Source organism: Bacillus sp. 0102A (assembly GCF_036765155.1).
Lineage (GTDB): Bacteria > Bacillota > Bacilli > Bacillales > Bacillaceae > Bacillus > Bacillus subtilis_G.
Window position 1 is genome coordinate 115,343 of record NZ_JBAIZW010000008.1, and the last position, 115,343, is coordinate 230,685.

Consider the following 115,343-nt stretch of genomic DNA (forward strand, 5'->3'; position numbering starts at 1 on the left):
TTTTGGTGAAAAATGTTCTGGTAAAACTGGTAAACTCAGAAATTTGTGTATTTTAGACTATTACTTTTTGATTAGTTAGAGGGGGCGTCTTGTTGAACAAAGAGGAAATGAAACAAAAAGCACTGGAAATCGGCCGGGTTCCGGAACACTTAAAACTGGAAATTGAAGATTATGGCGATGATGAGAAAAGAACCTATTTTTGTTGGATAGATCCTCACGATGAACACATCGGTATTATCGTGGAACTTGATCCGGACGGGCAGCTTACGTCCCTTTCCCGTGATATTGAGCCTGAGAGCAAAAAAAGGCTGTCTGAAGAGCAATTAGAGAATATCATGCGCCAATTTGTCGAGACTCATTATCCCGGAGCGCTCTCTGCCTTTGTCCGTGATGAAAATGACTGTACCTCCGACGATAAAGTGAGATTTTCATATGTTCAAATAGAGGACGGTCTTCCTCTTCCCATGAGCGGATTTATGGCGGATATCACCTTATCAGGCGAGATCATTTACTTCCGCTATTACGGGAAAGCAGGCAGCGTGATGAAGCCAAAGCGGGTCGCCGATTACGAAGAGGCGCTTGCCTTCATGAAGAGGGATGTAGAGTTCGATCTTTTATTTGAGGTTCTTCATCGTTCTGTTTACAAAAACGGGGACGATCAGCCGCATTTGGTGTATGAGCCTGAATGCAGAGCCATCACCGTGCCCGCGGATTTGATTCAAGAAGAACGAGTATTTGATGACGATGACAGGGAGCGTGAAAGCTTTCCTCTTCCTTTATTCGAAGACATTTATGAAAAGGCTGATCTAAGCAGCATGATCGGCATCGAAAAAGAGTTTGTCAAAGAGCGGGAAGTGGATTTGGGAGACGGGAGAATCGGGACCGTTTGGCGGAATCCGGATGATCCTGTATATCAGCCGGCGGATAAAAGCATGGACAGCTGGTTTAGAGGAGGGGTTCATCAAGTGCTGAAAACCATCCATAACAAAGATACCGGAAAACTCGAAGGTGTCATGTCATTTATGGAGAAAAAAGGGCCGTTAACAGTAACTGAGGCAGAGTGCGAAAAAATTGCGATTCGCTTCCTGTTTGCTTTATTTCCGAATGCCGATCAATATTTTAAGATCAGGTACGACGAACCGGATGAAGAAGAAAACGCAGTCGCTGGTTTTACATTTGAAGCGCACTGTCATGGTGTTCCGCTCCGGTTTGGACAGACCAGAATCTGCGTCAGCCGCCAGACAGGCCACATTACCGCTTATATGGGGCCGGATATTGACCCGAAGGAGCTGGAAACTATTCATCCGGTTCCGGCTATTTCAGCAGAACAAGCGAAGTCTATCTTCTGGAAGAATTTTGAAGTTGAGCTTAGCTGGGAGAGGGAATACCGTGATGATGAAGAAAACAGCTACCGGCTCGTCTACAAGCCGGTGTATCCGCGTTTTATTGAAGCCCATACAGGAGAGCCAGTGATGAGTGTCTGGTAAAACAGTGAAAAGCCACACAAATGCCGCAAATATATAAGATGACGTGTGATGAAAGTAACAGAAAGAATATTAGAGAATAAAGACAATAATATAAAAGGACCTTTCTTCACTTTAAATGAAGAAGGGTCCTTTTATATAATAAACAGGATTCTCTTTGTCGTAGACTCTTTTGAAAGGATGACTTCATTGGTTAATAAACAGCTGAAAAAGAAGGCGCAAGGAATCGGGAATGTACCGCCGCATTATGAGCTTGAGATAGAAGATTACGACCAAAAGCAAAAGAAAAAGGGGCAGGCGTACTTTATCTGGAAGGACCCTAAAGATCCTGAAAAGCACATTACAGTTGAACTTGGAAATGACGGCGCTTTGCTCACCTTTTCAACAACCGTGCGCTCCGAGGCAGACAAAAAGCTCCCAGATGCCGAGCTGAAGCTGAAGGCTCTTCAATTTGCTGCTGCCAACCATCCCGGCACATTTATGAAATTTCATTTTCAGGGCAAGGAAGAACGGGGACAACGCATCCGTTTTATATATGCCAAAATGGAACTGGGGCTTCCGCTTCCCAATTCAGGCTTTTTGATTGATATGACACGCAGCGGACAGATTGTCCATTTTTTATATTACGGAGAAGGGCATAAAGCCGAAGTTCCAAAGGAATTTGTAGCAAAAGAGAAGGTTGTGTCCCATTACGTAAATACAATGTCTTTGCGGCTGGTGTACGATGTCATAGATGGCGAACAGGCACCAAGGCTTCTGTATGAACCGATTCTGCCGGGATACAGCTATCCCGCCGATGTAGACGAAATCGTTCCCGACCAGCATATCGCTGATGAAAGAATAGAAAACGGGACGCCCCTGCCGACGCTTCAGAATACGGAAAAAATCGATATATATACGATGCTGGGCTTCACCCCTGATATGCAGAAAGTCAGTGAAAAGGACTTTGGAGAAGAAATGGGAAGCACGTGGCGCGAAGGAACTGCGCCGGAGCGGAAGGATTTAAGCATAGGGAGTTATTTTGAAACGAGAAATAAAAACACAATCAAAATCAAAACGGACAAAAGAACAGGGAAGTTAAAAGCAGCGCTCTCTTTTATGGAACAGCGGAACACCCGCCAATGCTCAACAGAAGAATGCCAAAGGACAGCGCTTCAATTTTTATATGCGCTCTATCCTAGAGCGGCTGAGTTTTTCAAAGTGAATCCCATCCTAATTGATGAAAGAGGGAGGGTCCGCAATCATTTTTCTGTCTGGTATAAAGAAGTGCCGCTGCGGTTCGGTGCTGCCCGAATCATTGTCAATCCGGAAACCGGAATAATAGATGCTTTTATGGCGCCGGATATTGATCCTGAACAATTAGAAACAATCAATCACAGACCGGATGTTTCAGCTCAAGAAGCGAGAGAAACGTTTTTAGCCGCTTTTGATGTAAAGCTGGAATGGCAGCCTGATTTTACAGCGGGCAGTGTTCAGCATTACAAGCTGGTGTATAAGCCTGTTTATCCTTCCTACATTGATGCGCACATAAGGAAAAAGAAAAGGCTGTGAGGGTGTCTAGTCAGGAATCATCTGCAAGTGGGGGTAGTCCTTGAATCGTTTCCAGTCCCCGCCCCACTCAAAACCGAGCTTCTTAGCAATCTCGACAACCTCCAGCCAATCTGATTTTCCATTTTGATTGCCATCATATTCTATGTCCCAAATGATGCTGCCATCCTTTTTTTGCAGGGCGAAATCTATAGCTAAACCATAGTTATGATACGATTCTCCTCCTCTTGCATAGGTGACAATATTCCCTTCTTTTGTACGCCCCTGTTTATATAATTCGTCTTGTTCCTTAAAGGACCTGAATCCTTCTGTAATGACAACGTTAATGCCTTTTTTCGCCGCTGCGGCCTTGAGAGCATCGGCGTTCTGTTTCACAATCGGATGAAGATCAGAAGGGACAGGCATATTCTGCAGGGCGTTTTGAGAATGCCATTCGTTTCGTATATAACTAAAACACAGATCAAGAAGAAACAGAATACATAAGATAACGGATATTTTTGCGGATAATTTCATATCGGTCTCACTTTCTCATGATGTGCTTATTGTTTTCGTTTTTAAGCGATTGACTCTCTCTAAAAGAGAACAGCTATGATAAAATATAACATAAATAGTAGCAGGAGGAAGGAGGCAGATAGATGAGAGCAAAGATTCCATCTGAGGAAGTAGCAGTAAAGCTAAACGAATGGTACAAGCTCATTCGCGCATTTGAAGCAGATCAAGCAGAAGCGTTAAAGCAGGAGATCGAATATGATTTAGAAGACATGGAAGAAAATCAGGACTTGCTTTTATATTTTTCTTTGATGGAATTCCGGCATCGAATCATGCTGGATAAGCTGATGCCGGTGAAAGACAGCGACACCAAGCCTCCGTTCTCTGATATGCTGAACGAAATTGAAAGCAATCAGCAAAAACTCACAGGCTTATTGGAATACTACTTTTATTATTTCAGAGGGATGTACGAATTTAAACAGAAAAATTTCATATTAGCGATTGACCATTATAAACATGCCGAGGAAAAGCTTGAGTATGTCGAGGATGAGATCGAAAAAGCTGAGTTTCTTTTTAAGGTTGCAGAAGTGTATTATCACATCAAACAAACGTATTTTTCCATGAATTATGCGAGCCAGGCGCTTGATATCTATACGAAGTATGAGCTGTACGGGCGCCGCCGCGTGCAGTGTGAATTTATCATTGCCGGAAATTTGACCGATGTTTATCATTATGAAAAAGCGCTGATACACTTGTGCAGTGCCTTAGATCATGCAAGGCAGCTTGAAGAATCGTATATGATCGCCGCTGCCCATTACAATGTCGGACACTGTAAGTACAGTCTGGGAGATTTCGATGAAGCGGAGGGCTATATCAAAACAGCCGCCGCCATTTTTGAGGAGCACACCTTTCAGCAGGCCGTACAAGCCCTTTTTTCTCTGACCCATATCTACTGTAAACAGGGAAAATACGACATAGCGGCAGAAACATATGACCGTGGGATCAAGAGCGCTGCTGAATGGGCAGATGACATGTACTTGACGAAATTCCGCCTCATTCATGAGCTTTATCTTGGCAGCGGCGACTGGAAGGTGCTTGAAGAATGCTTCGACCTGCTGGAATCCCGCCAGCTTCTTGCCGATGCTGAAGAACTGCTGCATGATACAGCGGAACATTTCAATCAACAAGAACGTTACGAGTCCGCCGCTTTCTTTTACCGCAGGCTGATGAATATTAAAAAGAAGCTTGCTGAGCAGCGTTTTCGATAGAAAATGGCAGAGAACATACAGGTTCTCTGCTTTTTTATGCTGTTTTCAACCCGGAAAAATGGGGTATTTTCCACTGCATAATGGAAAATCAGAGGAGGATATCGTTTATGTATAAAGATTTAACCGGAAAAACAGCGATCGTGACAGGTTCTTCAAAAGGAATCGGGAAAGCCATTGCGGAACGGTTCGGGCAGGAGAAAATGAATGTTGTTGTGAATTATCACAGCGACCCGTCTGGAGCCGATGAAACGGTGGACATCATTAAGGATAACGGAGGGAAAGCCGTCGCAGTTGAGGCGGACGTGTCAAAAGAAGAAGGGATTCAGTCGCTCTTGGACACCGCTTTAGGGCATTTCGGCACGCTCGATGTTCTGGTGAACAACTCGGGTTTTAACGGCGCGGAGGCTATGCCGCATGAGATGAGTCTTGAAGATTGGCAGAGAGTCATTGATGTCAACATCACCGGAACCTTTCTGGGAGCAAAAGCAGCCCTTAGCCACATGATGAAAAACAACATCAAAGGCAACGTGCTGAATATTTCGAGCGTTCACCAGCAGATCCCGCGCCCCGTCAATGTTCAGTATTCCACGACGAAAGGAGGCATCAAGATGATGACAGAAACGCTGGCGCTCAATTATGCGGATAAAGGAATTCGCGTCAACGCAATAGCGCCCGGCACCATTGCCACAGAATCAAATGTGGATACGAAAAAGGAAGAGAGCAGACAAAAACAATTGAAAAAAATCCCAATGAATGCCTTCGGAAAGCCGGAAGAAGTGGCAGCAGCAGCGGCTTGGCTCGTATCTGAGGAAGCGAGCTATGTGACCGGCACCACACTCTTCGTCGACGGCGGAATGACACTCTATCCGTCTCAGTTTGAATGAAATATAAAACAGGGGGATTGCGGGATGAAGACAGACTGGTGGAAGGATGCGGTGGTCTATCAAGTCTATCCGAGAAGCTTTCAGGACAGCAATGGAGATGGAATTGGAGATTTGCGGGGAATTATTTCCCGCCTTGATTACATAAAGGAACTCGGAGCAGACGTGATTTGGATTTGCCCGATTTATCCTTCTCCGAATGTTGATTATGGCTATGATGTGACAGATCATAAGACGATTATGGATTCATACGGAACGATGGACGATTTTCACGAGCTGCTTGACCAGGTGCATCAGCGCGGATTAAAGCTGGTGATGGATTTTGTGTTAAATCACACCTCGGTCGAGCACCCGTGGTTTAAAGAAGCGGAGCTGGACAAAAACAGCAAATACCGCAGCTATTACATTTGGCGCCCCGGCACAAAGAACGGCCCGCCGACGGACTGGTTGTCTGACTACGGATGCCCGGTCTGGCAATACGAGGAGCACACGGGAGAATATTATCTCCATATGAATGCCGTCAAACAAGCTGATTTAAATTGGGAACATCCTGAGGTGCGCCAAGCGGTATTTGACATGATGAGATTTTGGCTTGATAAAGGGGTGGACGGGTTACGGATTGATCAGCTCCATCTCATCTCTAAGAAAGAATATCTTCCTTCGTATGAGGACTATATTAACCACCGGGCAGAGCCGAAGTCTTTCCAGCCAAATGGCCAACGGATTCATGACTATCTAAAAGAAATGACAGATAAAGTATTTTCTCAATATGATGTCATGTCCGTCGGAGAGGCAGGAAACGCCACACCGGAGGAAGGCCTGAAGTATACGGGAACAGATAAGCATGAACTGAACATGATTTTTCACTTTCAGCATATGGAGCTTGACCAGCAGCCGGGAAAAGAACATTGGGATGTAAAGCCCCTTGAGCTTTCTGATTTAAAGTCTGTTTTGACAACATGGCAAAAGAAGCTTGAATATGAAGGGTGGAATACATTGTTTTGGTGCAACCATGATCAGCCCCGGATTGTGTCGCGATTCGGAGACGATGGGGAATACCGGAAAGAATCCTCGAAAATGCTGGCCGCCGTTCTTTATTTCATGAAGGGCACGCCGTATATTTATCAAGGAGAAGAAATCGGGATGACAAACGCGCCGTTTACCCGAATTGAGGACTACAAAGATATCCAAACGGTCAATATGTATCATAAACGGGTGTTTGAAAAAGGCTATGATCCAGAAGATGTAATGAGATCGATCTTAGCCAAAAGCCGGGATCACGCCCGGACACCGATGCAGTGGAGCAGCGGCAAGAATGCCGGATTTACTGACGGCACGCCTTGGCTGAAGGTCAACCCGAACTTCTCGACTATCAATGTGGAGGAAGCACAGGCAGACCCTGATTCGGTCTTAACCTACTACAAAAAGCTGATCAGCCTGAGAAAGCAGTACGCTGACCTCATCAAAGGAAGCTATGATCTTTTGCTTCCGGATGATCCGAAGCTGTTTGTATACATGAGAGAAAATGGAAAACAGCAGCTTTTGTCGGTCAATAACTTTTCAAAAGAGCAGGCTGTTTTCCGTTGGCCTAAGCATTGCGGAAAGGATCAGGCATCCTTGCTTCTCAGCAATTATAAAAACAACGGTGATCTGGCTGACGAAATGGTGTTTCAGCCTTACGAGAGCAGAGTATATCTTCTGGACAAAACAATCAAATGACTCAGCCCGCCCGGCTTTTTAGCCGGGTTTTTTAAGTACATATATTCGCCCCATAGACGGGAAGAATAACATCAAAACGAAAATTACTCTTGCAAAACGTAATGACTTCGGTTTATTATGATATAGGATTACAAAATCGTTATCATTTTGATTTAAAGTTCATGTGAAAAAGAGGGGATATACGATATGTTTAAAAAATGGAGCGGCTTGTTTGTGATTGCAGCGTGCTTTTTATTAGTCGCAGCATGCGGCAATTCATCAACAAAAGGGTCGGTGGATTCTAAGAATGATAAACTGCACATTGTCACAACGTTCTACCCGATGTATGAATTTACGAAACAAATTGTAAAAGATAAAGGAGATGTGGATTTGTTAATTCCATCTTCCGTTGAACCGCATGATTGGGAACCGACGCCAAAAGACATTGCCAACATTCAAGATGCTGATTTGTTCGTTTATAATAGTGAATACATGGAAACTTGGGTTCCGTCAGCTGAAAAAAGCATGAGCCAAGGCCATGCCGTTTTCGTCAACGCGAGCAAAGGCATTGATTTAATGGAAGGCTCGGAAGAAGAAGAACACGAAGAGCATGAAGAACACGGAGAGCACGAGGAGCATGAGCACAGCCACAGCCATAGCCATGCAATGGACCCTCACGTATGGCTCAGCCCTGTTCTGGCGCAGAAGGAAGTTGAAAATATTACGGCGCAAATCGTAAAGCAGGACCCGGATAACAAAGAATACTATGAGAAAAATAGTAAAGAATATATTGCAAAACTGCAGGATCTTGATAAACTATATCGTACAACCGTAAAAAATGCGGCGAAAAAAGAATTTATCACACAGCATACAGCTTTTAGCTATTTGGCAAAAGAATACGGTCTGACGCAGGTTCCGATTGCAGGGCTTTCGCCTGACCAAGAACCGAGCGCAGCCGACTTAGCAAAACTGAAAACGTATGCCAAAGAACATAACGTAAAAGTCATTTACTTTGAAGAAATTGCATCCTCAAAGGTCGCAGAAACGCTGGCCGGTGAAATCGGCGCAAAGACTGAAGTGCTCAATACACTGGAAGGCTTAAGCAAAGAAGAACAAGATAAAGGTTTAGGGTATATCGACATTATGAAACAAAACCTCGATGCCCTTAAAGATTCACTATTGGATAAATCATAAGATAGTGTGCGCCGGAGGGTGCACACTATTTCTTTGTGAGAAAGGAAGATTGACATGAATCTCGTCTCATTGAAAGATATCGTTTTCGGCTATTCCCATACGCCTGTTTTGGATAAAGTATCACTTGATATTGAAAGCGGTGAGTTTGTCGGCATCACGGGCCCAAACGGCGCCGCTAAATCGACGCTTATGAAAGTCATGCTCGGCATGCTGAAACCGTGGGAAGGCACGGTGACGATCAGTAAAAGGAATACAGAAGGAAAACGCCTGACGATAGGCTACGTCCCGCAGCAAATTTCTTCATTCAATGCCGGTTTTCCAAGTACGGTGCTGGAGCTTGTGCAGTCAGGACGATACACAAAAGGGAAATGGTTTAAACGTTTAAATGAAGAAGATCATATCGAAGTGGAAAAAGCGTTGAAAATGGTGGAAATGTGGGAGCTCCGCGATCGGAAAATCGGCGACTTATCAGGCGGACAGAAGCAGAAAATCTGTATCGCCAGAATGCTTGCAAGCAATCCGGATCTCTTAATGCTGGACGAACCGACAACAGCCGTTGACTATGACAGCAGAAAAGGATTTTACGAATTTATGCACCATCTCGTGAAAAATCACAACCGCACAGTTGTGATGGTCACTCATGAACAAAATGAAGTGCAGCAATTTTTAGATAAAGTGATTCGATTAGAGAGAGGAGAAAAAGGCGGATGGAAATGTTTGACTTGGAATTCATGCGACGAGCTTTTCTAGCAGGCGGCATGATCGCCATCATGGCCCCGATTTTAGGGGTGTATCTCGTTCTCAGAAGACAGGCCTTAATGGCTGACACACTATCACATATTTCATTGTCAGGTGTTGCCATCGGCTTTTTTCTCAGCACCAATATTACCGCGGCGAGCATCGTCGTTGTGACCGTCGGCGCAATCGGGATTGAATACATGCGGCGGGCATACCGGACCTATTCAGAAGTTTCCATTGCCATCTTAATGGCGGCTGGTTTGTCCTTCGCGATGTTTTTAATCAGCCTTTCAAAAGGCACAGCCAATATGAGCATTGATCAATACCTATTTGGATCGCTCGTGACCGTAAACCAGCAGCAGGTCTATATTATCGGCATCATTACACTGTTGATCCTGCTTTACTTTATCGTACTGAGAAGACCGCTCTACCTGCTGACGTTTGATGAAGCAACAGCAAAAACGTCCGGAATCAATACAAACGTTCTGTCGATGTCATTCAGTATCGTCACAGGGCTTGCGATCTCAGTCATTATTCCGATCATCGGGGTTCTTCTTGTATCAGCCCTGCTCGTATTGCCGGCAGCATTCGCCATTAGAATTGCAAAAGGCTTTAACATGGTATTTATCGCAGCTATACTCATTTCGTTATTCAGCGTTTTTATGGGACTGACATCATCTTATCAGCTCGGAACGCCGCCAGGGCCGTCTATTACCCTGCTTTTGATCGTTCTGCTTTTGATTGGATTTGCGGTTCAGGGCGTTTGGACGTTTATCAAAAAAGAAGCCCTGCGTAAAAAAGGGCGCCGGTAACACGAAAAGCAGTTTTTCCATCGGAAAAACTGCTTTTTTTATAGAAACAACCCGGCAAGACGCTCATATGATTCCTTTTTCGCCTCAAAATCAAACACATTGCAAAGAACCATGATTTCATTTGTTTCATAACGCTCTGTGAGCTCTAAAAGCTGCTGTTTGACAGTGTTTGGAGAACCGATCACCATTCGCTTTCTGTTTTCTTCTATGAGCTTTTTATCGGACTCTGTGTAGGGATGCGTTTTTGCCTCCTCGCTGCTCGGCACGCGGCTGTCCAAGCCTTTTCCGACGCGAAGAAGCCATAAATCCTGGCTTAACGCGAGCTCTTCTGCCTCCTCATCTGTTTTTGCGCAAATGACAAAAATCGTAAACAATGCGGACGGAGACGAGAAATGAGCTGACGGCCGAAAGTTTTCCCGGTAAACACGAAATGCATTTTCTCCTCGCTCGGGGTTAATGAAATGCCCAAACACATATCCAATCCCCTGATGCGCCGCGCGTCTTGCGCTGTTTTCACCGAGACCGAGCACCCATAGCTCCGGTGCAGTTTCAATAAGCGGCGCCGCTTTGATTCCGGCATACGGATGCCCGGCAGGAAGCGAATCCGTGAGAAAATAAGAGACATCCTGCAGTTGTCTGTTGAAATCGGTTAAGCTTTTTTTCACCCCGTCCGTTAGCGCAAGGCGGGTTTTTGTCGTGCCGCCGGGGGAACGCCCGACACCGAGGTCAATCCGGTTGGGATACAGGGCCTCAAGCTGGCGAAAGGTTTCGGCCACTTTAAACGGGCTGTACTGGGGCAGCAGCACGCCGCCTGACCCGACACGGATCGTGTTTGTCTGTGCCGCGATGCGGGCGATCATAATTTCCGGCGCCGTGCTTGCCAGTCCTTTCGTGCTGTGATGTTCGGCAAACCAATAACGCTTATAGCCCCACTGTTCGCTTAATTGGGCAAGCTCAACCGAATGCTGAAGAGTTGTCACAGGGCTTTCTCCTTTATAAACAGGTGCCTGGTCAAGTATGCTGAAATGAATCAAAAGGCCGCTTCCTTTCTGTCTGTTTTTAGAATGTGACACAAGAATAGGCAAAATGACTCGCTCACGTCAAATGGTTTGTTTTAGAATCACAATTCATATGATTTGCAAAAATCACATCAAATATGGAAGTTTTTTTCGAGGATTTTCGTCAATTATTCTTAACTTTTATGAAACTTTGCTATAATAACAAACGTATCTATTAATAATTTACGGCATACTCATCTTCCCTTTGTACGTAAAAATAAATGTGACTATATTCACATCTTGATGATTAGGAGTGAATCGTGTGGCGATTTCTTTAGAAAAAGGACAGCGTATTGATTTAACAAAAGGAAAAGCGGGCTTATCAAAATTGATGGTCGGTCTCGGCTGGGACCCGGTTTCATCAGGCGGAGGCGGTTTTTTCGGAAAGCTTCTCGGCGGGGGCGGACCCAATGTCGATTGTGACGCTTCAGTATTGATGCTGGAAAACGGCAAATTCACCGATAAGAAAAATATCATCTATTTCGGCAACCTGAAAAGCCGCTGCGGCGGTGTCAAACACACAGGCGATAACCTGACAGGCGACGGTGCGGGTGATGACGAACAAATTATGATAGATTTAGAAAAAGTGCCTGCAAATATCGACAGGCTTGTATTTGTTGTTAATATTTATGATTGTGTCAGAAGAAAACAAGATTTCGGCATGATTCAAAATGCGTTTATCCGTGTGGTCGATCAATCTAAAAATGAAGAAATGCTCAAATACAATTTAAAAGACAATTATGCCGGCAGAACAAGCTTAATTACGGCTGAAATCTACCGCCAGGACGGCGAGTGGAAATTCGCGGCGATCGGTGAAGGCACAAACGATACGAGATTAGAAGATATTATCAGCAAATACGTATAAAAGAAAAAAGGAGTGGATGAAACATGGCAATTTCATTGGCAAAAGGACAAAAAGTAGATTTAACAAAAACGAATCCAGGTCTTTCAAAGGTTGTTGTCGGTTTAGGCTGGGATACGAATAAGTATGACGGCGGACATGACTTTGACCTTGACTCAAGTGTATTTCTTTTAGATGCGTCTGGAAAATGCGCATCTCAAAATGATTTTATTTTCTACAACCAGCTTGAAGGCGGCAATGGTTCAGTCGTTCATTCAGGCGATAACCTGACAGGCCTTGGCGAAGGCGATGATGAGAATGTAAAAGTGAATCTCAGCGCCGTACCTGCCAATATCGACAAAATCTCATTTGTCATCACGATTCACGAAGCGGAAGCGCGCAGCCAAAACTTTGGACAAGTGTCAAACGCGTTCGTTCGCATCGTCAATGAAGAAACAAATGAAGAGCTCATCCGTTACGATCTGGCGGAAGATTTCTCTATTGAAACAGCAATTATCGCTGGAGAGCTTTACCGACATAACGGCGAGTGGAAATTCTCCGCTATCGGCTCAGGCTACCAAGGCGGCCTTGCCCGCATCGCAACAGACTTCGGCTTGCAAGTTGGTTAGGACGGATTACGAAGAGCAGAAAGGGGAGAGGCAGTATGGCTATTCAATTAGCAAAAGGACAGCGTGTTGATTTAACGAAAACAAATCCGGGACTCACAAAAGCGGTGATCGGTTTAGGCTGGGATACAAATAAGTACTCAGGCGGACACGATTTTGACCTGGATGCTTCAGCTTTTTTAGTTGATGCGCATGACAACTGCGTGAACGATCTCGATTTCGTCTTCTATAATAACCTTGAGCATCCGAGCGGCGGTGTCATCCATACGGGTGACAACCGCACGGGTGAAGGTGACGGAGATGATGAGCAGCTCATCGTTGATTTTTCAAAAATCCCTGCTCACATTGAGAAAATAGGTATCACAGTGACCATTCACGACGCGGAAGCACGCAGCCAAAACTTCGGACAAGTTTCCAATGCGTTTGTACGCGTTGTGGACGAAGAGACGCAGAATGAACTTCTTCGCTTCGACTTGGGAGAAGATTTCTCTATTGAGACAGCCGTTGTCGTTTGTGAGCTTTACAGACACGGCGAGGAGTGGAAATTCAATGCGATCGGCAGCGGTTTTTCCGGCGGGCTGGCTGCATTGTGCCGGAACTACGGTTTGCAAGTGTAAGCGAGTGACAAATAGAGAAGTCACCGTTTTCAATTAATAGGAGGAAAAAATTTGGACTTTTTACATCATATCATGTCTACGTATGCTTCATTTTTCGATTGGAAAATGTGGGGGGAAGTGTTGTCTGATCCTGTTTCCTGGGGTCTGATCGGTTCTCTTGTTGTTTTGGAAGGCCTTTTATCGGCCGATAACGCGCTTGTTCTTGCGGTGATGGTCAAACACCTGCCGGAAAAACAGCGGAAAAAAGCGTTAACGTATGGTTTATTTGGAGCTTATATTTTCAGGTTTATTTTTATCGGGCTCGGTATGCTCCTCATCAAGTTTTGGTGGATCAAGGTGCTTGGCGCGCTTTATCTGGCTTGGCTCGTCATTAAGCACTTCTGGATCGGCGAAAACGATGAGGAAACGGACGGCATGAAGAAAAACTCTTGGATGGTCCGCACGTTCGGTATTTTCTGGGCGACTGTTATTTCAGTTGAATTGATGGACCTTGCCTTCTCTGTGGACAGCATTCTGGCCGCATTTGCGGTATCTGAAAAAGTATGGGTGCTTCTGGTCGGCGGTATGCTCGGTATATTAATGATGCGTACAGTGGCAAAAGTCTTTCTTGTACTGATTGATAAAATTCCTGAGCTGGAAAACACAGCATTCGTGTTAATCGGAATTATCGCGCTGAAAATGGCCGGGAGTGCCTTCCATTACGAAATGCCGCACTCTGTATTCTTCATTATCATTATCGCTGCTTTTGCGATTACATTTATCATTCACTATATCAACAAACAAAAGCAAGTGCGCGAACAGACAGCCGCGTCAAAAGAAGAATAAAACAAAACAAGGAGGGAGGTTTATGTCCTTCCTTTTTTGTTACAGAAAAGAGGTGACGTGTGTGCGGTATTTCCACTATTTATCAACACATCAAGAAGAAAATGTATTTTATCAAGCGCCGAAGCAGGTCATGAAAGAGGCGCCTAAGAAGCTGCTTGAGCACGCACTGGGGGCCGTATTATATATGCCGGCAACCCGCCCGGACATAGCGGCGATGATAACAGAACACAAATATGAGGATTTATCATCTATTGTTTTCTGCCTGGAGGATGCGATTGGAGATCATGAGGTCAAGCGGGCTGAACATAATGTGAGCCGCCAATTAGAGTTGATTAAGCAGGCGATCCAGCACCGCAAGATAAAGCCGGACCATCTCCCGTTTATGTTTGTGCGTGTACGGTCTCCGAAACAGCTGCTGCAATTAGCCGATTCCCTGAAACCTGCACTCCATTTGTTAACAGGATTTGTCTTCCCAAAATTCTCAGCGGAAAACGCCCGTGACTATGTTGAAGCACTTGAAGGCATATCCGGTGACATGACAGTGCCGCTTTACGGCATGCCGATATTAGAAACACCCGATTTGTTAATGAAAGAGACAAGGGCTGCTGCTTTGTCTGAACTGAGTATGATTTTGCATCAGCATCAGGACTTGATCTTAAATGTGCGGATTGGTGCGACTGATTTATGCGGACTATACGGCATCAGAAGAAAGTCGGAGCAAACGATATATGATATCCGCATGATTGCGGACTTTATGTCAGATATCATCAATTACTTCGGCCGGGAGTTCGTTATTTCAGGCCCTGTATGGGAGTATTTTCAGGCATCGCAAAAGCCCCATCTGCTATCGACGCACCCGCCAGTTGAGCTGAATGAGTATGTAAAAGGTTTGGTGAAGGAAACCGAACTTGACATCGCCAATGGCATTCACGGGAAAACGGTCATTCATCCGACCCATCTCAAAATTGTAAACAGCCTGTATGTTGTAACAAAGGAAGACTATATGGATGCGTTAAGCATTATTCATCACGGAAACGGTTCAATCGGCGTGATGAAAAGCCATTTTTCTAACAAAATGAATGAAATCAAGCCTCATATGAAATGGGCTGAAAAAATCTTATTAAAATCAGAAATTTATGGGGTGTATCATGAAAACCGATCTTTCACCGATTTGCTCAACGAACAGCAAAACCCTTCAAATATTGGACAATATGGCGGTTGATCTGTCGGTCACAGACAACCCGCTTTTCATACCTGAACAAGCATTATTCGAGATGGCGGCAAGAGTGAATAAAAAAAGGGGTTTTTTATTTGTCAGCAAAGTGTTGGGCAAACATATCCCGGTTCACCCGCTGAAGCCGCTTTTAGCGTCCGGGCTGCTTGCCTTGGAATACGCTGAGCGGAAAACCGGACAGGAGATAAAGGAAAAAAACGAGATTTTGAACGGACTTCTTTCAGAAACGGAAAGCGAGCTTCAAGCTGCTTATCAAACGCTTCAACAGCACCCTGTTACACTGGACGAAGCGCCGCTTGTAATCGGGTTTGCGGAAACGGCGACGGCGCTTGGACACGCGGTTTATGATTGCATTGAACAAGCGTCGTTTGTCCATACAACACGTGAACAGATCCGAAACACAGAGCCTTCGATCACATTTGTGGAAGAGCATTCCCATGCCACTGATCAGCTGTGTTACGCAGAACCAGATATGATGAACAACAGCTGTCCGATTCTTCTTGTAGATGATGAAATCACCACAGGGAAAACCGCATTACATATTATTCGGGATATCCAATCCAAATTTCCGCGCAAAGAATACGCTGTCCTGTCTTTATTGGATTGGCGGACGGAGGAGCATAAGAAGGCATACGCAGAGGTTGAACGGGAATTAGGCGTCACAATTTCAACCGTTGCTTTATTATCAGGGCGGATTTCCTTTAAGGGTGTGCCGTTGTCCGAGTCCTCCTGCAACTACAGCCCGAAGCCGCAAGGAACAGCGATAAACAGAACGGACATTGATATATCGGATTTCTTCACATCCGTTCCTTATCAGCCGGAAACATCCGCAAACGTTCATTCTTACGTGAAAGAAACAGGGCGATTTGGCGTAAAGCCGTCTGAGCGAAAGGCTGTTCACGAAGCTTGCCGCCAAGCAGCGCTTTACATCGAACAATATCGGAAGGGCAAAAGAACACTCGTGCTTGGAACGGGAGAGCTGATGTATCTGCCAATGAAAATCGCCTCAAAGCTTGGCGGTTCGGTTTCCTATCACTCTACCACGCGCAGTCCGATTCACCCGGTTGCAAAACAAGGTTATGCCGTGCAAAACGGTTATTCATTTATGAATCCGGAAGATGAGGCGGTTCGCCATTTTGTCTATAACCTTCCTGCCGGAGCGTATGACGAAGTCTTTTTCTGTCTGGAAAAGAACGTTTCGGATGAGGCGTTACAGCCGATTTTTGATATTTTCAAAGAAAAAGAAGTGCCTCATATCCACATTGTAACTCTCTCAGGAAAGGCGTGATCTGATTTGAAAGACGTTATTGACCGTATTGGGAGCTATCCAGAAGAAGATGTGACCTTTCTATTAAAAGACTTGTCCGCTGTATCCATTGAAAAAAGTACGGAAGAACGGGAGAAGTCAATTCAAAGCGGCATCCATTATTCAGAAATGCTGCCGATCGAATACAAGCCGACAGATGAATACATGAAACTGTTTTATGCCTCGCTGGAAGACAGCAAACAGAAGGTCGCATTAGCGGCGGGAGTTGTTGCCGAGCAGATTTATAAAAAAAGCGGGAAAGATGCGGTTTTGTGCAGTTTGGCAAGAGCAGGCACGCCGATCGGTGTCCTGATCAAACGTTATATCAAAATGAAGTATCATGTCTCGCTGCCGCACTACAGCATCTCTATCATTCGGGACAGGGGAATTGATGAAAATGCCTTGCATTATATGTTGAAGCATCATCCGGATGGCAAGGTTGCGTTTATCGACGGATGGACAGGCAAAGGCGCCATCACGAAAGAACTGATCCGCTCTGTAGAACGCTTTAATCAACGCTTTGGAACAAGGTTGTCTTCTGAAATCGCGGTGCTTGCCGATCCGGGGCATTGCGCGGATATTTATGGAACGAAGGAAGACTTTCTGATTCCTAGCGCCTGCCTCAACTCTACTGTATCAGGACTTGTCAGCCGCACGGTTTTAAATGAAACATGGATCGGGCCGGCTGATTTTCACGGGGCGAAATATTACAAAGAGCTCAGCGAAGAGGATGTATCCAATCTCTATATTGAAACGATAGCGGAGCAATTTCCGTCTATTCATAAAGAAGCAGAACGCCTGGCACTTAGGCTGCACAACGATCGTGTGAAACCAGATTGGAACGGTCTAGCTTCCATTGAGACTATCCAAAAGCAATTCGACATCAGCAACACAAATCTGATTAAGCCGGGTGTTGGGGAAACGACCCGCGTGCTTTTGCGAAGAGTGCCTTGGAAAATACTCATTCAGCCGGGTGCTGAAGAAGCATTGCAGCATATTTTATTGCTTGCGAAGGATCGGGGCGTGCCTGTGGAAGAATACAAGAATATGTCATATCGCTGCTGCGGGCTGATTCGTCCGGCGGAGAAAAGCCTATGAACGGATTCGCCAGTGATTTAGACAGAACATTAATTTACTCGAGGCGCATGATCAGCAATCCTGATAAGGAAGCGGGGGTTGAGCTGATAGAAACACTGAACGGCCGTGACATCTCTTATATCTCGGGAGTGACAAAAGAGAACGTAAGGCAAATTCAGAAGGATCACTATTTTATTCCTGTCACCACACGCACAAATGAGCAGTATAAGAGAATTGTTTGTTTTCAGCAGGACATTGTGCCCGAATATGCTGTGACTACGAATGGCGGCTGTATTTTAAAGGACGGCCAGCCTCTGAAAGAGTGGGACGAGTTCATAAAAGAGCAGCTCGCATCGTGTCTGCCGATTGAGGCTATGCTGAGAGAAATCGCAAGTCTGTCTGTAGCACAAGCGGTTGAAAGAACCCGAACGGCATATCATTATTTTGTCTATCTTATCTTGAACGAAGAGAAAATAGCCGGCATCGATCCCGCTGCTGTGAAGGAGTGGGGGGCTGAAAAGGGATGGCAGGTATCCCTGCAGGGGCGAAAGCTTTACTTTATTCCGAAGCCGCTTAATAAATGGAGGGCGATAGAATATCTGAAATCGAGGCTTTCGCTTGATGAAATCTATACAGCGGGAGATTCGCTGCTGGATCTTGAACTGATTCAGGAAGCTGATTTCGGCATCGCGCCCGCTCATGGCGAGGTGCTGCGCCACTGTCCGGAATTACGCAAAACGAAAGCAAGCGGCATGATGGCAGGTGAAGAAATCACAGCGTCTGTTTTATCCCGAATAACCCGATTAAAACAAGTATAATGCATACAAACAGACCAGGAAGGAGGATATGATGAGACAAGAAGAGTTAATCATTCATAAAACAGTTCCCGCCGACGGTGATTGGAAAAACATGTTGTTTCAGACGCTGCCTGAGCGGGACCGCTATGAGAAGGAACACGGGCTATCTTTTTCGAGGCTCGCCGGACAAATACTGGGTACGCCCATAGATGAAACGGACTATTATAACGACTTGTATGAGCTGTCGGTTAAGGATCATATTTATATTTTAAGCGAAACGCTTGATAAAACGATCGCGCCGGAAACGTTTCAGGCGCTTCAGCATATTCATTCCATCAACCAGAAAGAAAAAGGGCTGTCGGTCAGCCGTTTTGTCGCCTTTCTGGACGGGGAGCAGCTGATTGCGAAGCATACAAACCCCCTCATGCACCGCCATTTGAGAAAAGCATTGATGACGCTTTTACATACCTTTGCAGACCATCATGAGCAGGGGCTGAATCATCCTGATTTTCGCAGAGTATTGCTTGATGTCTCTAAGTTTTCTTTGAATCACCTGAATCCTTGGCTGGAAAAAACCGATATAGAACGGGAGATGCCAAAAGTTGTTTGGTACGGAGACGCAACGAAGAGCCAGCTCTATTTCTTATATTACCTGATGTTAGCCGGCTGCGATGTCCTATTGTTCCATCCGGCGGGAACCGATCAGCTGGCGCTTGTCGATCCGAAGCAGGAGCTCAGTTTTACGGAAAAGCTCCCTGATGTTTCGGAGCTTCAGCCGTTTCCAAAAGAAAAACCGGATCGGAAATCAACAGTAGCCTACCGCTCAACAAAGGAAATTGAACATGTGCTGAATCATGAGGAATCCATGCTGTACAAGCCATGGCAGTTCAGGGATCATACACCGATGTCTGTTACGCTGAAAACGACCTATGATGAACTGTTTTTAATCGCAAAAGAGCGGGCCTTCATTCGGCCGAATTTCAAAGCCGATAAACATTCCATTGAGATCCCGAATGTATTCGCCAAAATCATGGGCGTGTCGAAAGACCATAAAGAATATTGGAATAGGCTTCATACATTAGAGGATTATCAGGAAACAGAAATGGTAAGAAGCTTTCCGTTTACAGAAGAAATCAAATCGAACTATCAATTTCATTACAGCCACGCGCTAGACCATGAAGGGAACATTGATCCGGACAAGCTGATGGCAAGCAATGTGTGGCAGTACAAGCAGCTTCCGGCGGGCGTTCAGGCAGCCATTGCCAAAACGATTTCGAGAATGTGCAGGCACCCGCGTCTTAAAGCTTTGCATCAGGAACAAGTCAAGGATGTTCAAATTTACTTGTTTAAACAAACAACGAACCTGTCTGCTAAGCTGCTGAAATTGATTCAAATGTTCGACTATGCGCAAACTGTTCCGAAACTCGTTTTATATCATACGGAAATGAGCGGCGGACTCACGCGTTCAGATGCTGCCGCCCTGCTGTTCCTGAATGAAATCGGAATCGATATCATCATGTATAACCCTCCCGGCCATCAAGACATTGAGCAGTTTATTGAAGAGGATCAGTATGATATCCACTGGCTGGACGACATGGTGTTTCAGCAGGACTATAAGGAGCCTTCACTTGTAAAAAGGCTGTTCAGAACGATTACCCAAAAGTAAGGAGAGAAGAAAAGCATGACAACAGAAAATCAAAACCCGCTTATTCTTGATAAAAACGAAGAAATTTCCCAGCAAAAAGCTGACGATATCCGTCTGCAGCTCCGCCAGGAACCAGAGGTGAAACGGCTAGTACAACAAATTGACGTTAAAAACCAAATGGAGCTGCTTGAGTACGGAAAGGAGCCGGCCGTTGAAATCTCTAAGTTCTCTGACCGCATCTTGGGGATGATGAAAACGACAAGCGTGACAGACTCAGGCACGATGCTGACCCAGCTTGGAAAAATCATGGACCGTTTTGACAAAAACGATTTTGACGAGCCAAAGGGACTGATGGCTAAAATTTTCAAACGCGGCGGCAGCATGATTGAGAAAATCTTTAAAAAGTACCAGACGCTCGGCGGAGAAATTGAAAAAATCAACGTTGAGATTTCTAAATATAAAGATGAGATGACCAAAACAAACTATACGCTCGATGAAATGTATGAAAACAATATTAATTACTATATGGAGCTTGAAAAATACGTTGTTGCCGGACAAATGAAGTTGGAAGAGATGCAGTCCATTCTCCCTTCATATGAAGAAAAAGCAGCAAGCGGAAATCAGCTTGCGCAAATGCAGCTTGATACGTTGCGCAACGGCATTCAGGCGCTTGAGGAGCGGGTATACGACCTTGATATGGCGCGAATGGTGGCGCTTCAAACTGCACCGCAAATCCGCCTTCTTCAGCGCGGTAATGCGAAGCTGATCGGAAAAATCAACTCCGCTTTCATCATCACCATTCCGATTTTCAAAAACGGCATTATTCAGGCTGTCACAGTAAAACGGCAAAAGCTTGTGGCTGACTCTATGAGCGAGCTTGACCGCCGGACAAACGAGATGCTGAAACGAAATGCGGAAAACATCTCGAGCCAGAGTGTTGAAATTGCCAGAATGGCCGGCAGACCAAGCATAGATATTGAAACGATTGAATCGTCTTGGAACACGATCGTCAGCGGTATGCAGGAAACAAAACAAATTGAAGAAGAAAACAAACGCCTCCGCGAAGATGGTGCAAGACGAATTGCCGAGCTTCAGGATAATATTAAAAAAGCAGCATTGCAGCAATAAAAAGCCCCCCGCTTGTGAAATATAAGCGGGGGTTTTATATTTACACCATTTAGTTAATGACATTGTGTAAAGACAGTTGTAAACTTAAACGGTAATCATTTTGCATATCAGAGGTGTTGACTATGGGAAAACAACAGCCTATATCCCAGCGTAAGCTGCTGGGTGTCGCCGGTTTGGGGTGGCTGTTTGATGCAATGGATGTCGGAATATTATCATTTATTATCGCCGCGCTCCACGTGGAGTGGAATCTTGCGCCTGAAGAAATGAAATGGATTGGAAGCGTGAATTCCATCGGCATGGCTGTGGGTGCGTTTTTATTTGGTTTGCTGGCTGATCGAATCGGCCGAAAAAAAGTGTTTATCATTACCCTTTTGTGCTTTTCCATCGGAAGCGGCATTTCAGCTTTTGTGACAAGCTTATCTGCATTCCTTATTCTGCGTTTTGTTATTGGGATGGGCCTTGGTGGCGAGCTGCCAGTCGCTTCAACACTTGTATCTGAAGCGGTTGCGCCTGAAAAGCGGGGCAGAGTGATTGTGCTTCTGGAAAGCTTTTGGGCAGTAGGCTGGCTCGTAGCAGCACTGATTTCTTACTTTGTGATACCAAGCTTCGGCTGGCAGGCCGCCCTGCTGTTGACGTCACTGACTGCTTTTTATGCTCTGTACTTGCGGACGAGTCTGCCTGATTCGCCGAAATATGAGTCGCTTTCTGCTAAAAAGACATCGGTATGGGAGAATGTAAAAAGCGTTTGGGCAAGACAGTACATACGGTCGACCGTGATGCTGTCGATCGTTTGGTTCTGCGTGGTGTTTTCTTATTACGGCATGTTCCTATGGCTGCCTAGTGTCATGCTGCTCAAAGGCTTCAGCATGATTGAAAGCTTTGAATACGTCCTGCTGATGACGCTTGCTCAGCTTCCGGGCTATTTTTCAGCTGCGTGGCTGATCGAAAAAGCGGGACGGAAGTGGATACTCGTCTTTTACCTGATTGGTACAGCAGGAAGTGCCTATTTCTTCGGAACGGCGGATTCCTTAGGCTTGCTGCTTACAGCTGGAATGCTGTTATCGTTTTTCAATCTTGGTGCGTGGGGCGTGCTGTATGCCTATACACCGGAGCAATACCCGACAGCGATTCGCGCCACAGGTTCAGGGACGACAGCGGCGTTTGGAAGAATCGGCGGTATCTTCGGGCCGCTGCTCGTCGGAACGCTCGCAGCCCGTCATATTTCGTTTTCAGTGATTTTTTCAATCTTTTGCATTGCGATCTTGCTCGCGGTTGCTTGTATTTTGATTATGGGAAAAGAAACAAAACAAACTGAGCTTGAATAGGAAAAGCACCTCGCGATTGAGGTGCTTTTTTACATTTGAACCCGGGCTGCGGTTCATCGTTTCCCAGCTTTACTGTTTGTCTGGCAGAGCGCCATGGCAGTATAAACAGAATCGTGTAACGTACCGAAACGGTGTGTGTTGATATAAAAAACCTGCAAGACATGTGCCGACAGTGGTGCTTCGCCGCAAAATGGATTGAAAGACACCATCACTTCTTATCACGCCTATAAATTTTATAATGTTGAAATTATGAAACAGATATGTATTGAGAAACCTCTATTTCGTCCACGAATCTTTTCGGGGTGCGTCTACCCCGCTTCTCACATGAGTAAGATGCGGTGATTTTGACAATGTTGCATTTTGACCTGCATGTCGGTAGGTGAGTTCTTTTCCGCTGTAATCAAGCGTACGAATAATAGCAAGTCCCGATTCATCAGACACATTTTAAAAATTTGGCATCTGTTTGATTATTTGGTTGTTTCTAGTCGTGAAACTACAAATAAGTCAACTTATTTTTCCAGATCGAGAGTAATAAGTCCTGAAATATAAAAAACAAAAGAATTTTTTGAAAGCGCTTAATAGTAGAAAAAGCCTGAATTTTATCTGTAATATGCACTAATTAAGAAGGATTAAAGAGCATTTAGGAGTATTCACAAGGTTAAGGAGCTATAATAAAGAATATAGAGAAATGATACAGAATAAAAGAGTATATGCTGTTTGTATGGAATGTTACATAAGTGTTACGGTAATAAAGATTGCTTCATATGGAGGGAAAATATGAGTGTAGATGAGAAATCAATTAAGATAAAAGTCGAGAAAGTATCTAAAATTTTTGGGAAACAAACTAAGAAAGCAGCTCAAATGCTTGCCAACGGAAAGACAAAAAAAGAGATCCTGAAAGCGACCGGATCAACCGTTGGGGTAAATCAAGCAGATTTTGATGTGTATGATGGTGAGATATTTGTCATCATGGGTCTATCAGGGAGCGGTAAATCAACATTAGTACGGCTGCTAAACCGTTTGATTGAACCGACTGCCGGAAACATTTACATTGATGGTGACATGATAACAAATATGTCTAAAGACCAGCTCCGGGATGTCCGCCGGAAAAAAATCAGTATGGTCTTCCAAAAGTTCGCTCTGTTCCCGCACAGAACGATACTTGAAAACACGGAATACGGGCTGGAGCTTCAAGGTATAGACAAACAAGAACGTCAGCAAAAAGCGCTTGAGTCCCTTAAGCTTGTCGGACTTGAAGGATTTGAACAGCAATATCCTGACCAGCTTTCCGGCGGAATGCAGCAGCGTGTCGGCCTTGCCCGCGCGTTGACGAATGATCCGGACATCCTTCTGATGGACGAAGCGTTTAGTGCGCTCGATCCATTGATTCGTAAAGATATGCAGGATGAGCTTCTTGATCTTCACGAAAATGTCGGGAAAACAATTATCTTTATTACGCACGACTTGGACGAAGCGTTGCGGATCGGTGACAGAATTGTTCTAATGAAGGACGGTAACATTGTTCAAATCGGCACGCCTGAAGAAATCCTGATGAATCCATCTAACGAATATGTTGAGAAATTCGTCGAGGATGTTGATTTATCTAAAGTCCTCACAGCAGGCCATATTATGAAACGCGCTGAAACGGTGCGGATTGATAAAGGGCCTCGCGTAGCTTTGACACTGATGAAAAACCTTGGAATTTCTTCGATTTACGCAGTGGATAAACAAAAGAAATTGTTAGGTGTTATCTATGCGTCTGATGCGAAAAAAGCGGCTGAGTCTGATTTGTCACTTCAAGATATCTTGAATACAGAATTTACGACTGTACCAGAAGATACGTATCTGACAGAGATTTTTGATGCTGTTTCTGACGCAAATATTCCAATTGCGGTGGTAGATGAGAAGCAAAGAATGAAAGGGATTGTCGTAAAAGGCGCACTGATTGGCGCGCTTGCCGGCAATAACGAGTATATCAATGCTGAAAGCACTGACGAACAAACACAAGATCCTTCTGTACAGGAGGTGAAGTAAGATGGATAGACTGCCTAGAATACCTTTAGCAGATATCATTGACCGTTTTGTTGACTGGATTACGATGACGTTGGGCGGATTCTTCGACGGAATCTCAAACGGACTTGCCGCTTTTGTAAATGGAATTGTCAGCGGACTTGGATTTATACCATCTATTTTGTTAACGATTATTTTCGCCGCACTTGCGTGGTGGATCAGCACAAGGGGAATTGCGTTATTTACGTTGGTTGGTTTCCTCTTGATCGATTATTTAGGATATTGGGACCCAATGCTTCAAACATTGGCGCTTGTTCTGACATCGGTCATTATTTCGATTGTGGTCGGGGTTCCGATCGGAGTTTGGGCGTCCCAGAAAGAAACGGTTCGCCGTATTGTAACACCTATTCTTGATTTAATGCAGACAATGCCTGCTTTCGTATATCTATTGCCGGCGATTTTCTTCTTCAACATCGGTGTTGTGCCCGGGGTTGTAGCATCTGTTATCTTCGCGATGCCGCCGACAATCCGCATGACTGTTCTCGGCATTAAGCAAGTGCCGGCAGATCTGATTGAAGCAACTGAGGCGTTCGGTTCTACGACAGCTCAGCGTTTGTTTAAAGTTCAGCTTCCGCTTGCGACAAAAACCATTCTGGCCGGAATCAACCAAAGCATCATGCTTGCGTTATCAATGGTTGTTATCGCCGCAATGGTCGGTGCACCGGGACTTGGTTCTGAAGTATACAGTGCCGTTACACAGCTGAAAACCGGGGTCGGCGTAGAGGCCGGTATCGCCATCGTTATCGTTGCCATTACGCTGGACCGCATTACTCAAAACATTAAAGTGAAGAAGAAAAGCAGGGGGAATGCCTGATGCTTAAAAAAATCATCGGTATTGGCGTTTCCGCCATGCTGGCGCTCTCACTTGCGGCTTGCGGTTCAGAAAGCGATGAAAATGCAACCGCGGCTCAACAGGTGAATAAGACCATCATCGGAATTGACCCCGGTTCAGGGATTATGGCCCTGACCGACAAAGCGATGAAGGATTATGAGCTGAACGACTGGACATTGATTTCGGCGTCAAGCGCCGCGATGACCGCAACACTTAAAAAGTCATACGACCGTAAGAAACCGATTATCATTACAGGATGGACACCGCACTGGATGTTCTCCAGATATAAGCTGAAATATCTCGATGATCCGAAACAATCTTATGGCAGCGCAGAGGAAATCCATACGATCACACGCAAAGGCTTCAGCAAAGAACAGCCGAATGCCGCTAAGCTTCTGAGCCAGTTTAAATGGACGCAAGACGACATGGGTGAAGTCATGATCAAGGTGGAAGAAGGCGAGAAACCTGCCAAAACCGCTGCTGAGTATGTGAAGAACCACAAAGATCAAGTTGCGGAGTGGACAAAAGGCGTTCAGAAGGTGAAGGGAGACAAAATCAACCTTGCTTATGTGGCGTGGGACAGTGAGATTGCAAGTACAAACGTGGTTGGCAAAGTCTTTGAAGACTTGGGCTATGACGTAACGTTTACTCAGGTAGAGGCTGGCCCGATGTGGACCGCGATTGCGACGGGAAGCTCGGATGCATCCCTTTCCGCATGGCTGCCGAATACCCATAAAGCATACGCTGCCAAATATAAGGGCAAATATGATGATGTTGGCACCAGTATGACTGGCGTGAAGATGGGACTTGTTGTGCCTCAATATATGAAAAACGTTAACTCAATTGAAGATTTGAAGAAGTAAAGATAATGAAGGCTGCCGAGTAAATCTCGACAGCCTTCATTTTTTCCTTCAAGAAAAAAGATATAAGCGGAGCCAACAAAGAAAACCTTAAGTGAGAATGTAAAAAGGTTATGATGACTTAGTCACTTATCACTTTTTCCTAATCCAAATGGTCTTTAGGTTTTTCTTTATGATTTCTATCTTTCACTTCCGTAAATATATTATTTGCAGGTTTTTCGGATTCATTGGAGGGCTTAGAGTGATGTGATTCAATCAGCGATTTAAGCATTTGAATATCCTCTTTCGTCGCGGATTGTTTTTCGGATTTTAACATATAACCTAACTGGCCGTTCGATTCTATTGTAGCCCATTGTAAATCAGCCAAGTGCTGAATATTTTGTTGTCTCAACCTTACTTCAAGCATATCAACTGTTAAGCGCAGTTTTTTTAAATTTCTTTCATTCACTTCGCCGTTTTCGACTACTATAAGTGATTTTCCATAAATAAACGTCTCAAGGGCATCCGATTTCAAAACGATATATTCAATAAAAAGAAGCGTGAGTACCATTAAAAACGTAATCACCATTGTAATCCAAATGTTCCTGTTGCCAACAGGTTGAATAATTAATGATCCAACAGCTATCATCATGACAGTCTGAGCTACCGTAAGCTGAGAAACGGATTTTCTCCCAGCTAACCGCAAAATAAGAACTCCTCCTGCGACGACCACTATAGATTTCCATATGAAGTTGAAATCCAAAAAAACATCCCCTCTTTTCAACCAATCAATAAATTCCTGCGCTGTTTTTATTGTGGATTAAATTTTGAATTCTATTCTTTAGCGATAGTCACTAAACGGAATCTAAATGCAGCAGACTGCTTTTTTTATTTCATTATGTCTAAGGCTTTTTTTTTCTTTTCGACATTTTCAATGGTTTCTCCGTGAGCGATTTGATATAACCTGCTTTTAGGTTCATATATTTTTTGAGAAGGCCATAGTCCATGATGTCCTGAAAATAAATAACTAACGATACAAGCGACAAAAAAGTACTCTATCCCCTTTCCGTCAAACATCTCCATTGCCAATAGGAAGGCTGCTATAGGAGTATTGGCACCGCCGCAAAAAACAGCGATCACTCCTAATGCAGCGAGAAATGACATGGGTAAATCCATGAATGTGTGTAAGGTGTTCCCTAATGTTGCCCCCATAAAAAATAAAGGTATGGCCTCTCCGCCAACAAAGCCGGTTCCAAGCGTAACTGCTGTAAAAACCAGTTTGGCGAGGAAGGCAAAAGGAGGAACATCTTCTTTAAAGGATTGCTGTAGCATCTCTAATCCCCGGCCATTGTAATCTTGTGAACCTGCTATTAGCGTTAATGCCACAATGACTATTCCGCCAACAAAGGCTCTCTTCATATGATTTTTTTTGAAAAGCTTCTCCGAAAATGTTTGTATACCGTGTCTCATTTGGCAGTATAAAACACTTAATAGACTGAACATAACAGCTGCGAGAATCACTTTTATAAACGTCATAACAGATAGTTGCGGCACAAGTTGTATAATGAATTCTTCGTGTTTATGTCCCAAAGCTGCTGTTGTCATAAAGTGACCGACAAAGCTGGCCGCCAGACAAGGAACAAGTGCTTCGAATTTCAGCTTTCCTAAAGCAGCCATTTCCATCCCAAAAACAGCACCTGTTATGGGGGCTCCAAAGGCGGCGCCAAACCCGGCGCTTATGCCGCTCATGATGAACAATTTACTGTCGAATATGTTTAAACGAAAGAACCTGTTTACTGCTGCAGCGATACTTCCTCCCATTTGAACAGCCGCACCTTCTCTGCCTGTAGATCCGCCAAAAAAGACTGTTATGAAGGTTCCCAAGTAGACGATAGGTCCCATTCTCCGCGGAACGCTTTTTTTTCCATGAACCGCGTCTATCACTAGATTATTTAATTCAGCAGTATCATTTAAGGTATTATTCAAAAATACCTTTCCGTAGCTCATATAGACGTATCCTAAGACCAACCCGCCTAAAGGGAGAAGGAAAATTAACCAATCCCTTTTTTCTCGTATTTCTCCTAGATAATCGTTTGTCTCTAAAAGAAAAGTTGTTGTCGAGCCAACAATGATACCAATAATGCTTCCAAAAATAATCCATCGAACAAGAACTGAAAAAAAGTTTTTATATCTTAGTATGATTTCATTCATCCATTACCCTCATTTCACATTTCTAGCTGCATAACTTATGTAAGATTCTGATACGCTTGTTTGATTTGCTTTTGGAAATTGGTGGAGAAACGGATTTACAACCATCTAAGCTAACCGTTCGAACCTATTGTTGCCCATTGTTCAAAAATTGATGATCGAAATTTTAATGCAAAAGGAAAAGCTTCTACATGATGAGCTCTTACATAGGCAGTGGCGAATGGTGAAAACCTGGCCGAAGGCAGCAGCCAAGTCCGGGTGCAGATATCTTGTATGGCTGTGCATGCCGCAAGTGGTATCTCATATGTGAAGCGGCTTCGGTATATGCTCCTGCTTGCTCTGATTCGGTCTTAATCGGTCTTTGTGTTGAGTTGTAACTAGGGAGCGTTTTTCTATAATGCTGCCAGCCGGCTTGTACGACGGGCTTTTGAGTTATTCATTGCAGAAGCACAGGCTGTTATTGTAAGATGTAAGCCAAAGCCATTCGTAAAAGTGCGGGAGGAAGGTCATGAATAATCTGCGTAATAGACTTTCAGGCGTGAATGGGGAAAATAAGAGAGTAAAAGAAAAAGAACAAAAAATCTGGACGGAGATTGGGATGATAGCGGGAGCGTTTGCACTCCTTGATGTGATCATCCGCGGCATTATGTTTGAATTTCCGTTTAAAGAATGGGCTGCAAGCCTTGTGTTTTTGTTTGTTATGATCTTATATTACTGCATCAGGGCAGCGGCATCTGGAATGCTCCTGCCGAGAATAAACACCGAAGAACAATTGAAAAAACGGGTGAAGCAACAGCGATTAGATTCAATTGCGGTTGCTTTTGCGGTAGTGATGCTTACGATGTACGACAGGGGGATTCCCCATACATTCTTCGCTTGGCTGAAAATGATCCTTCTTTTTATCGTCTGCGGCGGCGCACTGTTTCTGCTTCGGTATGTTATTGTGAAGTGGTCTTACAGAAGAGCGGTAAAAGAAGAAATAGAGAAGAAATCATCTTAGGTGAGATGGTTTCTTTTTTTGTTTGGGAAAACGGCTCATGTTCCGGGCAGCGTTTTCTAGTTGGATAGGCACATGGATTTGAATTCACTCTACTAAGTTGTTTTGATAGAGTGATTGTGATAATTTAAAATGTAAGCGTTAACAAAATTCTCCAGTCTTCACATCAGTTTGAAAGGAGGAAGCGGAAGAATGAAGTAAGAGGGATGTTTGACTCCGCATTAAGTCTTTAATAATTAAATAAGGAGTGTCAATAATGTTTGAAAAACGATTCAAAACCTCTTTACTGCCGTTATTCGCTGGACTTTTTCTGCTGTTTCATTTGGTTCTGGGAGAACCGGCGGCTGCGAATGCTGAAACAGCGGACAAATCGAATGAGCTTACAGCGCCATCGATCAAAGACGGAACCATACTTCATGCTTGGAATTGGTCGTTCAATACGTTAAAACACAATATGAAGGATATTCATAATGCAGGATATACAGCCATTCAGACGTCTCCGATTAACCAAGTAAAGGAAGGGAACCAAGGAGACAAAAGCATGTCGAACTGGTACTGGCTGTATCAGCCGACATCGTACCAAATTGGCAACCGTTACTTAGGTACTGAACAAGAATTTAAAGAAATGTGCGCTGCTGCTGAAGAATATGGCGTAAAGGTCATTGTTGACGCAGTGATCAATCATACCACCAGTGACTATGCTGCGATTTCTAACGAGATTAAGAGTATTCCAAATTGGACACATGGAAACACACAAATTAAAAACTGGTCCGATCGATGGGATGTCACGCAGAATTCATTGCTCGGGCTGTATGATTGGAATACACAAAATACACAAGTACAGTCCTATCTGAAACGTTTCTTAGAACGAGCATTAAATGACGGCGCAGACGGATTTCGCTTTGACGCCGCCAAACATATAGAACTGCCGGATGACGGGAATTACGGCAGTCCATTTTGGCCGAATATCACAAATACATCTGCCGAGTTCCAATACGGAGAAATCCTGCAAGATAGTGCCTCCAGAGATGCTGCATATGCGAATTATATGAACGTAACAGCATCTAACTATGGACATTCCATGAGGTCTGCTTTAAGAAACCGTAATCTGAGCGTGTCGAATATTTCCCATTATGCGTCTGATGTGTCTGCGGACAAGTTAGTCACATGGGTGGAATCGCATGATACGTATGCCAATGATGAGGAAGAGTCAACATGGATGAGCGATGACGATATTCGTTTAGGCTGGGCGGTGATTGCTTCCCGCTCAGGCAGTACGCCTCTCTTCTTTTCCAGACCCGAGGGCGGCGGAAATGGGGTAAGATTCCCGGGGGAAAGCCAGATCGGCGATCGAGGGAGTGGTTTATTTGAAGATCAGGCTATCGCTGCGGTCAATACATTTCACAATGTGATGGATGGACAGCCTGAGGAGCTCTCGAATCCGAATGGTAACAATCAGATATTTATGAATCAGCGCGGCTCACATGGCCTTGTGCTGGCAAATGCAGGTTCATCTTCTGTCACCATCAATACGTCAACAAAATTACCTGATGGCAGCTATGATAATAAAGCTGGAGACGGTTCATTTCAAGTAACGAATGGTAAACTGACGGGCACGATCAATGCCAGATCTGTGGTTGTTATTTATCCTGACGATATCGCAAATGCGCCTCATGTCTTCCTTGAGAAATATAAAACAGGGGTAACACATTCTTTCAATGATCAGCTGGCGATCACCCTGCGTTCAGATACGAATACAGCAAAAGCCGTGTATCAAATCAATAATGGGCAAGAGACAGCGTTTAAGGATGGAGACCAATTAACAATCGGAAAAGGAGCTCCATTTGGCACAACATACACCATTACGTTAAAAGGAACGAACAGTGATGGTGTAACGAGGACCCAAGAATACACGTTTGTCAAAAAAGACCCGTCTTCAGCCAAGATCATCGGCTATCAAAATCCAAATCATTGGGGCCAAGTAAATGCTTATATCTATAAAGATGATGGAGGCCGCGCAATAGAGTTGACCGGATCTTGGCCGGGAAAAGCAATGACCAAGAATGCGGATGGAATTTACACGCTGACGCTTCCTGCGGATACGGATACAACGAACGCCAAAGTGATTTTTAATAATGGCAGCGCCCAAGTGCCTGGCCAAAACCAGCCTGGCTTTGATTATGTGCAAAACGGTTTATATAACAACTCTGGGTTAAGCGGTTCTCTTCCTTATTGAGGGAAGAGAAAAATCTCATAGAAACCATCATAGATGGTTTCTCAGCGTGTCGACAAACCCTCGCATTCGTTGTCAGTCCTGCGCGTTGGTGCTCACGAATTCCTACATTCGCTGTGCTCCAATGCTCGTCCTTCCTAGACTTCAAAGATTTTCAATCACGCTGAAAAGATGACAAAATGCTAAAATGAAAACCATTTTAGCATTTTGTCAACAATCTGAGAAACCATCATAGATGGTTTCTTTTTTGTTCATAAATCAGACAAATCTTTTCTCTTGCAAAAGTTTGTGAAATGTTGCACAATATAAATGTGAAATACTTCACAAATAAACACCGAAGAAAAACAACCCTTGGAAGGATGATTAATGATGAACAAACATGTAAATAAAGTAGCTTTAATCGGAGCGGGTTTTGTTGGAAGCAGTTATGCATTTGCGTTAATGAACCAAGCGATCACAGATGAGCTTGTGGTCATTGATTTAAATAAAGAAAAAGCAATGGGCGATGTAATGGATTTAAACCACGGAAAGGCGTTTGCGCCGCAACCGGTCAAAACATCTTACGGAACATATGAAGACTGCAAGGATGCTGATATTGTCTGCATCTGTGCCGGAGCAAACCAAAAACCTGGTGAGACACGCCTTGAATTAGTCGAAAAGAACTTAAAGATTTTCAAAGGAATCGTCAGTGAAGTGATGGCGAGCGGATTTGACGGCATTTTCTTAATCGCGACAAATCCGGTTGATATTCTGACTTACGCGACATGGAAATTCAGCGGCCTGCCAAAAGAGCGAGTGATCGGAAGCGGCACAACACTAGATTCTGCCAGATTCCGTTACATGCTGAGCGAATACTTTGGCGCAGCGCCTCAAAACGTGCACGCGCATATTATCGGCGAGCACGGCGACACAGAGCTTCCTGTCTGGAGCCACGCGAATATCGGCGGTATGCCGGTTAGTGAACTTGTTAAGAAAAATAATGCATATAAACAAGAGGAGCTTGACCAGATCGTAAATGACGTGAAAAACGCCGCTTACCATATCATTGAGAAAAAAGGCGCGACTTATTACGGTGTTGCGATGAGTCTTGCCCGCATTACAAAAGCCATTCTTCATAATGAAAACAGCATTTTAACTGTCAGCACATATCTGGACGGACAATACGGCACAGATGACGTGTACATCGGCGTTCCGGCTGTCGTCAACCGCGGAGGAATTGCAGGCATCACTGAGCTGAACTTAAATGAGAAAGAAAAAGAACAGTTTCTTCACAGCGCCGGCGTTCTCAAAAACATTTTAAAACCTCATTTTGCAGAACTAAAGGTCAACTAATCGCAACTATAGAGTAAAGGGCTGATTATCAATGGTTGAGCAGCTGTATGATCCGTTTGGAAACGAGTATGTGAGCGCGCTTGTGGCGCTCACTCCAATTCTCTTTTTTCTCTTGGCTTTAACTGTTTTTAAAATGAAAGGCATTCTCGCGGCATTTCTTACCTTAGCCGTCAGTTTCACCGTCTCCGTTTTGGCATTTCATATGCCGGTAGAAAAAGCGATTTCTTCCGTTTTGCTGGGAATCGGAAGCGGGCTGTGGCCGATTGGCTATATCGTCCTGATGGCGGTGTGGCTGTATAAAATCGCAGTGAAAACCGGGAAATTCACTATTATTCGTTCCAGCATTGCCGGCATTTCGCCTGACCAAAGGTTACAGCTATTATTAATTGGTTTTTGTTTTAACGCGTTTTTGGAAGGCGCGGCCGGTTTTGGTGTTCCGATTGCGATTAGTGCGGCGCTGCTTGTCGAACTTGGTTTTAAACCGTTAAAAGCGGCGGCGCTCTGCTTGATTGCGAACGCAGCCTCTGGAGCCTTTGGGGCGATTGGGATTCCTGTGATCACAGGGGCGCAGATTGGTGATTTGTCCGCTCTTGAGCTGTCACGGACATTGATGTGGACACTGCCGATGATCTCATTTTTGATTCCGTTTCTGCTTGTCTTCCTATTAGACCGAATGAAGGGAATCAAACAGACTTGGCCTGCCCTATTGGTTGTAAGCGGGCTGTATACAGCGGTTCAGACACTGACAATGGCGGTGCTCGGACCGGAATTAGCAAACATCTTGGCGGCCTTATTCAGCATGGGCGGGCTTGCGCTCTTCCTTCGCAAATGGCAGCCGAAAGAGATTTACCGGGAGGAAGGAGCCGGCGAGGCTGGAGAGAATAAGGCATACAGTACCGCTGACATTGCGAAAGCGTGGTCTCCTTTCTACATCTTAACTGCGGCGATCACAATCTGGAGCCTTCCTGCCTTCAAAGCGCTTTTTCAAGAAGGCGGACTGTTGTATCAAACAACGCTTCTTTTTAAAATGCCTTTTCTGCATCAGCAAATGATGAAAATGCCGCCGATTGCGCCATCCGCCACGCCGTTAGATGCAGTCTTTAAAGTCGATCTGCTGTCAGCTACTGGTACAGCGATTTTAGCGGCGGTCATCGTGACAGGCCTGTTCAGCAAAAATTTCTCTTGTCGGGATGCCTTTGCGTCCATGAAGGAGACAGGAAAAGAGCTGTGGGTGCCGATTATGACGATCTGCTTTGTGATGGGGTTTGCCAATCTGGCCAACTTCGCAGGGCTCAGCTCTTCAATTGGGTTAGCACTAGCGAAAACAGGAGACTTGTTCCCGTTTGTCAGTCCTGTTCTCGGCTGGATCGGCGTGTTCATTACCGGTTCTGTTGTCAGCAATAACGCTTTGTTCGGACATTTGCAGGTTGTTACCGGAGCGCAGATCGGTGCGGGTTCTGATTTGCTGTTAGCCGCAAATACGGCGGGCGGGGTGATGGCGAAACTCGTTTCTCCTCAATCCATCGCAATCGCCGCCGCAGCGGTCGGCCAGACAGGCAAGGAATCTAAACTGTTTAAGCGGACAGTGGCGTACAGCCTCATTCTGTTATTGATCATTTGTATATGGACATTTATTCTAGCAAGATTAGGAGTGTAATCAAAAAAGCAGTACATGCCAGCCATGTACTGCTTTTTGGTGTTAATTTGCTTTCTTCGCCATTTCCGCTGTTGTTTTCACTCTGGCTTTTCCCATAAACAAAATGGTAACCGCCGCGAGGATAATTGGAATCAAAGCGAGCAAAAAGATGTACGTGATACTTGATGACATCGCGTCAATGATGCGATTCAGGATCATATCAGGAATTTGGGAGCGTGTTCCCGCTTGGAAAATCTCCTGCGGATCGCCGATATTTTGCGCGGCGCCTGAGCCTGCTGAGCCTTTCATGCCGCTGAAGGCATCACTTAGCTTGTTTGTGAACACGTTTGTTTGCACCGTTCCGAAAATAGTGACGCCCAGGGTCATGCCGAATGACCGCAAAAATGAATTTGTAGAGTTGGCCGTCCCCCGAAAGCGAGGTTCAAGATCGTTCATCGATGCCGCCGGCAGCAGGGAAAAATTAAAGCCTACACCAAAGCCGGTAATCATCATAAAGACTGTCAGCCATACCCGTGCCGTCTCCGGTGTCATATTGGATAAAAGCAGCATGCCGATAAAGAAAGCCGTGACAGATATCAGCATCAAATTGCGGAAGCTTGCCTTCGTTTGGAAGATCCCGCCGATCATGCTTCCGATGACTGATCCAATCATCATCGGCGTCAAAATAAAGCCTGCGCTTGTCGCAGAGCTGCCGTAAACCGCCTGAACGAAAATCGGAATAAATACCGCTAAAATAATAAATGTGCCGCCATACAGGAAAGCGAGAATCTGCGCTGTGGCAAACAATCGGTTTTTAAACATCCAGAAAGAAATGATCGGCTCTTCCGCTTTTCTCTCCACAATAAAAAAGGCAATGAAGAAAACGGCGAACACAATAAACAAGCCAATGATCTGAATGGAATTCCAATCGTATGTTTTGCCGCCAAGCTCAAGGGCGAACATCAGGCATACAATGGATACGACCAAGGTTATCGCACCGCCCCAGTCAATTTTTTGCTTTCTGTGCTCCAGAGATTCTTTGTAGTAGCGAATAATGAAAAACAATGACAATGCGCCGATCGGCACATTGATGTAAAACACCCAGTGCCAGCTGATCGCGTCTGTAATAATCGCGCCTAACAGCGGACCAAGAACACTGGATAATCCAAATACAGCACCGAACATGCCGGACATTTTTCCGCGTTTTTCCGGCGGAAACAAATCAAAGATGATGGTAAAGGCAATTGGCAGGAGCGCGCCGCCTCCAATACCCTGAATGGCCCGGTAGATGATCAGCTGATTCATCGTCTGGGCAATCCCGCATAAAGCCGACCCGATTAAGAAAAAAATAAGTCCAAACAGGAAAAAGCGTTTTCGGCCGTACATATCGGAAAGCTTGCCGTAAATCGGCATTCCAGCCATGACTGCCACCATATAGGACGCCGTTACCCAAGCGAATTTATCGAAGCTTCCAAGATCGGCTACAATGCTGCCCATCGCGGTGGCAACAATCGTATTGTCCATCGCAGACATCAAGATGCCCAGCAGGAGACCGAGGACCACAAATTTGGTGGAAGCCTGTTTTGCTAATGTTGTGTCCATTTGTTCTACCTCCTCTTACTTTTCTATGTAAGTTCTGATATCATGATAATAGTTTGGTCATCGAATATCTCGGTCATCAAGATAAATTCGATTTTATAGGGAGGATTGTCAGTTGTCAACAAGAAATTCCAGAAGTGAGTTGGAAAAGACTGCCGTTCAGGTATTTCGGAAATTGGGCACAAGAACGGTTCTGTTTCACCAGGCAGCCGCTCAAGCTCTCGGTCTGTTTCCCACCGATTTAAAATCAGCTGACATCTTAAATGAAGCAGGGCCAATGACGGCTGGAGAGCTGGGGAAAAAGACGGGCCTCAGCACGGGTTCGGTCACGGCGCTTGTTGACCGTCTGGAAAAAGCGGGGTATGTGGCTCGTGAAAAGGACCCTAGTGATCGCCGTAGAGTCATGATTGTCCCTTTGACCGCTTCGAAAAAACATGTAAAAGATTTGTTTCGTTCACTGTCGGAGTCTACGATGGATTTATGCCGCGACTATACCGAAGAGGAACTGGAACTCATTTTCAGTTTCGTAGGAAAAGCCGCCGATATTATGGAGGAAGAGCTTGAACGTCTGAAACAGTAAGCGAAATTGTGCATAGCTTGGCCCGTTCCCGAATAAATTGTACAAGTTACGTAAGAGAAGGGAGTACGGGCCGGTGAACATTTTTTTGAGCTATATTGTGCTGGGACTGTCCTTGTCTGCGCCTGTGGGACCAGTGAACGCGGCGCAAATAGACAAAGGAATTAAAAACGGTTTTTGGCATGCGTGGATTTTTGGTTTAGGCGCCATGACAGCGGATGGACTGTATATGCTTTTTATTTATTTCGGGCTGTCACAGTTTTTGACCGCTCCATTTGTGAAGACGTTTTTGTGGCTCTTCGGCTTTTTTGTTCTGACCTATACCGGAATTGAAACGCTGAAAAATGTCAGAGAACCGATGGATGTGAGAAGCTCGCGGGGAAAAGCTTCATACCAGAAAACATTCGCTTCGGGTTTTCTCATTTCATTGTCAAATCCATTGAGCATTCTTTTTTGGCTTGGGATTTACGGGAGCATACTTGCGAAAACAGCAGAGGCCTACAATATGAATCAGCTTCTTATCTATAGCTCCGGCATCATGATCGGCATTTTAATCTGGGATTTTTGCATGGCGATCACAGCCAGCATGTTCAGAAATCTGCTTCATGAAAAGCTATTGAGAGGATTGACCGGAATCGCTGGTATATCCCTGCTTGTATTTGGATGTTACTTCGGTTATCAAGGCATCAAACAGTTATTGGGATGATATATAAAGGACAGTCACGTGCTGCCTCCAGATTTAATATAGTATCCAGATGATACTGGAGGTGGATCAATAGTGAATGGGATTTACACCAAAAGTTTTCTGGAACGTAATCAAGAAGAGCTTCTTGAATGGCAAAGAATCGCTTTTGAGCTTCTGGCAGAAACTGTGGCCGATGACGCGGATACGTTTCCATGCATTCCCGGACGGCAGGCGTTTCTGACTGACCAGCTCCGCATTGCGTTTGCCGGAGATCCACGGGAAAACGGTACGGCGGAGGAGCTGGCTCCATTGCTTGCGGAGTACGGAAGGATTTCACGGGACACTGGAAAATACGCATCCCTCGTTGTGTTGTTTGACACACCGGAGGATTTGGCTGAGCACTATTCGATTGAAGCGTATGAAGAGCTGTTTTGGAGCTTTTTAAATAGACTGAGTCATCAAGACAAAAAAGAATGGCCGGAAGACATTCCGGCCGATCCAGAGCATTACAAATGGGAGTTTTGTTTTGACGGCGAGCCGTACTTTATTCTGTGCGCTACACCTGGGCATGAGGCGAGAAGGAGCCGGAGCTTTCCCTTTTTCATGATCACGTTTCAGCCAAGGTGGGTGTTTGAAGAGTTAAATGGATCAACCGCATTTGGCCGCAACATGAGCAGGCTGATCCGCTCTCGTTTGAAAGCCTATGATCAAGCTCCGATTCATCCGCATTTAGGCTGGTACGGAGGAAAGGATAATCGCGAATGGAAACAGTATTTCCTCCGTGACGATGAAAAGCAGGTATCGAAGTGCCCGTTTTCTTATTTCAAGAACATGTTCAATAAAATGAAATAAAATCACGAGCTGGCAGGGCGGTCTTTATGTCCCTGCTTTTTTTGATAGATCACTGTAACGACGGCAATGATCGCGAGAAAACCTATACTCACAAAAAAACCGGGCCGGCTTGATTTTTCAAATAGTGTGCCGGACACAGCCGCAGCAATCAGAATCATCGCTGAATAAATTTGCGTTTTCCCCATGCCTTCGGGATCTGTCAGCTTTTTGCTGGAGAACAAGATAAACAGCCAAGTGTATAAAAGCATAAGCCCCGCTGCTGTGGTCATGTGCTCATAAATGTTTTTGGGCAGCACTAAAGACAGTATGATGGATAAAATAAGCCCTGCAAACGTCAGCCCCAGCGCCGGCCAGCATATTTTTTTGCCTTCCTTTAAGGTAAAGCATTTCGGCGCGTCGCCGTCATCAGCCATCGTACAAAGCAATGTCGTGACCGCAAACAGGGAAGCGACGAGGGTCGAGAACCCGGCGATAATGAAAATCCCGTTAAAAATATCGAGGATAATCTTAAGGTTATATCCTTTTAACGACGTAATGAACGGGCTGTCCTGCTGTGTAAACGTGTCTAATGGAACCAGCAGCAAAGCCAGTCCGATCGAAATAATATAAATAACCGCCAGTGTCGCCAGCATCAGCTTCCCTGATTTTGACGCTTCCTCTGGTTTTTTTAAGTGAACCGCCATCAGCCCCATGACCTCAATTCCTCCAAAGGCGTAAAACGCGTAGATTAAACCTGTCCACAGCCCCATGGCGCCGTATGGGAAAAACTCACTCGTCTTATTTGGAATCTGTACATCGTGCTTTCCGCCGGATAAGATGCCGCATAATGCCAGGATGGCAATCACAATAAACATAAAAATAGCGGCTGTTTTGATGACTGCCAGTACGTTTTCAGTCTTCTCAAAAACAGACAGCCCGGTGAAAATAATCAGAAGCCCAAGTACCGCATAGATTGAAGCGAACACCCATAGCGGGACTTGTGGAAACCAATGCTTCGTAAATAGCGAAATGGCTGTCAGCTGGCTTCCGGTAATCAGCATTTCTGATGACCAATAAACCCAGCCGTTGCTGAACCCGGCCCATCTGCCGAATGCTTTTCTTGCATACGCGCAAAACGAGCCTTTTTCCGGCTGCTTTGCCGACAGCTTGGCAAGCTGCTCGAATACAAAATACGTGCCGATTGCCCCAATCAGAAATGAAAGCAGAACGGAAAAACCGCTTTTCACTATGGCAATGCTGGAACCGAGAAAAAATCCTGTTCCGATTGTGCATCCTATCCCGATTAATGACAGCTGCCACCAAGCCAAATTTCCTTTTTGCTGGTCTTTTTTTGTTTGACTCATCAATTTCAACCCCTTTTATCTACGGTTAGATTGCGACCCGCCCGAAGCTTATATACATCGGATTTTTGCCTCTTTTTACATGGAGAAGGCGGCGAACGCCCATACTAATGAAAAAAGGAGCGAAGCAATGACACAGCAATATATTATTGAGCCGAAAAAAGGGCTTGGTCTGGAGCTGAAAAAGGGGCAGATTTTGAAGGTGGTTGATGTAGAAGGGCAGCAGGTAGCAGATTTTGTCGCATACCATGCCAAAGATTTTTATGAGCACCTTGATCAGGGCGCGACCATTGATGCCAATCATTCTATTCATGTGAAGGTCAATGACCATCTCTACTCCAATCTGTACAAACCGATGCTGACGCTGATTGAGGATACGGTCGGCAAACATGATCTCCTGCTTCCCGCCTGCCGACCTGATATGAACAGGCTGTTATACGGCAAGCAAAAGGATGAGTTTCAGGATACGTGCTATGACAATATGAACCGTGCGCTTGAGCAGTTTGGCGTACCGAAGCCTCACATGCATTACCCGTTTGCGATTTTTATGAATACTGTCCTTGATGAGAAAGGGAACCTGTCTGTGGAAACGCCGCTTTCGAATGCCGGCGATTATGTAAGGCTGAGGGCGGAAACGGATTTGATTGTCGCGTTTTCTTCCTGTCCGATCGAAAAAGGAAAGTGTAATGGAGACAGTGTAACGTCAATACGGGTGGAAGTCAGCTGATCTCTCTTGTTCACTGCAAATGAAAACCTATGCTATATTTAATAGGAATACATAACGATGATTCATTTCCATTCAGTTGGGGAAATGATCAAATAAGAAACAGCGATTGTACAGGAGGAATGAGTAGGATGAGTGTGCAGGAAACGATTATGCGTGAATTACATGTGAAGCCCTCAATTGATCCAAAACAAGAAATTGAGGACCGAATCAATTTTTTAAAGCAGTATATAAAGAAAACCGGCGCTAAAGGCTTTGTATTGGGAATCAGCGGCGGACAGGATTCATCTCTTGCCGGGCGCCTTGCCCAGCTTGCCGTGGAAAGCATTCGCGAAGAGGGCGGAGACGCTCAGTTTATCGCGGTCCGTCTTCCGCATGGCACACAGCAGGATGAAGACGATGCCCAGCTCGCTCTGAAATTCATCAAGCCGGACAAATCCTGGAAGTTTGACATTCAATCAACAGTCAGCGCTTTTGCAGATCAATATCAGCAAGAGACAGGCGATAAGCTGACAGACTTTAATAAAGGGAACGTAAAAGCGAGAACGAGAATGATTGCTCAATACGCGATCGGCGGCCAAGAAGGCCTTCTTGTGATTGGAACAGACCATGCGGCCGAAGCCGTAACTGGTTTCTTTACGAAATACGGTGACGGAGGCGCAGATCTCCTGCCACTGACAGGCTTAACAAAGCGTCAGGGAAGAAGCCTGTTAAAAGAGCTGGGTGCACCGGAACGCCTATACTTAAAAGAACCAACTGCCGATCTGCTCGACGAAAAACCGCAGCAGACGGATGAAACAGAGCTTGGCATTTCCTACGAGGAGATTGACGATTATCTTGAAGGAAAAGAAGTATCAGCGAAAGTGTCAGAAGCGCTGGAAAAACGCTACAGCATGACTGAACATAAACGCCAGGTTCCAGCTTCTATGTTTGATGACTGGTGGAAATAAGACCAAGAAAGCCCGCTCTCGGAGCGGGCTTTTCAGTGTGGTGACAAACCCTCGCATTCGTTGCCAGGCCTGCGCGTCGATGCTCACGTGAAAAAAGATCGGCGGCTGAAAGCTAGAGCGTCCTGCTCAAACGCCCCTGTCGCCGCATGCTGCGGAAATCTGCTCCAATGCTCGTCCTTCCAAGACTACAAAGGTTTTCAATCATGTTGGGATATTTTAATGCTTTTTTGCGTCGAAGTATTAAAATATCTGTGGAAATGTTGTACAATGAATGTCATTCAGGCAAAAGCGCCGCCAAAAGGACGGGCAAGCCGATATCTATATAAATATGCGTGAAATAAGCATATAATGAATATAAAATTTCATTCCTTAGGAGGATTTCGCCGAAGATGAACGCTAAACGAGCCATCCCAGTAAGAGAAAGAAATATCGTCCTGATCGGATTCATGGGTGTAGGAAAAACGACAATCGGCCAATTGGTCGCTAAAAAATTATATAGAGATTTTATCGATATAGATCAAGAGATTGAAAAAGATTTCAATATGTCGATCCCTGAGCTGTTTGAGAAAAAGGGTGAAGATTTTTTTCGGAAAACGGAGAAGGAATATATTTTAGACATTTGCCATCATAAACGATTCAAAATCGTATCTCTGGGCGGCGGGTCTTTTAAACAAGAGGAAATCAGAACGTGCTGTCTGGAAAACTGTCTCGTGCTTTATCTAGACCTGTCATGGGAGAACTGGAAGCAGCGCGCGGACTTATTGATCGAGAGCCGCCCTGTGCTGCATAACCGCTCAATGAATGAAATGGAAAAGCTTTTTAACGAAAGAAAAGTCATTTACGATAAACACAATTCAAAAGTGGCAACAGACAACCTGTCTCCTGAAGAGGTCGCCGATTATATTGCGGAGACATTGAAAATCGGCTGGGATCTTTATCAGCCAATGTAAAAGCCGTGCGGAGCGCACGGCTTTTTATCATTTTATACCTTGAATCAAAATCGCTTTTAAGCAAAAGGAGTCGGGCTGTCCGTTTTGGTTCAATTTGATACAGAACGTGTCACGTGCTTCGTCTGATGCCTGATGTAAATGGCTGATAATCTGTTTTTCTCGATCGGCAGGGGTTCCGCCCCGTTTGATCCAGCTTTGATATTGAATCGGCAAATTCCACTTTTGGACTTTTTGATAGCCCAGCTGATTAGCGGCGAACATCGACTGCCATTCTGATAATGAACTTTCCCGCACGTGGGAAGGGTCTCGGAGCCGGTTCAAATGATTGACAAACTCATCAAGAACTGGATCTTCAGGCGCGTAATGATCGACCAAGAGAAAACGTCCGTCCTTTTTCAGCACGCGTGCAACTTCGCTGACTGCTTTGCGGACATCAGAAAAATGATGGGCCGCGTACCGGCAGGTAATGAGATCAAATGAATCATCGGCGAAGGGAAGCGACTCCGCTGTTCCTTGCCGGAAACGTACGTTTTTCGTTCCTTTTTCTTGCGCAAAGGAGGATGCAACCTCTACCATTTCTATCGTCGCATCAACACCGATGCACTCCTGTACATATGGAGAAAATGCCAGCGCCGTATGGCCGGCACCCGCTCCGATATCCAGCACCCGATCATCAGCCCGGCATTGCGCCGTTTTGATCATAATACCCAAATCTTCCCCCTCGGCAAATACCTTCTCATCCCGATACATCTCGGCGTTTTTCGAAAACGGTGTTTCATTTGTCATGTCAACCAGCTCCTTTTTTCTGTTTGATGATATGGATTATGTTAGCAATTTCTGTTATGATTCGTCCAAGATATAAAAATGATAAAAACGATAGGTTTAACCTATGGAGGCTGAAATGGATATTAAAGTGATGGAATACGCAGCGGAAATCGCCCGGCGCCAAAGCTTTACAAAGGCGGCGGAGCATCTTCATATCGCTCAGCCATCTCTCAGCCAGCAAATCAAAAAGCTTGAGGCTGAGCTTGGGCTTACCCTTTTCCACAGATCCCACGGCTCTGTTACCCTGACACCCCACGGCCGGCGTTTCATTGAAAAAGCCGAGGACATCATTCGTTCCAGAGATGATTTGCTCCGGGAGATGCAGGAGCGGTCGCAGGGGCTTGGGCATAAGCTTTCCATCGGGATTCCCGCTGTCACGGGGAGATATCTCTTTCCGCCTCTGCTGAAGCAGTTTTTGGCGCGCTATCCTCATGTAGAGGTTCAGCTTGTTGAAAAAGACCCTGCTTCATTAGAGGAAATGACGGCAAAGGGAGAGGTTGACCTTTCTGTTTTGTCCTTGCCGATCGAGGATGAACGGCTCGCCATTACACCCTTGCTCACGGAACCGATTGTTCTCGCGGTGCCTAAGGAAAAACAAAGGTGGATGCCTCCGGAAATGACCGCGCTGATTGAGAAAGCGCTGGAAGGAGAGGAGGGCCGCCAGCCGTCCGTGCCCCTTGAAATGGCGAGGCACGTGCCTTTTATTCTGTTAAAAGAAGGCTTCGGTTTTCGAAGGACAGTTCTCGATCTCTGTGCGGAAAGCGGCTTTAAGCCGAATACTGCCTTTAAGACGAGCCATATTGAAACCGCGCAATCTCTTGTGGCAAACGGCTTAGGTGTGACAATGGCGCCGAATATGGTCAGAAGGGATAAGGACCCGGGTGTAATCTATTTATCTATTCAATCAGCGCCATCCCGAACCCTTGTCTTTGTATTTTTAAAGAACCGATATGTCAGTCTGACAGCTCAGGCTTTTATGGAAATGAGCCGGGAAAATCTTAAACAAACGTTTGATGAAGGCTGTTTGGAAAACAAAAGTGAAAATATTTAGAAAACGTGGTAGTATAGAATACAAACTAAAACTAATAAAACAAAGGGGAATAATCGGAAATGCAACTATTCGATATGCCGCTCGACCAATTGCAAACGTATAAGCCTGAAAAAACAGCACCGAAAGATTTTTCTGAGTTTTGGAAATCGTCTTTGAATGAACTTGCAAAAGTACAAGCGGCACCTGATTTACAGCCAGTTGATTATCCTGCTGATGGAGTCAAGGTGTACCGCCTCACATATAAAAGCTATGGAAACGCCCGCATTGCCGGATGGTACGCGGTGCCTGACAAGGAAGGCCCACATCCGGCGATCGTCAAATATCACGGCTACAACGCAAGCTATGACGGTGAGATTCATGAAATGGTGAATTGGGCGCTTCACGGATACGCGGCATTCGGCATGCTTGTCCGCGGGCAGCAGAGCAGCGAGGATACGAGTATTTCTCCGCATGGTCACGCTTTAGGCTGGATGACGAAAGGTATTCTTGATAAAGATACATACTATTACCGCGGCGTTTATTTGGACGCCGTCCGCGCGCTTGAAGTCATCAGCAGTTTTGACGAAGTCGACGAAACAAGAATAGGTGTGACAGGCGGAAGCCAAGGCGGCGGCTTAACAATTGCCGCAGCAGCTCTGTCAGACATTCCGAAAGCCGCAGCTGCCGATTATCCTTATTTAAGCAACTTTGAACGGGCCATTGATGTGGCGCTTGAACAGCCGTACCTTGAAATCAATTCCTTCTTCAGAAGAAATGGCAGCCCGGAAACAGAAGAGCAGGCGATGAAGACACTTTCATATTTCGATATTATGAATCTTGCTGACCGAGTAAAGGTGCCTGTCCTGATGTCGATCGGCCTGATTGACAAGGTCACCCCGCCGTCCACCGTGTTTGCCGCCTACAATCACTTGGAGACAGAGAAAGAGCTGAAGGTGTACCGCTACTTCGGGCATGAATATATCCCTGCCTTTCAAACGGAAAAACTTGCTTTCTTTAAGCAGCATCTGAAAGGCTGATAAATATGAAAAGCCGCCGCACATCATCAGGCGGTTTTTTTCTGCAAACTGCGGGAATGAAACCAGACTGGAGACGAATAGATATGAAACAAAGGATCATTGATGAATTAAAACGAATCGAGCTGTCATACGGAGTCAAAATCGTATATGCCGTTGAATCAGGAAGCCGCGCTTGGGGATTCCCGTCCCAGGACAGTGATTACGATGTCCGCTTTATTTATGTGCCGAAAAAGGAATGGTATTTTTCAATTGAGCAGGAGCGTGATGTCATTGAGGAACCGATTCACGATTTGCTGGATATCAGCGGCTGGGAGCTGAGAAAGACGCTGCGCCTCTTCAAAAAATCAAACCCGCCGCTCCTTGAATGGCTGTCCTCAGACATTGTGTATTACGAAGCATTTACAACCGCGGAGAAGCTAAGAAAGCTGCGGACGGAGGCGTTTAAGCCCGAAGCAAGCGTGTATCACTATATTAATATGGCGAGAAGGAACGTCAAGGATTACCTTCAAGGGCAAGAGGTCAAAATCAAAAAGTATTTCTACGTGCTTCGGCCAATCTTGGCTTGCAAATGGATTGAAAAGCACGGAACCATTCCGCCAATGGATTTTACTGTTTTGATGAATGAACTTGTTACTGATTCTGAGCTGAAGGCAGAAATGGAAACCTTGCTTGAACGGAAAAGAAGAGGCGAAGAGCTTGATCTTGAAGCGCGAATTCATGTTATTCACCAATTTATTGAAACGGAAATCGAAAGAATCATGGAAGCAGCAAAAACGCTGAAAGCAGAACAAAAGGATATGACACCTGAACTGAATCGTTTGCTTTTGAATACGGTTGAAGAAGTATGGAAGGATGGAGGAAGCTGATGTTTTTTGTCGCTTCCTTTTCCCCTTTATTCGACACGATTCCCCGACTTTCTAACTATCTGATTGTGGTAAATCCACAAAAATAATCAGAATCTTTGTATTTTGAGAATATTGTGAACGTGGGTTTTGTCCATTTACAATTAACTCATACAAATACTTCTTAGATTGCGGGGTGTTGAGGTTGGAAGTGATCACAAGAGATTTTTTCTTATTTTTATCCAAAAGCGGCTTTCTCAATAAAATGGCAAAGAACTGGGGAAGCCGGGTAGCAGCGGGTAAAATTATCGGAGGGAATGATTTTAACAGTTCAATCCCGACGATTCGACAGCTTAACAGCCAAGGCTTGTCAGTTACTGTCGATCATTTAGGAGAGTTTGTAGACAGCGCAGAGGTCGCGCGGGAGCGTACGGAAGAGTGCATTCAAACCATTGCGACGATTGCGGATCAGCAGCTGAACTCACAAGTTTCTTTAAAAATGACGTCTTTAGGTCTCGATATAGATATGGATCTGGTGTATGAAAATATGACGAAAATCCTTCAGACGGCCGAGAAGCATAAAATCATGGTCACCATCGACATGGAAGATGAAGTCAGATGCCAGAAAACACTTGATGTTTTCAAGGATTTCAGAAGGAAATACGAGTATGTGAGCACAGTGCTGCAAGCCTATCTGTACCGAACGGAAAGTGATATTGACGATTTGGATTCTTTAAACCCGTTCCTTCGCCTTGTAAAAGGAGCTTATAAAGAATCACAAAAAGTAGCTTTCCCGGAGAAAAGCGATGTCGATGAAAATTATAAAAAAATCATCCGAAAGCAGCTCTTAAACGGTCACTATACAGCGATTGCCACACATGACGACAAAATGATCGACTATACAAAGCAGCTTGCCAAAGAAAATGGCATCGCCAATGACAAGTTTGAATTTCAGATGCTGTACGGCATGCGGTCGCAAACCCAGCTCAGCCTCGTAAAAGAAGGTTATAACATGAGAGTCTACCTGCCATACGGCGAAGATTGGTACGGCTACTTTATGAGACGCCTTGCAGAACGTCCGTCAAACATTGCATTTGCTCTCAAAGGAATGACAAAGAAGTAAAAAAGGAGAGATTATCATGACAACACCTTACAAACACGAGCCATTCACAAATTTCCAGGATCAAAACAATGTAGAAGAGTTTAAAAAAGCGCTTGCGACGGTAAGCGAATATTTAGGAAAAGACTATCCGCTTGTCATTAACGGCGAGAGAGTGGAAACAGAAGCGAAAATCGTTTCGATCAACCCGGCTGATAAAGAAGAAGTCGTCGGCAGAGTGTCAAAAGCTTCTCAAGAGCACGCTGAGCAAGCAATTGAAGCGGCTGCGAAAGCATTCGAGGATTGGAGATACACGTCTCCGGAAGAAAGAGCTGCTGTCCTTTTCCGCGCTGCTGCCAAAGTCCGCAGAAGAAAACATGAATTCTCCGCTTTGCTTGTAAAAGAGGCAGGGAAGCCATGGAACGAGGCAGATGCTGATACGGCTGAAGCGATCGACTTTATGGAATATTATGCACGCCAAATGATCGAACTGGCAAAAGGCAAACCTGTCAACAGCCGTGAAGGCGAGAAAAACCAATATGTATACACGCCGACTGGTGTAACAGTTGTTATTCCGCCTTGGAACTTCTTGTTTGCGATCATGGCGGGCACAACAGTGGCGCCGATCGTTACTGGAAATACAGTTGTTCTTAAACCTGCGAGCGCGACACCTGTCATTGCTGCGAAATTCGTTGAAGTGCTTGAAGAGTCTGGATTGCCGAAAGGTGTAGTCAACTTCGTTCCTGGCAGCGGGGCGGAAGTCGGTGACTACCTTGTTGACCATCCGAAAACGAGCCTTATCACATTTACGGGATCAAGAGAAGTTGGTACGAGAATTTTCGAACGCGCGTCGAAAGTCCAGCCGGGCCAGCAGCACTTAAAACGTGTGATTGCTGAAATGGGCGGAAAAGATACAGTTGTCGTTTGTGAAGATGCAGATGTTGAACTTGCTGCACAATCGATCTTCCAGTCAGCGTTCGGCTTTGCGGGACAAAAATGTTCTGCAGGTTCACGTGCAGTTGTCCATGAAAAAGTGTATGATCAAGTATTGAAGCGTGTCATTGAAATTACGGAATCTAAAGTGACAGCAAAACCTGACAGTGCGGATGTTTATATGGGACCTGTCATTGACCAAGGTTCTTATGATAAAATTATGAGCTATATTGAGATCGGAAAACAGGAAGGGCGTTTAGTAAGCGGCGGCACTGGTGACGATTCAAAAGGATACTTCATCAAACCGACGATCTTCGCTGACCTTGATCCGAAAGCAAGACTCATGCAGGAAGAAATTTTTGGGCCTGTCGTTGCATTTTCTAAAGTGTCAAACTTTGATGAAGCTTTAGAAGTGGCAAACAATACTGAGTACGGTTTGACAGGCGCTGTTATTACAAACGACCGCAAAAACATCGAGCGTGCGAAACAGGAATTCCATGTCGGGAACCTGTACTTCAACCGCAACTGTACAGGCGCTATCGTCGGCTACCATCCGTTCGGCGGCTTCAAAATGTCCGGAACGGATTCAAAAGCAGGCGGGCCGGATTACTTGGCACTGCACATGCAGGCTAAAACGATCAGTGAAATGTTCTAAAGCGGGACTAAATGGGCATCCTCCCTGCGGGGATGTCCATTTCATCCATATACCATAAAAAAGAGGAGGAAGTGCCATAGAAAACACACAGCTGATTATTTCGATTTGTATTTATATGGCAGGGATGCTGCTGATCGGCTACTTTGCTTACAAGCGTACGTCGAATCTGACGGATTACATGCTGGGAGGACGTTCTTTGGGTCCGGCCGTAACCGCTCTCAGTGCCGGCGCTGCCGATATGAGCGGCTGGCTGCTGATGGGGCTCCCGGGCGCTATGTTTTCAACGGGTCTGAGCGGTGTGTGGATTGCGTTCGGACTTTGTCTTGGAGCATGGGCGAACTGGCTCTACGTCGCGCCTCGGCTGAGAACCTATACGGAACAAGCGGGGAATTCCATCACAATTCCCGGATTCCTAGAAAACCGCTTCGGAGATCAAACAAAGCTTCTTAGATTGTTTTCAGGGATTGTGATTTTAGTCTTCTTCACATTTTATGTTTCGTCTGGAATGGTATCCGGCGGTGTTTTATTCAACAGTATTTTGGGGATGGAATATCATACAGGCTTGTGGGTTGTGACTGGTGTTGTTGTGGCATATACTCTGTTTGGCGGCTTTTTGGCAGTCAGCTGGACAGATTTTGTTCAGGGGATCATTATGTTTGCCGCACTCATTCTTGTTCCGATCGTTACGTTTTTCCACACGGGAGGAACAAGTGAAGCAGTTACTGAAATCCGGTCTGTTGATCCAGATATGTTTAATATTTTCAAAGGAACAAGCGTCCTTGGCATTATTTCTTTGTTTGCATGGGGGTTGGGATACTTTGGACAGCCGCATATCATTGTGCGTTTTATGGCAATAACGTCTGTCAAAGAGATCAAAAAAGCGCGCAGAATCGGAATGGGCTGGATGATGTTGTCGGCAGTCGGCGCTGTGCTGACCGGTTTGGGCGGAATCGCTTATTACCATCAGAATGGCATGACACTGAAGGACCCAGAGACGATCTTTATTCAATTAGGGAATATTTTGTTCCATCCGATTATCACAGGTTTTCTGATATCAGCTATTTTGGCCGCGATTATGAGTACAATTTCTTCCCAGCTGCTTGTGACATCAAGCTCTTTGGTAGAAGATTTGTATAAGTCGATGTTCAGGCGCTCAGCCTCTGATAAAGAGCTGGTGTTTTTGGGCCGTTTGGCTGTGCTTGTGATTTCTGTTATCGCGTTATTCCTAGCTTGGGAGAAAAATAATACGATCCTTGGATTGGTTAGCTACGCGTGGGCTGGCTTCGGCGCATCATTCGGGCCGGTTGTACTGCTCAGTCTGTTTTGGAAACGAATGACTAAATGGGGGGCACTCGCCGGCATGATTGTGGGAGCAGCAACTGTAATCATTTGGGCGAATGCCGGTCTTTCGGATTTTCTGTATGAAATCATACCTGGTTTTGCTGCGAGCCTATTATCTGTCTTTATCGTCAGTATATTGACGCAGGCTCCGTCACAAGCTGTCGCAGACCAGTTTAAAGACTACCAAGATACAATGTCACAATAAAGATCGAAAGGAGGAGGAAGGGGCTGTCCCTTTTTCCTCTTTTCTCCTTTTAAACGGGCCGTTTTTTTCTTTTGGAAACAAACGTATTTTTTTTCTATACAAATAGACCCCGTATGGATATGATTAAAGTAAAAAAAAGTATAGGAGAAAAAGGTATGGAAGAGCTTTTAGAGAGAGTTTTTTCATTTTCAGATGTTGATAAGCTGATTGACTTCATCAGTTATGAACTGCAAAAACCAGTCATACTGGAAAGCGCAGATTTCTTTTTGTTAGCCTATAATTCTTACTATATTAACCATTTTGATTCTGCCAACCAGCAGACTATTTTTTCAAAAAAATGCCCGGTTCAGATTTTTGAGAGATTTCTGAAGGATGGAGTCATTGAAAAACTGAAAACAGAACCTGAGCCTTTTCGCGTCAATAAAATTGAAAGCATTGGGTTAAACCAGAGAGTGGTCGTGAGTGCGAAACACAAAGGGGATGTCATGGGCTACATCTGGGTTCAGGAGCTGGACCAAAATCTGACGGAAGAAGAACTCGACTTTTTGTATGAGACCTCTTTCCATGTCGGGAAAATCATTTATAAAACGAACAAGCTGAAACAGGAAAAGGAAGAAAAAGCAGAAGATCTTGTCAAACGGGCGATCTATCAGCAATTTACCTCTGAGAAGGAACTCAAACGGGAAGCCGAAAGGATTAACACCGTGCTGCCTTCCATGTTTTCAGTTGTCATCCTGCACGCCGCGAATGGGGATGGGGAAGCGGTTGAGGATTTAAAGGAAAATATCAGGTCGTACCTAAATTTACGGGATAAAGTCAGTCATGTCTTAACGATTGATTCAAATATTGTCATCGTCGTAGCGAGTTTTTCCCAAAAAAGCTCCGTCTCCTCGGCAGCTTCTGAATTTATTAACAAGCTGTTAACACATTTTCACTTTCAAAGAATTCCCACCCCTATTTATATCGGTATCGGAAACGAATATGATCACCTTTTAAAGCTTGGCAAGAGCTACACAGAAGCGCTTGAAGTGATCAAAGCCGCGGAAATCACCGGCAATCAGGAAAACATTCCATATGAATATGCAAAACTCGGTATTTACCGTTATTTAGAAAGCATTGAACAGAAAAATAAATTTTTAAAATACGAGAATAAGGATTTGGCTTTATTAAAAGCGAAAGACCAAGAAAGCAGCACCGAGCTGCTGAAAACGCTGGAAATCTATCTTCTCAACAACTGCAAAACAAAACCAGCAGCAGAACAGCTGTTTATTCACCAGAATACATTGAATTACCGCATCAAACAGATTACTGAAATGACGTCGATAAATTTAAGCGATTTTAGGACACGATGCCAGCTCTATCTCGATTTGATGCTGATGAAAAAGAAATAAAAAAGAAACCAGTCCGTGTACTGGTTTCGTCTTCACTTAAAATCCTCTGTAAACGTACGGATCATCAGGTTTTTTAATGGTGTTCCAGTCGGTCACTTTCACAACAGGAAGCGTTGATTTGAAAGGCTGATAATATTCTGAGGCCAGCGTGCCCTTAATATGAATCCATTCATCATCCTTGATGTTGATGTCCTTCGGAAACTCCACAAGCATCCCGTACACGCCGGAATCAGCGATACAGTGAATGACGCCAAACCTCAACACGAACAGCTGGTTTTTGTTAATCGCATTTCCTTTATACGCAAATCCATGAAAATCAATCGTCCGTCCGAGAAATTCACCAGGATAGTTATATATGGTTTCCATGCCTTTTAGGAAATCATCATCGGTCAGCGAAATCTCTTTCTTGCTGGAATATTTCTTAAACAGCTGTTTCATCTGTTTGTCATAGCTGTCTTGCGCGTAGTAAAGGCTGGCATCAGGCCGCAAATACTGTGTTTGCGAGTAATGGTCTCCGCTTTCCATCGCCTTAAACGAGAACCCTTTTGTTTTGACAATGGATGAGTCAAGCGTCGCAATCGGGAAGAAAATGCCCGACACCAAAGGGAAAAGAAAAACAACATAAATCAAATAACGCTGATAAAATGGCTTGTTTTGTTCATGTTCGTGATCATGGCCGCACCCGCAATCATGATCATGGTGATGCCCGCCTTTTTCAGGCGACTTGATAAATACATACGCTTGAACGACTGTCAGAATGGCCAGCAGGAAGATCGCAATAAAGGAAAGATAGGCATATTTCATATTGATATATTTTGTAAGATTTCCTGAGGCATGCAGATGATAAAAGAAAAACGTAAATCCCATCAGCGCCAATAGTCGAAACATCCACTCACCCCTTTACCAGTAGTGATCCCGCTAAGACGAGCACGACAATGTACGTAATCAGCAGGAAAACAAATCGTTTTTTGAAGGCCGCAAGCATCATCAATAGATTCTTAATATCCACCATCGCACCAAAGACGAGAAAGGCGATTAACGATCCTAATGAAAATGTGCTGCTGAAGGAAGACGCGATGAACGCATCAACTTCTGAACAGAGCGACAAGACAAACGCCAGCCCCATCATCACAAGGGAAGAGGATACATCATTCTGCCCGATCGCAAGCAGAGTGGATGTTTTGACATACGTCTGCATAGCGGCTGCGATAAAGGCGCCGATAATTAAATATTTCCCCACGGAGAAAAATTCATCAATGGCATGACGCAAGGTCCCTCCCAGCTTTTGCAGCAGGGTGTGGTGATGATGGTGGTGATGCCCGGGTTCATGAGGCTTTAAAAGCTGGTTATCTTTAAATTGATAGGATAAGATAATCCCAATGATCACCGAAACCGCAAGCGCCAGTCCGCCCCGATAAAAGACAACGCTCCATCTGTTCCCGAACGCAATAAAAGTAGAAAATAAGACGATTGGATTGATGATCGGCGCGGTCAGCATGAAAGCAACGCCCGCATGCAGAGGAACCCCCTTTAACAGCAGACGCCTCGTTATTGGGATAATGCCGCATTCACAGGCGGGAAATAAAACGCCGGCCAGCGCGCCGAATAGAACGGCGAGAAAGCGATTCTTTGGCATGATCCTTGCAATCATTTCTTCAGAAACAAACATTTGAATGATTCCGGAAAGGATGACGCCAATCAGAATAAACGGAATGGCTTCTATTAAAATGCTGATAAAAATAGAATTCAGCTGAAGAAAAGATGATTGTGCTGTCACAATAAAACCTCCGCTCATGTTAAGCTGCCTCTTATCATACCAGAAAAAAGGCACTGCTTGTTTGACGGAGGAGGGGAAAGGATTGTTTCACTTTGTTTAGGATTCCAAAAACTCGAGTATGATTCTATCTGTTTCTGCAACTTCTTTCCCAAGCCAGATCAGGTGCCCCCATGAGTGAAGCAAACAGAGAGCAGCGTCAGGAATGTGTTTTTTTGCATAATGTGCATGTGACTTGTTGATAAATCCATCATAAACACTTTGCATAATCAGTACGGGGCACGAGATGGCATGCAGCTCCTTTGAAGAGATAGCGGCGGTTTGTGATAAGTCTAGCAGAAATCCTTCACTGGAGCGCTGTCGGCTGTTCATTTTTCGAAATGCTTCTATATCTTTTTCATCCATCATGGACTTGATTCTCTGAAACGAAAGCGTGCTGAATTGCGGGCTCATGGCTTGAAACATTAAACGCGGGAAGGCGTTATTCAAATAAGAAATCAGCTTCCATATCCGCTTTTCCAATGGCGGGCGGAAGAGGATTCTCCCCATTTTATATTCAATGTCTTTTGGAGTGAGCCATTCTTTGGTGACCGCGGATTGCAGGGTCAGAGTGTTCACCCTTTCCGGATATTGTGAGGCAAAGCTTATGCCGCTCGGCCCTCCTGCTGAGATGGCTATGACATGGACACTGTCGATTTGTAAATGATCTAATAGTTTTACATAGAAACGACAGGCGTCAGCAAGACTTTTTCCAATCTCTTTTGACGTTCGTCCGTAACCGGGCCTTGAAGGCGTGATGATGGAATACCCATGCTCAATCAGCGCCGTGTACCCGAATTCCTCATAACAATTTGAATGCCCGCCATGCATGACAAGAATGGGAGCTCCCTTGCCTGTAACAGAATATTCTAGTGTATGTCCTTCGAAGGTGATCGTTTCAACTCGTCTTTTCATCTGTTTCTCCCATTTGTTTTTCTGCCTATTATAGGGTTTTCAACAATTTATCACAAGGAGCAGAAATGAATAAACACAAGTTCGTGAAATATGATATACTTTTTAATGATATTCATTCTCAATTAAAATGATTTTGATATAGATGTGAACGGGAGGCAGGACGGATGGCTGAGAATCAACAGGTGTATGACGTCACAATTATAGGCGGAGGGCCGATCGGGCTGTTTACGGCTTTTTACTGCGGGATGCGGGAGCTGAAAACGAAAGTAATCGAATTTTTGCCGCGGCTCGGAGGGAAGGTATCTTTATTCTTTCCTGAGAAAATCATTCGGGATATCGGCGGAATACCGGGGATTGCGGGAAAGCAGCTGATCGAGCAGCTGAAGAAGCAGGCGGCGACGTTTGATCCTGACATCGTGCTGAATCAGCGTGTGACCGGATTTGAACGCTTGGAAGACGGCAACATTGTGCTGACAAGCTCTGAAGGAGAAAAGCATTATACACGTACCGTGATTTTAGCTGTCGGCATGGGAACGCTTGAGGTGAATGAGTTTGACAGTGAGGATGCAACCCGGTACGCGGGCAAAAATCTTCATTATGGAGTGGAGAAGCTTGATGCGTTTAAAGGCAAGCGGGTCGTGATTTCAGGAGGCGGAGATACTGCGGTCGATTGGGCTAATGAGCTGGAACCGATTGCGGCTTCTGTGACTGTCGTTCACCGGCGTGAGGAATTCGGCGGAATGGAAAGCAGCGTGACGAAGATGAAGCAATCATCGGTGCGGGTGCTCACTCCTTATCGGCTAGAGCAGCTGAGCGGCGATGAGGAGCGTATCCAAAGCGTGACTGTTTGTCATAATGCGTCTGGCCGGAGTGAAGACATAGAGGTTGACGAGCTGATCATTAATCATGGCTTCAAAATTGATCTCGGGCCAATGAAGGAGTGGGGGCTGGAGATTGAAGAAGGCAGGGTGAAAGCTGACAGACATTTGCGGACGAATCTTCCGGGTGTGTTTGTGGCGGGTGACGCAGCTTTTTATGAAAGTAAGCTGAGATTAATTGCCGGCGGCTTTACCGAAGGTCCGACAGCGGTCAACAGCGCGAAGGCTTATTTGGACCCTAAGGCTGAGAATATGGCGATGTATTCAACCCATCACAAAAAATTGGTGCATAAATAAAACAGCCCTTAAGAAAAGGGCTGCTCAAATTGTTGACAAAGTCATAAAACGCATAACTTTGTCATCTTTTCAGCGTGATTGAAAACCCTTGAAGTCTAGGAAGGACGAGCATTGGAGCACAGTGAATGTAGTAATTCGTGAGCACCAACGCGCAGGACTGACAACGAATGCGAGGGTTTGTCGACACGCTGAACAGCCCTTAAGAAAAGGGCTGCCGCAATCAGCTGTGAAGAAGTTTTTTTTCAGCCTGTTGATTCTGAATGAAAGCAAACACTTCATCCTGATCTCGGACCGCTGTGAATCCATAAGCCCCGGCAGCTGTGTCATCGCCTATGCAGATGATGGGAGGCCGGCTTGCTGATGGTTCCAGCGAAATGCCAATTTGTTTGCCTGCGCTGATCAATTGCTGAACGGACGGTTTGCTCGGGCAGATGATCATGTGCAGCGGAGATTCACTGATGGTTCGCTGAATCATGTGGGTGAACCGGTCATCTATGACGTTTTCATGGGTGATATAAAACGTACAGGACTCATGCTTCTGCATGCTTTCCACTGCATGACGGCTCCCGACAACAAGACGTTTTTCTGAATCAGGATGAATGGCGGAGACGAGTAAACCTCGTTTTGCAAGCTCTGTCACTGCTTGTTCAGATGCCGAACTCAGTCGGGCTGTCAGCTGGCGGACGTCGATTTTCTTGGATGCCAGCGCTTGGAAAAATTCACAAACCGCACAGCGCGATGTGAAAACAATGTCTTCAAAGGTGCCGATCTTTCGAAGAACCTCTTCATTGACAGGCATGTTTTCGGTCCGCCATTTCGGCCATTCGGTGACATCGGCACCGGAAGCACGCAGCTTGTCTGCAAGCGGGTCTTCATCATCGCCATGAGTGACAACCATCATGTGCTGGCCGATGAGCGGTTTACTTTCAAACCAGCTGTGTGTTTGAAAATTGACGATATCCCCGATGACGATAATCGCAGGGTTTGTGATCTGGTGTTCCTGTATTTTTTGCTGAATGTTCTCAAGCGAGCCTTTCACACTCCGTTGGCGGCCCCACGTTCCCCATTGGACCACAATGACAGGAACGGAAGGAGATTTTCCGTACGCAATGAGCTGCTGGCAAATATAAGACAAATTCTTAACGCCCATGTAAAAGACAAGGGTTTGAACGCTTCTGGAAAGTCCTTCCCAATCGAGATTCGGCGTTCCTTTTAATGATTTATCATGTGCTGTAATCATGGCAAAAGATGATGCGAAATCCCGATGCGTGACGGGGATGCCCGCATATAACGGCGCTGCAATTCCGGAGGTGATACCCGGCACCATTTCATAGCGGATGCCGTGCTCATAGAGAGCATCTGCTTCCTCGCCGACTCTGCCGAATACGCTCGGATCTCCGCCTTTCAAACGGACGACGGTTAATCCTTTTGATGCTTTTTCAACCAGCAGGGCATTAATTTCTCTTTGTTTCATAAAATGGCGGTCTGGCAGTTTTCCGCAATAAATAAATTGGCAGTCTGGTGATGCGAATTCGAGCAGCTTCGGGTTGGCGAGCCGGTCATATAAAATAACATCTGCTTTCTCCAGCGCCTGTTTCCCTTTGATGGTGAGCAGCCCCGGATCGCCGGGGCCTGCTCCCACGAAATATACGATTCCGTTCTTCATGTCATGTCATCCTTCCGTCACTGTAAAAATGAAGGATCACTTGAAAAGTGATCCGGTCTTTTGATCAATATACGAGATAAACATGTTCTCCTTCGATCAGCGTTTCGTATGTTTTGACGCATCCGTGATCCGGTTCTTGGACGATTCCGTCTTCTAAGGAGATTTTCCAGTCGTGCATCGGGCAGAAAACATATTCGCCGCTGACGATACCTTCCGCCAGAACGCCGCCCTTGTGCGGACAGCGGTTTTCGATGGCGCGGACGCTTCCGTTTGAAAGCTTAAAAACCGCGAGTTCCTTATCTTCAATATACACTGTTTTGCCTAATTGTTCAGGCAATTCTTCAATTTTTCCGATCCATACTTTTGTTGCGCCTTTGTTTGCCATGTTCATTCCTCCTTCATGTTTGTCTTTTGTCATTATGATGTGGTCACGACGTTTTCAAATAATTCTTTAGAGGTTTGTTTATTTTCCAAAAAGCCCTTCCACGGATCCTTGTGGACAGAGAGTGTTTCATTCATTCGGTCGTTCAGCTCCTGCCGCTTTTCTGGATCATTTAACACGGATTGGACATGGGATAAACCGACGCGCTCAAGCCATGCGGATGTACGCTCCAGATAGTTTGCAGTTTCGCGGTAGTATTGCAGATAAGCGCCTGCGTATTCTAAGACTTCTTCATTTGTTTTCACCTTCATCAGCAAATCGCCGGCACGTAAATGAGTTCCGCCGTTTCCGCCGACATAAAGCTCCCAGCCTCCGTCAATGCCGACAACGCCAAGGTCCTTAATGCCCGATTCCGCACAGTTTCGCGGACAGGCAGACACGGCCATTTTCACTTTATGAGGCGTGTTCAGTCCTTCAAATTTTTTCTCGAGCGCAATGCCCAGTGCCATGGAGTCTTGCGTGCCGAAGCGGCAGAATTGCTCGCCTACGCACGTTTTTACTGTGCGGAGCGTTTTCCCGTACGCGTAGCCTGACGGCATATCGAGATCTTTCCATACCCTCGGAAGGTCTTCTTTTTTCACGCCGATGAGATCAATCCGCTGGCCGCCGGTCATTTTAACGAGCGGGATCTCATATTTGTCGACGACATCGGCGATCTTGCGCAGATCTTTGGAATTGGTCACACCGCCGTACATCCGTGGCACGACTGAATATGTTCCGTCTTTTTGAATATTGGCGTGCATTCGTTCGTTAACAAAGCGGGATGTTCGTTCATCCTCGTATTTGGTTGGATTGATCATGCCTAGGTAGTAGTTCAGGGCCGGCCGGCATTTGGAACAGCCTTCTGGCGTTTTCCAGCCGAGCACGTTCATGATTTCTCTTGTATGTGACAGCCCTTTGGCTTTGATTTCTTCTACGACTTCATCTCTCGACAATGTCGTGCAGCCGCAAATTGCTTCTTTCTGCGCTGACGCATCAAAGTCAGATCCGAGCGTATGCTGGAGGATTTCTTCTACGAGCGGCTTACAGCCTCCGCATGAGCGGGATGCACCTGTGCATGCTTTGATCTCATCCGTTGACGAGCAGCCTTTTTCATGTATGGCTTGAATAATCGCACCTTTTGACACGCCGTTACAGCCGCAGATGATTTCATCGTCGCTCATCGCTGCGGTAATGCTTGTGCGTGCTTCTTGGTTGAGAGGCTGTAAGATTGATATTTTAGAGGTTTCAGTGATGTCGGCTTCTTTTTGAATCATAGAAAACAGGCGATTGCCTTCGCTGCTGTCGCCGAATAAAACAGCACCGACAATTTGATTGCCCCTCAGGACGATTTTTTTATAGATGCCGTCCTGCTCATCGAAGACTTTAATTGCTTTTTTCTCCTCTGATTCATCAAAGTCACCGGCAGAGAAGACTTCGACGCCTGATACCTTTAACTGAGTGGAGAGAACGGAGCCTTCATACGGTTTTGTTTCGATGCCGCAAATATGCTTCGCCAGCACTTTTGCCTGTTCATAGAGCGGCGCCACGAGTCCGTATGCGATCCCCCGATGCTCAGCGCATTCGCCGACCGCATAAATGTGCGGGATTTCAGTTTCCATATAATCGTTGACGATGATTCCGCGGTTCACCGGAATGCCACTTTCAGCTCCGAGCGATGTATTCGGGCGGATGCCTACGGCCATGACGACTAAATCAGCTTCAATGCTTGTGCCGTCTGTGAAGCGGAGGCCTTCAACACGGTCATCACCGATAATCTTTTCGGTTTGTTTTTCAAGCAAGAATGTCATTCCTTGTTTTTCTAGCTCGTTTTGCAGCAGGCGTCCCGCTGTTGCATCGAGCTGTCGTTCCATCAGAAATGGCGCGAGGTGGATGACGGACACGTCCATGCCGAGATTCAGCAGTCCGCGGGCTGCTTCTAAACCGAGCAGGCCTCCGCCGATGACGGCTGCTTTTTTATATTGTTTTGACGCGGCGAGCATCGTGTCTGTATCTTTTATGTCCCGGAAAGCCGTGACGCCTTTTTTGTCTGCGCCCGGAATCGGAAGGATAAAAGGAACAGAGCCTGTCGCCAGAATCAATTCGTCATAAGGCTGGATTCTGTCTGCATCTGTGATGACCGTTTTGTTTTCCGGGTCCACCTTGATGACTGTTTCATTTGTATACAATTGAATGTTGTTTTCTTCGTACCAGTCCCAATCATTTAACGTAATATCTTTAATGTCGGTATCGCCTTGAAGCACTTTTGACAAAAGGATTCGGTTGTAATTGGGATGCGGTTCGGCACCGAAAATTGTGATCTGAAACTCGTCTTTTGCAACACTCATTATCTCTTCAATGGCCCTTACCCCGGCCATTCCGTTTCCAACAAGAACTAGTTGTTTTTTTCCCATCAGATGATCCGCTCCTTATCAATGTTTTTTCCAGCGTAGCACAGCAAAAAGGAATATTTAAGATACATGTTATAAAATGTAACAAAATATACGAAAAGTTCTAAAAATTTTATGAAAAATTTAAAGAGGTCTGATTCGGACGGCGCATACTTTAAAACCGGGCATTTTACAGGCTGGATCTAAGGCTTCGCCGATTAAATCATTCACATTTTGAGCATCTGCCCAGTGGATGGGAACAAAAACGGTGTCTTTTCTGATTTGTTCCGATAATTTGCTGCGGACGGTGATGCTTCCCCGCGGTGATTCTATTTTTACGAGCACACGGTCTTCGATATGGAAGGATGCCGCAGTTTGCGGGTGGATTTCCATAAATGATTCAAAATGTCTCGCGGCAAGGGCGGCGCTTTTTCTCGTTTGAACGCCTGTTAAGTAGTGAGACATGACTCGGCCTGTCGTTAAATAAAGCGGATAATCGGCTGTCGGCTTCTCTTTTGGAACGGCCGATTCGTTTGGAATCACACTTAGTGCCGCTTTTTGATCCGGATGGGCAAATGAGTCCGCAAACAAGCGTCCTGTTCCGGGGTGATCAGGTTCCGGACATGGCCAATGAATGCCGCCTTCACGTCTGAGCCTGTCATATGTGATGCCTGAATAATCGGCAATCCCGCCTTGGCTCGCTTCTCTCAATTCATTAAAAATATCCTTAGCTGACGTGTAAGAAAAGTAGCGGCCTTTCCCGAGAGCGGATGCGATGTCACAAATAATCTGCCAATCATGCTTTGTTTCACCGGGACATGGCCGGGTTGCTTCTCTTAATGTCACGCGGCCTTCGACATTTGTCATGGTGCCCTCATCTTCTAAATAAGAGGAGGCGGGCAAAATCACATCTGCGTATTTCGCAGACTCAGACATAAACAAATCGATCGCAACAAAGAATGTCAGTTTTCTCAGAGCTTTTTTGACGAGATTTGCATTTGGGCTGGAGACAGCTGGGTTGGAGCACATAAGGAATAGTCCTTTGATGTCGCCGGCATTGATTTTTTCCATCATTTCATAGGCCGAGACACCTTTTCGAGGGAGTTCATCCTGATGGATTCCCCACACTTTCGCAATATGCGCACGGTGTTGTTCATTTTCGATAGAACGGTAGCCCGGAAGCTGATCGGCTTTTTGTCCATGCTCTCTTGCGCCTTGTCCGTTGCCTTGTCCGGTGATCGCCCCGTAGCCCGAATAAGGTTTGCCGATTTTTCCTGTGATCAGCACCATGTTTAAAAAGCCCTTTACAGCCGCTGTTCCATCGGTTTGCTGTTCAATCCCGCGGGCTGTAAAGAGCATGCCGGACGTTTCTTTCGCAAACTTTACAGCGGCTTTTCGCATGTGCGCCAGCGGGACACTCGTCTGTTCGGCGATCTCATTCAGGCTCAACGAGTCAGTATGCTGCTTCAGCTCAGCGAATCCATTTGTTCGTGATCGAATGAAATGTTCGTTTGCGAGCTGTTCGTCGATGATGATTTTGACGAGACCGTTGGCAAGGGCAGCGTCTGTGCCGGGCTTGATTTTCAGATGAAGATCGGCGATTTTCGTCGTGGCTGTTTCGCGCGGATCAATAGCAATGATGTAAGCGCCGTTTTCTTTCGCTTTTTCAAAGTACGGCATCATCGTAGGCTGGCATTCCGCAATATTGGTGCCGGCCAGAATGATCACACGGGTGTGGGGAATGTCTGATAAGGGATTCGTTAAGCCTCTGTCCGCGCCGAATGTTTGGTTGGCTGCGGTTGCTGCGGCGGACATACATAGCCTCCCATTGTAGTCGATGTATTTTGTCTGTAAGCCAACCCGTGCGAACTTCCCTAACAAATACGCCTCTTCATTCGTAATTGAGGCGCTTCCGTATACAGCCAGGGCGTCATGGCCGTGTTCGTTTTGGATCATCGTCACTTGGTCTTTGATGTGATTCAGTGCTTCTTCCCAGGAAACAGGCAGAAATTCGCCGTTTTTCTTCAGCAGCGGCCGGGTGATGCGGGAGGAGTTCAGGGCATGCTGGTGGGCGTTCATGCCCTTCATGCATAACCGGCCCTGTGTCGTAGGATTATCAATCCCGATCGCTGTGTACTTTTTCCGTGTGACGATGGTTTGTTCCACAAGCTGCATTTTGCACTGCATGCTGCAAAACGGACATTGGGTGTCATACGTTTTTTCTGATTGGATGTCTTGCTGTTTATCACGGAAATATTTAAGCAGTCGTTCAGTCAAAATGCCTCATCCTTTCTTATGTGCGCCAGCCTGTATATGCGGGTTTTGAATCAGTGACAGGTCTGTTTGGAGGTTTTCCAGCAGCTGTGTCCTAAGGTCCTCTTCAAATAGCACTTCTCTGATATGAACGATCCCGAGACGGTCCACCCACTGATGAACGGCTTCTAAGTAATGAGCTGTTTCACGGTAATACTGAACCAGTCCTTTGATCATGCCGGCAGTGCTGTCTGCGCTGTCTGTCACACAAAACAGAGCTCCGGAACGGGCATGAGTTCCCCGGACGCCGCCGATGTAAATGTCCCAGCCAGCTTGCGTTCGAATCGCGCCGACATCTTGTATGGCGGCATCGGTGCAGTCTGTTTCACATGATAAGCTGATAGACATGGAAGCGGGCATGGAAAGCATCTCAAGATGTCTTTCAATCTGGGCTGCCAGCTGCTGAATCGACCGGTTTTGCCCGCATGTACATGCTTTGACACTTTGCAGCGTGCGGCGGTGTTCATTGGTGCAAACGGGCATTTTCAGGTCTTTTTTAATGTTCGGGAGCTCCGCCGGCTTGATCCCGGCAAGCTTCAGTCTTTGGCTATGAGTGATGGATACGTCAGGGATGCTGTATGTCTCGATGATGTCGGCGATATTTCTTAGCTGCTCCGCGTTTGTCATCCCGCCGTACATTTGCGGAATGAGGATGCATGTGTCTTCTGAGGATGATTCCGGCTGAACAAAACCGGCATGCAGATTTTCCAGATAGTATTGAATCGCCGGGACACATTTGCGGCAGCCGTTTTTCGTTTTCCAGCCAAGCTGGCTCATCGCTTCTGCAGGATCGGTGAATGGTCTGCGCTGAAGCTCAGCAATGATGTCGTCTTCCGTCAAATCGGTGCATCCGCAAAATGCAAGTGTATCGGCGGGCTCTGTATATTCGCCGCTGGCCATGTACCTCAAAAAGTCTTCAACGAGCGGCTTGCATCCTCCGCAGGAGCCGGCTGCGTTGGTACAGTGTTTGACTTCCTCAACTGTTGTTAAGCCTTTCGTGTGCACCGCTTCTTCAATCGCGCCTTTAGTCACTGAGCTGCATTGGCAAATCGTTTCACTGGAAGGCATGGATTCAAATAATCTGCCGGTTTTCTCCGGTTCGATGATCTGCTTTTTGACTATGGAGATATCTCGTTGTTTGAGCAGGCTGTCGAGAAGCCGCTGCTTGTCACGTGTGTCTCCGAACAAAATAACGCCGGCCGGTTTGTCATCCTCAAAGAGTGCTTTTTTATAGATGCCTGCTTGTTCATCGTAGATGTTAATACTCGTCGTGCGTTCATCTTCGTGAACCTTTCCGGCTGACCACACATCAATTCCGGCTATTTTTAAAGCGGCAGATGGTGATGAGCCTTGATATCCTTCGCATGGAACGCCGCAAATATGTTTGGCGAGAACGTTTCCCTGTTCATAAAGGGGTGCCGCCAAGCCGTACACCGTTCCGTTATGCTCGGCGCATTCCCCGACGGCATACACATTCGGTTCGCTCGTCTGCATGCAGTCATTCACGATGATCCCGCGGTTCACTTTGATTCCGGCGGATACAGCCAATTCAATATTCGGCCTCACGCCAGCCGCCATCACAATCAAGTCTGCTTTCAGTGAAGAGCCGTCTTTAAAATAGATGCCGTCTGCCCGCGAGTTTCCAGAAATGGATACGGTGTCTTTCTCCAAAAGAAAGGTTAAGCCTTTTCGCTCCAGCTCCGTCTGCAGCAGCCGTGACGCGGTGTGATCGAGCTGTTTTTGCATGATGTAGGCGGAGTGGTGAATGACACTGACATCCATGCCGAGGTGCTGTAAACCGACTGCAGCTTCCAGTCCTAATAATCCGGCTCCGATTACCGCTGCCTTTTGATAGTGTTCGGCCATGCTCATCAACGCTTGGCAGTCTTCTATTGTTCGAAATCCATAGACGCCTTCTTTGTCCGCCCCGGGAATGGGGAGAATATGGGGGGAGGAGCCTGTTGCCAGAATGAGTTTGTCATAAGAAAGGGTTCGTTTGCGATCCGTGATGACCAGCTGCTGATCTGTATCAATTTGAACAACCGTTTCGCCCGCGTAAAGGGTAATCCCGTGCTTGGCGTACCAATCCTTGCTATTCAGTGTAATGTCATCGAGTGACGCCTCCCCCTGCAAAACAGAGGATAAGAGAATGCGATTGTAGTTGGGATGCGGTTCGCTTCCGAAAATGACAATCTCAAACATTTGGCGATTCAGCTTTAAGACTTCTTCAATACAGCGGATGCCGGCCATTCCGTTTCCTGCCAACACCAGTCTTTGTTTCTTCATGTACCAGACCTCCTTTATTGCAGCGTGTAAGTTTTCTCTTATTTAAAATTATGTCAAAATGCTTTGTTAACGCATTAAACGTGTCACAAAAACTTACACATGTCTTTTCCAGAAAAAATTGCTCATATATCATTAATTCAGAAAATTAAAATAATTTTGGGTTAAGAAAGGGGAATCTTATGAAGCTGTCGGAACTGAAAACCAGCGGTCATCCACTCACTTTACTCTGTTCCTTTTTATACTTTGATGTGAGTTTTATGATATGGGTTATGCTTGGGGCACTGGGGGTTTATATTTCTCAGGATTTTGGCCTGTCTCCTTTTGAGAAAGGGCTTGTGGTGGCAGTACCGATTTTAGCAGGATCTGTGTTTCGTATCATTCTGGGTATTTTAACGGACAGAATCGGACCGAAAAAAACGGCAGTGATCGGCATGCTGGTGACAATGATTCCTCTCTTGTGGGGGACATTTGGCGGCCGTTCGCTGCCTGAGCTGTATGCCATCGGGATTCTGCTAGGCGTAGCGGGGGCAAGCTTTGCCGTTGCGCTGCCTATGGCAAGCCGATGGTATCCGCCTCATTTGCAGGGGCTTGCGATGGGGATCGCCGGCGCGGGGAACAGCGGCACTTTGTTTGCAACCCTGTTTGGCCCGCGTCTTGCGGAGCAGTTCGGCTGGCACATTGTCATGGGAATTGCGCTTATTCCTTTGCTGATCGTCTTTATTCTATTTGTATCCTTGGCAAAGGATTCTCCTGCACAGCCGGCGTCGCAACCGCTCAAAAACTACCTGCATGTGTTCGGGCAGAAGGAAACATGGTTTTTCTGCCTGCTGTACAGCGTCACATTCGGGGGATTTGTCGGACTATCAAGCTTTTTATCTATTTTCTTTGTCGATCAATACCAGCTGTCAAAAATTCACGCGGGCGATTTCGTTACATTATGTGTGGCGGCGGGAAGTTTTTTTCGGCCTGTCGGGGGCTGGATTTCAGATCGTGTCGGCGGCACAAAAGTGCTTTCTGTATTGTTTGTCATCGTGGCCCTGTGCATGGCCGGGGTCAGCAGCCTGCCGTCTCTTTCGATGGTCATCGTTCTTTTGTTTGTCGGCATGATGGGGCTCGGAATGGGCAACGGGGCAGTATTCCAGCTCGTGCCGCAGCGCTTCCGCAAAGAAATCGGTATGGTGACGGGAATCGTCGGCGCGGCCGGCGGAATAGGAGGTTTTTTCCTGCCGAACATCTTAGGATCGCTAAAACAGATGACAGGCTCATATGCTATCGGATTTATTACATTTTCCTTTATCGCACTGCTGGCGTTTGCGCTCGTGCTTGCCGCAGGCTATTACTGGAGAAAAAGCTGGAGCGCGGAAAGCAGTCCGGCGGATGTTTAGATTTTCACGGATACGCATTTGTGCGTGTCTTTTTTATTTTCTCTTGATTTTAATCGCTGAACCGATCAAAATAAATAGTAATTATTACGATTTATTGAGAGGGGTTTTCTGATTGAATCAACACACGCTGCTGCCGGAAAAACCGGAGCGTCTTCAATACTTTGGGTCGGTCAGTCCGGTGAAAGGCGAAAAACCTGTAGAAAAAGAGAAAATGAAGGATATGCAAAATATCAAGAAGGATTATTTTTTTGACATTCAGCATGTAGGTGTCGCTAATGTGTCCCATCCGGTCACAATCACTTCTGCCATGGCGCCTGCTGAGCAAACAACGGCTGCGAACTTTACAATGACTTGTGATTTGCGGAGAAATCAAAAGGGAATCAACATGAGCCGGTTAACAGAGCTGCTGCAAGTCTATCATCAAAACGGCTGGGTTCTCTCATTTTGCTCTCTTCAGCAATTTACGAAAGAGCTTGCAGAAAATATGGGTCAGTCATCAGCTTCAGTCGAAGTGCGGTTTCCATGGTTTTTCGAACGGAAAAGTCCGAAGCTTGAGAAATCGGGCCTGATGCATGCTGACATATTGATGTCTGTCACCTATCAAGAAGATCAGCCGTTTAAACAGCGTGCCGGCATTTCAGCGAAAGTAACGACCCTTTGCCCTTGCTCCAAGGAAATCAGTGAATACAGTGCCCATAATCAGAGGGGAACGGTCACTATTTGGGCTGATATTCATCCTTCGGCATCAATGCCAAGCGATTTTAAAGCTGATTTGCTCCACGCCGCGGAATCCAATGCCTCTGCGAGACTGCATCCTGTGCTGAAGCGCCCTGATGAAAAAGCCGTGACAGAAGCAGCATATGAAAACCCGAGATTTGTTGAGGATCTCGCCCGGCTGATTGCCGCTGATTTGTATGAGCTTGAATGGGTGTCAGCCTTTGAGATTGAATGCCGCAATGAAGAGTCGATCCACCTCCATGATGCCTATGCGAAGCTGCGTTTTTCGAAACAGGTGGATCGAATATGAAACTCTCATTATTCATTGCTGCGGTTCTGCTGCCGGCCTGCCTGCTGTCAGCCTGCTCTGGCCATGCGGAAGAACACGCAAGTGCCGATACAAAGAAAACGGAAGAACAAGTAAGCGCTGATAAGAAGAAAATGGCAGAGCACGCAACATTCGATCAAAAAACAGAAAAAACAAGCATTGATTGGACAAAGCCTTCAGGCGGTGAATACCCGGATATCAAGCAGAAGCATGTCTGGATTGATGTAGATGTGAAAAAGCAGAAGGCTTACATCAAAGAAGAAAGCAAAACCCTATATACAATGATTGTCTCGTCAGGACTTGATCAAACAAAGAATGACGCTACGCCAAAGGGCACCTTTCATATCGAACCTGAACGGGGAGAATGGTTTTTCTCCGAAGGATATCAGGAAGGCGCGGAATACTGGGTCTCATGGAAAAACCATGGCGAATTTTTATTTCACAGCGTTCCAATGACAAAGGATAAAAAAGTCATTGAAAAAGAAGCGGAAAAACTAGGAACGAAAGCATCTCATGGTTGTATCAGGCTGACCATCCCGGATGCGAAATGGATATATGAAAACATCCCTGGCCATACGAAAGTTGTGATCAGCTGAATGGAAAGGTGGTTGACAAAAAGGAGAAAAGAACATACGATTTAAATCGTAACAATTACGTTTTATAGAGAGGAGATTCTCCCATGTATAAATGGCTGATCATTGGCGGCGGCATCCAAGGCTCAACCTTGGCTGTGCATCTGGTGAAAAGCGGAAAGGCAACAATTGAGGATCTTGCCATCATTGATCCTCATGAACGGCCTCTTGAATGCTGGAAACGAAACACAGCCCGCATTCAGATGAAATATTTGCGCTCTCCTTCGGTTCATCACGTAGACACAGAGCCGTTCAGCCTGCAAATGTATGCGGATAAAAGCCAATGGCCGGAAGTGTTTTTTGGAAGATATAAGAGGCCCTCGCTGTCGCTCTTCAATGAGCACTGCGAGACTGTCCTGGACGAGTTACATATTGTTCGAGCGTGGAAAACAGGCATGGTAACAAATTTGAGAAGGAAAAATGGGTTATGGGAAGCGGAGACAGATGCCGTTGGAACACTCACGGGGGAACGAGTGGTTTTAGCCATGAGTTTTTCTCATCAGCCTTCTTGGCCGGAGTGGGCAAAACCATTTCAGAATGACGGCATTTATCATGTGTTTGACAGAGATGTGCATGATGTTAGGAATGAAAGTGTGCAAATCGCAATTGTGGGCGGAGGGATAACGGCGGCTCATTACGCCATAAAACTCGCGGATGACGGGCATGATGTGACGATGCTGGTGAGGCATCCCTTCCGAACCTATGACTTTGACAGTGATCCGGGCTGGCTTGGTCCAAAATATATGAAAGCATTCAGTAAAACGTCAGACTATCAAAAGAGAAGGCAATGGATTACAAGCGCCAGGCATCGCGGCTCTTTTCCAAAGGACATTTCAAGAACGCTTGCTGTCTATAGGAAGGAGGGCAGAATAAAAGTCATTCAGGATGAAATTGAGTTTTGTCAAAAAATATATGATGGCAAAATACAGATACACGGTAAGAACAGCGAACCGCCATACGAATATGAGCGTATCGCACTGGCAACAGGTTTTACTTCGGACATCAGCCGGTTCGAGTGGGTACAGAGAGCGGCGGAAGCGGAGCAATTGCCGTATGCAGGCTGCGGTTTTCCGATTGTCGGCCAGGATTTGCAATGGGGAAAAGGATTATATGTGATGGGGGCCTTGGCTGAATTAGAAATCGGGCCGACAGCGAGAAATATTTCCGGAGCGCGAAAAGCTGCTTACACCATTGCACATACGGCGAAGCATACAAGTTAAATCGTAATGATTCTATTTTATTAGGAGGACATCACCATGAAAAAAATTCCGGTTACCGTACTGAGCGGTTATCTTGGGGCGGGAAAAACAACATTGCTGAACAGCATTCTGCAAAATCGTGACGGCTTAAAAATAGCAGTCATTGTCAATGATATGAGCGAGGTGAACATTGACGCGGGTTTGGTTAAGCAGGAAGGAGGCCTTTCCAGAACCGATGAGAAGCTTGTGGAAATGTCAAACGGCTGTATTTGCTGCACGCTTCGCGAAGATTTATTAATTGAAGTCGAGAAGCTGGCAAAGGAAGGGCGGTTTGATTATATCGTCATCGAATCCACTGGAATCAGCGAACCGATCCCGGTGGCGCAAACTTTTTCTTATATTGATGAAGAGATGGGGATCGACCTTACGAAATTCTGTCAGCTGGATACGATGGTGACAGTGGTTGATGCTAACCGTTTTTGGCATGATTATCAGTCAGGCGATAGCCTGCTGGACCGCAAAGAAGCATTGGGAGAAGGGGATGAAAGAGAAATTGCCGACCTCTTGATCGACCAAGTCGAGTTTTGTGATGTTCTGATCTTAAATAAATGTGATTTGGTCAGCGAGCAAGAGCTCGAACAGCTTGAAAAAGTTCTTCGCACATTGCAGCCTAGGGCAAAATTCATTCGATCCGTCAAAGGAAATGTAAAACCGCAGGAGATTTTGCATACAGGATTATTTAACTTTGAGGAAGCGAGCGGATCGGCCGGCTGGATTCAAGAGCTGACTGCGGGTCATGCGGAACATACGCCGGAAACAGAAGAGTACGGCATCTCTTCATTTGTGTATAAGAGACGTTTACCGTTTCATTCCACACGGTTTTATCGCTGGATGGATCAAATGCCAAAGAACGTGGTTCGCGCCAAAGGAATCGTCTGGTGTGCATCTCATAACAACCTTGCTTTGCTGATGTCGCAAGCCGGGCCGTCCGTTACGATTGAGCCTGTATCCTATTGGGTGGCGGCGCTGCCTAAGCTGGAACAGGAGCAAGTCAAACAGCAGGAACCGGAAATTCTGGAGGACTGGGATCCGGAATTCGGCGACCGACTGACACAGCTAGTGTTGATCGGAACAGATTTGGATGAAGAAGAGATTACGAAAGAGCTTGATCAATGCTTGCTGACTGAGTATGAATTTGATTCAGATTGGTCGCTGTTTGAGGATCCGTTCAAGTGGAAGCTGAATCAATAGAAAAAGCGTGTTGGCAAACCCCGCATTCGTTGTCAAGCCTGCGCGCCGGTGCTCACATTAAAAAAGATCAGCGTCTAAATGCTAGAGCGTCCTGCTCAAACGCCGCTGTCACCGACTTCAAGGGTCTGAAAAAAAGACAAAATCCTAAAACGAAAACCGTTTTAGGATTTTAAGCCGTCTCCTGCGGAGCGGCTTTTTTTAATGAAACGTTTGTTTAAACATAATGAGCGTATTTCTTCTCAAGGATATTTTGAAAAGCTGCCGCTGCTGAGCAGATGGCCCAATAGATGAGAGCGGTCAGAATATACATGGTCATGTAATCAAACTCTCTGCCGCCGATGATTTTCGCATGCTGGAGCAATTCCGGCACTGTAATCATCGCAGCGAGAGAGGACGCTTTGATTAAGTCAAGCAATACATTGGCAAGCGGAGGCAGCGCGATACGGATCGATTGCGGCAAAATGATGCCCCTCATCGTCTGCCAATAGGAAAGGCCGAGCGAGGATGCGGCTTCCCACTGGCCTTTTTCAACGGATGAAATGGCTGAACGGTTAATTTCCGCAATGTAGGCGGCGCTGTTAAGGCTAAAGCCGATTAAAGCGGCCGTGACAGCGGAAAATTCAATGCCGATATAAGGAAATCCAAAATAAAGGATAAACAAGATGACCAAGATTGGAACGCCCCGCATAAAGGAGATATAGAGCTTCGCCGGCCATCTTAACAGGGCAAGTGTAGACATTCTGGCGAGTGATATGAACAGGCCGATCGCCGTTCCCGCAAACATGCTCACAAAAGAGATGAGCAGCGTGTATCCAATCCCTTGTATGACATAAGGAAACGATTCAATCGCCAGCTTCGTGTTGAAAATATATTCCCACTGAATGCTATTTATCATGGCGTCCGATTACAAATCAACGTCCTGAACGTCGACTTCCAGTTTCTTTGATACATCTGCTTTATTGAAGAATTGTTTCGACAGCTTAGTCAAAGTGCCATCCTTGCTCATCTCTTTGAATGTTTCGTTCATCTTTTTCTGAAGTGCCGCATTGCTTTTTTTCATGACAAGCGCCTGTTGATTCGGCATGTACTTGATGTCCGGGTGGATCGTAATGTTGAGATCCGGGAATGCTGCGAGCGCAAGTTTCTGCAGGTAATAGTCGTTTAAAATGACATCAGTGCGTCCGTTGGCGACATCTTTTAAATATTGCTCGTTGGTCGCATTATCATAAATCACTTCTTTGGCGCCGTATTTTCTCGCTACATCCATGTAGACTGTCGTAGCCGCGCCAGCCGCTTTCTTCCCTTTTAAATCCTTAAGCGTTTTAATCCCTGATAAATCGTCTTTTCGGACAATTGCTGTGCCATATGAATATTTATATGGAGTGGAAAACGCGAACTTCTTCTCACGGTCTTTCGTTACGTCGATGTCATTTGCGGCTGCGTCAACCTGAGCGCTGTTGACCGCTGTCAGCATCCCGTCAATGCCCATCTCCTTAAATTCAATCTTCAGTCCCAAGCGTTTTGCCGCTTCGCGAACAACTTCAACCTCGTAGCCCGTCAGCTTATCGGAACCAGAATCGGTTTCGTGATAAGAAGTGGGATAAAGCGTACCGGATGTAGCGACAACGATCTTCTCTTTGTCTTTAATCTGATCCCAGCCTGTATCCTTGGAATCGGCTTCATTTTTGCCGGAACAAGCTGCCAATATAAGAAAGAAAGCCATTGTGAAACTGAATATAACGGCTTTTGATTGCATGAATGATTTCACCTTTGTTTCCCCCAATCTGTTAATCAACTAAAAAGATAGCATTGAACATAGAGGGTTGCAATATGTTGATGACGTTTTCAAAAAGTTCGAATTGTGTATACAAAAGCGTTTTAGTGTTTAAATGCGGTTATGACGGGAAGATGTGATAAAAAAGGAGTTGTTCAAGGATGCATGCACTGACATACCAAGGGAAAGAGCATGTTGAGCTGATCTCAGGCCATTATACGTAGTGAAGAAAAATGAAATCGCCCTTCCAGATAAAGTTAAATCTTGCTGATGCTCCTAAGGCATATGTTATAGTCGATAAGAAAGAAGATGGAACATCAAAGTCATATTGAAGACATAATGGGGGAGTCAAATTGAATATTTAAAAACCAGCAGGATTCTGGATCAGACTGGGAGCTTCATTGCTGGATTATATGATTGTCTCGGTGCCTCTTTTGCTGATCTATTGGCTGATTACAGGAAAAGACCCGAACGACAGCATGTTTATCAGTCTGATTGTTCTGCTGTACTCTATTTTGCTGCCGGTGTTTTGGCATGGCTACCTTATCGGAAAAAGAATCTGCGGTATCAGAATCGTAAAAAAAGACGGATCACAAGTCAGCCTTCTAACGATGTTTTTGCGGATTATTGTGGCCGGTCTGGTTTACACCTTAACCTTCGGGCTCGGCTCTTAATCGCCAGCCTGATTCTCATCGCCGTGCGGGAAGACAACCGGACACTGCATGATTTAATCGCTGGAACGTATGTCACTTACGCGTCACCGGGTGAAGAAGAACTTTATACTGACGAACAGATCGGAAAGAGCGAATAATGATTCGCTCTTTTTATTTTGCATGCATAAAAAATGCAATGCAGCAAAACATATGGAAAATAGGATTGGAGGAATAAATTGGATGAAACGAATGAGAACAAACATCATCACAATGTTCATCGCCGCGGCTGTCATTTCTTTGTCCGGTACAGCTGAAGCTGCTGAAAAACAGCAGCAGCCACCCGCAAATGTCAAACTGACAGAACAGGAAAAGAAAGAAATTGAACAGCTCGAAGCAGACATACTCAAAAAGCGCAAAGACGTTATTTCAAAGTACGTACAATACGGTGTCCTGCCTAAAGAAAGAGGAGAACACATCAAAAATCACATGGACAAACACTTTGAAATGATGAAACAAAACGGCTTTGTTCCAAAGGCTCACCCCCATCCGCATAAATTTGAAAAAAGACATTAAGATGGTAAGCATCCAATGGGAATTGGGTGCTTTTTTTATTGTGAAAAAGCTGTTAGAAATCAATAGGTGTAATTGTAGAAAGTAGTATCGTACCTAACAGTTATATCGTATAATGCGATATAAAGGGGTGTATATGATGGAAATGGATTTCATAGCTAAACTAAATCAGCAGTGGACAGATATTTATTATTTATTACATTACAAACATAAAGAAAATATTTCTCACCAGGCAATACGTCTCATGCAGCATATTGAAAAGCAAGGCGAATCAACAATAGGTGCTTTGGCTGAATACTTGTCTGTCTCTCATAATACAGCGTCAGAGCATACTAAACGTTTAATTCAAAAGGGATTTGTAGCTAAACGGCGAAGTCACCAAGATGAACGAAAGGTTTTCGTTTTCTTAACACAAGAAGGAAGGTCTGTTCTTGAACAGCATACACAGCTAGATAAAGAGAAATTAAAAGAAATCATTAAACGAATAAGCACTTCAGAAAAGGAATTACTTGAACAGGCCTTTGAACTTTTAAGTAAGGAAGCTAAACAATGACAATGTTAAGCAAAGTGATCATCTCAGCGGTTATTATCGGTGTTGTAACTGAAATATCAAAAAGACATCCGACCTATGGAGGGATTATTGCCGCTTTACCCTTGGTCAGTTTATTAAGCCTTTTTTGGATGCAAATACAGGGTGAAAAAACAGCTCAGTTAAGTCAATTTGCATCTGGTGTGCTTACCGGAATTCCAGCTACAGTTTGTTTACTCGCTATTTTGGCGCTTTTGCTGAAAATTCATGTGCCATTCTGGTTAGCGTTATGCGCTGGAATACTAGGATGGGCTGTGTTTTTATGGATACAGAAGATTTTTCTCAATATATTATGTAACTGAGTGATAGAAAGGAGATGCCATGTTTTTAAAAAAGATTACTCTTCTTCGAGATAAGATTTCGGACTTCGACAGATTTCCTTTTTCTATCCCGGCTATAAGTCAATTAAATGAAGTTTTATTTACTAGCCAAGTGACTTTTTTTGTGGGGGAAAATGGATCTGGTAAATCTACTTTGCTTGAAGCGATAGCGGATAAGTGTGAATTCAATACAGCGGGAGGAAGCCGAAATAATCTCTATGAATTACAGGAGTCAGACTCTCTTTTAGGAGATTACATACGCTTATCTTGGCTTCCAAAGGTAACAAATGGCTTCTTTTTAAGAGCTGAATCGTTTTATCATCTTTCTCTTCATCTTGATGAGATGGAAAAAGATGCTCCGCAGCCATACCGTTCTTATGGAGGGCGGCCGCTACACAAGCAATCACATGGAGAGTCTTTTATGTCTCTATTCCGTCATCGTTTTAAAGAAAAAGCGATTTATCTTTTAGATGAGCCGGAAGCGGCACTTTCTCCGGCTAGGCAGCTCGCTTTTTTGAGAGTTGTACATGATTTGGTGAAGGGTGGAAATGTACAGATGATCATTGCGACTCACTCTCCGATCCTGTTGGGATATCCCAATGCTAATATTTTAAGCTTTGATGGTGGAAGAATACATCATACAGAATATGAGAATACAGAACATGTTCAATTAACACGATATTTTCTTGGACAAAGAGAAAAAATATTAGCTGAGCTGTTCCGCGATTAACATAGAGTTGATATGAAACGCGTTTCATAACCTATGATAGGTTTATCAAATATTTCAGGAGTGATAAACACTATGATCCACCAGCATCCAGAATCTTTTCCGAAACATTTTTTGTGGGGCTCTGCTTCTGCAGCGTACCAGATTGAAGGCGCTTGGAACGAAGAAGGCAAAGGCCCTTCTGTTTGGGACGTGTTTACAAAAATACCGGGCAAAACGTTTAAAGGAACCAACGGCGATATTGCGGTTGACCATTATCACCGTTATAAAGAAGATGTCGCTCTGATGGCTGAGATGGGCTTAAAAGCGTATCGATTTTCCGTCAGCTGGCCGCGGATTTTTCCAAAAGGAAAAGGGGAGATCAATGAAGCGGGCCTAGCGTTTTATGATCATTTGATTGATGAATTGCTTTCTCATAACATCGAGCCGGTTCTGACTTTATATCACTGGGATTTGCCTCAGGCGCTTATGGACGAATATGGCGGTTTTGAATCAAGAAACATCATAGAGGACTTTAATAACTACTGTATTACTCTTTATAAACGCTATAGAGACAGAGTGAAATACTGGGTTACGTTAAACGAACAGAACTACAATTTTAATCACGGCTTTATTACAGCCATGCATCCGCCTGGAGTGAAAGACAGAAAACGTTTTTTCGAAGCAAACCACATTGCGTTTCTGGCTAATGCGAAAGCCATTGAATCTTTTAGGGAATATGTTCCTGAAGGCAAAATTGGTCCGAGCTTTGCTTATTCGCCGGCTTATCCTCTATCAAGCCATCCAGAGGAAATACTGGCATTTGAAAATGCTGAAGAATTTATGAACAATTGGTGGCTGGATATGTACATCTGGGGAACCTACCCGCAAATTCCTTTCCGTTATTTAGAAAAACAGGGCTGGGCACCGACAATCGAAGCGGGAGATATGGAGCTGCTTGCGAAAGGGAAGCCTGATTTTATAGGTGTCAATTATTATCAGACCATCACCTATGAACGAAATCCGCTTGATGGTGTGTCAGAAGGGAAAATGAATACAACAGGCCAAAAGGGGACCAATCAGGAAACAGGGATACCCGGGGTATTCAAAACGAAAAAAAATCCGCACCTGAAAACGAGCAACTGGGATTGGACAATTGACCCAATTGGATTGCGTATCGGCCTTCGCCGCATTACAAGCCGTTATCAGCTTCCAGTGTTTATCACAGAAAACGGTTTAGGTGAGTTTGATAAGGTTGAAGACGGTACTGTGCTGGATGATTATCGAATCGATTATTTGCGTTCGCATCTTGAGCAATGCAGACAGGCCATCAGCGACGGTGTCGATTTGATCGGCTATTGCAGCTGGTCATTTACTGATCTGTTAAGCTGGCTGAACGGCTACCAAAAAAGATACGGATTCGTTTATGTCAATAGAGATGAAGAACATACACATGATTTAAAACGCTTGAAGAAAAAAAGCTTTTATTGGTACCAGAATTTGATTAAGACGAATGGAGAAAGTTTATAAAGAGTCCCTGAGAGTCATTCTCTCAGGGCTTTTTCATTACACAGAAACAGCATCAATAATATAAGTGTCGGCATGAAAATCTGACCTCTCAGCTGGTACAGTCCAGCATGTCAATTGATAGTCTCCTTTAGGAAGATCAAAGGACAGCCTTTGAGACATAATACTTTCAATTTCAATACCGTTCTCTGTGACATGAAAGGGAACAGTCACTTTTTTTTCGTAGGAGTCTACAGTTGCTGAACTGTTAAGACGCAAAAGAATAAAGGCCTTTGCATTTCTCTGCGCTTCAAAGGAAATTGCTCCGTCCGCTGAAGCATATCCTTTTTCAATGGCTTCGTCAGTCCAATCCATTACAGGAGGTGCAGAATCCTTTTGAAATACAGTAAATTGATGATATGAAATCGACAGTTCTTGCGGCTTCCATGACTTGATCAATGTGCTGTTCCTCCTCTTTTAACATGTTTACTGAATTGTGAATAAAACCTTTGTGCCGTCGGGATAATCGGTAAGCTGATGTCCAACCCAAGAGCCTGCACCGCGGTTGTCAGCGGGAGAAATATATTCTACAGAAGCCCCTTCACCGCCTTCTTTGCACATGGCCATTGGCCATTCGTCTCTGTCATACCCCGTTTTAGGAGGTACGTCTTTTAATGATTGCTCGCGGCGTTCTTCAGCTCCGTCTCTGTCGATGGTGCACACATCTGAGTGCCCCTCATTTATCGCATCCTTAATATGTTTGGCCGTTTCGGGATAACGGTCAGAAGGGAGGGCGATTGTTTCGTCATATTCTTTCGTTTGAGACGTTTTTTGATCAGTTGGGAAAAAGTCCCCCTTTATCAGGCCGACAGCTGCAGCTGCTATGACTACGATGACGAGAAGTAAAGTTTTTATGATGTCCATCGTGATGTTCACCTCCCGCTTTTAGCAACTTTAAAACTGACCCAAGAGTAATCCAGAAAGCGTTTGGTGTAAAGGTTGAAAAATTTTGTTTTACACTCATTTTATTGCTGAAATTGTAATTTTAGCAGGTCGAAATATTTGTTTTTAGTAATATGCTGTTTCTAATTTACAATAATGATACTGAGTCATCGGCCGTTTTCAGGTTGATCAATCATTTTAAATTGGCTTATGATACCGGTAAGCTCCTCAGCTAATTGGGATAGCGTTTCAGAAGCGGCAGTAATCTCTTCCATTGCAGCAAATTGCTCTTCTGTTAGTGCAGCCGCCTGCCGGGTATTTTCTGTAGATTCTTTTATGTCAGCCGTATTGGCTGCAAAGGAATCGTTTATGCTATGCGCACTGGCTGAAATGTTTGATACCGATGCTGATAAATCACTAATCTCGGCGCTGATTTCACCTGTTGCGGCTGCAATTTCCTTAAATGCATCTCTGGTGCGCTTAATCATAGTGACACCTTCTGCAGCCTCTGTTTTCACATGCTCAACAGATCTAGCAGATAGGTTCATATCATTTTGTATTTCTGTAACCAGTTTTGAAATCTGTTCCGCAGATTGTTGAGATTCTTCCGCTAATTTACGTACTTCATCGGCAACAACTGCAAAGCCTTTGCCATGTTCACCGGCTCTGGCAGCTTCAATCGCTGCATTCAGCGCAAGGAGGTTTGTCTGATCGGCAATTTGGGTGATGACGGATAAAATGTGTTCAATTTGTTTAGAGCGACCGTCCAGCTGTTGTATGATTTCTCCGCTTTTCTGAATCGAATGGTGAATCGCATCCATTTGTGCCTGTACATTTAGAACTTCCTTTTGCCCAATATCGGCTTTTGTTTGCGCAAGCTGTCCTTTGTCAGCAATTGCAGCCGTATTTGAAGAAATATCCCGGATGTCTGCTGAAGCTTGTTTTAGTGAGCTTTCACTGTTTTCAATTCGGTTGATCTGATGCTGAGCCCCGTTTGCAATGTGCTGTACAGTCTCTGTGATCTTTTCTGAAGCTTGATTTGTTTCCTCTGCTCCGGCTGAGAGCTGCTGAGAGGCGGATGCAAGCTGAAGGGCTGATTGCTGCACAGTCTGGATGGTATCGTTCAGTTTCATTCTCATCTTATTGTAATAGACGCTGAGTTCTGATAGCTCGTCACCGGATTTGTCTGACACCTCTATTGTCATATCTCCGTTTCCGGCGCTTTCAAAGGCGAATTTTAAAGCGTTCAGCCGCTTATTGATCCTTCTGGTGAAAAGCAGGACAAGGATGACTGATACAATAATGACGATAACAAGAACGATAGCGAATTGAGTGAAGAGTGATTGCGTAAGTGATGCTAAAATGCTTTGATTGGCTCCTGTATACAGCATGCCGATGATATTCCCGTTTTGATCTTTTAAAGGCATGTATGCCGTCTGATAAGAAGAGCCTGCTACGTCTGCTTGTCCGTAGAATCGTTTTCCATTCTTCAAAACAGCGTCAGTAACTTCATTAGAAGCCTGAGTGCCAACAGCTCTTTCGCCGTTCTTCATGACATTGGTTGCAACACGAGTATTTCCTTGGAAAATAGTAACGGTATCACCTGTTTTTTCGCCAAGCAGATCAACGATATCTTCATTTCCGTTGATTAGTGTTTGCCCTTTATAAAGCTCATTGTTTTTTACATGCCAGTCCCCTGAAATGACATCATCAATATAAACGCTGCTTAAAGCGAGATCGCCTTTCGCTTTTTCAGTCGCCATTTGTTTCATGCTGTCTGTAATGTCTTTAAGCATTACAATACCGACTGATATCGAAAACAAAAGAATAATCACGAAAACCAGACAGAGAATTTTAGTTCCGAGCTTAAGCTTTAGTTGTTTTAACAACATAATTCCTCCTTTTTATGATTTGTGGGTCATATTACTTATCGGGTTTTTGGATCTATAGGTTTATTTTTAGAAAATATAAAAACCGGCCTGATCGCCAGGCCGGTTGTGTTACACTATTCTAGGTTTGCGTGGTAAGTGAACATGGTTTCAGAATTGAGTCCTTTTTTCTCCATGAGTTTTAAAATCACTGCATCATAGAATAGCAGTAAAGTTTGCTCAAATAATGAACCCATTGGCTGAATGGTTTTATCGCTTCCGTTTGACCGGTCTTTAGGAGAACCGGGCATTTTAACGATGAGATCCGCTTGTTTGCCAATGCTTGATTCCGGATTGATGGTTAAAGCGGCAACAGCCCCGTGTAAGCTTTTTGCTTTTGCTGCTGTATGGATCAGGCTCTTTGTCTCGCCTGATCCTGAGCCGATAATGACGAGATCTCCTTTGCGGAGCGGGGGAGTGAGAATCTCACCGACGATCTGAGCGTTGAAGCCCATGTGCCTCAATCTCATTGCGAAGGATTTTGCCATCAGGCCAGACCGCCCCGCTCCCGCAGTGAAAATTTGATTGGAAGAGAGAATGTGATCGGCAAGCTGATCTGCTTCTTCATCAGAAATATAAGCCGCTGAACGGTGTAACTCATTAAGAATTTCCGTTACGTATTCAGTCGTTTTCATATCATTATCCTTGGGCAATAAGCTGCTTCATTTTTGAAGCTGTTTCCGCTTTATCGGCTGCGCTTGTAATTCCGCCCCCAACAATGACAAGGTCTGGCTTTTGTTTGACCACTTCTGGCAATGTATCAATTTTGATGCCGCCCGCAATTGCGGTTTTTGCGTTTTTAACGGTATTTTTGATAGTCGTTAATTCTTCGAAAGAGTTTTTGCCCTCTGCTTGAAGATCATATCCAGTGTGGACGCAGATGTAGTCAACACCGAGTGCGTCAATTTCTTTTGCACGGGATTCAATATCTTTTACGTTAATCATGTCCACTAAGATTTTCTTCTTCTGTTTTTTAGCTTCTTCTACTGCTCCTTTAATTGTTGCATCGTCTGTAGCCCCTAAAACGGTGATGATGTCAGCGCCTGCTTCCGACGCTTTCATGATCTCGTATCCGCCGGCATCCATAATTTTGAGGTCTGCTAGAACCTTCAATTGCGGAAATGCCTCTTTTACTTCTTTAACGGCTCTGAGGCCTTCATTAATGACAACCGGTGTTCCGATCTCTACCACGTCGATGTATTGTTCCACTTCTTTGACGAGCTCGATGGCTTCCGGGATATTTACGAGGTCTAATGCTAGCTGTAATTCCATTGTTGATCCACTCCCTTTTCGAATTATTTTTCATTCTATAGGTTCTCTCTTTTGATGAGAAGTAGGCACTTTAAAGTCAACTAGTTACTTGGAGGATACTATGAGAAGAGGCAATCAGATTTCTTTCGCTTGGTTTTATGAGTGAGTATAATAATAAGGAGTCTGCAAATAAAGTAAGTGATGATACGTATCTAACATATAAAAAGTATGCTAAGGGGGGGATTACTTTTGAGCCGGATGGACGACAAAAAGTTTAACTGTGAGAAGGAATTAACGCTTGCAGTGATCGGCGGTAAATGGAAAATGCTCATTTTGTGGCATTTAGGAAAAGAAGGTACAAAACGGTTCAATGAATTAAAAGCTTTGATTCCTGATATTACGCAGAAGATCCTCGTGAATCAGCTGAGAGAGCTTGAGCAGGATATGATTGTTCACAGAGAAGTGTATCCGGTTGTCCCGCCGAAGGTTGAATATTCCTTGACCCCGCAAGGAGAAAGCCTGATGCCTATTCTTGATGCTATGTATGAGTGGGGGAAAGGTTATATGGAATTGATTGATATCGATAAAAATGTCATTAAGGAATCATTGTAAGGCGCTCTTCGCAGGGGTGTCTTTTTTTTTCGGTTTTTGCGCGGTAACAGAGGGGATGTATAGATTGTAAATGGCTTTCAGCAATTAAAGGAATTGAAAGGAGCAATACGTTTTAAGAATTTTTATTTTTCTGTAAATAATGTTAAGTGGAAATTGTTGCGGTATCCCGCAAAAATATCCCAGTAAATAAACTGGAATCTTTCGGTATCCCGCATGAAACTTTTCACCTATTTTTCGGTGATAAAAACATTTTTTTCATTTAAAGTGAACGGTAGCAATGTAAAAAAATATTGAAAACAATGAATAAATAGCCAAAAATGTTTCGGGTTAGGATGAAGGGTTTTGCGGTCTTTATCCGCTTGTGTTAAACGCCGCAAAGATGATTGATGGCAGCCGTTTTGATAGCGGCAATCTGTTTTGTGTTTGGATGCAATGCTTTTTAAGCGTAGTACTTTGGGCTTTTTCGGCTGTTAGTTCATAAGAATTAAGCGCTTATATGGATAAGAAAGGGAAATACGCTGCACATGTTCACTGCTTATTGAAGATTAGGGGAGGTATGACAATATGGAAATAACTTTTTACCCTTTAACGGATGCGCAAAAACGAATTTGGTATACAGAAAAATTTTATCCTCATACAAGTATTTCAAATCTTGCGGGGATTGGTAAGCTGGTTTCAACTGAAAAGGTTGACTGGGTGCTGGTTGAGCAGGCGATTCAAGAGTTTATCCGCAGAAATCACGCCATGCGCCTTCGTTTGCGGCTCGATGAAAACGGGGAGCCTGTTCAATATATAAGCGAGTATCGGCCTGTTGATATAAAACATACTGACACCACTGGAGATTCGAATGCGATAGAGTCTATTTCACAATGGAGCCGGGAGGAAACGAAAAAGCCTTTGCCGCTTTACGATTGTGATTTGTTCCGTTTTTCCATGTTCACGATAAAGGAAAATGAAGTGTGGTTTTACGCAAATGTTCATCACGTGATTTCTGATGGGATCTCTATGAATATTCTCGGAAATGCGATTATGCACATTTATTTAGAATTAGCCGGCGGTTCAGAAACAAACGAAGGAATCACGCATTCATTTATCGATCATGTTTTATCTGAACAGGACTATGCTCAATCGAAGCGGTTTGAAAAGGACAAGGCGTTTTGGAACAAGCAATTCGAATCGGTGCCTGAACTTGTTTCCCTGAAGCGGAATGCTCCTGCGGGAGGAAGCTTAGATGCTGAGAGGTTCTCTAAAGATGTGCCTGAAGCGCTTCATCAGCAGATTCTGTCCTTTTGTGAGGCAAATAAGGTCAGTGTTCTTGCGGTGTTTCAATCGGTGCTCGCCGCCTATTTGTACAGAGTCAGCGGCCAGAATGATGTCGTGACGGGAACCTTTATGGGCAACCGTACAAATGCGAAAGAGAAGCAGATGCTTGGCATGTTTGTTTCCACAGTTCCGCTCCGGACAAACATTGACGGCGGGCAGGCGTTCTTAGACTTTGTCAAAGACCGGATGAAGGATCTCATGAAAACACTTCGTCACCAAAAGTACCCGTATAACCTCCTGATCAACGATTTGCGTGAAACAAAGAGCTCTCTGACCAAGCTGTTTACGGTTTCTCTTGAATATCAGGTGATGCAGTGGCAGAAAGAAGAAGAACTTGCATTTTTGACTGAACCGATTTTCAGCGGAAGCGGATTAAATGATGTCTCGATTCATGTAAAGGATCGATGGGATACTGGGAAGCTTACCATTGATTTTGATTACCGCACTGATTTGTTTTCACGTGAAGAAATCAACATTGTTTGTGAACGCATGATTACGATGCTCGAGAATGCGTTATCGCATCCAGATCATACAATTGATGAATTAACGCTGATTTCTGAAGCGGAGAAAGAAAAGCTGCTTGAGAGGGCCGGCGGTAAATCTGTCAGCTATCGTAAGGATATGACGATTCTAGAGCTGTTCCAAGAAAAGGCTGAGCTGCTTCCTAATCATCCGGCGGTTGTGTTTGAAGATCGAACATTGTCCTATCGAACGTTACATGAACAATCTGCGCGCATTGCCAATGTGCTGAAACAGAAAGGGGTTGGACCGGACAGTCCTGTCGCGGTTCTGATTGAACGCTCTGAACGGATGATTACGTCTATCATGGGGATTTTAAAGGCTGGCGGAGCCTATGTGCCGATTGATCCCGGATTTCCGGAGGAGCGCGTTCAATATATCTTGGAGGACTGCGGTGCGAATGTCATCCTGACTGAATCGAAGGTGGGGGCTCCTGCAACTGGTGCTAAGCTGATTGATTTCGATGAGGCGATTGAGGAAGGTGCAGACGAAAACCTTAATGCAGATGTGAACGCACGGAACCTCGCTTACATTATTTACACATCGGGAACAACCGGACGTCCGAAAGGCGTTATGATCGAGCATCGCCAGGTTCATCATTTGGTTGAATCTTTGCAGCAGACGGTTTACCAAAGCGGCAGCCAAACGCTGCGGATGGCATTGCTTGCGCCGTTCCACTTTGATGCGTCAGTGAAGCAGATTTTCGCGTCGCTTCTTTTGGGACAGACTCTTTACATCGTACCGAAGAAAACAGTGACGAATGGGTCTGCTCTTGCCGCGTATTATCGCAGGCACAACATTGAGGCAACGGACGGGACACCAGCCCACCTGCAAATGCTGATCGCGGCGGGCGATCTCGGCGGCCTCAAACTGAAGCATATGCTGATCGGAGGAGAGGGTCTATCGTCTGTTGTTGCGGACAAGCTGCTAAAGCTGTTTAAAGAAGCAGGCGCGGCGCCGCGTTTGACCAATGTGTACGGGCCGACTGAAACGTGTGTTGACGCGTCCGTTCATCCGGTTATCCCGGAGAGTGCTGTTCAATCAGCGTATGTGCCGATCGGGAAAGCGCTGGGGAATAACCGCTTATATATTTTAGACCAAAAAGGCCGACTGCAGCCGGAAGGCGTGGCGGGCGAGCTTTACATCGCTGGCGATGGTGTCGGCCGAGGCTATTTGCATTTGCCAGAATTGACGGCTGAAAAGTTTTTACAAGATCCATTTGTGCCAGGCGATCGCATGTACCGGACCGGAGACGTGGTGCGCTGGCTGCCAGATGGAACAATCGAATATTTAGGAAGAGAGGATGACCAAGTAAAAGTCCGCGGATACCGGATTGAACTTGGGGAAATTGAGGCTGTGATTCAGCAGGCGCCGGACGTTGCAAAAGCCGTTGTTTTGGCACGACCTGACGAACAGGGAAATCTTGAGGTTTCCGCATATGTTGTGCAGAAGCCTGGCAGCGAGTTTGCTCCGGCCAGCCTGCGGGAGCACGCGGCCAGACAGCTTCCTGACTATATGGTGCCGGCTTACTTTACTGAAATGACAGAAATCCCGCTCACGCCAAGCGGCAAAGTCGACCGCCGCCAGCTGTTTGCACTAGAGGTGAAGGCGGTCAGCAGCACGGCCTATACGGCGCCTCGCAATGAGACGGAGAACGCAATCGCAGCCATTTGGCAGGGTGTGCTGAATGTTGAGAAGGCGGGGATCTTTGACAATTTCTTTGAAACGGGCGGACATTCATTGAAGGCCATGACGCTTTTAACAAAGATTCATAAGGAAACAGGCGCTGACATTCCGCTTCAATACTTGTTTGAGCATCCGACGATTGCGGCTCTTGCAAAGGAAGCCGAACACAGAGAAAGCCGGGAATTTGCAGCGATTGAACCTGCTGAAAAACAGGAGCATTACCCGCTTTCGTTGGCACAGCAGCGAACTTATATCGTCAGCCAGTTTGAGGATGCGGGTGTCGGCTACAACATGCCTGCGGCAGCGATTTTGGAAGGGCCTTTAGAGATTCAAAAGCTGGAGCGCGCATTTCAAGGGTTAATCCGCCGCCACGAGTCTTTAAGAACGTCATTTATTCTTGAAAGCAACACGCCGAGACAGAACATTCATAACAGCGTTGATTTCAACATCGAGATAGTTGAAAGAGGCGGCCGCTCTGATGAAGCTATTATGACTTCATTCGTCCGGAGATTTGACTTGGCAAAAGCGCCGCTGTTCAGAATCGGCTTGATGGAGCTTGAAGAGAATCGTCATATGCTGATGTTTGACATGCATCATTTGATTTCTGACGGTGTGTCTATTGGCATATTATTGGAGGAGTTAGCACGGGTATACAAAGGCGACCAGCTTCCTGAGCTTCGACTTCAGTATAAGGACTACGCCGTGTGGCAAAGCGGCCAGGCTGCTGAAGGATACCGGAAGGACGGGGCGTATTGGAAGGAAGTCTTTGCGGGCGAGCTTCCGGTGCTTCAGCTACTGTCCGATTATCCGAGACCGCCTGTTCAAAGTTTTGAAGGGGATCGGGTGTCAATCAAGCTGGATGCGGGATTAAAGGATCGCTTACATCGTTTAGCTGAACAAAATGGCGCCACGCTGTATATGGTGATGCTGTCCGCTTACTATACGCTTTTGTCAAAGTATACGGGACAGGATGACATCATTGTCGGAACGCCGTCAGCGGGCAGAAACCACTCTGATACAGAGGGCATTGTCGGGATGTTCGTCAATACGCTCGCGATACGCAGTGAAGTGAAGCAGGACGAGACGTTTACCCATTTGATCACGCGTGTCCGTAAACAGGTGCTGGATGCCTTTTCTCATCAGGACTATCCGTTTGAGTGGCTTGTTGAAGACTTGAACATTCCGCGTGATGTAAGCAGACATCCGCTGTTTGACACGATGTTCAGCCTTCAAAATGCGACAGAGGGTATTCCGTCTGTCGGCGATCTGGCCTTGTCTGTTCATGAGACCAACTTCAAGATTGCCAAATTTGATTTGACGGTACAGGCGAGAGAAACGGATGAAGGCATTGAGCTTGATTTGGACTACAGCACGAAGCTGTTTAAACAAAGCACGGCTGAAAGGCTGCTTACACATTTTGCGCGTGTGCTAGAAGATGCCGCGGCTGAGCCTGAGAAACAGATATCTGAATACAAGCTTCTTTCTGAAGAGGAGGCTGCTTCGCAAATTCAACAGTTTAACCCGGGAAGAACACTTTATCCGAAAGACAAAACGATTGTTCAGCTGTTTGAAGAGCAAGCAGCGAAAACGCCAGACTATCCTGCACTTCAATATGAAGGCGAATCACTCACTTATCGTGAGCTGAATGAACGGGCCAATCGTTTAGCCCGCGGAATTCTTTCTTGTGGAGCAGGAGAAGGAAGAACAGCGGCTGTCTTATGCGAGCGGTCAATGGACATGATTGTGTCGATTCTCGCGGTTTTAAAAGCTGGCTCGGCTTATGTTCCGATTGATCCGGAACATCCGGTTCAGCGGATGCAGCATTTCTTCCGCGACAGCGGAGCGAAGGTGCTTCTCACCCAGAAAAAATTAAAGGCTTTAGCAGAAGAAGCCGAATTTGGCGGCGTTATCGTACTTGCAGATGAGGAAGAAAGCTATCATGCTGATGCGCAAAATCTCGCACTGCCTCTTCATTCAGCGGCAATGGCCAACCTGACGTATACGTCAGGAACGACAGGGACACCAAAGGGAAATATCGTGACACATGCCAATATTCTGCGCACGGTGAAGGAAACGAATTATCTCAGCATTACAGAACAGGATACGATTCTCGGGCTTTCCAATTACGTGTTTGACGCGTTTATGTTTGATATGTTCGGTTCTTTGTTAAACGGAGCCAAGCTTGTGCTGATACCGAAAGAAACCGTTTTGGATATGGCTCGCCTGTCTCGTGTCATTGAGCGGGAGAACATCAGCATACTCATGATTACAACGGCTTTGTTCCACCTGCTTGTCGACTTGAATCCGGCGTGCTTGTCAACGTTGCGCAAGATTATGTTTGGCGGGGAGCGGGCTTCGGTTGAGCATGTCAGAAAGGCTTTGCAAACGGTTGGAAAAGGCAAGCTCCTTCACATGTACGGACCGTCTGAAAGCACGGTTTTCGCGACGTATCATCCGGTTGATGAATTGGAGGAGCACACACTGTCTGTGCCGATTGGAAAACCGGTCAGCAATACGGAAGTATACATCCTTGACCGGGCGGGACACGCGCAGCCTGCCGGGATCGCCGGGGAGCTTTGCGTCAGCGGCGAAGGCCTCGTGAAAGGCTATTACAACCGCCCCGAACTGACTGAGGAGAAATTCGTTCCGCATCCGTTTACCTCCGGCGAACGCATGTATAAAACAGGTGACCTTGCCAGATGGCTGCCGAATGGCGACATCGAATTTATCGGGCGGATCGACCATCAGGTGAAAATTCGCGGACAGCGCATCGAGCTTGGGGAAATCGAACATCAGCTGCAAACCCACGACCGCGTGCAGGAGACTGTCGTGCTTGCTGTTGATCAAGGAGCGGGAGACAAGCTGCTCTGCGCGTACTTTGTTGCAGAGGGAGAAATCTCATCTCAAGAGCTGAGAGAGTATGCGGCGAAGGATCTGCCGGCTTACATGGTTCCTGCTGTGTTTATTCAAATGGACGAGCTGCCGCTGACCGGGAACGGAAAAATCGACCGGAGAGCGCTGCCGCTTCCTGATGCCAGCGTCTCAAGAGGTGTTTCATATGTAGCGCCTCGAAATGAAACGGAACAAAAAGTCGCAAACATTTGGGAGCAGGTGCTTCAGGCTGAAAAGGTCGGCGTTTATGACCAATTCTTTGATATCGGTGGACATTCATTAGCAGGCATGAAGATGCTTGCCCTGATTCATCAGGAACTGGGTGTTGAGCTGTCACTCAAAGATCTCTTCCAGTCACCGACGGTTGAGGGCTTAGCAGAGGTGATTGCCTCTGCTGAAAAAGGGGCGGCCATCAGCATCAGCCCGGCAAAGAATCAAGATACGTATCCTGTATCTTCACCGCAAAAACGGATGTACGTGCTCCAGCAGCTTGAAGGAGCGCAAACGAGCTATAACATGCCTGCGGTTCTGCGCCTTGCAGGTGAGCTTGATGTTGAAAGGCTTAACAGCGTCATGCAGCAGTTGATGAACCGCCATGAAGCCTTTAGAACCACGTTTGAAATAAAAGATGGAGAAACGGTGCAGCGGATCTGGGAAGAAGCTGAATGTGAGATGGCCTATTTTGAAGCCGCAGAAGAAGAGACAGAGCGGATCGTTTCTGAATTTATCAAGCCTTTCCAAATCGATCGGCTTCCGCTGTTCAGAATGGGGCTGATCAAGCTTTCAGAAACTGAGCATCTGCTGCTGTTTGATATGCACCATATTATTTCAGACGGAGCGTCTGTCGGCGTGCTGATTGAGGAGCTTTCGAAGTTGTACGACGGAGAAACCCTTGAGCCGCTCAGCATTCAATATAAGGATTATGCCGTGTGGCAGCAGCAGTTCATTCAGTCCGAGCTTTACAAGAAGCAAGAGGAGCATTGGCTGAAGGAGCTGAACGGAGAGCTGCCAGTGCTGACGCTTCCGACTGACTGCAGCAGGCCTGCCGTTCAAACATTTGAGGGAGACCGCATTGCATTTTCATTAGAAGCAGGAAAAGCTGATGCTCTGCGCAGACTTGCAAAAGAAACGGATTCCACGCTGTACATGGTGCTTCTGGCTTCATACAGTGCGTTTTTATCGAAGCTAAGCGGTCAGCACGATATTATCGTCGGTTCACCTGTAGCCGGGCGCTCTCAAACAGACGTCAGCCGCGTTATCGGAATGTTCGTCAATACATTGGCGTTGCGTACGTATCCGAAGGGTGAAAAGACGTTTGCTGACTATCTTAGTGAAGTGAAAGAAACCGCGCTTAATGCTTTTGATGCGCAGGATTATCCGCTTGAGGAGCTGATCGGAAACGTACAGGTGCAGCGTGACACGAGCAGAAATCCGTTATTCGATGCCGTATTTTCGATGCAAAATGCAAATATCAAGGATCTAACGATGAAAGGGATTCAGCTGGAACCGTATCCGTTTAAACGGAAAACGGCGAAGTTTGACATCACGCTGACGGCTGATGAAACGGACGGAGGGCTTACGTTCGTACTTGAATACAACACAGCGCTGTTTAAGCCGGAAACAATCGAACGATGGAAGCGATACTGGATGCAGCTTCTAGATGCTGTCACCGGCAACCCGAACCAGCCGCTTTCCAGCCTGTCACTCGTCACCGAAACAGAAAAACAAACGCTTCTCGAGGCCTGGAAAGGCAAAACATTGCCTGTGCCGACAGATAAAACCGTTCATCAGCTATTCGAAGAAACGGCTCAGCGCCACAAAGACCGCCCGGCTGTCACATACAATGGCCAGTCGTGGACGTACGGCGAGCTGAATGCCAAGGCGAATCGTCTTGCCCGGATTTTGATCGACTGCGGGATCAGCGCGGATGAGCGCGTCGGTGTTCTCACGAAGCCGTCGCCTGAAATGTCCGCCGCGGTGCTCGGCGTCTTAAAGGCGGGAGCGGCGTTTGTGCCGATTGACCCTGACTATCCGGATCAGCGGATTGACTACATTTTACAAGACAGCGGCGCGAAGATTCTCTTGAAACAGGAAGGCATCGCAGTGCCGGACAGCTATACGGGAGAGGTCATTCTTCTTGATGGTGACCGCACGATTTTAAGCCTGCCGCTTGATGAAAACGACGAGGAAGATCCGCTCACAGCTACAAAAGCGGAGAACCTCGCGTACATGATTTACACGTCAGGAACGACCGGTCAGCCGAAGGGTGTCATGGTCGAGCACCATGCGCTTGTGAACCTGTGCTTTTGGCACCATGACGCGTTCAGCATGACAGAGGAGGACCGCAGTGCGAAGTACGCGGGCTTTGGATTCGACGCCTCCATTTGGGAGATGTTCCCGACGTGGACAATCGGCGCCGAGCTTCACGTCATTGATGAAGCGATCCGCCTTGATATCGTCCGCCTGAACGACTACTTCGAAACGAACGGCGTAACGATCACGTTCCTGCCGACGCAGCTGGCGGAACAGTTCATGGAGCTTGAGAACACGTCACTCCGCGTCCTCTTGACCGGAGGAGACAAGCTGAAACGCGCGGTCAAACAGCCGTACACGCTCGTCAACAACTACGGGCCGACAGAAAACACAGTCGTTGCCACAAGCACAGAGATCAATCCGGAGGAAGGCTCACTTTCCATCGGGCGGGCGATCGCCAATACGAGAGTATACATTCTCGGCGAAGGCAATCAGGTGCAGCCGGAAGGCGTGGCCGGAGAGCTTTGTGTAGCGGGACGCGGATTGGCGCGCGGCTATCTGAACAAGGAAGACGAAACCGCGAAGCGGTTTGTCGCCGATCCGTTTGTGCCGGGTGAACGCATGTACCGCACCGGCGATTTGGTGAAATGGGTGAACGGCGGTATCGCATACATCGGCCGGATCGACCAGCAGGTCAAGGTCCGCGGCTACCGGATCGAGCTCTCAGAAATTGAAGTCCAGCTTGCCCAGCTTTCTGAGGTGCAGGATGCGGCGGTGACAGCCGTGAAGGATAAAGGCGGCAATACAGCGATCGCGGCGTACGTGACACCGGAAACAGCTGACATAGAAGCACTGAAATCAGCACTGAAAGAAACCTTGCCGGATTACATGATCCCGGCGTTCTGGGTGACGCTGAATGAACTTCCGGTTACGGCAAACGGCAAAGTAGACCGCAAATCCCTTCCTGAGCCGGACATCGAAGCGGGGAGCGGGGAATACAAAGCGCCAACAACCGACATGGAAGAGCTGCTTGCCGGCATTTGGCAGGACGTGCTCGGCATTTCGGAGATCGGTGTCAGTGACAATTTCTTCTCACTCGGCGGAGATTCCATCAAAGGAATTCAGATGGCGAGCCGCTTGAACCAGCACGGCTGGAAGCTGGAAATGAAAGATCTCTTCCAACATCCGACAATCGAGGAGCTCACCCAATACGTGGAGCGTGCCGAAGGCAAACAGGCGGACCAAGGGCCTGTGGAAGGCGAAGCCATTCTGACGCCGATTCAGCGCTGGTTCTTTGAAAAGAACTTCACAAACAAGCACCACTGGAACCAATCGGTGATGCTTCACGCCGCGAAGGGCTTTGACCCTGAACGGGTGGAGAAAACGCTGAAGGCGCTGATCGAACACCATGACGCGCTCCGCATGGTTTATCGTGAGAAAACGAAAGAGGTCGTTCAATATAACAGAGGACTTGATGCTGCTTTAGCTCAATTGGAGATCATCCAAATTGAGGGCCAAGCGAAAGATCATGAAGATCGTATAGAGAGAGAAGCGGAACGGCTGCAAAGCAGCATTGGCTTACAGGAAGGCGGCTTGTTAAAAGCTGGCTTGTTCCAAGCGGAAGATGGAGACCACTTGCTTCTTGCCATTCACCACTTAGTGGTAGACGGCGTGTCGTGGCGGATTTTACTGGAGGATTTCGCCGCGGTTTATACACAGCTTGAGCAAGGCAATGAACCGGTCCTCCCACAGAAAACACATTCATTTGCGGAGTATGCGGAGAGATTGCAAGACTTCGCGAATTCCAAAGCCTTTTTGAAAGAAAAAGAGTATTGGAGACAGCTTGAAGAACAGACTGTTCCGGCAAAGCTTCCGAAGGATCGCGAATCTGGTGATCAGCGAATGAAACATACAAAGACAATCGAATTCTCGCTGACTGCTGAAGAGACAGAACAGCTCACCACAAAGGTGCATGAGGCATATCACACAGAAATGAATGATATTTTGCTGACGGCATTCGGATTGGCGATGAAGGAGTGGACAGGTCAGGATCGAGTAAGTGTTCATTTAGAGGGGCATGGACGTGAAGAAATCATAGAAGACCTGACCATTTCCCGCACAGTCGGCTGGTTTACGAGCATGTACCCGATGGTGCTCGATATGAAGCATGCGGATGATCTGGGCTACCAGCTGAAGCAAATGAAAGAAGATATCAGACATGTACCGAATAAGGGAGTCGGATACGGCATTCTGCGCTATCTGACAGCACCGGAACACAAAGAAGATGTGGCGTTCTCGCTTCAGCCGGATATCAGCTTTAACTATTTAGGACAGTTTGATGACATGTCGGACGCAGGCTTGTTCAAGAGATCAGAGCTGCCGTCAGGACAGTCGTTAAGCCCGGAAACAGAAAAACCGAACGCGCTCGATGTTGTCGGATATATCGAAAACGGAAAACTGACGATGTCACTGGCCTATCATTCTCTTGAATTTCATGAAAAAACGATACAAACATTCAGCGACAGCTTTAAAGCCCATCTACTCAGAATCATTGAACATTGCCTATCTCAAGATGGAACGGAACTGACGCCGAGTGACCTTGGCGACGACGATTTGACGCTGGATGAACTAGATAAATTAATGGAAATTTTCTAATAGAGGTGGCATATGAGCAAAAAGTCGATTCAAAAGGTGTACGCACTGACACCAATGCAGGAGGGAATGCTGTATCATGCGATGCTTGATCCGCATTCTTCCTCGTACTTCACACAATTAGAGCTTGGGATACACGGTGCTTTTGATCTTGAAATCTTTGAGAAAAGCGTCAATGAACTGATTCGGTCTTATGATATTCTCCGTACGGTATTTGTGCACCAGCAGCTGCAAAAACCGCGTCAGGTTGTGTTAGCTGAACGCAAAACAAAGGTGCACTATGAAGATATTAGTCATGCGGACCGTGACCACCAGAAAGAGCACATTGAGCGTTATAAACAAGATGTGCAGCGCCAAGGTTTTAACCTGGCAAAAGACATGTTGTTCAAGGTGGCGGTTTTCCGTCTTGACGCAGATCAGCTGTATCTTGTCTGGAGCAATCATCATATTATGATGGACGGCTGGAGCATGGGCGTGCTCATGAAAAGCCTGTTCCAAAACTACGAGGCGCTCAGAGGAGGCCGGACACCGGCAAACGGTCAGGGCAAACCTTATTCCGACTACATCAAGTGGCTCGGAAAACAAGACAATGAAGAAGCAGAGAGCTACTGGAGCGAACGCTTGGCGGGTTTTGAACAGCCGAGCGTGCTTCCGGGCCGCCTGCCTGAGAAAAAAGACGAATATGTCAATAAAGAATACTCATTTACATGGGACGAAACACTGGTTGCCCGCATTCAGCAAACCGCAAACCGTCACCAAGTGACAGGGCCCAACCTGTTTCAGGCTGTTTGGGGTATTGTTCTCAGTAAATACAACTTTGCAAATGACGTTGTCTTCGGCACGGTCGTATCGGGACGGCCGTCTGAAATCAACGGGATTGAAACGATGGCGGGGCTGTTTATCAACACGATTCCGGTGCGGGTAAAAGTTGATCGTGATGCTGCTTTTGCTGATATTTTCTCAGTTGTCCAGCAGCATGCGGTAGAGGCGGAGCGCTACGATTACGTGCCGCTCTATGAGATTCAAAAACGCTCAGCCCTTGATGGCAATCTCTTGAACCATTTGGTCGCGTTTGAAAATTATCCGCTTGATCAAGAGCTTGAAAATGGCAGCATGGAAGACCGCCTCGGATTTTCTATCAAGGTAGAAAGCGCATTTGAGCAAACAAGCTTCGACTTCAACCTGATTGTGTATCCGGGCAAAACGTGGACCGTCAAAATCAAATATAACGGAGCTGCCCTTGATTCCGATTTTATCGAACGGACAGCAGAGCACCTTACCCGCATGATGGAAGCTGCTGTCGATCAGCCGGACGCTTATGTGCGTGAGTACGGGCTTGTGGGAGACGAAGAGCAGCGGCAGATTGTCGAGGTGTTTAACCAAACGAAAGCCGAACTTCCTAAGGGAAAGGCCGTTCATCAAGTGTTTGAAGAACAAGCGCAACGAACACCGGCAAGCACTGCCGTCGTATATGAAGGAGCCGAGGTGACGTACCGTGAGCTGAATGCAGCGGCAAACCGTCTGGCGAGAAAGCTTGTCAAACAAGGTCTTCACAAAGGGGAAACAGCCGCGATTATGAACGACCGCTCGGCAGAAACCGTTGTCGGTATGCTGGCTGTGTTAAAAGCAGGCGCCGCCTATGTGCCGCTTGATCCGGCGCTTCCTGAGGACCGTCTACGTTTCATGGCGGAGGACAGCACGATTCGCATGGTATTGGCCGGAAAGTCTTATACAGAGCAGGCGCATCAGCTGCAAGTGCCGGTTCTTACACTGGACAGCGGCTTTGAAGAAAGCGAAGCGGCTCCCAATCTCAATCTGCCATCCGCACAGTCTGATTTGGCATACATCATGTATACATCTGGTTCGACGGGCAAACCGAAGGGCGTCATGATTGAACATAAAAGCATCTTGCGCCTCGTCAAAAATGCCGGTTACGTTCCTATCCATGAAGAGGACCGCATGGCGCAAACGGGAGCTGTCAGCTTTGATGCAGGCACCTTTGAGGTATTCGGCGCACTGCTGAATGGCGCAGCGCTTTATCCGGTCAAAAAAGAGACGCTGCTTGATGCGAAACAATTTGCGGCCTTCCTGCGCGAACAGAAAATCACGACCATGTGGCTGACATCACCTTTATTCAACCAGCTTGCCGCAAAGGACGCCGGCATGTTCGGCACATTACGCCATTTAATCATCGGCGGAGACGCGCTCGTGCCGCATATCGTCAGCAAAGTGAAACAGGCATCGCCGTCGCTTTCGTTGTGGAACGGATATGGCCCGACAGAAAACACGACATTTTCAACAAGTTTTCTGATCGACCGTAAGTACAGCGGCTCTATTCCAATTGGGAAGCCTATCGGAAATTCAACTGCCTACATCATGGATGAACAGCAGCGTCTGCAGCCAATTGGCGCGCCGGGTGAGCTGTGCGTCGGAGGAATTGGTGTAGCGCGAGGATATGTCAATCTCCCTGAGCTGACGGAGAAGCAATTTCTCGAAGATCCGTTCAGACCGGGTGAAAGGATTTATCGCACTGGCGACTTGGCGAGATGGCTGCCGGACGGGAATATCGAGTTTTTAGGCAGAATCGACAATCAAGTGAAGGTGCGCGGCTTCCGAATTGAGCTTGGCGAAATTGAAGCAAAACTGAACATGGCGGATCATGTGACAGAGGCTGCGGTGATCATCCGCAAGAACAAAGCGGATGAAAATGAAATTTGCGCGTACCTTACGGCGGATCGCGAAGTATCTGTGAGCGGGCTTAGAAAAACGCTGTCTCAGTCTTTGCCTGATTATATGGTTCCCGCCCATTTGATTCAGATGGACAGCCTGCCGCTCACGCCGAACGGAAAAATCAACAAAAAAGAACTTCCTGCGCCTCAATCAGAAGCTGTGCAGCGGGAATACGCAGCACCAGAGACAGAGAGTGAAAAGAAATTAGCGGAGATTTGGGAAGGGATTCTCGGCGTCAAAGCAGGCGTTACCGATAACTTCTTTATGATCGGCGGTCATTCGTTGAAAGCGATGATGATGACGGCGAAAATCCAAGAGCAATTTCATAAGGAAGTGCCGATAAAAGTGCTTTTTGAAAAGCCGACCATTCAAGAACTGGCGCTGTATTTGGAAGAGAACGAAGGCAAGGAGGAGCAGACGTTTGAACCGATCAGGCAAGCACCTTATCAGCAGCATTATCCTGTATCCCCAGCCCAGCGGAGAATGTATATCCTCAATCAGCTTGGACAAGCAAACACAAGCTACAACGTCCCCGCTGTACTTTTGCTGGAGGGAGAAGTAGAGAAAGACCGGCTTGAAAACGCGATTCAGCAATTAATCAACCGGCACGAAATTCTCCGTACATCATTTGACATGATCGACGGAGAGGTTGTACAAACCATTCATAAAAACATATCGTTTCAGCTGGAGGCTGCCAAGGGACGGGAAGAAGATGCGGAAGAGATGATCAAAGCGTTCATTCAGCCGTTTGAATTAAACCGCGCGCCGCTCGTCCGTTCGAAGCTTGTCCAGCTTGAAGAAGAACGCCACCTGCTGCTCATTGATATGCACCATATCATTACTGACGGCAGTTCAACAGGCATTCTGATCGGTGATCTCGCCAAAATGTATCAAGGTGCTGATCTTGAGCAGCCACAGATTCACTATAAAGATTACGCTGTTTGGCATAAAGAACAGGCTGATCATCAAAAGGATGAAGCATACTGGCTCGATACCTTTAAAGGAGAGCTGCCGATTCTTGATCTTCCGGCGGATTACGAGCGGCCTGCTGAACGGAGCTTTGCGGGAGAGCGCGTGATGTTCGGGCTTGATAAACAGATGACGGCTCAAATTAAGACACTCTTGGCCGAAACGGATACGACAATGTACATGTTTTTGCTGGCGGCGTTCAATGTCCTTCTTTCTAAGTACGCGTCACAGGACGATATCATTGTCGGCTCGCCGACTGCGGGAAGAACACATCCTGATCTGCAAGGTGTGCCGGGCATGTTTGTCAACACGGTGGCATTAAGAACGGCGCCTGCGGGGGATAAAACCTTTGCGCAATTCCTTGAAGAAGTCAAAACAGCCAGCCTTCAAGCCTTCGAGCACCAGAGCTATCCGCTTGAGGAGTTGATTGAAAAGCTTCCGCTTACAAGGGATACGAGCCGAAGTCCGCTGTTCAGCGTGATGTTCAACATGCAGAATATGGAGATTCCTTCGTTGAGATTAGGAGATTTGAAGATTTCTTCGTATTCCATGCTTCATCACGTCGCGAAATTTGATCTCTCCTTGGAAGCGGTCGAGCGAGAAGAGGATATCGGCCTAAGCTTTGACTATGCGACTGCCTTATTTAAGGACGAGACGATCCGCCGCTGGAGCAGCCACTTTGTCAATATCATCAAATCGGCCGCGGCTAATCCGAACGTTCGGCTGTCTGATGCAGACTTGCTTTCACCTGCAGAAACGGCTGCTTTGCTTGAAGAAAGACATATGACTCAAAAGACTGAAGCAACCTTTGCAGCTCTTTTCGAAAAACAGGCTCAACAAACACCCGATCATCCTGCGGTAAGGTCTGGGGGACATCTGCTGACCTATCGCGAGCTTGATGAACAGGCGAACCAGCTGGCGCATCATCTTCGCGCGCAAGGGGCAGGACGTGAAGACATCGTCGCGATTGTCATGGATCGGTCAGCTGAGGTTATGGTATCGATTCTTGGTGTCATGAAAGCGGGGGCGGCTTTCCTGCCGATTGATCCTGATACGCCCGAAGAACGAATCCGCTATTCATTAGAGGACAGCGGAGCGAGAATTGCGGTCGTGAACGAAAGAAACATGACGGCCATTGGGCAATATGAAGGAACAATCGTCAACCTTGATGACGCGAAATGGAGAAATGCGAGTAAGGAGCGCCCCTCTTCGATCTCCGGGTCTCATAATCTTGCATACGTCATTTATACGTCCGGTACGACCGGGAAGCCGAAGGGCGTGCAGATCGAGCATCGCAATCTGACAAACTATGTTTCTTGGTTTAATGAAGAGGCGGTTCTAACGGAAAGCGATAAGACTGTATTGCTTTCGTCTTACGCATTCGATCTGGGCTATACGAGCGTGTTCCCTGTGCTTCTGGCAGGGGGCGAGCTCCACATCGTGCCGAAGGAAACCTATACGGCGCCGGATGAAATGGGGCGTTATATCAAGGGGCACGGAATCACTTATATCAAACTGACACCGTCTCTGTTCCATACGATGGTGAATACGGCCAGCTTTACAAAAGAGCCAAACTTTGAATCCTTGCGCTTGATTGTCTTGGGAGGAGAAAAAATCATTCCGGCTGATGTTCTCGCCTTCCGCAAGGTGTACGGACATACCGAATTTATCAATCACTACGGCCCGACTGAAGCAACGATCGGCGCCATCGCCGGACGGGTTGATCTATCTGAACCGGACGCGTTCGCGAAACGCCCGACAATCGGAAAGCCGATTGCGAATGCCGGCGCGCTTGTTTTGAATGAGGCTTTGAAGCTTGTGCCTCCGGGAGCGAGCGGCCAGCTCTATATCACGGGACAGGGGCTTGCGAGAGGGTATCTCAACAGGCCTCAGCTGACGGCGGAGAGGTTTGTTAAAAATCCATATTCACCGGGCAGCCTCATGTACAAAACCGGAGATGTCGTGCGGAGACTTTCTGACGGTACACTTGAATTTATCGGCCGAGCTGATGATCAGGTGAAAATCCGCGGCTATCGAATTGAGCCAAAGGAAATTGAAACGGTCATGCTCAGCCTCAGCGGTATTCAAGAAGCGTTTGTGCTGGCGGTTTCCGAGGGCGGGCTTCAAGAGCTTTGCGCGTATTATACGGCGGAGCAAGCCATTGAAAAAGCAGCGCTCCGGAACCAGCTTTCACAAACACTGCCGTCTCATATGATTCCTGCTTTTTTTGTGCAGGTGGACGCCATTCCGCTGACCGCAAACGGGAAAACCGACAGAAACGCATTGCCAAAGCCGCACGCGGCACAATCCGTAAGCAAGGCCTCAGCTGCACCGGAAACAGCGCTTGAAGAGAGTCTATGCCGTATTTGGGAGAAAACGCTTAGCATAGAAGCGATCGGCATCGACGACAATTTCTTTGATTTAGGCGGCCATTCATTAAAAGGGATGATGCTCATCGCTAATATTCAGGCCGAGTTGGAGAAAACCGTACCGCTTAAAGCGCTGTTCGAGCAGCCGACTGTTCGCCAGCTTGCGGCTTACATGGAGGCATCGGCAGTTTCAGGCGGACATCACGTGCTCAAACCGGCTGACAAACAGGATATGTACCCACTGTCATCTGCGCAGAAACGGATGTATGTACTGAATCAGCTTGACCGGCAGACGATCAGCTACAACATGCCATCTGTTCTTTTGATGGAAGGCGAGCTTGATATTTCTCGTCTGCGCGACTCGCTCAATCAGCTTGTGAACCGCCACGAGTCATTGCGGACATCATTTATGGAAGCTAATGGTGAACCTGTACAGCGCATTATGGAGGCGGCGGCGATTGATCTTCACGTGTTTGAAGCGGAAGAAGTTGAAGCGGAACAAAAGATCAAGGAATTTATCCAGCCATTCGACTTAAATGACGCACCGCTCATTCGCGCGGCGTTGCTTCGAATAGAAGCGAAAAAACATTTGCTGCTGTTGGATATGCATCATATTATCGCAGACGGCGTATCAAGAGGCATTTTTGTAAAAGAGTTGGCACTGCTTTACAAAGGGGAGCAGCTTCCGGATCCGGCGCTCCACTATAAGGATTTCGCCGTTTGGCAAAATGAAGCGGAGCAAAAGGAGCGGATGAAGGAGCATGAGGCGTACTGGCTCTCGATTCTTTCAGGCGAGCTGCCTGAGCTTGATCTTCCGCTCGATTACGCCCGTCCGCCTGTGCAAAGCTTTAAAGGGGACACGGTCCGTTTCCGTACGGGGAGTGAGACGGCAAAGGCGATAGAAAAACTGCTCGCGGAAACCGGGACGACTTTGCACATGGTGCTTCACGCTGTTTTCCACGTCTTTTTAAGCAAAATTTCCGGACAGCGTGATATCGTCATCGGCTCCGTTACTGCCGGCCGGACGAATGCTGATGTCCAAGACATGCCGGGAATGTTCGTTAATACGCTTGCCTTAAGAATGGAAGCGGAAGAACAGCAAATATTTACAGAGCTCCTCGAGCAAGCGAAGCAGACGAACCTGTCAGCACTGGAGCATCAGGAATATCCGTTTGAGGACTTGGTCAATCAGCTTGATCTCCCTCGGGATATGAGCAGAAATCCATTGTTTAACGTAATGGTGACGACAGAAAATCCTGATAAAGAACAGCTCGCATTGCAGAATCTAAGCATTTCACCTTACGAGTCCCATCAAGGAACTTCTAAGTTTGATCTGACATTAGGCGGATTTACTGATGAAAACGGCATCGGCCTGCAGCTCGAATATGCGACTGATCTGTTCTCAAAAGAAACGGCTGAGAAATGGAGCGAATATGTTCTTCGTTTACTGAAGGCTGTTGCGGAAAACCCGAACCAGCCGCTTTCCAGCCTGTCACTCGTCACCGAAACAGAAAAACAAACGCTTCTTGAGGCATGGAAAGGCAAAACATTGCCTGTGCCGACAGACAAAACCGTTCATCAGCTATTCGAAGAAACGGCTCAGCGCCACAAAGACCGCCCGGCCGTCACATACAATGGCCAGTCGTGGACGTACGGTGAGCTGAATGCCAAGGCGAATCGTCTTGCCCGGATTTTGATCGACTGCGGTATCAGCGCGGATGAGCGCGTCGGTGTTCTCACGAAGCCGTCGCTTGAAATGTCCGCCGCGGTGCTCGGCGTCTTAAAGGCGGGAGCGGCGTTTGTGCCGATTGACCCTGACTATCCGGATCAGCGGATTGACTACATTTTACAAGACAGCGGCGCGAAGATTCTCTTGAAACAGGAAGGCATCGCAGTGCCGGACAGCTATACGGGAGAGGTCATTCTTCTTGATGGCGACCGCACGATTTTAAGCCTGCCGCTTGATGAAAACGACGAGGAAGATCCGCTCACAGCTACAAAAGCGGAGAACCTCGCGTACATGATTTACACGTCAGGAACGACCGGTCAGCCGAAGGGTGTCATGGTCGAGCACCATGCGCTTGTGAACCTGTGCTTTTGGCACCATGACGCGTTCAGCATGACAGCGGAGGACCGCAGTGCGAAGTACGCGGGCTTTGGATTCGACGCCTCCATTTGGGAGATGTTCCCGACGTGGACAATCGGCGCCGAGCTTCACGTCATTGATGAAGCGATCCGCCTCGATATCGTCCGCCTGAACGACTACTTCGAAACGAACGGCGTAACGATCACGTTCCTGCCGACGCAGCTGGCGGAACAGTTCATGGAGCTTGAGAACACATCACTCCGTGTCCTCTTGACCGGAGGAGACAAGCTGAAACGCGCGGTCAAACAGCCGTACACGCTCGTCAACAACTACGGGCCGACAGAAAATACAGTCGTCGCCACAAGTACAGAGATCAATCCGGAGGAAGGCTCACTTTCCATCGGGCGGGCGATCGCCAATACGAGAGTGTACATTCTCGGCGAGGGCAATCAGGTGCAGCCGGAAGGCGTAGCCGGAGAGCTTTGCGTGGCAGGGCGAGGACTGGCGCGGGGCTATCTGAATAAAGAAGATGAAACCGCGAAGCGGTTTGTCGCTGATCCGTTTGTGCCGGGTGAACGCATGTACCGCACCGGCGATTTAGTGAAATGGACGGGTGGCGGCATTGAATACATCGGCCGGATCGACCAGCAGGTCAAGGTCCGCGGCTATCGGATTGAGCTCTCAGAAATTGAAGTCCAGCTTGCCCAGCTTTCTGAGGTGCAGGATGCGGCGGTGACAGCCGTGAAGGATAAAGGCGGCAATACAGCGATCGCGGCGTACGTGACACCGGAAACAGCTGACATAGAAGCACTGAAATCAGCACTGAAAGAAACCTTGCCGGATTACATGATCCCGGCGTTCTGGGTGACATTAAACGAACTTCCGGTTACGGCAAACGGCAAAGTAGACCGCAAATCCCTTCCTGAGCCGGACATCGAAGCGGGGAGCGGGGAATACAAAGCGCCAACAACCGACATGGAAGAGCTGCTTACCGGCATTTGGCAGGATGTGCTCGGCATTTCGGAGATCGGTGTCAGTGACAATTTCTTCTCACTCGGCGGAGATTCCATCAAAGGAATTCAGATGGCGAGCCGCTTGAACCAGCACGGCTGGAAGCTGGAAATGAAAGATCTCTTCCAACATCCGACAATCGAGGAGCTCACCCAATACGTGGAGCGTGCCGAAGGCAAACAGGCGGACCAAGGGCCTGTGGAAGGCGAAGCCATTCTGACGCCGATTCAGCGCTGGTTCTTTGAAAAGAACTTCACGAACAAACACCACTGGAACCAATCGGTGATGCTTCACGCCGCGAAGGGCTTTGACCCTGAACGGGTGGAGAAAACGTTGCAGGCACTGATTGAACATCATGATGCACTTCGTTTGGTCTATCGTGAAGAAAACGGGGACATCATTCAAGCATATAAACCGATCAGTGAAAGCAAGGTCAGCTTCGAGATCGTTGATTTGTACGGCACTGATGAAGAGATGCTGAAAAGCCAGATCAAAATTCTCACGGACAGGCTGCAAAGCAGTCTCGATCTGCAAAACGGACCGCTTCTGAAGGCGGAGCAATACCGTACGGAAGCTGGCGATCACCTGCTCATCGCTGTACACCATCTCGTGGTCGATGGTGTGTCATGGCGGATTTTGCTTGAAGACTTTGCTTCAGGCTACGTGCAGGCTGAAAAGGAAGGGAGCGTTGTCTTTCCGCAAAAAACGAACTCCTTCAAGGACTGGGCGGAAGAACTGGAAGCATTCAGCCAATCAGCGCATCTTTTACAACAGGCTGAATACTGGGCACAAATGGACGCAGAACAAGTTTCTCCTGTGCCGAAGGACTACGAAACAGAGCGGCGGATTGTCAAACATACCTCATCCGTCCTCTGTGAATTAACGGAAGAAGACACCAAACATCTCTTAACAGATGTTCATCAGCCATATGGAACTGAAATCAATGATATTCTTCTCAGCGCGCTCGGTTTAACGATGAAAGAATGGACAGAAGATGCCAAAATCGGCATAAACCTGGAGGGACACGGACGGGAGGACATCATCCCGAATGTGAATATCTCCAGGACGGTCGGCTGGTTTACGGCACAATATCCTGTTGTGCTCGACATATCTGAAGCAGACGCCTCAGCCGTGATCAAATCAGTCAAAGAAAACCTGCGCCGTATTCCGGACAAAGGTGTTGGCTACGGCATTCTCCGTTATGTCACAGAAACAGCGGAAACCAAGGGCTTCACGCCAGAGATCAGCTTTAACTATTTAGGCCAATTCGACAGTGATGTAAAAACCGACTTTTTTGAGCCGTCCGTTTTCGATATAGGGCGTCAAGTAAGCGAAGAATCAGAAGCGCTGTACGCTTTAAGCTTCAGCGGCATGATCAGAAATGGCCGGTTTGTGCTTTCCTGCTCCTACAATGAGAAGGAGTTTGAGAGAGCTACAGTCGAGGAGCAAATGGAACGGTTTAAAGAAAACCTCCTGATGCTGATCCGCCATTGCACGGAAAAAGAGGACAAGGAGTTCACGCCAAGCGACTTCAGCGCCGATGACCTTGGAATGGACGAGATGGGCGATATCTTTGACATGCTTGAGGAGAATTTAAAATAAGACGCAAGGGAATTACAGGAGGCGGGAGCGAAGCATATGAGTCAATTTAGCAAGGATCAGGTTCAAGATATGTATTACCTATCGCCGATGCAGGAAGGGATGCTGTTTCATACCATCCTGAATCCCGGCCAGAGCTTTTACCTTGAACAAATTACGATGAAAGTGAAAGGCAGCTTGAATATTAAATGCCTTGAAGAAAGCATGAATGTGATCATGGGCCGGTACGATGTATTTCGTACCGTGTTCATTCACGAAAAAGTAAAAAGACCTGTCCAAGTCGTATTGAAAAAACGCCAGTTTCATATAGAAGAAATCGACCTGACGCACTTAACGGACAGCGAGCAAACAGCCAAAATCAATGAATACAAAGAACAGGATAAGATCAAGGGCTTTGATTTGACCCGGGATATCCCCATGCGGGCAGCCATTTTCAAAAAAGCTGAAGAAAGCTTTGAATGGGTGTGGAGCTACCACCACATCATTTTGGACGGCTGGTGCTTCGGCATTGTCGTGCAGGATCTGTTCAAGGTATACAATGCCCTGCGCGAACAAAAGCCGTACAATCTGCCGCCTGTCAAACCATATAAGGACTATATCAAGTGGCTTGAAAAGCAGGATAAACAAGCGTCACTCCGTTACTGGCGCGAGTACTTAGAGGACTTTGAAGGACAGACGACGTTTGCGGAGCAAAGAAAGAAACAAGGGGGCGGATACGAGCCGAAAGAACTGCTCTTCTCGCTGCCGGAGGCGGAAACAAAGGCCTTTACCGAGCTTGCGAAATCGCAGCATACCACTTTGAGTACGGCGCTGCAGGCAGTTTGGAGCGTGTTGATCAGCCGCTATCAGCAGTCTGGCGATTTGACCTTCGGCACAGTCGTTTCCGGGCGCCCCGCGGAAATCAAAGGCGTTGAACATATGGTCGGACTGTTTATCAACGTTGTCCCGAGACGTGTGAAATTGTCTGAGGATCTCACATTTAACGGTTTGCTCAAGCAGCTGCAGGAGCAATCGCTCCAGTCCGAGCCGCATCAATATGTGCCGCTTTATGACATCCAAACTCAGGCCGATCAACCAAAACTGATTGACCACATCATTGTCTTTGAAAATTATCCGCTTCAGGATGCGAAAAATGAAGAAAACAGTGAAAACGGCTTTGATATGGAGGATGTACATGTTTTTGAGAAGTCGAATTATGATCTCAATCTGATGGCTTCTCCGGGGGATGAGATGCTGATAAAGCTTGCCTATAATGAGAATGTGTTTGATGAGGCGTTTATCATGCGCTTGAAATCTCAGCTTCTCACTGCAATTCACCAGCTTATAGAGAAGCCGGATCAGCCTGTCAGCACGATCAGCCTCGTTGACGAAAAGGAGAGAGCGTTTTTGCTAACCGGCTTAAACCCGCCGGCTCAAACTCATGATGCAAAGCCTCTGACGGAGTGGTTCAAGGAAGCGGTGAACGTTGATCCGGATGCACCGGCGCTTACGTATGCCAACCAAACCCTTTCCTATCGCGAATTAGATGAGGAAGCGAACCGCCTTGCACGCCGTTTGCAAAAGCAAGGCGCGGGCAAAGGCTCCGTAGTAGCTTTATACACGGAGCGCTCACTTGAACTGGTGATCGGCATTCTCGGCGTATTAAAAGCGGGAGCGGCTTATCTGCCGGTTGATCCGAAGCTGCCGGAAGACCGAATTTCGTATATGCTGACTGACAGCGCGGCAGCCTGTCTGCTGACACATCAGGAGATGAAAGAAAAAGCGGTTCAGCTGCCGTATACAGGAACAACGCTCTTCATCGACGATCAAACTCGGTTTGAGGAACAGGCAAGCGACCCTGCAATCGCGATTGAACCCGATGGTCCGGCATATATCATGTACACGTCCGGCACAACCGGAAAGCCGAAGGGCAATATCACCACTCATGCCAATATTCAAGGATTGGTCAAGCATGTAGACTACATGGCATTTTCTGAAAAAGATACGTTTTTATCTGTTTCGAATTACGCCTTTGACGCTTTTACCTTTGATTTCTACGCTTCAATACTAAATGCGGCACGGCTCATTATCGCAGATGAACATACGCTGCTTGATACAGAACAGCTCACAGATCTGATCCAGCAGGAGAATGTCAATGTTATGTTTGCGACAACCGCACTATTTAACCTGCTCACCGATGCGGGAGAGGATTGGATGAAGGGGCTTCGCTGCGTGTTATTCGGCGGGGAGCGGGCGTCAGTGCCTCATGTCAGAAAAGCGCTGCGGATCATGGGGCCGGGCAAGCTGATTAACTGCTACGGGCCTACTGAGGGCACGGTATTTGCGACAGCTCACGTTGTACATGATATACCGGAGTCCATCTCCTCTTTGCCGATCGGAAAGCCGATCAGTAATGCCAGTGTTTATATTCTCAACGAGCAACACCAGCTCCAGCCATTCGGAGCGGTCGGTGAACTATGTATCAGCGGAATGGGCGTATCAAAAGGGTATGTAAACCGTCATGACCTGACAAAGCAAAAGTTTGTCACGAACCCGTTCAAACCGGGAGAAAGGCTTTACCGAACAGGGGACTTAGCACGCTGGCTGCCGGATGGAACGATTGAATACGCCGGCCGTATTGACGACCAGATCAAAATACGCGGACACCGGATTGAACTTGAAGAAATCGAAAAACACCTGCAGGAATATCCGGGTGTGAAAGATGCGGTCGTTGTGGCGGACCGCCATGAGTCTGGCGATGCGTCAATTAACGCCTACCTCGTGAACAGGGCGGAGCTTTCAGTTAGGGACGTAAAGGCGCACCTGAAAAAACAGCTTCCTGCTTACATGGTGCCGCAAACCTTTACGTTCTTGGACGAGTTTCCTTTAACGACAAACGGAAAGGTCAATAAACGGCTGCTGCCAAAACCGGATCAGGATCAGCCGGCGGAAGAATGGATCGGACCGCGCAACGAGACGGAAGAAACGATCGCGCAAATCTGGTCCGAGGTTCTCGGCAGACAGCAAGTCGGCATTCATGACGATTTCTTTGAACTCGGCGGGCACTCCTTGAAGGCGATGACCGCCGCTTCACGCATCAAGAAAGAGCTCGGGATTGATCTCCCGGTGAAGCTTTTGTTTGAAGCACCGACGATCGCCGGCATCTCAGCATATTTGAAAAACGGGGGCTCAGATGGATTGCAAGATGTAACGATTATAAATCCCGATCAGGATCAGATCATTTTTGCATTCCCGCCGGTATTGGGCTATGGCCTCATGTACCAAAACCTGGCCAGCCGCCTGCCGTCATATAAACTGTGCGCCTTTGATTTCATTGAGGAGGAAAACCGGCTTGACCGCTATGCGGATTTGATTCAGAAGCTTCAGCCGGAAGGGGTTTTGACATTGTTCGGGTATTCAGCGGGGTGCAGCCTGGCGTTTGAAGCTGCCAAAAAGCTTGAGGAACAGGGACGCATTGTTCAGCAGATCATCATGGTAGATTCCTATAAAAAACAATGTGTCAGTGATCTGGACGGACGCACGGTTGAGGCCGATGTCGAAGCGTTGATGAATGTCAACCGGGACAATGAAGCGCTCAACAGCGAAGCCGTCAAACAAGGCCTCAAGCAAAAAACACACGCCTTCTACTCATACTACGTCAACCTGATCAGCACAGGCCAGGTGAAAGCGGATATTGATCTGCTGACTTCCGGCGTTGATTTTGACATGCCGGAATGGCTTGCATCGTGGGAAGAGGCAACAACAGGCGCTTACCGTGTGAAAAGAGGCTTCGGAACACACGCTGAAATGCTGCAGGGCGAAACGCTGGATAGGAATGCGGAGATTTTGCTCGAATTTCTTAATACACAAACCGTAACGGTTTCTTAAATGAAGTGATGAAAGGAGGAGACGGCCATGAGCCAACTCTTCAAATCCTTTGATGCGTCGGAAAAAACGCAGCTCATCTGTTTTCCATTTGCCGGCGGCTACTCGGCATCGTTTCGCCCTCTCCATGCTTTTTTGCAAGGGGAATGTGAGATGCTCGCTGCCGAGCCGCCAGGACACGGCACAAATCAAACATCAGCCATTGAGGATCTCGAAAAGCTGAGCGATTTGTACAAACAAGAATTGAATCTTCGTCCTGATCGGCCTTTTGTGCTGTTTGGACACAGTATGGGTGGAATGATCACCTTCAGGCTGGCGCAAAAGCTGGAGCGTGAAGGCATCTTTCCGCAGGCAGTTATCATTTCAGCGATACAGCCGCCTCATATACAGCGGAAGAAAGTGTCCCATCTGCCTGATGATCAGTTTCTTGATCATATTATCAAATTAGGCGGGATGCCCGCAGAGCTTGTTGAAAACAAGGAAGTCATGTCCTTTTTCCTGCCTTCCTTCAGATCGGATTATCGGGCTCTTGAACAATTTGAGCTTCACGATGTAACCCCAATCCAATCACCTGTTCATGTCTTTAACGGGCTTGATGATGAAAAATGCATGAGGGATGCGGAAGGCTGGAAGAAGTGGGCGAAAGACATCAAGTTCCATGAATTTGGCGGCGGGCACATGTTTCTGCTGTCACATACGGAAGAAGTGGCAGAACGAATTTTTGCGATATTGAATCAGCATCCGATCATTCAGTGATGATCAAAAGCGGACAGCGCTGGCTGTTCCGCTTTTTTTTCGAGAAGCGGGAATTTTTTCATGGCGCAATAATCACAATATTCAAACAAAGGCAAGCCGAAACATGAGCGCGTCCCTAGGATGAATGATTTGTATTGCTGTTTACGTTTGTTTTGGCCATAGGAATGAACTCATTCAGAATTTCCTTTCAATTTTTCATGCTGCCAATGGCGGATCGCTGGGGCTCTCAGTGTGTATGCGGGCGGGTTGTTTTTTGACATGGCCCATGATTATCTGCTGATTGTTGTTGTGTGCATCGTGTTTGCAGGTGTATCGGCTGGAATAGAGCTGGTGCCGTTTTTAGATAAACAGAAGGCAAAAGAAACGCATCAATCAATATAAAAGGACCAGCACTGTCAGCGCTGATCCTTTTTGAATTTTACTTTTTTTGTTTCGGTATGATTAAGGATAATTCCTCGGAATCTGTTCATCTCTTCTTTGGAATGAAAAAAATGTTTTGGTATCGCAATATATTGGCTGCTGGATGTATTGATCCGGAAGATATTCTTATATTCGAAAACAGCCGTGATTTCATTCCAATGAAAAATGAGGTCATACTTTTTAGAACATATACGGATTCCTTCTTGATTGAGGGTATACGTTCTTTTGGATTTAATCCGTTCGTTCTTCTTGTATGCTCTAGAAAACTTTACATATAGAAGAAGGAGGAGCAGCAGTGTAAACAGAACTGACATCACGATAATCAAAATACTATTCATAAACAAGTTAAGCGCGTCGCTGCCATAAACGAGACGGGGCCATCCGTTAATGAAATGAACTGCAGCAAAAATGGCGCAAAACAACAGAAAGTAATAGAATGAGATTTTTCCGAGTTGATAAAAAAAGATTTCTCTTACGTCTTTAAAAGTAATTTCTCCTGGAAGATTGATACTTTCACTAGCATATTGAATCATACGGTAACCTTACACCTCAAACCATGTTTTTCCTACCAGTCTAGCATAATTTCTCATTTTTTTGCAGGAGCCCTATGGCGATTTGTCTTTTTCTGCAGATTCGTATTGCTCCCCACCACGCCGATCATAATACAAACGGCTCCAGCAAGATGATACCAGGCAAGAGTTTCGTTTAGAATCACCACGCCCGCAATCATCGTCACGATGGTGGACACATGACTAAAAGCGCTCATTTTAAACGCCTCAATCCTCGAAAGTGTATAGTTGGACAGAAACGAAGTGACGAGTGAAGACAGCACGCCCAGATACACAATGGCGAGAACAAAGCCGGGTTCCCGGAATGGCTGGAAATAAGTGCCGACAGTTCCCGCCGCGCTGTGGCGCACAAGGGCGATGGCGTTAAAGACGACAAAGCCGATCGCTGACATGATGTAGGTGAGCTCGGTCAGCTTGAACCGCTGCGTCATTTTTCTGGCGGCGGTATTATACATCGCGGAGGACAAAGCTGACAAAAGGATCAGCAAAGATCCTTTTAAGCTCGCTGATTCCACGTCAACGCCTTTCATCACAAAAATAAACATAACGCCGGCAACGGATAAAACGGTGAAACCCTTCTGCATCCACGTGGAGCGTTCCTTTAATATATAACTGGCTAAGACCATTGTGAAAATCGGAATGGCTGCTTGAATAATTCCCGCTTCAGAGGAGGACGAGTACACAAGGCCGAATGCCTGAAAGCTGAAAAACAACGCCGGGTACAGCAGGGCGAGCGGCAAAATGGCAATGACGTCTTTTACACGGATTGATAGCTTTACCCAGCCGAATAAGACGGGTACAGTGGCCGCGGCAAACGCAATGGTGAACCGGTGCGCGAGAATATCAAACGGTTCGGCTGTTTGCAGTGCGATTTTTACAAATAAAAAGGATAAACCGATAATGAACGAATATAAGATAGCCGCCATATAAGCGGAGGTTTGCTGATTTTTAAACATAATGGAAGGTGCTCCTTTACCTGATTTGCAGCGCCGGTCGCTCCTTTTATTGTATGGCTGTGAGCAGAAGGGTACAATGAGAAAAACAATGAACTGTACCGGTACAAAAACAGGGGGAGAACGCATGGAGAAATATATGACTCTATTGACGAGGATAGAGGAGATGATGCAAAGCAGCGCATATCAAGAAGGAGACAGGCTTCCGTCCATCCGACAGCTGTCAGCCCGCTATCAAGTCAGCAACAGCACAGTGATCCGCGCGCTGCAGGAGCTCGAAAAGCGCCACCTCATCTATTCCGTTCCAAAAAGCGGCTATTACATTGTGAAAAAGATGGGAAATTTAAAAAGCGGGCAGCCGGGCCCCATCGACTTTGTGACATCGGCGCCGGACCCCGATGTGTTTCCGTATCTTGATTTTCAACACTGTATCAACAAAGCGATTGATACATACAAAAACGATTTGTTTATTTATGGGACGCCAAAGGGGCTTCCGTCGCTTATTCGTGTACTCCAAAAACTGTTGGCCAATCAGCAGGTATTTGCGGACGAACGGCACATTTTCATTACATCAGGTGTCCAGCAGGCATTATCCCTGCTTTGCGCCATGCCATTTCCAAATGGGAAAGAGAAGATTGCCATTGAACAGCCTGGCTATCATTTGATGGTTGAACAGCTTGAGGCGCTTGGGATACCCGCCATCGGAGTGAAAAGAACGGAAGAGGGGCTTGATATCACCGAGATTGAGCGGCTGTTTCAGACAGAATCGATCAAATTGTTTTATACGATGCCGCGCTTCCATAACCCGCTTGGCTGCTCTTTGTCAGAGCGTGATAAACAAGAGCTTGTGAGACTGGCGGAAACGTATGATGTCTATCTCGTTGAGGATGATTATCTCGGTGATCTGGAGGAAAACAAAAAGGCAGATCCGCTGTACGCATATGATCTGTCCTCGCATGTCATCTATCTAAAAAGTTTCTCAAAAATGATGTTTCCAGGCCTTCGCGTAGGGGCCGCTGTTTTGCCGGATGCGCTGACTGACACGTTTCACACGTATAAAAAGCTGAACGACATCGACAGCTCTGTGATTTCTCAAGCAGCGTTAGAAATTTATATCAAAAGCGGAATGTTCAGCCGGCATAAAGACAAAATCCGAGAATCCTATAAAGAACGATCAATGAGGCTTCATCAAGCCATTCAAACGCACAGACAGCTGGGAAGCGGACGTTTTGCGTTTTCCAGCGGGCAGGCGCCCTGCATGCATACCCATCTGGTGCTTCCTCCCGATCTGCCGGCCTCAAGGGTGATGCAAAGGCTGAAACAACAAGGGGTTCTCCTTGAGGCGATAGATCGTCATTATTTATCAGATTATCCAAAAGAAAATCTATTAAAAATCAATATTTCCAATGTGAAAACGGAAGAAATTGAACGCGGTGTCAAGCTGCTGATGAGCCATCTATAAAAGCGCTTCGTACGAGACCATTGTGATATCCTCAGGGAAATCAGAGTGCGCAGCGCATACGGCCATTTTGTAGCCGGTATCCACCTCATAGGTTTTGATATAGCATGGTGAATGGCTGTCCGGAAGCTCAATGGATACCCGTCCATCCTGATGCAGGCGCACCGAAAAGGAATCAAGCGGAAGCGATAAGCCTTTGCCTTCCTGTTTAATAAAGCTTTCTTTCATTGACCATAGATGATAAAAATAGTCTGTCTGCTCGTCTTTGTTTTTGGCTACAAGATCGCTGTACTCTGTTTTTGAGAAGAAGCGTTTGGCGATGTCAAGGCTGATCGGTTTCATTTTCTCAATATCGATGCCGATTGGCTGTGAATCAAACGCGCAAATGATCCAGCGGCCGGAGTGCGAAATGTTGAAATGGGCGTCAGGAAGATCAGGGATGCAGGGCTTCCCGTATTCCTGCGGGCTGAAGCGGATACCGGCTTTGTCCAGCTGATACTGTCCGCTGATGACTGAGCGAACGAGCACATCTCCCAGCAGGGTGCGGTGAGCATCTTCTTTATGATAAAATCTCCGGCATTTCTCCCGTTTTTCAGGTGATACGAATGACATGAACCGTTCAGTCTCTTCCTGTGAAAGCGGGCGGTCCATATAAATTCCGTAAATCTTCATTCTAGATCCTCCGTCTGCAAAAGATTGTCAAAACTATCCTATCATATTTTGTTTTACTTCGGAGTAAGATCCTCGATGATCTCATATACATAGGGGTTTTTGGGCGTATTGATCGTTTCCGCATGTGTTACAGAAACGATTGGAAGCTGTTCGCCGTTTTTATGGAATAGAGCAAGCCTTCCAGTGATCTGAACCCAGTCGCCTTCCTTTATCTCATTATTTTCTGAGAAAGAAGCCGGCAGTCCGTAAACCGCGGCATCCGCAATGCAGCAGGATATACCGTAACGTCCAACGATATAGTGATTTAGCTGTTCATCAAAATAGACAAATCCTTTCATGCCGATCTCTTTTCCTGCATACGCTTCCGCATTCTCCAGCAATAGATTGACGATTGGAACATAATACTTATCTGAAATCGGAATGACATCCTTCCCCTCCAGCTCCCGCGCCAGTTCTTTTTCATACCCGCTTGGCAGTACCGCAGCCGTCCCTGCTTCACCAGAGGATTGCGTTTGAGCATCAGATTTCATCTCTTCCGGGCTCTTGGCACTGTTTGCTGAGAAGATTCTGTTCTGTGCGACTTCCTTTGTCAGCACATGGTTAGGAAAAAGGAAACCAGACATGATAGGGATCAGAAAAAAGCTGTACAGCCATGGGTGAGACGGAGAATGTGTTTGACTGCTTGCACATGCGCAGCACACGTGCGGACTATCTTGTTTTCTCCAGATCAATGACAGTATGCCAAGCGCAAAAGCAGCTACAATAAAGAACTTCGTAAACCAAAGCATACGCGGAGAAATGAAATGCAAAATATGCCCTGTCAGATAAAGTTTAAATGCCATTAAAGCAAAGCCGATTAATAAAAGCCCCCGCACAACAGCATCAAAAGAATACGGTTTATTTTGTCTCAACTCACTCATCCTTTATGAGGTAATCAAACCATACAGCCAGGCGATTGCAAGAACTGAAGCTGAAATGACAACAAAAAATACAAACACAAAGCGTTTTTTAAAAAAGGAAGCATACACAAACGTATTTTTTAAATCTAACATCGGGCCGTACAGCATGAAGGAGAGAAGGGAAGCGTGAGAATAGGTGCCTGAAAAAGTAGATGCGACAAACGCATCCGCATGTGAGCAAAGTGACAGGACAAATGCCAATCCCATCATGACAGCGGAACCAGACAGGTCACTTGTCCCCAGCTCAGCGAGAGATCCGCGGTTTAAAAACGTTTGAAACAGACTGGCGATAAATGCGCCCATGATCAAATAGCGGCCCATATCGAAAAACTCTTCAACAGCATGGGTGACGATAGGTTTCAAGCGTTTTCCTTGCTGCTGGCTGTGTTCCGGCAAGTTATCTGTTTTATGTGGTTTCAGCATGTTCCTGTTTCCGAATATCCAATACATCATGAGCCCGATTATGATACAAATGACGAAGGCGAGCCCAATCCTCGCGTACACAATTTCCAAATGCTTGCTGAAGGCATAGTAGGTGGAGAGGATGACAATCGGATTTAATATAGGGGCTCCAACTAAGATAACAGCGCCGACGTGAAGCGGAAGCCCTTTTTGAATGAGCCGGCGCACCACCGGAATGACAGCACACTCACATACAGGGGAAAGAATACTGATGACGACAGCGGACCCTATCGCGCCATACGGGTTTTTGACGATCCATTTGGTCATCCATTCATCTGAGACAAAGAATTCAATGCAAGAAGAAAAAAAGATGCCGAGCATGATAAATGGAATGGATTCTAGCAAAATACTCAGGAAAATGGTATTCACATTCAGCAGTGAAACCGGAATAGAAAAAGACAGCTTATTAGGTTCAAGCAAAATAAAACAGTACAGTAAAAAGAAAAAGAGCAATATGCTGAAGGAGCGTCTTGCAAAGTGTTGGAGAGCTTCCATCATGATACCTTCCGTCTCTAGTATTTCTCTTTCATCAGAGATAGTACCAATCTATGAGACAAGCCTGCAAAACATGAGTGAAAACAAAAAAACGGGCCATTGAACTGGTCCGTTTAAAGATTAATGCAGAGGCGGAGATGCTTTAACAGCGGCTGTCCGCCTTGCCACAGCATAATTCAGAAGCTGAATTGACTGCGGCAATGAAAAGCGCAAAATGATACCGGTGAGGATGGCGGTCAAAATAGTACCTACCCCGATCGGGCCGCCCATGCCCCAAGCCGCAAACAAAATTGTTATTTCCATGCCGTTCCGCACCCATTGCACATTCCAGCCGGTTTTTTCTGTAATCAGCATCATCAGTGAATCACGCGGCCCCGCGCCAAGGCCTGCTGATACATAAACACCGACCCCGTAGCCGATCAGCAAAACGCCGAGAGAGAAGACAATGACGGAGCCCGTATAAGTGGAGGGGGCAGGCAGGAGAAAATTGAAAAAATCTATAAAAACACCAATGAGCACCATGTTCAGGATTGCGCCAATTTTTGGCCAAACCCTCGTAAACAATGACGTTAATCCGACGATGAGCGCTCCAATAATGATGGACCACTGGCCGACGGTAAGCCCGAAGTGCTGAAACAGGCCGTAATGAAATGCATCCCACGGACTTATGCCGAGTGCTTTTCCTTTTATCGTCAAGGATACACCAAAAGCCAAAATGATCAAACCGGCAAAATAAAATGTCCAGCGCAGCGCAAGTTCTCGCTTCACGTGAGGTCCCTTCTTTCGTAAAAATCAGTCGAGTGTCATTGTAGCACATCTGACAAAAGGGCGGAATAGGCGAATGGGGATCAACAAAAAAACAGGGCTGCGGCAGCCCTGTTTTGGTTTAAATATTTATTGCCTTTTCTGCTACTTGAAATGAGCCTGACTCGTTAGCGTATGATCCTGCATTTAATAATAAACCAGTAAAAAGGAAACCAATCAAACCGGTGCTAATAATAAGTTTTTTCATTATAGCGCCTCCGTAACTTTTAGTATTTGAGTTTGGGCATTAATAGTCCTCTTTAAGAAATTCCTCCCTTCGGCAGAATTTCCTGTCTCAAAATGAAAATCACCTATTTTTTCTGTTAATTCGGCGTATTCAGACCATAAACGTTTCGTTTCCAAATAGTTAAGGCTCTGCTCCACTTCTTTCTCATTATACTCTTCATAAATTGAATAAATGATTGTTAATTTTGCTTTATATTCTTCTTCATTACAATGCAAAGCTAGTTTTAATGCTTTTTGATAAAATAAACGCGCTTCTTCCGGTTTAGAAGATTGATAAAGCACATTTGCCATCATATATAATGTCCTAATGCCATTAGCTGTGTTCACGTGATCTTTCATTTCTAATGCTTTTCTGAAAAAATACTCAGCACCTGTTAGATTTCTACCTCTTGCTGATACAAGTCCTAAGTTGTGGTGGATTACTCCGATAATCCTATTTGCTTGTTTCCCTTTCAAATGTTCAGCCATGTGTAAAGCTTC

At 46.2% G+C, this 115,343-nt stretch carries 86 protein-coding genes and 4 pseudogenes (1 of these 90 cut by a window edge); 59 read left to right on the top strand and 31 right to left on the bottom strand.

Annotated elements, in window-relative coordinates; translation table 11 throughout:
• Nucleotides 1–107 precede the first annotated feature (107 nt).
• Both V6D41_RS17825 and V6D41_RS17830 read left to right on the top strand, forming a co-directional pair.
• Nucleotides 108–1,487: a YcdB/YcdC domain-containing protein gene (locus tag V6D41_RS17825; protein ID WP_333519243.1), complete on the top strand. Its 1,380-nt coding sequence runs from the start codon at nt 108–110 to the stop codon at nt 1,485–1,487.
• A gap of 186 nt (nt 1,488–1,673) precedes the next feature.
• On the top strand, nt 1,674–3,035 hold the full coding sequence (locus tag V6D41_RS17830) for a YcdB/YcdC domain-containing protein (RefSeq protein WP_333519136.1): 1,362 nt from the start codon (nt 1,674–1,676) through the stop codon (nt 3,033–3,035).
• A 6-nt stretch (nt 3,036–3,041) separates the two neighbouring features.
• On the opposite strand, the gene V6D41_RS17835 is transcribed toward V6D41_RS17830, so the two are convergent.
• Nucleotides 3,042–3,545, bottom strand: a complete 504-nt coding sequence (locus V6D41_RS17835; protein ID WP_333519137.1) for a M15 family metallopeptidase — start codon at nt 3,543–3,545, stop codon at nt 3,042–3,044.
• 122 nt (nt 3,546–3,667) lie between these two features.
• Here V6D41_RS17835 and V6D41_RS17840 point away from each other — a divergent pair, with 122 nt between their 5' ends.
• The 6 genes from V6D41_RS17840 (at nt 3,668) to znuB (ending at nt 10,112) form a co-directional block, all read left to right on the top strand.
• On the top strand, nt 3,668–4,789 hold the full coding sequence (locus tag V6D41_RS17840) for a Rap family tetratricopeptide repeat protein (protein WP_333519138.1): 1,122 nt from the start codon (nt 3,668–3,670) through the stop codon (nt 4,787–4,789).
• A 107-nt stretch (nt 4,790–4,896) separates the two neighbouring features.
• Complete coding sequence (locus tag V6D41_RS17845; RefSeq protein WP_333519139.1) at nt 4,897–5,673, top strand: SDR family oxidoreductase; 777 nt, start codon at nt 4,897–4,899, stop codon at nt 5,671–5,673.
• 24 nt (nt 5,674–5,697) lie between these two features.
• Nucleotides 5,698–7,389 (top strand): glycoside hydrolase family 13 protein, encoded by a 1,692-nt coding sequence (locus V6D41_RS17850; protein WP_333519140.1) that lies wholly within the window; start codon nt 5,698–5,700, stop codon nt 7,387–7,389.
• 186 nt (nt 7,390–7,575) lie between these two features.
• The gene (locus tag V6D41_RS17855) at nt 7,576–8,562 is read left to right on the top strand and encodes a metal ABC transporter substrate-binding protein (RefSeq protein ID WP_333519141.1); all 987 of its coding nucleotides are present in this window, start codon (nt 7,576–7,578) and stop codon (nt 8,560–8,562) included.
• 54 nt (nt 8,563–8,616) lie between these two features.
• Complete coding sequence (gene znuC / locus V6D41_RS17860; protein ID WP_148962904.1) at nt 8,617–9,312, top strand: zinc ABC transporter ATP-binding protein ZnuC; 696 nt, start codon at nt 8,617–8,619, stop codon at nt 9,310–9,312.
• Nucleotides 9,270–10,112, top strand: coding sequence for a zinc ABC transporter permease ZnuB (gene znuB, locus V6D41_RS17865; RefSeq protein ID WP_087993114.1), 843 nt, complete (start codon nt 9,270–9,272; stop codon nt 10,110–10,112). Before znuC ends, znuB begins: the two co-directional genes overlap by 43 nt.
• A 38-nt stretch (nt 10,113–10,150) precedes the next feature.
• On the opposite strand, the gene V6D41_RS17870 is transcribed toward znuB, so the two are convergent.
• Nucleotides 10,151–11,146: an LLM class flavin-dependent oxidoreductase gene (locus V6D41_RS17870; RefSeq protein WP_333519142.1), complete on the bottom strand. Its 996-nt coding sequence runs from the start codon at nt 11,144–11,146 to the stop codon at nt 10,151–10,153.
• A 286-nt stretch (nt 11,147–11,432) separates the two neighbouring features.
• Between V6D41_RS17870 and V6D41_RS17875 the strand changes: the two genes are divergently transcribed.
• From V6D41_RS17875 to niaP, 11 genes are all read left to right on the top strand, one after another.
• On the top strand, nt 11,433–12,035 hold the full coding sequence (locus tag V6D41_RS17875; protein WP_253268799.1) for a TerD family protein: 603 nt from the start codon (nt 11,433–11,435) through the stop codon (nt 12,033–12,035).
• A gap of 23 nt (nt 12,036–12,058) precedes the next feature.
• Nucleotides 12,059–12,640: a TerD family protein gene (locus V6D41_RS17880; RefSeq protein ID WP_087993117.1), complete on the top strand. Its 582-nt coding sequence runs from the start codon at nt 12,059–12,061 to the stop codon at nt 12,638–12,640.
• A 35-nt stretch (nt 12,641–12,675) separates the two neighbouring features.
• Nucleotides 12,676–13,254: a TerD family protein gene (locus V6D41_RS17885; protein ID WP_087993118.1), complete on the top strand. Its 579-nt coding sequence runs from the start codon at nt 12,676–12,678 to the stop codon at nt 13,252–13,254.
• A gap of 51 nt (nt 13,255–13,305) precedes the next feature.
• Nucleotides 13,306–14,079: a TerC family protein gene (locus V6D41_RS17890; RefSeq protein WP_289346403.1), complete on the top strand. Its 774-nt coding sequence runs from the start codon at nt 13,306–13,308 to the stop codon at nt 14,077–14,079.
• Nucleotides 14,080–14,140: 61 nt separating this feature from the next.
• Nucleotides 14,141–15,301, top strand: coding sequence for an HpcH/HpaI aldolase/citrate lyase family protein (locus tag V6D41_RS17895; RefSeq protein WP_333519244.1), 1,161 nt, complete (start codon nt 14,141–14,143; stop codon nt 15,299–15,301).
• Complete coding sequence (locus V6D41_RS17900) at nt 15,291–16,601, top strand: phosphoribosyltransferase family protein (RefSeq protein ID WP_333519245.1); 1,311 nt, start codon at nt 15,291–15,293, stop codon at nt 16,599–16,601. The genes V6D41_RS17895 and V6D41_RS17900 overlap by 11 nt, the downstream gene beginning before the upstream one ends.
• A 6-nt stretch (nt 16,602–16,607) precedes the next feature.
• On the top strand, nt 16,608–17,717 hold the full coding sequence (locus V6D41_RS17905) for a cysteine protease StiP family protein (RefSeq protein WP_333519143.1): 1,110 nt from the start codon (nt 16,608–16,610) through the stop codon (nt 17,715–17,717).
• On the top strand, nt 17,714–18,514 hold the full coding sequence (locus V6D41_RS17910; RefSeq protein ID WP_333519144.1) for an HAD family hydrolase: 801 nt from the start codon (nt 17,714–17,716) through the stop codon (nt 18,512–18,514). Before V6D41_RS17905 ends, V6D41_RS17910 begins: the two co-directional genes overlap by 4 nt.
• Nucleotides 18,515–18,545: 31 nt before the next feature.
• Nucleotides 18,546–20,159, top strand: coding sequence for a YceG family protein (locus tag V6D41_RS17915; protein ID WP_148962910.1), 1,614 nt, complete (start codon nt 18,546–18,548; stop codon nt 20,157–20,159).
• A gap of 15 nt (nt 20,160–20,174) precedes the next feature.
• On the top strand, nt 20,175–21,266 hold the full coding sequence (locus V6D41_RS17920; RefSeq protein WP_333519145.1) for a toxic anion resistance protein: 1,092 nt from the start codon (nt 20,175–20,177) through the stop codon (nt 21,264–21,266).
• 122 nt (nt 21,267–21,388) lie between these two features.
• Nucleotides 21,389–22,591: a niacin permease NiaP gene (gene niaP / locus V6D41_RS17925; protein ID WP_202328707.1), complete on the top strand. Its 1,203-nt coding sequence runs from the start codon at nt 21,389–21,391 to the stop codon at nt 22,589–22,591.
• A 276-nt stretch (nt 22,592–22,867) separates the two neighbouring features.
• Here niaP and V6D41_RS21575 read toward each other — a convergent pair.
• Nucleotides 22,868–23,043 (bottom strand): annotated as a pseudogene (locus tag V6D41_RS21575) (hypothetical protein).
• Between the two features lie 325 nt (nt 23,044–23,368).
• On the opposite strand from V6D41_RS21575, the gene opuAA reads away from it, so the two are divergent.
• Genes opuAA through opuAC form a run of 3 tightly spaced genes read left to right on the top strand, consistent with a single transcriptional unit; the run spans nt 23,369 to nt 26,356 of the window.
• Complete coding sequence (opuAA, locus tag V6D41_RS17930; RefSeq protein ID WP_333519146.1) at nt 23,369–24,625, top strand: glycine/proline betaine ABC transporter ATP-binding protein OpuAA; 1,257 nt, start codon at nt 23,369–23,371, stop codon at nt 24,623–24,625.
• A 1-nt stretch (nt 24,626) separates the two neighbouring features.
• The gene (gene opuAB, locus V6D41_RS17935) at nt 24,627–25,475 is read left to right on the top strand and encodes a glycine/proline betaine ABC transporter permease subunit OpuAB (RefSeq protein WP_333519147.1); all 849 of its coding nucleotides are present in this window, start codon (nt 24,627–24,629) and stop codon (nt 25,473–25,475) included.
• Nucleotides 25,475–26,356, top strand: a complete 882-nt coding sequence (opuAC, locus tag V6D41_RS17940) for a glycine/proline betaine ABC transporter substrate-binding protein OpuAC (protein ID WP_148962915.1) — start codon at nt 25,475–25,477, stop codon at nt 26,354–26,356. Before opuAB ends, opuAC begins: the two co-directional genes overlap by 1 nt.
• 139 nt (nt 26,357–26,495) lie before the next feature.
• Here opuAC and V6D41_RS17945 read toward each other — a convergent pair whose 3' ends face one another.
• Both V6D41_RS17945 and V6D41_RS17950 read right to left on the bottom strand, forming a co-directional pair.
• Entirely contained in the window at nt 26,496–27,095 is a 600-nt protein-coding gene (locus tag V6D41_RS17945; RefSeq protein WP_187441515.1) for a DUF421 domain-containing protein, read from the bottom strand.
• Nucleotides 27,096–27,220: 125 nt separating this feature from the next.
• Complete coding sequence (locus V6D41_RS17950) at nt 27,221–28,543, bottom strand: chloride channel protein (protein ID WP_333519148.1); 1,323 nt, start codon at nt 28,541–28,543, stop codon at nt 27,221–27,223.
• 505 nt (nt 28,544–29,048) lie between these two features.
• On the opposite strand from V6D41_RS17950, the pseudogene V6D41_RS17955 reads away from it, so the two are divergent.
• The 4 genes and pseudogenes from V6D41_RS17955 (at nt 29,049) to V6D41_RS17970 (ending at nt 34,759) form a co-directional block, all read left to right on the top strand.
• A pseudogene (locus V6D41_RS17955) lies at nt 29,049–29,622 on the top strand (DUF6773 family protein).
• A 171-nt stretch (nt 29,623–29,793) separates the two neighbouring features.
• Complete coding sequence (gene amyE / locus V6D41_RS17960; RefSeq protein ID WP_333519149.1) at nt 29,794–31,773, top strand: alpha-amylase; 1,980 nt, start codon at nt 29,794–29,796, stop codon at nt 31,771–31,773.
• Between the two features lie 363 nt (nt 31,774–32,136).
• The gene (locus V6D41_RS17965) at nt 32,137–33,102 is read left to right on the top strand and encodes an L-lactate dehydrogenase (protein WP_333519150.1); all 966 of its coding nucleotides are present in this window, start codon (nt 32,137–32,139) and stop codon (nt 33,100–33,102) included.
• A 31-nt stretch (nt 33,103–33,133) separates the two neighbouring features.
• Complete coding sequence (locus tag V6D41_RS17970; protein ID WP_333519151.1) at nt 33,134–34,759, top strand: L-lactate permease; 1,626 nt, start codon at nt 33,134–33,136, stop codon at nt 34,757–34,759.
• Between the two features lie 42 nt (nt 34,760–34,801).
• On the opposite strand, the gene bmr3 is transcribed toward V6D41_RS17970, so the two are convergent.
• On the bottom strand, nt 34,802–36,340 hold the full coding sequence (gene bmr3 / locus V6D41_RS17975) for a multidrug efflux MFS transporter Bmr3 (RefSeq protein WP_148962922.1): 1,539 nt from the start codon (nt 36,338–36,340) through the stop codon (nt 34,802–34,804).
• 112 nt (nt 36,341–36,452) lie between these two features.
• Between bmr3 and V6D41_RS17980 the strand changes: the two genes are divergently transcribed.
• From V6D41_RS17980 to V6D41_RS17990, 3 genes are all read left to right on the top strand, one after another.
• Nucleotides 36,453–36,917, top strand: a complete 465-nt coding sequence (locus V6D41_RS17980) for a MarR family transcriptional regulator (RefSeq protein WP_333519152.1) — start codon at nt 36,453–36,455, stop codon at nt 36,915–36,917.
• Nucleotides 36,918–36,990: 73 nt separating this feature from the next.
• On the top strand, nt 36,991–37,620 hold the full coding sequence (locus V6D41_RS17985) for a LysE family translocator (RefSeq protein ID WP_333519153.1): 630 nt from the start codon (nt 36,991–36,993) through the stop codon (nt 37,618–37,620).
• Between the two features lie 69 nt (nt 37,621–37,689).
• Entirely contained in the window at nt 37,690–38,451 is a 762-nt protein-coding gene (locus V6D41_RS17990; RefSeq protein ID WP_333519246.1) for a YqcI/YcgG family protein, read from the top strand.
• A gap of 2 nt (nt 38,452–38,453) precedes the next feature.
• Here the strand turns inward: V6D41_RS17990 and V6D41_RS17995 are convergent, their stop codons facing one another.
• Nucleotides 38,454–39,794 (bottom strand): amino acid permease, encoded by a 1,341-nt coding sequence (locus V6D41_RS17995; protein ID WP_148962926.1) that lies wholly within the window; start codon nt 39,792–39,794, stop codon nt 38,454–38,456.
• Between the two features lie 127 nt (nt 39,795–39,921).
• Between V6D41_RS17995 and V6D41_RS18000 the strand changes: the two genes are divergently transcribed.
• The 3 genes from V6D41_RS18000 to V6D41_RS18010 all read left to right on the top strand — a co-directional run bounded on the left by V6D41_RS18000 (nt 39,922) and on the right by V6D41_RS18010 (nt 42,415).
• The gene (locus V6D41_RS18000; RefSeq protein ID WP_333519154.1) at nt 39,922–40,518 is read left to right on the top strand and encodes a DUF1989 domain-containing protein; all 597 of its coding nucleotides are present in this window, start codon (nt 39,922–39,924) and stop codon (nt 40,516–40,518) included.
• 128 nt (nt 40,519–40,646) lie between these two features.
• Nucleotides 40,647–41,465 carry an ammonia-dependent NAD(+) synthetase gene (gene nadE / locus V6D41_RS18005; RefSeq protein ID WP_333516817.1) on the top strand — a complete coding sequence of 273 codons (819 nt, stop codon included), beginning with the start codon at nt 40,647–40,649 and terminating at the stop codon, nt 41,463–41,465.
• Between the two features lie 389 nt (nt 41,466–41,854).
• Nucleotides 41,855–42,415: a shikimate kinase gene (locus V6D41_RS18010; protein WP_333519155.1), complete on the top strand. Its 561-nt coding sequence runs from the start codon at nt 41,855–41,857 to the stop codon at nt 42,413–42,415.
• A gap of 27 nt (nt 42,416–42,442) precedes the next feature.
• On the opposite strand, the gene V6D41_RS18015 is transcribed toward V6D41_RS18010, so the two are convergent.
• The gene (locus V6D41_RS18015) at nt 42,443–43,201 is read right to left on the bottom strand and encodes a class I SAM-dependent methyltransferase (protein WP_333519156.1); all 759 of its coding nucleotides are present in this window, start codon (nt 43,199–43,201) and stop codon (nt 42,443–42,445) included.
• Between the two features lie 115 nt (nt 43,202–43,316).
• Between V6D41_RS18015 and V6D41_RS18020 the strand changes: the two genes are divergently transcribed.
• The 7 genes from V6D41_RS18020 to putR all read left to right on the top strand — a co-directional run bounded on the left by V6D41_RS18020 (nt 43,317) and on the right by putR (nt 51,773).
• Nucleotides 43,317–44,291 (top strand): LysR family transcriptional regulator, encoded by a 975-nt coding sequence (locus tag V6D41_RS18020; RefSeq protein ID WP_087993142.1) that lies wholly within the window; start codon nt 43,317–43,319, stop codon nt 44,289–44,291.
• Nucleotides 44,292–44,350: 59 nt separating this feature from the next.
• The gene (cah, locus tag V6D41_RS18025) at nt 44,351–45,307 is read left to right on the top strand and encodes a cephalosporin C deacetylase (protein WP_333519157.1); all 957 of its coding nucleotides are present in this window, start codon (nt 44,351–44,353) and stop codon (nt 45,305–45,307) included.
• 83 nt (nt 45,308–45,390) lie between these two features.
• On the top strand, nt 45,391–46,173 hold the full coding sequence (locus V6D41_RS18030; protein WP_087993184.1) for a nucleotidyltransferase domain-containing protein: 783 nt from the start codon (nt 45,391–45,393) through the stop codon (nt 46,171–46,173).
• A gap of 187 nt (nt 46,174–46,360) precedes the next feature.
• Nucleotides 46,361–47,272: a proline dehydrogenase PutB gene (putB, locus tag V6D41_RS18035; RefSeq protein WP_087993185.1), complete on the top strand. Its 912-nt coding sequence runs from the start codon at nt 46,361–46,363 to the stop codon at nt 47,270–47,272.
• Nucleotides 47,273–47,288: 16 nt separating this feature from the next.
• A complete protein-coding gene (pruA, locus tag V6D41_RS18040; protein ID WP_148962934.1) occupies nt 47,289–48,836 on the top strand; it encodes an L-glutamate gamma-semialdehyde dehydrogenase in 1,548 nt (515 codons plus the stop codon).
• Between the two features lie 91 nt (nt 48,837–48,927).
• On the top strand, nt 48,928–50,382 hold the full coding sequence (gene putP, locus V6D41_RS18045) for a sodium/proline symporter PutP (RefSeq protein WP_087993145.1): 1,455 nt from the start codon (nt 48,928–48,930) through the stop codon (nt 50,380–50,382).
• 155 nt (nt 50,383–50,537) lie between these two features.
• Nucleotides 50,538–51,773: a proline utilization transcriptional regulator PutR gene (gene putR / locus V6D41_RS18050; protein WP_087993146.1), complete on the top strand. Its 1,236-nt coding sequence runs from the start codon at nt 50,538–50,540 to the stop codon at nt 51,771–51,773.
• A 36-nt stretch (nt 51,774–51,809) separates the two neighbouring features.
• On the opposite strand, the gene V6D41_RS18055 is transcribed toward putR, so the two are convergent.
• The 3 genes from V6D41_RS18055 to V6D41_RS18065 all read right to left on the bottom strand — a co-directional run bounded on the left by V6D41_RS18055 (nt 51,810) and on the right by V6D41_RS18065 (nt 54,501).
• Nucleotides 51,810–52,661: a TIGR03943 family putative permease subunit gene (locus V6D41_RS18055; RefSeq protein WP_333519158.1), complete on the bottom strand. Its 852-nt coding sequence runs from the start codon at nt 52,659–52,661 to the stop codon at nt 51,810–51,812.
• 4 nt (nt 52,662–52,665) lie between these two features.
• Nucleotides 52,666–53,550: a permease gene (locus tag V6D41_RS18060; RefSeq protein ID WP_148962936.1), complete on the bottom strand. Its 885-nt coding sequence runs from the start codon at nt 53,548–53,550 to the stop codon at nt 52,666–52,668.
• A gap of 96 nt (nt 53,551–53,646) precedes the next feature.
• Entirely contained in the window at nt 53,647–54,501 is an 855-nt protein-coding gene (locus V6D41_RS18065; RefSeq protein WP_333519159.1) for an alpha/beta fold hydrolase, read from the bottom strand.
• Nucleotides 54,502–54,665: 164 nt separating this feature from the next.
• On the opposite strand from V6D41_RS18065, the gene ffoR reads away from it, so the two are divergent.
• Entirely contained in the window at nt 54,666–55,676 is a 1,011-nt protein-coding gene (gene ffoR, locus V6D41_RS18070) for a ferredoxin--NADP(+) reductase (protein ID WP_333519160.1), read from the top strand.
• A gap of 220 nt (nt 55,677–55,896) precedes the next feature.
• Here ffoR and cobA read toward each other — a convergent pair whose 3' ends face one another.
• The 5 genes from cobA to nirB form a co-directional block, all read right to left on the bottom strand.
• On the bottom strand, nt 55,897–57,342 hold the full coding sequence (cobA, locus tag V6D41_RS18075; RefSeq protein ID WP_333519161.1) for a uroporphyrinogen-III C-methyltransferase: 1,446 nt from the start codon (nt 57,340–57,342) through the stop codon (nt 55,897–55,899).
• 64 nt (nt 57,343–57,406) lie between these two features.
• On the bottom strand, nt 57,407–57,727 hold the full coding sequence (gene nirD, locus V6D41_RS18080; protein ID WP_333519162.1) for a nitrite reductase small subunit NirD: 321 nt from the start codon (nt 57,725–57,727) through the stop codon (nt 57,407–57,409).
• Nucleotides 57,728–57,759: 32 nt separating this feature from the next.
• Entirely contained in the window at nt 57,760–60,177 is a 2,418-nt protein-coding gene (gene nasD, locus V6D41_RS18085; protein ID WP_333519163.1) for an NADPH-nitrite reductase, read from the bottom strand.
• 120 nt (nt 60,178–60,297) lie between these two features.
• Complete coding sequence (nasC, locus tag V6D41_RS18090) at nt 60,298–62,430, bottom strand: assimilatory nitrate reductase catalytic subunit NasC (protein WP_333519164.1); 2,133 nt, start codon at nt 62,428–62,430, stop codon at nt 60,298–60,300.
• Nucleotides 62,431–62,436: 6 nt separating this feature from the next.
• Nucleotides 62,437–64,752, bottom strand: a complete 2,316-nt coding sequence (gene nirB, locus V6D41_RS18095; protein WP_333519165.1) for a nitrite reductase large subunit NirB — start codon at nt 64,750–64,752, stop codon at nt 62,437–62,439.
• A 179-nt stretch (nt 64,753–64,931) separates the two neighbouring features.
• Between nirB and V6D41_RS18100 the strand changes: the two genes are divergently transcribed.
• The 6 genes from V6D41_RS18100 to V6D41_RS18125 all read left to right on the top strand — a co-directional run bounded on the left by V6D41_RS18100 (nt 64,932) and on the right by V6D41_RS18125 (nt 70,437).
• Nucleotides 64,932–66,137 carry an MFS transporter gene (locus tag V6D41_RS18100; protein WP_333519166.1) on the top strand — a complete coding sequence of 402 codons (1,206 nt, stop codon included), beginning with the start codon at nt 64,932–64,934 and terminating at the stop codon, nt 66,135–66,137.
• A gap of 112 nt (nt 66,138–66,249) precedes the next feature.
• Nucleotides 66,250–67,164, top strand: coding sequence for a GTP cyclohydrolase FolE2 (gene folE2 / locus V6D41_RS18105; protein ID WP_333519167.1), 915 nt, complete (start codon nt 66,250–66,252; stop codon nt 67,162–67,164).
• Nucleotides 67,161–67,778, top strand: coding sequence for a L,D-transpeptidase (locus V6D41_RS18110; protein ID WP_333519168.1), 618 nt, complete (start codon nt 67,161–67,163; stop codon nt 67,776–67,778). Before folE2 ends, V6D41_RS18110 begins: the two co-directional genes overlap by 4 nt.
• An 83-nt stretch (nt 67,779–67,861) precedes the next feature.
• Nucleotides 67,862–69,034: an NAD(P)-binding domain-containing protein gene (locus tag V6D41_RS18115; protein WP_333519169.1), complete on the top strand. Its 1,173-nt coding sequence runs from the start codon at nt 67,862–67,864 to the stop codon at nt 69,032–69,034.
• Between the two features lie 36 nt (nt 69,035–69,070).
• Nucleotides 69,071–70,264, top strand: a complete 1,194-nt coding sequence (gene zinU, locus V6D41_RS18120; protein WP_333519170.1) for a zinc metallochaperone ZinU — start codon at nt 69,071–69,073, stop codon at nt 70,262–70,264.
• Complete coding sequence (locus V6D41_RS18125) at nt 70,246–70,437, top strand: hypothetical protein (protein WP_333519171.1); 192 nt, start codon at nt 70,246–70,248, stop codon at nt 70,435–70,437. Before zinU ends, V6D41_RS18125 begins: the two co-directional genes overlap by 19 nt.
• A 41-nt stretch (nt 70,438–70,478) precedes the next feature.
• Here the strand turns inward: V6D41_RS18125 and V6D41_RS18130 are convergent, their stop codons facing one another.
• Entirely contained in the window at nt 70,479–71,159 is a 681-nt protein-coding gene (locus V6D41_RS18130) for an amino acid ABC transporter permease (protein ID WP_148962949.1), read from the bottom strand.
• A 9-nt stretch (nt 71,160–71,168) separates the two neighbouring features.
• Nucleotides 71,169–72,032 carry a transporter substrate-binding domain-containing protein gene (locus V6D41_RS18135; RefSeq protein ID WP_333519172.1) on the bottom strand — a complete coding sequence of 288 codons (864 nt, stop codon included), beginning with the start codon at nt 72,030–72,032 and terminating at the stop codon, nt 71,169–71,171.
• Between the two features lie 419 nt (nt 72,033–72,451).
• Between V6D41_RS18135 and V6D41_RS18140 the strand changes: the two are divergent.
• The 6 genes and pseudogenes from V6D41_RS18140 (at nt 72,452) to bglC (ending at nt 76,406) form a co-directional block, all read left to right on the top strand.
• Nucleotides 72,452–72,849, top strand: a pseudogene (locus V6D41_RS18140) (RDD family protein).
• An 82-nt stretch (nt 72,850–72,931) separates the two neighbouring features.
• A complete protein-coding gene (locus V6D41_RS18145) occupies nt 72,932–73,264 on the top strand; it encodes a YckD family protein (RefSeq protein WP_333519173.1) in 333 nt (110 codons plus the stop codon).
• Nucleotides 73,265–73,400: 136 nt separating this feature from the next.
• The gene (locus tag V6D41_RS18150) at nt 73,401–73,814 is read left to right on the top strand and encodes a MarR family winged helix-turn-helix transcriptional regulator (protein ID WP_333519174.1); all 414 of its coding nucleotides are present in this window, start codon (nt 73,401–73,403) and stop codon (nt 73,812–73,814) included.
• Nucleotides 73,811–74,152: a DUF3147 family protein gene (locus V6D41_RS18155; RefSeq protein WP_333519175.1), complete on the top strand. Its 342-nt coding sequence runs from the start codon at nt 73,811–73,813 to the stop codon at nt 74,150–74,152. Before V6D41_RS18150 ends, V6D41_RS18155 begins: the two co-directional genes overlap by 4 nt.
• A gap of 19 nt (nt 74,153–74,171) precedes the next feature.
• Nucleotides 74,172–74,900 (top strand): AAA family ATPase, encoded by a 729-nt coding sequence (locus V6D41_RS18160; RefSeq protein ID WP_333519176.1) that lies wholly within the window; start codon nt 74,172–74,174, stop codon nt 74,898–74,900.
• A gap of 72 nt (nt 74,901–74,972) precedes the next feature.
• Entirely contained in the window at nt 74,973–76,406 is a 1,434-nt protein-coding gene (gene bglC, locus V6D41_RS18165; RefSeq protein WP_333519177.1) for a 6-phospho-beta-glucosidase, read from the top strand.
• A gap of 36 nt (nt 76,407–76,442) precedes the next feature.
• Here the strand turns inward: bglC and V6D41_RS18170 are convergent, their stop codons facing one another.
• From V6D41_RS18170 to hxlA, 5 genes are all read right to left on the bottom strand, one after another.
• Nucleotides 76,443–76,841, bottom strand: coding sequence for a competence protein ComJ (locus tag V6D41_RS18170; protein WP_333519178.1), 399 nt, complete (start codon nt 76,839–76,841; stop codon nt 76,443–76,445).
• Between the two features lie 27 nt (nt 76,842–76,868).
• Nucleotides 76,869–77,318, bottom strand: coding sequence for a DNA-entry nuclease (gene nucA / locus V6D41_RS18175; RefSeq protein WP_148962957.1), 450 nt, complete (start codon nt 77,316–77,318; stop codon nt 76,869–76,871).
• Nucleotides 77,319–77,491: 173 nt separating this feature from the next.
• Entirely contained in the window at nt 77,492–79,216 is a 1,725-nt protein-coding gene (gene tlpC / locus V6D41_RS18180) for a methyl-accepting chemotaxis protein TlpC (protein WP_333519179.1), read from the bottom strand.
• Between the two features lie 113 nt (nt 79,217–79,329).
• Nucleotides 79,330–79,887 carry a 6-phospho-3-hexuloisomerase gene (gene hxlB, locus V6D41_RS18185; RefSeq protein ID WP_333519180.1) on the bottom strand — a complete coding sequence of 186 codons (558 nt, stop codon included), beginning with the start codon at nt 79,885–79,887 and terminating at the stop codon, nt 79,330–79,332.
• Between the two features lie 4 nt (nt 79,888–79,891).
• Complete coding sequence (gene hxlA, locus V6D41_RS18190; RefSeq protein WP_087993171.1) at nt 79,892–80,524, bottom strand: 3-hexulose-6-phosphate synthase; 633 nt, start codon at nt 80,522–80,524, stop codon at nt 79,892–79,894.
• 228 nt (nt 80,525–80,752) lie between these two features.
• Between hxlA and hxlR the strand changes: the two genes are divergently transcribed.
• From hxlR to V6D41_RS18235, 6 genes and pseudogenes are all read left to right on the top strand, one after another.
• A complete protein-coding gene (hxlR, locus tag V6D41_RS18195) occupies nt 80,753–81,115 on the top strand; it encodes a transcriptional activator HxlR (RefSeq protein ID WP_087993172.1) in 363 nt (120 codons plus the stop codon).
• A gap of 564 nt (nt 81,116–81,679) precedes the next feature.
• Nucleotides 81,680–92,443, top strand: a complete 10,764-nt coding sequence (gene srfAA, locus V6D41_RS18200; RefSeq protein ID WP_333519181.1) for a surfactin non-ribosomal peptide synthetase SrfAA — start codon at nt 81,680–81,682, stop codon at nt 92,441–92,443.
• Nucleotides 92,444–92,455: 12 nt separating this feature from the next.
• The gene (gene srfAB / locus V6D41_RS21580; protein WP_442893082.1) at nt 92,456–103,207 is read left to right on the top strand and encodes a surfactin non-ribosomal peptide synthetase SrfAB; all 10,752 of its coding nucleotides are present in this window, start codon (nt 92,456–92,458) and stop codon (nt 103,205–103,207) included.
• A gap of 36 nt (nt 103,208–103,243) precedes the next feature.
• Nucleotides 103,244–107,071 carry a surfactin non-ribosomal peptide synthetase SrfAC gene (srfAC, locus tag V6D41_RS18225; protein WP_333519182.1) on the top strand — a complete coding sequence of 1,276 codons (3,828 nt, stop codon included), beginning with the start codon at nt 103,244–103,246 and terminating at the stop codon, nt 107,069–107,071.
• A gap of 27 nt (nt 107,072–107,098) precedes the next feature.
• On the top strand, nt 107,099–107,824 hold the full coding sequence (gene srfAD, locus V6D41_RS18230; protein ID WP_333519183.1) for a surfactin biosynthesis thioesterase SrfAD: 726 nt from the start codon (nt 107,099–107,101) through the stop codon (nt 107,822–107,824).
• Between the two features lie 210 nt (nt 107,825–108,034).
• Nucleotides 108,035–108,205, top strand: a pseudogene (locus V6D41_RS18235) (MFS transporter); the annotation flags it as partial.
• Nucleotides 108,206–108,219: 14 nt separating this feature from the next.
• On the opposite strand, the gene V6D41_RS18240 reads toward V6D41_RS18235, so the two are convergent.
• Entirely contained in the window at nt 108,220–108,777 is a 558-nt protein-coding gene (locus V6D41_RS18240; RefSeq protein ID WP_333519184.1) for a YcxB family protein, read from the bottom strand.
• Between the two features lie 53 nt (nt 108,778–108,830).
• Nucleotides 108,831–109,769, bottom strand: a complete 939-nt coding sequence (locus tag V6D41_RS18245) for a DMT family transporter (protein WP_333519185.1) — start codon at nt 109,767–109,769, stop codon at nt 108,831–108,833.
• A gap of 124 nt (nt 109,770–109,893) precedes the next feature.
• Between V6D41_RS18245 and V6D41_RS18250 the strand changes: the two genes are divergently transcribed.
• Nucleotides 109,894–111,228, top strand: coding sequence for an aminotransferase-like domain-containing protein (locus tag V6D41_RS18250; RefSeq protein WP_333519186.1), 1,335 nt, complete (start codon nt 109,894–109,896; stop codon nt 111,226–111,228).
• Here V6D41_RS18250 and V6D41_RS18255 read toward each other — a convergent pair.
• From V6D41_RS18255 to V6D41_RS18280, 6 genes are all read right to left on the bottom strand, one after another.
• Nucleotides 111,223–111,897, bottom strand: coding sequence for a 4'-phosphopantetheinyl transferase family protein (locus V6D41_RS18255; RefSeq protein WP_333519187.1), 675 nt, complete (start codon nt 111,895–111,897; stop codon nt 111,223–111,225). The two genes, V6D41_RS18250 and V6D41_RS18255, sit on opposite strands and share 6 nt — an antisense overlap.
• 53 nt (nt 111,898–111,950) lie before the next feature.
• Nucleotides 111,951–112,808 (bottom strand): TIGR03943 family putative permease subunit, encoded by an 858-nt coding sequence (locus tag V6D41_RS18260; protein ID WP_333519188.1) that lies wholly within the window; start codon nt 112,806–112,808, stop codon nt 111,951–111,953.
• Between the two features lie 12 nt (nt 112,809–112,820).
• Nucleotides 112,821–113,816, bottom strand: coding sequence for a permease (locus tag V6D41_RS18265; RefSeq protein ID WP_442893083.1), 996 nt, complete (start codon nt 113,814–113,816; stop codon nt 112,821–112,823).
• 117 nt (nt 113,817–113,933) lie between these two features.
• Nucleotides 113,934–114,581 carry a YczE/YyaS/YitT family protein gene (locus V6D41_RS18270; RefSeq protein WP_333519190.1) on the bottom strand — a complete coding sequence of 216 codons (648 nt, stop codon included), beginning with the start codon at nt 114,579–114,581 and terminating at the stop codon, nt 113,934–113,936.
• A 118-nt stretch (nt 114,582–114,699) separates the two neighbouring features.
• Nucleotides 114,700–114,825 carry a hypothetical protein gene (locus V6D41_RS18275; RefSeq protein ID WP_333519191.1) on the bottom strand — a complete coding sequence of 42 codons (126 nt, stop codon included), beginning with the start codon at nt 114,823–114,825 and terminating at the stop codon, nt 114,700–114,702.
• A protein-coding gene (locus tag V6D41_RS18280) for a Rap family tetratricopeptide repeat protein (protein WP_333519192.1) crosses the window boundary here: on the bottom strand, nt 114,825–115,343 show its 3' portion. 612 nt of this gene lie beyond the right edge of the window; 519 of the gene's 1,131 nt are visible here — the last part of the coding sequence; the start codon falls outside the window, past its right edge; its stop codon occupies nt 114,825–114,827. The genes V6D41_RS18275 and V6D41_RS18280 overlap by 1 nt, the downstream gene beginning before the upstream one ends.

Bases quoted from the DNA above. Each gene is read 5' to 3' on its own strand.
- V6D41_RS18275 (WP_333519191.1), bottom strand. From the start codon at position 114,825: ATGAAAAAACTTATTATTAGCACCGGTTTGATTGGTTTCCTTTTTACT.
- V6D41_RS18000 (WP_333519154.1), top strand. From the start codon at position 39,922: ATGACACAGCAATATATTATTGAGCCGAAAAAAGGGCTTGGTCTGGAG.
- V6D41_RS18150 (WP_333519174.1), top strand. From the start codon at position 73,401: ATGGAAATGGATTTCATAGCTAAACTAAATCAGCAGTGGACAGATATT.
- V6D41_RS18010 (WP_333519155.1), top strand. From the start codon at position 41,855: ATGAACGCTAAACGAGCCATCCCAGTAAGAGAAAGAAATATCGTCCTG.
- V6D41_RS17920 (WP_333519145.1), top strand. From the start codon at position 20,175: ATGACAACAGAAAATCAAAACCCGCTTATTCTTGATAAAAACGAAGAA.
- V6D41_RS17900 (WP_333519245.1), top strand. From the start codon at position 15,291: ATGGCGGTTGATCTGTCGGTCACAGACAACCCGCTTTTCATACCTGAA.
- V6D41_RS18250 (WP_333519186.1), top strand. From the start codon at position 109,894: ATGGAGAAATATATGACTCTATTGACGAGGATAGAGGAGATGATGCAA.
- cobA (WP_333519161.1), bottom strand. From the start codon at position 57,342: ATGAAGAACGGAATCGTATATTTCGTGGGAGCAGGCCCCGGCGATCCG.
- opuAC (WP_148962915.1), top strand. From the start codon at position 25,475: ATGCTTAAAAAAATCATCGGTATTGGCGTTTCCGCCATGCTGGCGCTC.
- V6D41_RS18015 (WP_333519156.1), bottom strand. From the start codon at position 43,201: ATGACAAATGAAACACCGTTTTCGAAAAACGCCGAGATGTATCGGGAT.
- V6D41_RS18155 (WP_333519175.1), top strand. From the start codon at position 73,811: ATGACAATGTTAAGCAAAGTGATCATCTCAGCGGTTATTATCGGTGTT.
- V6D41_RS18265 (WP_442893083.1), bottom strand. From the start codon at position 113,816: ATGATGGAAGCTCTCCAACACTTTGCAAGACGCTCCTTCAGCATATTG.
- srfAB (WP_442893082.1), top strand. From the start codon at position 92,456: ATGAGCAAAAAGTCGATTCAAAAGGTGTACGCACTGACACCAATGCAG.
- srfAA (WP_333519181.1), top strand. From the start codon at position 81,680: ATGGAAATAACTTTTTACCCTTTAACGGATGCGCAAAAACGAATTTGG.
- V6D41_RS18100 (WP_333519166.1), top strand. From the start codon at position 64,932: ATGAAGCTGTCGGAACTGAAAACCAGCGGTCATCCACTCACTTTACTC.
- V6D41_RS18055 (WP_333519158.1), bottom strand. From the start codon at position 52,661: ATGTTTCGACTATTGGCGCTGATGGGATTTACGTTTTTCTTTTATCAT.
- srfAD (WP_333519183.1), top strand. From the start codon at position 107,099: ATGAGCCAACTCTTCAAATCCTTTGATGCGTCGGAAAAAACGCAGCTC.
- V6D41_RS18240 (WP_333519184.1), bottom strand. From the start codon at position 108,777: ATGATTCAATATGCTAGTGAAAGTATCAATCTTCCAGGAGAAATTACT.
- nirD (WP_333519162.1), bottom strand. From the start codon at position 57,727: ATGGCAAACAAAGGCGCAACAAAAGTATGGATCGGAAAAATTGAAGAA.
- nirB (WP_333519165.1), bottom strand. From the start codon at position 64,752: ATGAAGAAACAAAGACTGGTGTTGGCAGGAAACGGAATGGCCGGCATC.
- V6D41_RS17915 (WP_148962910.1), top strand. From the start codon at position 18,546: ATGAGACAAGAAGAGTTAATCATTCATAAAACAGTTCCCGCCGACGGT.
- V6D41_RS17970 (WP_333519151.1), top strand. From the start codon at position 33,134: ATGGTTGAGCAGCTGTATGATCCGTTTGGAAACGAGTATGTGAGCGCG.
- V6D41_RS18110 (WP_333519168.1), top strand. From the start codon at position 67,161: ATGAAACTCTCATTATTCATTGCTGCGGTTCTGCTGCCGGCCTGCCTG.
- V6D41_RS17845 (WP_333519139.1), top strand. From the start codon at position 4,897: ATGTATAAAGATTTAACCGGAAAAACAGCGATCGTGACAGGTTCTTCA.
- V6D41_RS17880 (WP_087993117.1), top strand. From the start codon at position 12,059: ATGGCAATTTCATTGGCAAAAGGACAAAAAGTAGATTTAACAAAAACG.
- V6D41_RS17825 (WP_333519243.1), top strand. From the start codon at position 108: ATGAAACAAAAAGCACTGGAAATCGGCCGGGTTCCGGAACACTTAAAA.
- V6D41_RS17995 (WP_148962926.1), bottom strand. From the start codon at position 39,794: ATGAGTCAAACAAAAAAAGACCAGCAAAAAGGAAATTTGGCTTGGTGG.
- amyE (WP_333519149.1), top strand. From the start codon at position 29,794: ATGTTTGAAAAACGATTCAAAACCTCTTTACTGCCGTTATTCGCTGGA.
- V6D41_RS18255 (WP_333519187.1), bottom strand. From the start codon at position 111,897: ATGAAGATTTACGGAATTTATATGGACCGCCCGCTTTCACAGGAAGAG.
- hxlB (WP_333519180.1), bottom strand. From the start codon at position 79,887: ATGAAAACGACTGAATACGTAACGGAAATTCTTAATGAGTTACACCGT.
- V6D41_RS18030 (WP_087993184.1), top strand. From the start codon at position 45,391: ATGAAACAAAGGATCATTGATGAATTAAAACGAATCGAGCTGTCATAC.
- V6D41_RS18115 (WP_333519169.1), top strand. From the start codon at position 67,862: ATGTATAAATGGCTGATCATTGGCGGCGGCATCCAAGGCTCAACCTTG.
- opuAA (WP_333519146.1), top strand. From the start codon at position 23,369: ATGAGTGTAGATGAGAAATCAATTAAGATAAAAGTCGAGAAAGTATCT.
- znuC (WP_148962904.1), top strand. From the start codon at position 8,617: ATGAATCTCGTCTCATTGAAAGATATCGTTTTCGGCTATTCCCATACG.
- pruA (WP_148962934.1), top strand. From the start codon at position 47,289: ATGACAACACCTTACAAACACGAGCCATTCACAAATTTCCAGGATCAA.
- V6D41_RS17950 (WP_333519148.1), bottom strand. From the start codon at position 28,543: ATGAATGAAATCATACTAAGATATAAAAACTTTTTTTCAGTTCTTGTT.
- V6D41_RS17835 (WP_333519137.1), bottom strand. From the start codon at position 3,545: ATGAAATTATCCGCAAAAATATCCGTTATCTTATGTATTCTGTTTCTT.
- znuB (WP_087993114.1), top strand. From the start codon at position 9,270: ATGGAAATGTTTGACTTGGAATTCATGCGACGAGCTTTTCTAGCAGGC.
- bmr3 (WP_148962922.1), bottom strand. From the start codon at position 36,340: ATGGACACAACATTAGCAAAACAGGCTTCCACCAAATTTGTGGTCCTC.
- V6D41_RS18245 (WP_333519185.1), bottom strand. From the start codon at position 109,769: ATGTTTAAAAATCAGCAAACCTCCGCTTATATGGCGGCTATCTTATAT.
- V6D41_RS17885 (WP_087993118.1), top strand. From the start codon at position 12,676: ATGGCTATTCAATTAGCAAAAGGACAGCGTGTTGATTTAACGAAAACA.
- srfAC (WP_333519182.1), top strand. From the start codon at position 103,244: ATGAGTCAATTTAGCAAGGATCAGGTTCAAGATATGTATTACCTATCG.
- hxlA (WP_087993171.1), bottom strand. From the start codon at position 80,524: ATGGAATTACAGCTAGCATTAGACCTCGTAAATATCCCGGAAGCCATC.
- nasD (WP_333519163.1), bottom strand. From the start codon at position 60,177: ATGGGAAAAAAACAACTAGTTCTTGTTGGAAACGGAATGGCCGGGGTA.
- opuAB (WP_333519147.1), top strand. From the start codon at position 24,627: ATGGATAGACTGCCTAGAATACCTTTAGCAGATATCATTGACCGTTTT.
- nadE (WP_333516817.1), top strand. From the start codon at position 40,647: ATGAGTGTGCAGGAAACGATTATGCGTGAATTACATGTGAAGCCCTCA.
- V6D41_RS18160 (WP_333519176.1), top strand. From the start codon at position 74,172: ATGTTTTTAAAAAAGATTACTCTTCTTCGAGATAAGATTTCGGACTTC.
- V6D41_RS18145 (WP_333519173.1), top strand. From the start codon at position 72,932: ATGAAACGAATGAGAACAAACATCATCACAATGTTCATCGCCGCGGCT.
- ffoR (WP_333519160.1), top strand. From the start codon at position 54,666: ATGGCTGAGAATCAACAGGTGTATGACGTCACAATTATAGGCGGAGGG.
- V6D41_RS18130 (WP_148962949.1), bottom strand. From the start codon at position 71,159: ATGATAAATAGCATTCAGTGGGAATATATTTTCAACACGAAGCTGGCG.
- V6D41_RS18020 (WP_087993142.1), top strand. From the start codon at position 43,317: ATGGATATTAAAGTGATGGAATACGCAGCGGAAATCGCCCGGCGCCAA.
- V6D41_RS18065 (WP_333519159.1), bottom strand. From the start codon at position 54,501: ATGAAAAGACGAGTTGAAACGATCACCTTCGAAGGACATACACTAGAA.
- bglC (WP_333519177.1), top strand. From the start codon at position 74,973: ATGATCCACCAGCATCCAGAATCTTTTCCGAAACATTTTTTGTGGGGC.
- V6D41_RS17965 (WP_333519150.1), top strand. From the start codon at position 32,137: ATGATGAACAAACATGTAAATAAAGTAGCTTTAATCGGAGCGGGTTTT.
- zinU (WP_333519170.1), top strand. From the start codon at position 69,071: ATGAAAAAAATTCCGGTTACCGTACTGAGCGGTTATCTTGGGGCGGGA.
- V6D41_RS17855 (WP_333519141.1), top strand. From the start codon at position 7,576: ATGTTTAAAAAATGGAGCGGCTTGTTTGTGATTGCAGCGTGCTTTTTA.
- tlpC (WP_333519179.1), bottom strand. From the start codon at position 79,216: ATGTTGTTAAAACAACTAAAGCTTAAGCTCGGAACTAAAATTCTCTGT.
- V6D41_RS17840 (WP_333519138.1), top strand. From the start codon at position 3,668: ATGAGAGCAAAGATTCCATCTGAGGAAGTAGCAGTAAAGCTAAACGAA.
- cah (WP_333519157.1), top strand. From the start codon at position 44,351: ATGCAACTATTCGATATGCCGCTCGACCAATTGCAAACGTATAAGCCT.
- niaP (WP_202328707.1), top strand. From the start codon at position 21,389: ATGGGAAAACAACAGCCTATATCCCAGCGTAAGCTGCTGGGTGTCGCC.
- V6D41_RS17910 (WP_333519144.1), top strand. From the start codon at position 17,714: ATGAACGGATTCGCCAGTGATTTAGACAGAACATTAATTTACTCGAGG.
- V6D41_RS17850 (WP_333519140.1), top strand. From the start codon at position 5,698: ATGAAGACAGACTGGTGGAAGGATGCGGTGGTCTATCAAGTCTATCCG.
- putR (WP_087993146.1), top strand. From the start codon at position 50,538: ATGGAAGAGCTTTTAGAGAGAGTTTTTTCATTTTCAGATGTTGATAAG.